Raw genomic sequence first — 112,123 nt, 5'->3', positions numbered from 1 at the left:
ACGCCCGCTCCTGCGGCCCCGCGAGGTCCAGCTCGGCGTCCCCGCGGTACACCCGGACGTCCCCCAGGACCGCGAACCGCACCGGCTCCAGCGGCACCTCATCCCCCCTCCGGCTCGTCCTCCCCCGGGCTCGACTTTACGCCAGGAGTGCAGTTACCCAGAGTTACGGACGGGGCGTTCCGGCTGCTCAGCGGGGTGGCCACTCGCGGCGGAAGCCGGGGGGCGGACGTCTCTCGAGGGCTTCGCACGACCGCCGGCAGGCCGCCCGGGGTCCCGGGTCCGGGGTCCGGGACGGTTTCGTCCCGGACCCCGGTCATCGCGAAGTGAGCGCCCGTCAGCAGAGGCGGCCGGTGTAGTAGGCGCCCTGGATCTTGGAGGCCGAGCCCAGCCAGGACGTGCCCGGTCCGACGCACCGCTCATAGTCGGGCGCGAGGGCGACCTCGACCTTGATGACCACCCTTGAGCCGTCGGACGTGCAGTGGTTGTAGAACGCGTCGGAGCTCGTCTCGTAGAAGCCACAGGGGTCCGCGGCCGCGGGGCTCGCGGTGACGGTGGTCACCGCGCCGAGAGAGGCGAGCACGAGAGCGGCGGAACCGATGGTGCCGAGCACCGAACGACGAACACGCACAGCAGAACTCCTTAGCCGGAGGGAGGGGTAAGAACTGGGAAAAGCCCAGGTCCGCTGAGTGGCGGACCTGGACCAGGATCGTGGTCCCGCCCCCGGAGTTGATCGGACGTCACGCGCCCTTCACCCCGCGAATCGTTTCACCGTTACGCCGTGGGGGTGATCATGCCGTGAGGGGGAGTCGCCGGCGCGGCACGGGGGCAGGGGCGGCCCGGTTCACCCGGGTGAGCGCCCCGAGTGGTGGGGGCGCGTCGACTGACTGACGGTGGATCACGTCAGGCCGGGTCAGGTGAGCTGACGAGGTGTCGGCTGCCCGGTCGTGACGGAAGGACCATCAGATGCGCTCTGCTCGTATGATCCTGGCCACCGCGGCGGCCACGGCCGCTCTCGCCATCGGCGCTCCGGGCGCCTACGCGGCCGACGGGGACTGGGACCACGACGGCTCGTCCTACACCAAGGAGGAGAGCTCCTCCACCGGCAAGGAGGAGAGCTCCTCCACCGGCAAGGAGGAGGGCTCCTCCACCGGCAAGGGCGACGGCTCCTGGTCCGGCAAGCACGACAAGGAGGGCCACGACGCACCGCACGGCGGGATCCACACCGGGGGCGGCGCGCTGGCGGCCGTCGGCGAGGGCGACCGTGACGGCTCCGCCGCCAAGGACCCCCGCTTCGACCCCGAGACCTACAAGGACAAGGCCGCCGAGAAGGAGCACGGCCGCAGCCAGGACGCCGCCCAGGAGGGCGAGGACTCCTGGAACGGCGGCAAGGAGGACGCCGGCGGCTGGAGCGGCAAGCACGACAAGCCCAGCGGCGGCATGCACACCGGCGGCGGCGCCCTCGCCGGCCCCTCCCTCACCGCCGGCGGACTCGGCATCCTCGCCCTCGCCGGCACCGGCCTCTACACCCTGCGCCGCAAGAAGACGGTGGGGGGTGTGGCCTGACCCATGCCGGACGCGATAGCGAAGCCGCGGCCGCCACGCACGCCCCGCGTGGCGGCCCGGCCGGCTTTCCGTCCCCCCGGCCCGCTGTGTGCGAGCAGTTCGCGGCGCGGATCACCGCGTGGGTTCCCGCCGCCCCTGTCGGCGCCCCCCCATCGCCCGTAGACTGACAAATCGTAGATGTACGGGTGCAGTTGACGGGGGGAGCCGCCATGTCGGGGGACCAGTACGGCAGATACGACTACACCTTCCAGGCACCGCCGATGCCCGCGGCGCCGCCGCCGGCCCCGGCGGACGGAGCGCGGGCCGTCGCGGTGGCCGTGCTCAACCTCAGCGGGCTGGGCCTGGGTTACGCACTGGTGCGCCGCTGGGCCCTCATGGCGCTGTGCTGGATCGCCACCGCCGCGCTGCTCCTCGCGGCGCTGCCCGCCGATCCGGACGGCGTCCCGGCCCTCGCGCTCGTTCTGTACGTCGCGTTCCTCGTCGCGGTGGCCGCGCACGGCGCCCGGGTGGGCCTGCGCACCCCGCTGTCCGGGTTGCGCAGCGCGCCCCTGGCGCTCGGTCTGGGGCTGCTCCTGCTCGTGGCGCCGGCCGGCGGCGTCGTGCTGTACGACAGCGCGCGGGACGAGGCGATCCAGGAGATGCTCCTCGACCGGCTCGACGAGGCCGACCGTCTGGTGCAGGCCGCCGGGGAGAAGCCGTTCGGCACGGCCGAGGCCGACTACCGCAAGGCCCTGCGGGTCTACTCGGACCTGAGGACCGATCACGCCGGGTCCCGGGCGGCCGAACGGGTGCCCGGGCGGATGAAGACCTTCTACACGACGGTCGGCGCCCCCTTCGAGAAGGGCGACTACTGCGAGGCCACGGCGCCGCTGAAGTATCTGCGCACGGTTCCCGAGAGCCTGCCCGGGACGGACCTCGGTGAGCTGAGGGCCTGGCCCGACGACCGCCTGGCCACCTCGCTGTACGAATGCGCGTCGAAGGCGCTCACGGCCGGCGACGCCACCTGGACGTCGCAGTTCGGGGAACTGCTGACCGCCTTCCCCAGGTCCGAGCAGGCCGCGAAGGTCGAACCGGCCGTGGCAGCGGCCGTCGTCCGCACGGAGAAGGACCTGAGCGGGGCCGAGCCCTGCACGGCGGTCGAGCGGCTGCGCACCCTGGGCACCCAGATCGACGGCCTGCAGACCGAACGGACGGACGTCGGCGACGCCCTCGACAAGGACTCCCGGCGGGCCACGGGCAGCGCCGACACGGGCGCGTACACCTGCGGGGTGGACCAGTACCAGGACGGCGACTTCGAGTCGGCCCAGACGACGATGACCGAGTACGCCTCCGCCCACAAGACGGCCAAGAACGCGGCCCGGGCGAAGAAGATCGCGATAGCGGCGGAGATCGCCCAGACCGTGCCGGCCGCCGGCAAGACCCTGCCGACCACCCGCAGCGGCGGCAGCATCTCGGTCACGGTGCAGAACGACAGCCCCGACGAGGTCACCGTTCTCTACACGGGCCCGGTCACCGGGAGTTTCACCCTCAAGGCGTGCGGCAGCTGCACGGCGTACTCCCTCGGCAGCACCCTCAACCCGAATTTCGAACCGTGCAGCAACAGCGGAAAGAATTATCCGGAGCGCACGATCAGCCTGCCGGTCGGCACCACGTACTTCCTGCACAAGCCGAAGGGCGACAGTCTCGCCACGCCCGCCTCGGACACGGCCAAGCTCCGGTCGGGCTACATCTACACGGAGTGCGCGTACACCACGCAGAGCCTGGGATCGGGCCTGTGAACAAGGCATGAAAGGGCGGGGAATTTCCGGCCACTGAAAATCCGTCAGCCCATGAATGAGTTACCTGTGGGTCGTATGTGACGGGTGATAAAGTGCGCCGGAATTCTCATGTGCAGGGCCCCCACACGAAAGCCTTGAGACAACCAAATGAACGACAAAACGGCGGAATCCTCCGTGAATTCCTTCGTCCCGGGCGGCGCTCGCCGGCATCGCAAGGCCCGGCAGAACGGCGCCGGTCTCCGGCGCGCGATCGTGCTCGCACTGGCCGTGCCCGTCACCTCGGCGGCGCTGGCCGGCCCCTCGGCCTTCGCCGCCGGGAAGGGCGTCGGGACCACGGCCAAGGACACCGCGCCGGGCCGGGGTCCGGGCGCGGACGACCAGCAGATGATCACGAACCTGGAGACCCGGGTCCTGGACCAGCGGCTGGGCTCGAACGTCAGCGGCGTGGTCCTGGACTCCGCGTCGGACAGGACTCTCTGGGACCACAACGGCGCGATCGCGCTGATGCCGGCGTCCAACACCAAGCTCGCCACCGCGACCGCCGCGCTGACCGTGCTCGGCCCGGACCACCGGTTCACCACGAAGGTCGTCTACGGCGACGGCACCCTGACCCTCGTCGGCGGCGGGGACCGGACCCTGACCGGCGCCGACCTGGCCGAGCTGGCGAACACGGCGGTCGCGGGCCTCAAGGCGGCGGGGCTGACCTCGGTGAAGGTCGCCGTGGACGACAGCCTGTTCCCCGAACCGACCCTGGCCAACGGCTGGAACACCGGTTACTACCCCGACTCCGTCGCCCCCGTGCGTGCGCTCGTCGTCGACGGGCACGGCGTCCAGGACACCTCGATCGACGCGGGGCAGGTCTTCGCCCAGCAGCTCGCCGCGGCCGGCGTCACCGTCGACGGCGCCGTCGCCCGCGCCACGGCGAGCCCGGGCGTTGTGCCCGTGGCACGGCACCGGTCGGCACCGCTGTCGGACATCGTCCACAAGATGATCAAGGTCAGCGACAACGACATCGCGGAGACCCTGCTGCGGGCGACCGCCCTGGGCGCGGGCCGGCCGGCCACCTTCGAGGGCGGCACGCAGGTCGTGCGCGAGGTGCTGAGCCGGCGTTACGGGGTGTCCCTGGACCACTTCGAGGTCTACGACGGCAGCGGTCTCTCGCGGGCCAACCGCATTCCGGCCGCCACCCTGGCGGAGATCCTCGAACTGCTGGCGGAGACCCGATACGCCCCCATCCTCGGTTCCATCCTCGACGGGCTGCCCGTCTCCGGCGAGGCGGGCAGCACCCTCGGCCCCGAGTGGGGCCGGTTCGACGACGTGAACTCCAAGTGCGCCGTCGGCAAGGTGCGCGCGAAGACCGGCACCCTCACCGGGGCCATCGCCCTGAGCGGTCTGACGCAGGGCAAGGACGGCAGGTGGAAGGTCTTCTCGTTCGTCGAGAACGGCTCCACGGCCAACGCGAACGACATCAAGGACGCCATGGACGGTCTCGCGGCGACCGTCAACGGCTGCTGGGCGTAGCGCGAAGGGGCCGGCTCCGGCGAGCCGGCCCCTTCGTGCGGCCACGACTGTGACCCACAGCACGAAGAAACGATGCCGTTTCGATGACGTCGGGGTCTACTCTGGCCAGTAAGTGAACGATACGGTTTCGTTCACAAGAGGTGTTCGCCCTCACCGCATGGAGAACGACAGCCATGGCCTCCGTACTCATCGTCACCGAACACTCCCTCCAACGCCTCGGCCTGCGCATGCTGCTGGCCGCCGAACCCGATCTGACCGTCGTGGGCGACACCGCCGACGGAGCCGACGCGGTCCGCATGAGCGCCGCGCTGCGTCCCGACGTCGTCCTGATGGGCGGCCGCCGTCCCGGGACCGAGGACATCGAGAACATCCGCCGAATCGCCCGGCCTTCGCGCCTCACGGCGGTCGGCAGCCCCGCCGCGGCGGCCGGGCGCCCGCCACGAGTGCTGGTCCTGACCTCCACCAACGACGAGTGGTACGCCTACGCCGCCCTGCGCGCCGGCGCCGGCGGATTCCTCCTGGAGGACGCCACCTCCGGCGAACTGACCGCGGCCCTGCGCGTGGTGGCCGCCGGAGAGGCCGTCATCACCCCCGAACTGACCCGCGCGCTCATCGACACCGTCCGCCACGAGCGCACCCCTCGGCCTCGCGAGCGGGAGATCGGACTCGACGCCTTCACCCAGCGCGAACGCGACGTCCTGCTCGCCGTCGCCTCCGGCTGGTCCAACGCGGAGATCGCCGCGCGGCTGTCCATCGCCCCGACCACGGTCAAGTCCCACGTCAGCCACATCCTCGCCAAGATCGGCGCTCGCGCCCGCGTCCAGGCGGTCGCCTTCGCCTACGAACACGGCCTGATCCACCCCGCCGCCTGACCCCGCTGCCGCGCCGCCCCGCGGCCGGACCCGCCTCACGGCCGCCCCGCCCGACGGACCGCCCGGCCCGCCCGCGACGCACCCCGGCCGCACAGCACGAGTGGCCCCGCTCCCGCACTCCGGGATCGGGGCCACCGCGGGCTGGACGTGTCCGGTCAGGAAAGGGCCGCCCGGAGGGGGCCGCCCGGAGGGGGCCGGGCGGACCGGTCCCCGGGCCCGGGCTAGTCGCGGGCGCGCTGGCGGACGCGGGCCAGGAGCAGGTTCGGGTCCTGCCGGGTGAAGTACGCGGCGCTGGGGACGTGGACGGTCCGGCCGCGGACGGCCACGGAGCTGGGGTTGGACAGCCCGTCCTGCGCGGTGAGGACGACGGTGTGGGCGCCGTCCGGGCGGACCAGGGCGACCTGGCTGCTGACCATCAGAGCGGCGAGGACGGTGTCGCGGTGCCGCTCGACGAAACCGAAGTCGTCGATCCCGGCCAGGCCGGTGGCCCGGGTCTGGATCGCGCCGGCCGAGCCGTTCTCGCGTACCGGGATGCGCAGCAGCGCCGCGGCGTCGGTGTTGGACACCCACACGGCGTCCCGGTGGATCCTGAGACCGTTGACTCCGACTCCTGCCGCGGCCGGTCCGGTGCCCGGCGCCAGGGCGGCCCCCTTGGCCCAGGCCGTGGGCCTGCCGCCCGCACGGGGCACGCGCCAGACGGTGCCCAGCACCGAGTCGGCGGCGTAGAGCACGCCCCGGCGCTCGTCGAGCGCGAGACCGTTGGGGAATCCGTTCGGCGGCAGCTCGGCGATCTGCCGGGGGGCGCTCCCGTCCGGGGCGATGCGCCAGATGCCGGTCTTGCTGGTGCCGGTGGCGTAGTTGACGTAGAGCGTGCCGTCCTCCGCCCGGGCGATGCCGAGGACCACGGCCGCGCCGACGACCGGTGTGTTCGGGTTCGCGACGGCGGGCAGGGTGGCGAGGATCCGCGTCCGGCCCTGCTGGGTGACGTTGGCGACCTGCCGGGCGCCGGCGAAGGTCAGGTCGGCGGAGCCGTCGGGTTCGAGCGCGATGTTCTCCGGCGTCCGGCCCTTGGCGAGGTCGAAGTGCGCGACGACGCGCGGGTCCGAGACGGTCGTCTCACAGGCCGGGGCGGGAGACGCGGCGAGCAGACCGAGGGCGAGTGCGGCGGCGACGACGCCCGCCGGCCGTGGGATTCGGGGCATGGGCCTCTCCTTGAGGGGGACGCTGAGAGTGACGCCTGTGGGCGACGCGTCAGTGGACGGAAGGCGCGCCGGTGTGCGGCGGCCAGACGACCATGGCGGTGCGCCGACGGCGGCAGCCGCAACCGTGGCCGGGAGATCGCCCGCGTGGCCCACGGCATGGACCCGGCTGCCGCTCACGCGGGTGACGCGGCATGCAGCAGACTGTGCCGTGCAGACCGGCACTCACCCAGAAGGAAGCACAGCGTGATCATCTTCGGCACCAAGGGATACCTCTACCAGCTGGCGATACTGACGCTGGTGTGCGGCCACTGCGGCAACCCCGCCGCGCACACCCTCAGGAAGCGGGTCACGAAGTTCACGCTGTTCTTCGTGCCGCTGTTCCCCATCTCGACGAAGTACGCGACGCAGTGCACCTTCTGCGGCGCGGAGCAGAAGGTGACCAAGGAACAGGCGGATCAGCTGCTGGCGCAGGGCACGAGCGCCGGCCAGTCCTACGGGCAGCCGCAGCAGCAGCCGTACCAGCACTGACCGCCGCCGAGCGGCCCGCTCACCGCGTGAGTCCGGCCCGGTCGCAGGCGGCCCGCAGCTCGGGGGTGCAGATCCGGGCGACGGTGTAGACGCCGTTGTCGACGAGGACCCGCTCGATGTCGTCGACCGTCACCGTGTCCGCGGTCAGCAGGACCGACGGGATGCGCGCGGTGGTGGGGCTGTCGGTGGTCGTGGTGGCGCTGTCGCGGGGATCCTCGCCCCGCCCGACGGCGACGGCCATGGTGGCCACGGCTGCCGCCTCGTCCTTGAACGGCTTGTACACCGTCATGTACTGCTCTCCCTTGACGATGCGCCGCACGGCGTCGAGGTCGGCGTCCTGGCCGGTGACGGGAGGGAGCTTCGTGACGCCGGCCCTTTTGAGGGCGGTGACGACGCCCGCGGCGATGGAGTCGTTGGCCGCCAGGACGCCGTCGATCCGGTCCGGGCCCAGGGCCGCGATGGCGGCCGACATGTTGGCGTGGGCGTTCTGCGTGCTCCAGTCGGGGGTGTCGTAGGACCTGGCGATCCTCACCCGGCCGGAGAGGGCGGACATCGCGCCCTTCTTGTACCAGGTCGCGTTGGGGCTGGCCGGATCGCCGTTCATCATGACGACGTCGGCGCGCCCGGACCGCCGCGCCTCGGCCTTCAGCAGCGCCTCGCCCTGGAGCCGGCCGATCTGCAGGGCGTCGAAGCCGACGTAGCCGGTGATCGGGCCCTCGGCGAGACGGTCGTAGGCGATGACCGGGACGCCTGCCCGGCGCGCCTCCTGGATGGAGGAGCGGACCGCCCGGGTGTCGGCGGCGTCGAGGATCAGGACCTTGGCCCCTTTGGTGACCATGGTGACGAGTTGCTGCCGCTGCCTGGTCACGTCGTTCTCGGCGTTGGCGTACTCCACCGTGCAGCCGGGGCACAGCTTCTTCACCTGCGCCTCGATCAGGGGGCGGTCCGAGTGTTCCCAGCGGGGGACCGTGCGGCTGGGGAGGAGCAGGCCGACGGTGAAGCCCTCCCGGGCCGGCTTCTCCTCGTCTCCGCAGGCGGCCAGGGGCGTCGTCAGGAGCGCCGCGGCGAGCACCGCGACGACGTGCTGCCGGCGGATCATCGCGTCACCTCCGGTACGGCGATCTCGCTCCACACCTGTTTGCCGCCGGCCACCGGGACCGAGCCGAAGGACTCCGACATGGCCTCGACGAGCAGCAGGCCGCGGCCGCCGGTCGACTCCCAGTCGACGATGACCGGTTTGGCGGGGGCGCGCGGCGAGGAGTCGCTCACGCAGACGCGCACCCGGTCGCCGCGCTGGATCAGGTCGAGCCGGACGGGTCCCTGGGTGTGCACCAGGGCGTTGGTGACGAGTTCGGAGACGACCAGCAGCACCGCGTCGGCCGCCTCCTGGACCTTCCAGCGGCGCAGGGTGCGCGCGGTGAAGCGGCGGGCGTGCATGACGGCGTCGGGCAGCCGCCACACCATCCAGCCGGCCCGGATCGGGCGGGTCTTCATGCCGTCGTAGCGCAGCAGCAGCAGCGCCACGTCGTCCTCGCGGCGGCCGGCGTCGCCGAGCAGTGCGTCGGCCATCGTGCCCGGGTCCGCGGGGTCGGCCGCGGCGAGCGCTGCGCGGGTGCGGCGCATGCCCTCGTCCAGGGGCAGGTCGGCGGCCTCGACCAGGCCGTCGGTGACCAGCGCGAGGACCGTGCCGGGGGCCAGTTCGACGGCCGTCATGGGAAAGTCCGCCTCCGCGAGGATGCCCAGCGGGGGCCCGCCCGCGACCTCGACCTCCTCGGCGACGCCGTCGGGCCGGCGGATCAGGGGGGCGAGGTGACCGGCCCGGACGAAGAGGGTGTTGCCCTCCTCCATGTCGAGTTCGGCGTAGCAGCAGGTGGCGAACAGGTCGGTCTCCATGGCGACGAGGAGCCGGTTGGCGTGCGAGACGACCACGTCGGGCGGGTGGCCCTCCATCGCGTAGGCCCTGACCGCCGTGCGCATCTGCCCCATGATCGTCGCGGCTCCGGCGCTGTGTCCCTGGACGTCCCCGATCACCAGCGCCACCCGGTCCTGGGAGAGGGCGATGACGTCGTACCAGTCGCCGCCCACCTGCAGGCCCCGTTTGGCGGGCAGGTAGCGGGCGACGGCGGTGCCGCCGGGCAGCTCGGGCAGCCGCCGGGGCAGCAGGCTGCGCTGGAGCATGGTCGCGAGTTCCTGCTCGGCGTCGTGCGCGTGGGCGCGTTTGAGGGCCTGGCCGACCAGGGCCGCGGTGGCGGTGAGCAGGGACCGTTCCTCGGGGACGAACTCGTGCGGGCGCTGCCAGCCGACCAGACACACGCCGGCGACCTGTCCCTTGGCGGGCAGCGGCAGCACGGCCAGTCCGCCGTCGCCGATGCCGGTCAGTCCGGGTTCGAGGTCGGTGCCGGCGGGCCACAGGTCCATCCGCCCGTCCCGCAGGGCCGCCTGCAGGGTGGGCAGGGCGCGCAGCGGCGCGTCGGGCCATTCCGTGCGCCACTCGGAGCGCCACACCTGCGGCCAGGCGGTGGGCTGGGGCGGATCGAGGACGGTGACCAGGAGCCGGTCGTCCTGCAGCGCGGCCAGGGCCACCCGGTCCGCGGCCAGCGGTTCGCGCAGGGCGGCGACCACCACGCGGCCGACGTCGCGGACGGTCACGGCGTCGTCGAGGGCGGCGGTCAGCCACTGGATGCGGGCGACGTCGTCGGTGCCGCGGCGCAGCACCGGGGTGGCCGTCACCACGCCCAGCACCTGCTCCGCGCCGTCGGGGGCGCCGGCCTCGACGCGGCAGCTCAGGCTCAGCCAGCGCATCTCGCCGGTGGGGCCGCGGACCCGGAACTCCAGGCCCCGCCGGACGGAGGGCTCGGCGGACGGCTCCAGGACCGACATCAGGGCGTGCATGTCCTCCGGGAGGGCATGGGCGAGGAGGGTGTCGGCCTTGCCGTCGAAGTCGTCGGGGGAGATGCCGAGCAGTTCCAGGAGGGTGTCGTCGGCTTCGACGAGACCGGTGTCGGGGAAGAGGACGAAGGAGCCGACGCGCAGGCTCCGCAGGGCGGGCGCGAGCAGCGGCGTCGGTTCCGGTGGGGTCGGGCCCGGCCGCAGGAGTGCGGCGAGCGCGTCGGCGTAGCGTTCCAGGAACCGGCGCTGTTCGACGTCGAAGCCGTCCAGGGAAGCCCCCTGGACGACGAGGCAGCCCAGCCTCTTGCCGTCGGCGTCGAGGGGCAGCGCGCCGAGCGGGGTGTCGGCGGTCAGCCAGAGGGGCCGGTCCGTGCGGTAGGCGCGCGCTGCGGGCGAGTCACCGGACAGCGGCAGGCGCTCCGGCGGCCCGGACCCGGAGGAAATGCCTCCGGACGCGTCCACCAGCCGAAGCTCCTCGCCGACGCCGGGCGCGTAGACCGCTGCCAGTGCCGCTCCGGCGAAGGTCAGCGCCCGATCGAGGCATCTGCGCACCGTACCTCCCGTCCTGCCGCAGGTGCCGACAGGTTGAGAACGGGGCACCTACCCACCAGAATCGCATATACGGATCAACCGAACATATCCACCTTATTGTCGTCTACGGCAGGTATCGCACATGAAGGCCTGCATACGGGAGACCGCCACCACCGTGACCGCCGTCCTGACCGCGATCGTGCTGGCGGCCTGCGGGACGAACACCGGGAGCGATCCCGAGGGGGAGGACGGGCCGCGCATCGGTCTGCTGCTGCCGGACGCCACCACGGCCCGCTGGGAGACGCAGGACAGGCCCCTGCTGGAGGAGAGGATCCGGGATCTGTGCGGCGCCTGCACGATCGACCACGCCAACGCCAAGGGCGATGTGGCGCTCCAGCAGGAGCAGATGGACTCGATGATCACCAAGGACGTGGACGCGATCGTGCTCGTGGCCGTGGACGCACGTGCGCTCGGCCCCACCGTCTCCAAGGCCCACCAGGCGGACATCCCCGTCATCGCCTACGACCGGCTGGCCGAGGGCCCGATCTCCGGCTACGTCTCCTTCGACGGCACGGAGGTCGGCAGGCTCCAGGGCCGGGCGCTGCTGAAGGCGATGGGCGACAAGGTGCCCGGCGCCCAGATCGTCATGATGAACGGCGATCCCAGCGACCCGAACGCCCGGGCGTTCCAGCGGGGCGCGCTGTCCGTGCTCGACGGGAAGGTGAAGATCGGCAAGGCCTACGACACCCCGCAGTGGCGGGCGGAGACCGCGCACATGAACATGTCCGGCGCCCTCGCGGCTCTCGGCGACGACGCGATCGACGGGGTCTACGCGGCCAACGACGGCCTCGCCGGCGGGAGCATCACCGCCCTGAAGTCGAACAAGGTCGACCCGATGCCGCCGGTCACCGGGCAGGACGCCGAACTCTCCGCCCTGCAGCGCATCGTCGGCGGCGACCAGTACATGACCGTCTTCAAGCCGTTCGGGCCCGAGGCCGCCGCGGGCGGCGCGATGGCCGTGGCGGCGGCGCGCGGGAAGAGCCTGGGCCCCGTGGCCACCGGCGAGGTGCCGACGCGCGACGGGAAGGCGGTCGCGTCCGTGCTGCTCACGCCGGTGTCCGTCACGGTCGACAACATCGGCGACACGGTCGTCAAGGACGGCCTGCACACGGTCCAGCAGATCTGCGTCCCGCAGCTGCGGGATGCCTGTGCCAGGGCCGGGCTGACCTGACCTGACCCGCCCCGAGCCGCACCGGGCCCGGGACGCGGAACGAGCCGCCCCCGGGGAAGGAGATGGTTGCCGTGCCGGATCCCCCCTTGCTGGCGCTGCGCGGGGTGTGCAAGCGCTTCGGCGTCGTCGAGGTCCTCACCGACATCGAGCTGGAGATCCACTCCGGGCAGGTCGTCGCCCTCCTCGGGGACAACGGGGCCGGCAAGTCGACGCTGGTCAAGGTGATCTCGGGGGTCGCGCCCGCCGAGCGGGGCGTCATCGAGTGGCAGGGGCGGCCGGTTCACATCAGGCGCCCGCACGACGCCCGGGACCTGGGCATCGCCACCGTCTACCAGGACCTCGCGCTCTGCGGGAACCTCGACGTCGTCGGCAACCTGTTCCTCGGCCGGGAGATCCGCAGGTTCGGGTTCCTGGACGAGGTGGAGATGGAGCGCCGCACCCGGCAGCTGCTGGAACGGCTGACCAGAGGGCTGCCCGATCTGCGCGGCCCCGTCTTCTCCCTGTCCAGCGGTCAGCGGCAGACGGTCGCCATCGCCCGCTCGCTCCTCGGCGACCCGCGCGTGCTCCTCCTGGACGAACCGACCGCCGCGTTGGGCTTCGAGCAGACCACCGAGGTCCTGGACCTGGTAGACCGGTTGCGCGACCGCGGACTCGGCGTCCTGCTCATCAGCCACAACATGGGCGACGTGAAGGCTCTCGCGGATCGCGCCGCGGTCCTGCGGCTGGGTCGCAACAACGGCTTCTTCGACGTGAACACCGCATCCCAGGAGCAGATCATCTCGTCCATCACCGGCGCCACCGAGAACGTGCCCCGCCGGCCGGCCGCCCGGGAGGCGGGGTGGTGAAGAGCATGCGGGCCGCCGTCCGTGGCATGCGGACCGCGGCCGCCTTCTTCCGGCGCAAGCTGAGCGCCGGTGAGCTGGGCTCGCTCCCCGTGGTCCTCGTCCTGGCCGTCGTCTGGATCACCTTCCAGTCCCTCAACGACAACTTCCTCTCGCCGCGCAACCTGTCCAACCTCAGCGTGGACATCGTGGGGACGGGACTGATCGCGGTCGGCATCGTCTTCGTGCTGCTGCTCGGACAACTCGACCTGTCCGTGGGGGCGCTCAGCGGCCTGGCGGCGGCCGTCTTCGCCGTCCTGAACGTGAAGAACGGGGTGCCCGAGTGGCTCGCGCTCATCGTCGCGGTGCTCGTGGGCACCGTGGCGGGGACGGTCCAGGGCTACTCCATCGCCAGGACCCGGGTGCCGGCGTTCGTGGTCACGCTCGCCGGGCTGCTCACCTGGAACGGACTCATGCTGGCCGTCCTCGGCGACAGCGGCACCGTCAACCTCGACGAGGACGGACTGGTCGCCCGGCTGACCAGCTACTACTTCACCCACGACGCCGTCGCCTACGGCCTGGCGGCGGTCGCCGCGGGCGCGGTCTTCCTCGTGTCCGACCGGGACCGGCGGCGCCGCAGGGCGGTCGGCATGCCGCACCGCTCGCTGCGCGACATCGCGGTGCGCACCGGAGGGGTCGCGGTGCTCGGGTTCGCCGTCGCGTATCTGCTCAACCGGTTCCAGGGCCTGCCGCTGGCCCTGCTGGTCTTCCTCGTGGTGGTGGCCGGTCTCGACATCGTGCTGCGCCGCACGCACTACGGACGGCAGGTCTACGCGCTCGGCGGCAGCATCGAGGCGGCCCGCCGCGCCAGCCTCAGCGTGACCTGGGTGCAGACGGCGGTGCTCGCCACCTCGGGCACGATGGCCGCGATCGGCGGGCTGTTCCTGGCCTCGCGCATCACCTCGGTGAGCCAGAGCTCGGGGTCGGGCGTGCTGCTGATCAACGCCATCGCGGCGGCCGTCATCGGCGGCACCAGCCTGTTCGGCGGGCGCGGCACGACCTGGTCGGCGGTGCTCGGCATGCTCGTCATCCAGTCGATCGCCTCGGGCATGGCGATCACGGACACTCCCCCGGCACTTCAGTTCGTGATCACGGGCGGGGTGCTGTTCGCCGCCGTGGTCATCGACTCGCTGTCGCGTCGCTCCCAAGAGGCGCACGGCCGCGCCTGACGGGCCCGGTGCGCCGAGCGCCGTCGCGTGCGGCCCTGATTCGCCGTTCGCCGGTGTGCGCACCGCCGTCCGGTCTAGTGTGGCGACATTCTTATTTTGATGAAAGTTGCACCACTTTTGAACGCAGCGCCGCCGACGCGCCGTAGAGGGGGGCGACGGCGCGTCACGCGCGAGGCGTTCCAGGCGATAGGACAACCTTGCCGAACAACTCACCCACGACGGAGGGACGAAGAAGATCCCTCACCCGCAACTGGCCGGTGGGCCGGCGGCTGCGGGCCGTTCTGCTGATCCCGGTGCTCGTCGCCCTCGTGCTCGGAGGCGTGCGGGTGAAACGTTCGGTGGACACCTGGCAGGACGCCGACGACGCGGTCCGCGTGGCCGAACTCGTCCAGGCGGCGAACAAGTACGCGAGTGACGCGATCAACGAGCGCGACGTGTCGGTCATCCCGCTGCTGACCCAGCAGAAGGCGACAGACACGGTCGTCCAGGCCCGGAGGATCACCGACGCGGACGCGCAGGCCTTCGACCGGGCGGTCGCCCGGATCCCGGGCACCAGCGGCCTCCTGCGGCGCGTGCAGCTGGTGCGCGACGGCGAGAAGCAGCTCCCCGCCGTGCGGGCCAACGCGTTCACCGCCCGGATGTCCGGAGTGCAGACGGAGGAGAGCTACCACACCGTCCAGCACCCCCTGATGGAGATCTCGAACGAACTGGGCTTCGGCAGCACCAACCAGGCGAGCTTCGGCCGGACGCTCTACGCCGTGTCCCTGACCCAGGCGGCCGAGTCCCTGATCCGGTCCATCGGCACGCACCTGCTGGTGGAGGACCGCGACGCCCTCGCCGCCGGGGAGCTGGAGGCCCAGCTCGCCTCCTTCCGCTCCTACGCCTATCTCGAACAGGTGGGACTCCAGGAGTTCGCCGGCGCCGGCACCACCGAGGACATGGCCAGGCTCCAGAAGGCGCTGGCGGACGCCGAGGCCCGGGGCGAGCAGCAGAACGCCGACGCCGCGGCGAAGGCCACGGCGGCGGGGCGCACCTACATCACCCCGCCCGGCATCGACGAGATGATCACCGCGATCTCCAGCGGCGCGCCGGCCGACGAGCTGGCCGCGCAGGGCATCACCCCCGAGTCGTTCTTCGCCGCGTCCACCCTGGGCTTCGACGCCTACCGGAGCATCCAGGTGAACCTCGCCGACGCCGCCCTGGCCGGCGCCCAGGACATCGCCGACGACGCGCGACGCGACGCGATCACCAACGCCGCCCTCGTGCTCGCCGCGGTGCTCGCCGCCTTCCTCCTCGCCTCCTGGGTGGCCCGCACGATGAGCACCGGCATGCGCCGCCTGAGCGCCTCCGCCATCGAGATCGCCGGAAAGCGCCTGCCGGCCCTGATCGACCAGATGTCCCAGGGCGACGCCGGGCAGCTGGACACCCACGTCACGCCGATCGCGATCGACACCACCGACGAGATCGGCGAGGTGGCCCGGGCCTTCGACCACGTTCACCGCGAGGCCGTGCGGCTGGCCGCCGAGCAGGCTCTGCTGCGGGGCAACATCAACGCGATCTTCACCAACCTCTCGCGTCGCAGCCAGTCCCTGATCGAGCGCCAGCTCGCGCTGATCACCAGCCTGGAGGACAACGAGACCGACCCGGAGCAGCTGGAGAACCTCTTCAGGCTCGACCATCTCGCCACACGGGTGCGGCGCAACGGCGAGAACCTCCTGGTGCTCGGCGGCGAGAAGCCCGCCCAGCAGTGGGACCGGCCGCTGCCGCTGGTCGACGTCCTGCGTGCCGCCTCGTCGGAGGTGGAGCAGTACGAGCGCATCCGGTTCTCCGGCATCCCGGACGACCAGATCCACGGCCGGGCCGTGACCGACCTCGTGCACCTGCTCGCCGAGCTGCTGGAGAACGCCACCGCGTTCTCCTCTCCCCGCTCGCAGGTGCGCGTCACCGCCGTCCGGCTCCCCGACGGCCGGATCATGGTCGAGATCCACGACGAGGGCATCGGCCTGGAGGCGGACGACTTCGCGGTGATCAACCACAAGCTGGCCAACCCACCGACCGTCGACGCCGAGATCTCCCAGCACATGGGGCTGTTCGTGGTCGGCCGCCTCGCCGAACGGCACGGCATCCGCGTCCAGTTGCGCCCGTCCGGCGAGCAGTCCGGCACGACGTCCCTCGTCATGCTGCCCGACACGATCACCCACCGCTCCCCCGACGCTCTCCCCGACTCCGACACGCTGACGCTGGCCGCGGTCGGGGCCGTCCCGCAGCACGGTCACGCGGACGGCGCGGCCTCCTTCGGCGGCTCCGACTCCGGTGACGCCTTCAGCGACTACGAGGCATGGCAGGACGAGGCCGTGCGGACGCCGTCCGCGCAGACGGACGCCCCGGCCGCCGGCGTCCGGCCGCGACGGCTCCCCCGCCGCACGCCGGGCGGAGGCCGCCGTTCCGCCACCGAGAGCAGCTGAGCACGCGCTCCGGCTCCGGCGGGCGACGGGCCCGCCGGACCCGGTGAAGGCCACCGCCCGACACCCCCCGGAGGCCCCAACCCGGTCCGCTCGTCACGCCGTCGGTCCGCGTCACCGCACCGCAGGCCGCCGAGCCGCAGGTCGCCGTGCCCCAGGTCGTCCGGCCGCCGGTCGCCGCGCCGCAGATCGCCGCACAGCGGTCATCGCGCCTCAGGTACATCGCGCCGCGGGTCGTCCCGCCGCAGGTCATCGCGTCGCAGGTCGCCACGCCATAGGTCATCGCGCCGCAGGTCAGCGCGCCTCCGGTCACCGCACCGCAGGCCGCCGAGCCGCAAGTCGCCGTGCAGCGGTCATCGCGCCGCACCATCGCGCCGCGGGGCGTCGTGCTCCCCCGGCGGCGTTCGGCGGCCGGGGGGACACGCCGCCGGATGGCCCATCCCGCGGGTTCACCGGCTTTCGGGTCATAGCGTGCGCAATATGAAGAAATGCCAAATCACATACCTGGCGTGCACCGCAGCGCTCCTCGGGGCGGGACTCGGCGTCGCCCCGCCCGTCGCCGAGCACGCCGTGCACTCCGTGCATCTGGTGCGGCCGGGCGAGTCGATCCAGAAGGCGGTGGACGCCGCCCGGCCGGGCGACACCGTGCTGCTGGCCTTCGGCACTTACCACGAGAGCGTCACCGTGAGCACGCCCGGACTGACCCTGCGCGGCATGGGCCGGCACACGGTGATCGAGCCGGCCGCCGGCGCAGCCAGGGCCGCCGACACGTGCGCCGCGGGCGGCAACGGCATCTGCGTCGTCGGCACGAAGGAACACCGCGTCAAGGACGTCACCGTCGCCGCCCTGACCGTCTCCGGCTTCACGAAGAACGGCGTCTACGCCACGGCGACCGACCGGCTGACCGTGCGTCACGTCCACGCCGTGAAGAACGGGGTGTGGGGCATCGCCCAGGAGGGGTCCGTCCGGGGCGTGTTCCGGGGCAACACCGCCCGGGACAACGGCGACGCGGGTCTCTTCCTCGCCAACACGGTCAAGGAGGAGCAGGGCGCCACGGACACCGACGGGACGGTCGTCGAACGCAACCGACTGGAGGGCAACCGGATCGGCGTCACCGTCCGCCGGCTGCGCAACCTCACCGTCGCGCACAACCGCCTCACCGGCAACTGCGCGGCGGTCTTCGTCGTCGGCGACGAGAACAAGCCCAAGGCCGGCTTCGTGACCGTGCGCGACAACCGCATCCAGCGCAACAACAAGTCCTGCCCCAAGACCGCCCGACTGGACGCCCTGCAGGGCTCCGGGATCGTGCTGACCGGCGCCGAGGACAGCCTGATCACGCACAACGTGATCGAGGACAACGTGGGCAAGTCCCCGCTGTCGGGCGGCATCGTCCTGTTCAAGAGCTTCGTCGGCACCACCAGCGACCGGAACCGGATCAGCGACAACACGCTGCGGGGCAACTCCCCGGCGGACCTGATCAACACGGACACCGGCAAGGGCAACACCTTCGAAGGCAACTCGTGCCGGGCGTCGCAGCCCGCCGGCCTGTGCTGACCGGCCGCCGACCGCAGCCGTTCGCCGACCCGAGGAATCCCAGGCCCCCCAGGACCAAGAAGGAAAGAAGGCGGCACATGACGACCGTCCAACCCCCCAAGGCCCCCGATCCGCTCGGGCAGGGGGCGCCCCCCGCCCCACCGCCGTCCATGCGGCTGAGGGAACTCGCCTTCGGTGCCGCGTGCGCCGCCGCCCTGCGCGCGGCCGCCCGGCTGGGCGTCGCCGACGCCCTCGGCGACAGCCCGCTGTCCGTGGCGGACCTCGCGGCCGCGGTGAAGACCGAACCCAAGCCGCTGCGCCGGCTCCTTCGGGCGCTGTCCTGCTACGGCGTCTTCGCCGAGCGGCCCGACGGGACGTTCGCCCACACCGACGTCTCCCGGCTGCTGCGCGAGGACGACCCCAACAGCCTGCGCGCCATCGCCCTGTGGTGCACCGAGCCCTGGACCTGGGACGCCTGGCCGCTCCTCGACGAGGCCGTGCGCACCGGCCGCAACGTCGTGGAGGACCTGTACGGCAAGGAGTTCTTCCCCTACCTCAACGAGGACGCCCCGGAGTCGGCCGACGTCTTCAACCGCGCCATGACGACGTCCAGCGTGCAGTCGGCGCGCGACGTGGCGGAGTTCCTCGATCTGTCGGGGTGTTCGTCGGTCGCCGACCTCGGGGGCGGTCAGGGGCACGTGGTGGCGAGCCTGCTGGACAAGTACCCCGCGATGCACGGGAGCCTGCTCGACCTCCCCCGCGTGGTGGAGAACGCGGTGCCCCGACTGCTCGCGGGCGGCGACCTCGCCGACCGGGCGCGCGTCGTGCCGGGCGACGTCCGGACGGCCGTCCCGGTGAAGGCCGACGTCTACGTCATCAAGAACATCCTGGAGTGGGACGACGAGAGCACCGCCCGCACGCTGCGCAACGTCCGCGAGGCGGGTGGGCCGGGGGCGCGGGTCGTGGTCATCGAGAACCTCGTCGACGACACCCCGTCGATGCGGTTCAGCACCGCCATGGACCTGATGCTGCTCCTCAACGTCGGCGGCGCCAAGCACACCACCGAGAGCATGGTCGCCCGGCTGACCGACGCGGGTCTCGTCATCGACGACATCAGCCCGGTCAACCCGTATCTGCACGCGTTCGACTGCCACGTCGCCGGCTGATCCGACCGCGTCCTCGCGCGTCCCGCGCACACCGTCCCTCCCCCACGAACCACCGGTCGCCGGGCCCGCAGCGTCGCGGGCCCGGCGACCGGTGACGGCCGGCGAGGTCAGCCGGCCTGCTCGCGCTCCCAGAGGTAGAAGCGCTGCGCCATGGCGTCCTTCGGGGAACGCCAGGTCTCGGGGTCGTACGCGCTGACATAGGCGGACAGCCGCTCGCTGACGTCCCGGAACTCGGGGTGTCCGGTGATCCGGGCGATGGCGGGTCCGGGCTCGCGCTCGGACTCGATCAGGTGCATGTACACGTCGCCGAACTGGAAGAGGCTGCGCCGGACGACGCCGACGAGCTGCGGGAGCTCTCCCCGGTCGGACTCCTCGAACACCTTGGCGATGTCAGGGGCCGATCCGGGGGCCATCCGGGCGACGATCAGGGCCTGGTGCATGGGACCTTCTCCGTCCGGTTCAGTCGGTCAGTCCGGGCGTGGCGCCGCGCTCGGCGGCGGCCTTCTCGATGCGATCCCGGATCAGGCCCATCTGGACCTTGGAGTTGCGGTTGATGTTGTCGGTCATCCAGTCGTCGTCGACCGGCGCCTCCGGCTTCATCGCGAAGTCCTGCGTCCACACCATCCGCGTGCCGCCCGGGACTTCTTCGTACCGCCAGTGGATGTTCATGTGGTCGAACGGTCCGGTCTCGACCCGCCGGGCCCTGACGGTGAGCGTGTCGCGGTCCGGCTCGCGCTCCGAGACCCAGCTCCACACGGTCCCGTTCTCGTCCGGATGCATGGTCAGCCGGAAGGTGGTCTTGCGTCCCTCCCGGGAGAGGATCTCGACGGACGCGTACTCGGTGAACAGCCGCGGCCAGTTCTCCAGGTCGTTGGTGATCTCCCAGACGAGGTCCAGGGGGGCCGCGATGGTGATCTCGTTCTGCGTGTGTCCGGTCATCTCAGGCTCCAGTCATGAGGGCGCTGTTGACGAGGTCGAGGAACTCGCGGGGCGACTTGGAGCGTTCGGCGTCCGGCGGCATCGGCGTGCCGTACCGGTTCTCCAGCTCGCCCACGATGCCCAGCAGCCCGAGCGAGTCGACGCCCAGGACGTCGAAGCCGGTGTCCGGCTCCCTGAGCCGCTCCGGTGCGACGGTGACGCCGGCGGACTTCTTCATGAGTTCGGCCAGCTCTTCCACGGTGATGCGGTCGGTCATCGGTTCCTCCATCTACTGCTGAGCGGCGCCTCGCTACGAGGCGTCGGTGGCGCCGTGCCGCAGCACCAGCGCCGAGTTCGACCCCATGAGTCCCCGGCTCAGGACCAGTGCCGTGCGCACCTCGGCGGTGCGGGCGCGACCGGTCACGAGATCGAGGTCATGGCAGATGTCGAAGACGTTGGGGGTCGGGGGGATCAGGCCGTGCTCCATGGTGAGCACCGCCGCCGCGGCGTCCATCAGCGGCGCCGCGCAGTAACCCCGGCCGATCCCGGTCTTCGGCGCCGTGACGGGCACGCGGGCGCCGTGCGGTCCGAGAGCGTCGACGATCGCGAGGGCCTCGGCCCGGTCCGCCTCCGGCACGCCGAGGGCGTCGGCGAAGACCACGTCGATCTCCTCCGGCGCGCAGTCCGCCTCCTCGAGGGCTCCCCGGACGGCCTGGGCGAGCCCCTCCCGGGACTCCGCCCAGCGGGAGGCGCCGGTGAAGGTCGCCGCGTGTCCGGCGAGGACGGCCCGCACCCGCGCGCCGCGCGTCCGGGCCGACTCCGCCGCCTCCACCACGACCATGGCGCCGCCCTCGGCGGGCACGAACCCGCAGGCCGCCGAGGTGAACGGGCGGTAGGCGCGGGTCGGGTCGTCGACCGTGCTGAGTTCCTCGTAGCCGAGTTGGCAGACCATCGAGTAGGGCGCGATCGGCGCCTCGGTCGCGCCGGCCACGATCACGTCGGTGCCGCGCCGCACGGCCCGCGCCGCGTGGGCGAGGGCGTCCAGACCGCCCGCCTCGTCGGCGGCGACGACCGAGCAGGGGCCCTTGAAGCCGCGGCGGATGGAGATCTGGCCGGTGCTGGCGGCGTAGAACCAGGCGATGGACTGGTACGGGCCGACGAAGCGGCTGCCCTTGCCCCACAGCTGCTGCAGCTCACGCTGGCCGAACTCGCCGCCGCCGGAACCGGCCGCGGTGACCACGCCGACGGAGAACGGCGCGGCGTCGGTCTCGGGACGGCCGAGGCCGGCGTCGTCCAGCGCCAGGTCGGCGGCGGCCATCGCGAAGTGTGTGAACCGGTCGGTCTGGACGAGGTAGCGCTCCTCGATCGCGGCCGACGGGTCGAAGTCGCGCACTTGGCCCGCCACCCGCAGCGGGAGGTGCTCGCATCCCTCGCGGGTGACCCGGTCCAGGACGTTGATGCCCTCCCTGGTCGACTTCCAGAAGGTCTCGGTGCTGGCTCCGTTGGGCGCGACCACGCCGATTCCCGTGACGAGGGCGCGCCGTGGAAGGGGTTCGCTCATCGTGTCTTCTCCCTCGGCCGGTTCATGACCACCGCGGACTGGAAGCCGCCGAACCCGCTGCCCACCGAGAGCACGCTGCCCAGCTTGCGCTCACGGGCCACGCGCGGGACGTAGTCCAGGTCGCACTCGGGGTCGGGCGTCTCGTAGTTCGCGGTCGGCGGCACGACCTGGTGGGCCAGTGCCAGGACGCAGGCGACGAGTTCGATCGCCCCGATCGCGCCCAGGGAGTGGCCCACCATCGACTTGATGGAGCTCATGGGGGTGTCGTAGGCGTGCGCGCCCAGGACCCGCTTGACCGCGGCGGTCTCGTGACGGTCGTTCTGCTTGGTGCCCGACCCGTGCGCGTTGACGTAGTCGATCGCGGTGGCGTCGACCCGCGCGTGGTCGAGGGCGTCCTCGATGGCCCGGGCCATCTCCAGGCCCTCACTGGTCAGGCCGGTCATGTGGTAGGCGTTGCCGAAGGTGGCGTACCCGCCGAGCTCGCAGTACACGTGCGCGCCGCGGGCCCGGGCGTGCTCCAGCTCCTCCAGGACGAGCACGGCGCCGCCCTCGCCCATCACGAACCCGTCGCGGTCGGCGTCGAAGGGACGCGAGGCGTGGGCGGGGTCGTCGTTGTTCGAGGAGGTGGCCTTGATCGCGTCGAAGCAGGCCATGGTGATCGGGGAGATCGGCGAGTCCGAGGCGCCGGCTATGCATATGTCGGCCCGGCCCTCCTCCACGGTGTGGAAGGCGTACCCGACCGCGTCGAGTCCGGAGGTGCAGCCCGTGGAGACGCTCTGCACCGGCCCGCGCGCACCGAACCGCTCCGCCACCGTCGAGGCGAGCGTGCTGGGCGTGAACGCGCGCTGCAGATGCGGGGCCGCCTCGCGGTGGTCCACGTCCCAGCGCTGCCCGCCGTGGCTGACCGCGACGTAGTCGTTCTCCAGCCGGGTGGTGCCGCCGACCGCGGTGCCCAGGGAGACGCCGACCCGCCAGGGGTTCTCGGCGGCGAGGTCGAGACCGGCGTCCCGTACCGCCTCCTCCCCGGCGACCAGGGCGAACTGGATGTAGCGGTCGCACCGTTCGACGTCACGGGCGTCCAGTCCGTGGGCCGCCGGGTCGAAGTCGCACTCGGCGGCGATCCGCGACCGCAGCCCCGTCGGGTCGAAGAAGGTGATGCCGCGCGTCGCCGTGCGCCCCTCGACGAGGAGCTTCCAGAACGCCGGCACGCCAATGCCGCCCGGGGCGACGATGCCTATGCCGGTGACCGCCACACGCCTGGTCATGACCTGACCCGACGTCGTGCGGTCGCCTCGGGGCCGATCACCACGGGCTCCGCGTCGGTCTCCTCGGTGTCGACGTGGCCGAGCGGCGGGCTCGGGGCCAGCGGGCCGAGGTGGAAGACGATGCGGGCCTCGACGTTGCCGACGTTGCGGAAGCGGTGCCGCATGTGGGCGGGGATCATCAGGCCCTGCTCCGGCTGGAGGGCCTGCGCCTCGCCGTCGAGGTCCACCTCCAGCTGCCCGCACACGACGTACACGAACTCCTCGGAGTACGGGTGGTAGTGCTCGGCGATGCGGTCGCCCGGCTTGATGAGGGCCACGCCCATGAAACCGCTGGTCGAGCCGACCGTGACGGGGGTGAGCATGGCGCGCAGGTCGCCGCCGCGCCGGGTGTTGGGCTCGACCTCGCTGAGATCCACGACTCTGGGACGGGATGTGATCACGACGTTCCTCCGATGATGTTCTGCGCCGGCGTGGGCGGGGCGGGTAGCCCCGCCCCGGCCCACGTGATGTCGAATCAGGCCTCGGGCGACCGGCGGTCGGTGACGAGCTCCATGCGCGCGAGCTGCAGGAGGCGCGCGAGCCGGACGTCCTTCGCGGCGGAGCGGTCCGCGGCGCCGGCGTCGTCGGCGAGTGTCGTCAGCTCGGCCATCTGCTCGGGGTCGGACAGGCCCAGGGCCTGCACGGGGTCGGCGGCCTCGAGACCGCCGCTCACGTCGATCAGCCGTACGACGACGTCGTCGCGCTGGAAGATCGTGCTGCGCAGGACCGGGTTGCGCGGGTCGTCCGCCGCCGCCTCGTCGTGCCGGGCGAGCAGCTCGGCCAGCTTCATGCCGCGGTCGGGACGCGTCGGGTAGCACAGGGCGTACCGCTCGGCCTGCGCGTCCTGCCGGTCCGCCGTCACGTGGTGGACGGCCGGCAGCGCGGCCCGGGTGAAGAACACCCGGGCGGACTCGGGGTCGTTGAGGTCCCGGTCCTGCTCCAGATGGGGGTTGATGGCCTCCTCGACGGCCCTCACCTCGGGCTGGCGGGCGACGTGGCGCAGCGCGGACAGCAGGTCGCCCCGCACCTCGATGGCCCGCACCACTCGGTTGCCGTGCATGAACAGCGAGGTGCGGCACAGCCGGGTGGTGTCGTCGACCTTCGGCTCGGGTGAGGCGTAGTCGGCGAGGATCTTGGCAACGATGTCCTCGCTGCCCGGCTTGACGGTGAAGGTGAGCGCGTGCCGGATCATGCCGTCGCCGATCCTGGGCGACGCCTGGAGCCGGCGCTTGCCCGGGCCGGCCTCGGCCGGGCCGCCGGTCTCGCGGACGACGTGGAAGCGCAGCGACCTGGTGTCGCGCACGCAGCTGTGCAGCGGCTCCACCATCCGCACGTGTTCCTCGCTGTTGACCCAGGCGAGGAACGGCGGGGCGCTCTCCCACTCGCTGGTGATGAGCCACTGGGAGGGGTTCTCGATGGACTGGCACAGTTGGTCGCTGACATGCCCGGGGACGGACGCGACCTGGTTGCAGAGCTGCTCGTAGGCCTCGAGGAACTGCTGCTGGGCACCGTCGTAGACGTCGACCAGCAGGACGACGCGAAGGCGGGAGCCGTCGAACACGGACTGGGAGACGCGTTGTGACGCCTGTCGCGTCCCCGAGCCTGCAACACGTTCGGACGTGGTGGTCATCCTGCGCACATCTCCTTCACGGAGGGGGAAGTGAACGTCGGCCGCGGTGATGCGACGTCAGCGTTCCTCGATCCTGTGCCCGTCCTCGCAAGCGCGCGACTCGGATGAACTACGCGGGTGACCGGCCGGGTGAACGTCAGACGAGATGGGCGAAGACGACCAGGTTGTCCGTGTAGTCCTTGACCGTCCGGTCGTAATAACCCGCACAGGTGATGAGCCGCACCTGCGCCTCGGCGGTGTCGCCGTACACGCGTTCGCTGGGGAAGTCGTCCTTGGCGAAGGTCTCCACGCTGTCGACCCGGAAGGATGCCTTGCTGCCGTCGGCCCGCAGGACGTGGAAGAGGTCGCCCTTCGCCAGCGCGGCGAGTCCCGCGAAGACGGCCGGGGACGTCTTGGTGTCGACGTGTCCGGCGATGATCGCGGTGCCCGTCTCCCCGGGGGAGGCGCCCTTGGCGTGCCAGCCGACGAGGTTGACGTCGTTCGCGGGGGGCGGGTTCAGCCGGCCGCTGGGGCCGATGGCGAGGTCGGTGAAGGGGGCGTCGACCGAGATCTTCGGGATGAGCAGGCGTACGGGCCGCGAGCGCGGCAGGTGCTTTCCCGGCGCTTCGCCGGCCGGGGCGGCCGCGGCCTGCTCGTCGCGCGCCTCGGGTGCGCGGGTCGCCGTGACCGAGGCCGCGGGCGGTGCGTGCGGGGGGCTGGCCGCGCCGGGCGGGGTGTCGTTGCCGCCGGCCAGGCTGAGCGCCACGACCACGGCGACCGTGGCGCAGAGCATCATCACGCCGGTGCGCGAGTTCCCCTCGCCGGCGGACCCCGGCTCACCGCCGGCTGGGTCGGAGGGGGAAGGGGACGAAGAACGGGGGACTGCCATCGGGGACCACCTCACTCGGGCGCGGCAGCGGATGCGGACGGGGCCGGGGGCGAGCCGGGCCGCCGCACGGGGCACGGGCGGCGGCCGCGGCTTCGCTATCGCGTCCGGCATGGGTCAGGCCACGCTTCCGGCGGTGTTCCTGCGGCGCAGGGTGTAGAGGCCGGTGCCGGCGAAGGCGAGGATGCCGAGTCCGCCGGCGGTGAGGGAGGGGCCGGCGAGGGCGCCGCCGCCGGTGTGCATGCCGCCGCTGGGCTTGTCGTGCTTGCCGCTCCAGCCGCCGGCGTCCTCCTTGCCGCCGTTCCAGGAGTCCTCGCCCTCCTGGGCGGCGTCCTGGCTGCGGCCGTGCTCCTTCTCGGCGGCCTTGTCCTTGTAGGTCTCGGGGTCGAAGCGGGGGTCCTTGGCGGCGGAGCCGTCACGGTCGCCCTCGCCGACGGCCGCCAGCGCGCCGCCCCCGGTGTGGATCCCGCCGTGCGGTGCGTCGTGGCCCTCCTTGTCGTGCTTGCCGGACCAGGAGCCGTCGCCCTTGCCGGTGGAGGAGCCCTCCTCCTTGCCGGTGGAGGAGCTCTCCTCCTTGGTGTAGGACGAGCCGTCGTGGTCCCAGTCCCCGTCGGCCGCGTAGGCGCCCGGAGCGCCGATGGCGAGAGCGGCCGTGGCCGCCGCGGTGGCCAGGATCATACGAGCAGAGCGCATCTGATGGTCCTTCCGTCACGACCGGGCAGCCGACACCTCGTCAGCTCTGCGAACCCGTGCGTAATGTGATCCACCGTCAGTCACTGGCCGCCGCGGCACCACTCGGGGCGTTCACACGGGTGAAGCGCACGGCTTCAGGAGAGTGCCAGCCCGGTGTTCAGGACCTGACGCAGCGTCGACTCGGGTGCCGGGTCCGGGCCCGGCGACCGCCAGGCGACGAACCCGTCGGGACGGACGAGCACGGCGCCCCCGCGGGTCGTGCCGTGGCGTTCCGCCCAGTCGGCGTCACCCTCCGGCACCAGGTCGGTCCCGGGTCCGGATCCCAGCCGGTACGACCTGAGCGGAAGGGACAGCTCCGCGGCGAGGCGGCCGGCGGCCGCGTGCCAGTCGCTCGGCTCACCGGCGTCGCTGAGCAGGACCAGGGACCGCTCGTAGAGGTCGAGGGTGGAGATCCGCTCGTCGCCGCGCCGCACCCACAGGTGGGGCGCCCGGCTGCCGGGTCCGCCGCTCAGGTCGAGGCCCTCGGGGACGACCGGGGTCGCGGGGTCGGCGCCGACGACGGCGCCCTGCGGATAGCGGTAGCCGAGGGCCACGTTGAGGATGCCCCGCTGCGGGCCGCCGCCCGTGCCTGCCGGCGCGGCGAACCCGGGGTGGCTGTGCTCGGCCGAGCGGACGGCGGCGCGGGCGCTGGTGGCCTCCGCGACGGGACGGCGTTCGGCGTCATAGGTGTCCAGGAGGTCCTCCCCCGCCCAGCCGTCGAGCACCGCGGCCAGCTTCCACGCGAGGTTGTGGGCGTCCTGGATGCCGGTGTTGGAGCCGAAGGCCCCGGTCGGGGACATCTCGTGGGCCGAGTCGCCGGCCAGGAACACGCGGCCCGAGCGGTAGCTGCGGGCGACCCGCTGAGCGGCGTGCCAGGGCGCCTTGCCGGTGATCTCCACGTCGAGGTCCGCGACCCCGACCGCCCGCCGGATGTGCTCCACGCACCGCTCGTCGGTGAACTCCTCGAGGGTTTCGCCGTGTTCGGGGTGCCAGGGGACGTGGAAGACCCAGTTCTCCCGGTTGTCCACGGGCAGCAGCGCGCCGTCGGCGTCCGTGCTGGTCAGGTAGCAGACGATGAAGTGGCGGTCGCCCACGACCTCGGCGAGACCACGGGATCGGAAGGTCAGGCTGACGTTGTGGAACAGGTCGCCCGGTCCGCTCTGACCGATGCCCAGCTGCTCGCGGACCGGGCTGCGCGGGCCGTCGGCGGCGACGAGGTAGTCGGCGCGGACGGCGATGTGCTCACCGGTATCACGGCTCTTCGCCACGGCGGTGACGCCGGCGGAGTCGGCGTCGAACGACAACAGTTCGGTGGAGAACCGCAGGTCGCCGCCGAGCCGCCGCGCATGGTCGAGCAGGACCGGCTCCAGGTCGTTCTGGCTGCACAGGCACCAGGAGCTGGGGCTGAAACGCGCCAGTCCGCCGCCCGGGTCGATGTCGCGGAACAGCCACTCGCCCGCGTCGCCGACCAGGGTGGGGGTCTGCAGGATGCCGTGGTTGTCGGCGAGGGTGGCCGCGGCCTCCTGGATCGCCCGCTCGACGCCGGCCACCCGGAACAGCTCCATCGTGCGGACGTTGTTCCCGCGGCCGCGGGGGTGGATGGAGGTGCCGGCGTGGCGCTCCACCAGTAGGTGCGGTACCCCGAGCCTGCCCAGGAACAACGAGGTCGCCAGGCCGACCAGGGACCCGCCGACGATGAGGACCGGGACCCTGAGGGTGCCGCTCCGTCCGGCTCGTTCGTTCATCACTCTCGCCTCCAGCGCGTCGTGTCCGCCGACCCGGCCGGATACGGCGGAGATCCTTATGCATGCCCCGGGGAGCTGACGGTGCCTCAGGCTTCACCCGCCTGCGTCGTGGCGCCGGAGGGCCGGCCGGGGCCGCCCCGGCCGGACGGAACCGTGAGAAACGCTGAGCACCGGGCGCGGCTCGGCTAGCCTCGATCTCTCACCCTGTGCGAACTGACTTACGACGAACATCACTTCGGGAGTCCCGTGTCCGACCAGCTGCCGCCCTCACCGAACCCTGCGGCGGGCGAGGCCGCCGCGCTCCGGGAGACCGGGGCCTCGCCCCTGCGGATCGGCGACCCGGGCCGGGTCGGCCCCTTCGTGCCGGTGGCGCTGCTCGGCAGCGGCGGGATGGGGCGGGTCTATCTGGCGCGGGCCGCCGACGACACTCCCGGGCTGTTCGCGGTGAAGGTGATCCGGCCGGAGTACGCCGAGGACGTCCGGTTCCAGCGCCGGTTCGAACGCGAGGCGGCGGTGCACGGCCGGCTCGGTCCGCCGCACGCTCCCAGATTATGCGGGACGGGCTGGGACGACAGCCTCCTGTGGATGGCCACCGAGTACGTCCCGGGTCTCGACCTGGCGGACGCGGTGGGCGGGGGCAGGGCGCTGCCCACGGCCGCCGTGTGGCGCCTGACGGCCGAACTGGGGCGGGCGCTCACCGCGCTGGCCGCGGCGGAGGTGGTGCACCGGGATCTGAAGCCGTCCAACGTGCTGTTGTCGCAGCAGGGCGCGCATGTGATCGACTTCGGCATCTCCAAGGCCCTGGACGCCAGCGCGATCACCGGCACGGGCAACCGGGTGGGCACTCCGGCCTACATGTCCCCGGAGTACCTGAGAACGGGGCACTGCGACACGGCCTCCGACGTGTTCTCCCTGGCCGGGACCCTGCTCTACGCGGCCACCGGGCGGGCTCCGTTCGGTGACGGCACGGGCGTCGACGTGATGCACCGGGTGGCGTTCGAGGAGCCCTTCGAGGAGGTGACCGGCGCGGTCGCGAAGGCCGACCCGGAGCTGGCCGCGCTGCTGACCGCCTGTCTGGCCAAGGAGCCCGAACGGCGCCCCACCCCGCAGGAACTGATCGACACGGCCGGCGTGCGCGCCCGGACGCCCGGCTGGCCCGAGCCGCTGCTGAGCGGGGTCCTGGCCCGGCAGCGCGCGTACGAGGCGCTGCACCGCCTTCCGGTGGCGCGAGCGGCCCGGCTGCTGCCCTCTGACTACCGGGCGAACCGGGTCCCGGAGCCCGCGCCCGGGCTCGTTCCCCCGCAGGCGGACCCGGCGGCGGCGTCCGAGGCCCCCGTCTCCGGGCCGGCGTCGTCCGCGGCGGTCCCGCCCGCGGTCGCGTCGGCGGTCCCGTCCTGGGCGCGGCGGAGGCGGGTGCCGGCCCTCGTCGCCGCCGCCGTCCTGTGCACCGTCGCCGCGGGCGCTTTCTCCCTCATGCCCGAGGACGGTCCCGCGGCGGCCGCACCCAGGGCCGTCACGTCCGACGGGGGCGACACGGGCGGCCTGCCCGGCGACGGCGGCCGGGCGGACACACCCGGCGTCCCGGACCGGGCGTCCGCCGCGGGCGCGTCCAGCAGGCGCGCCGACGTCGCGAGCGACGAGGACGTGTCACCGTCCGGTCCCGCGGCCTCCCGCTCCGCCACCGGCGCGGCCGCGGACGCACCCGCCGTCCCCACCGACGGCGCCCGGGGCCCCGACGCGTCCGGCTCACCGAGCGGGTCCGCCGACGCCACCCCGACCGAGCCCGGCACGCCGCCCTGGATCAGCGACTGCACGTACTACTCCGGCCACGGCCGCACCCGACTCGGCGACAGCGGCGACCGGGTGCTGCAAGTGCAGTGCATCCTCACCGGCCGCGGCTACGCCGTGGGCTCCTCCGGCGTCAACGGCGAGTTCGGCGCGGACACCGAGACGGCCGTCCGCGCCTTCCAGACCGACCGGGGGCTGAAGGCCAACGGCGTCGTGGCGAAGACCACCTGGGTGGCGCTGCGCGCCGAGAACTGACGGCCGGACGGGCCTCTCAGCCGCCGAGGTAGAAGCGGACCGTCGTGCCCTCGTCGGCGGTGTGCAGGCGCACCAGGTCGGCCACGTAGTGGACCAGCATCAGCCCACGGCCGCCGATCTGACCCCGGGTCGGCGGCCTGCGGCCGGCCAGCGGGTCGACCAGCCGGCCGGCGTCGCGGACCTCGCACACGAACTGTCCGGCGTCGGCCCAGACCGCGATGGTGCCCCGTCCGCCGCCGTGCACCACGCTGTTGGTCGTCAGCTCCGCGACCGCCAGTTCCGCGTCCTGCAGCCGCTGTCCCGCGAGGCCCAGCCGGCCGGCCTGTTCGACGGCGAAGGAACGCGCCATGAACAGGTTGTCGGCGTCGAAGGAGAACACGGCGGCGTCCGGCACGGGCTCCAGCGGCTCGTTGTACCGGGCGACCACGGAGCGCCAGTCGTAGACGTCGCTCGCCTGCTCCGCGTGGCGGGACACGATGGTCGGGTGGGTGATCCTCGCGTCGGCCAGGACCGCCTCGTCCAGGCGATCCTCGTCGTAGGGGCACAGGATGGTGACCGCCCGGCCCTCGAAGGCCGCGTTGATCAGCGCCTCGTGCTGGGCGCACGCCGGGTACTCCACCGCGCTGCGGCCCGCCCAGATCGGCTCGCCGATGATCCGCACCCGCCCCTGGCGGTGGGCGTCGGCGAAGGAGCGGAGCACGCCGGGGATGATCCGGCCCGGGTTGCGGCCCGCCCGGGTCATGTCCAGCAGGAGGACGCCCTGGGCGTCGGCGCCCAGTCCGGTCCTGATCAGCTCCAGGTTGGGGCCGGGCACCGCCACGGCCACCGGCTCGCCGAGGTCCAGGCCCTCCTGGACGAACGACACCGTGTGGTCCACGTACTCCCGCTCGCCGCGGTAGAACAGCGCGGGGTGCTCGAACGCCTCGTGGGTCGCCACCGTGCTCATCGCGGCGCCACCTCGATCCGGTGCAGGCCCGGCCAGAACAGGCCCAGTACGCGTGGCACCTGCGGCGGCGGATGCTCGACCACCATCCGCCCTCCGGACAGGCCCAACGCCGTGACGGCGAGCGCCGCGACCCCGGCCACGTCGACGAACCCCACTTCCGAGAGCTCCACATAGGAGACCTCGGCGTGCTGCCGTGCCAGTCCCGCCAGAGCGGCTTCCCACGGCGAGCGAGTGACCTCGCTGATCTCGCCCCTGGCCCGAATGCCGGGCCGGCCGGGCAACGGGCCCACCTCCAGCACGGCGCAGCCGCGCACCGGCCCGAACCCGCCGACTCCCTGCGAGGGGTCCACCACCCGCGTCCTCCTTCGTGTCCGCGGGTCACCCCGCCGCCGCAGGGGCCAGGCCCCTGGACGGCCGCTGCCCGCCCCGTGCAGCCTAACGCCGCCCCGGACACCGCTCCGCCCCATACCGGGAGATCGCGCGGCGTTGTACCGGGAGTCCGCGCGGCGTTCGCCCGCCACGCGGGGCGGACACCCCGCGTGGTACGTAACGTGACGCGGACGGTGAGACGGATAAGGACGGATGCGGACGGCAGTGATGACGCCGGCGACGGTCGACCCCTTGGTGACGTGATGTGTTGGAGTGCGACAGCCGATCTGGCGGCGGGCGCCGGCGTGGCCGCGGTCGGGGTGGCCTGTGTGACACGGGTGCGCGACAGGGCGGATCTGCCGCTCGCCGCGCTGCCGTTGCTGCTCGGCGCGCACCAGGTCGTGGAGGCGGCGGTCTGGGACGCGGGCGGGGGCGGCGGAGCCGCCACGGTGATCTGGGCGGTCATCGCTCTGCCGCTGCTGGCGGTGTGGGTGCCCGCGGGCGTGTGGTGTGCCGCCTCGCCGCGCGCCCGGCGCCGGCTGACGTTCCCGCTCGTGGTCGGTCTGGCCACCGGCGCGGTGCTCGCGCACGGGATCGCCGCCCGGCCGGTGACGGCCGAGATCCGCGGCCACACCGTCGGCTACAGCCTCGACGTGCCGCACGCGCCCGTGCTCGTCGCGGGTTACCTCCTGGCCACCGTCGGCTCCCTGCTGCTGTCCGGGGACCGGCGGCTGCTGGCGCTGGGGGCCGTGGTCGCCGTGGGCGCGTCGGCCTGTTTCGCGCTGTGGCGGCTGGAGTTCGTCTCGACCTGGTGCGCGTTCGCGGCGGTGTGCTCGGTGCTGCTGTTCGACTGGGTCCGCCGCCGGCCCTCGCCGCTGCCCGTGTGAGGTGTGCCACATCCGATGCCGTCCGCAACTTTGGTTGAAAGTTTTGGCATCTAGGCTGACAAATCCTTCCGCCCCTCAGAGGCAACTGGAGCGTTCCTCCATGACCGACAGGTCCCTTGCCGCGCCCGCCCCGTCCTCCGCCACCGCCGCGTACGCCCGTGTCTACGAGGAGCAGCAGCCTCGGCTCGTCGCGTACGCCCGCTCGCTCACGAGGAACGCCTGGGCCGCCGAAGACCTCGTCGCCGAGGCGCACTTCCTGGTGTGGCGGCGGCTCGCCGCGGGGCACGAGATCGACAACGTGCCGGCGTATCTCAGGACCACGGTGCGCCGTCTCGCGATCGCCTCCGGCGGCGCGGTGCGCGAGACGCCCCGGGACCCGCACGCCGAGGAGCGGGCCGAGACCGGCGCGCACGGGGAGGACCCCGCCGAGCAGGTCTCCAGCGTCGACCTGGTGGTGCGGGTGCTGGGCCAGTTGCCCGAGCGCTGGGTGAAGGCGCTGTGGCTGGCGGAGGCGGAGGGGCAGCCGCTGGCGGCGATCGGCCCGCAGCTCGGCACCAAGGAGGGCGCGACGGCCGTGCTGCTGCACCGTGCGCGGGAGGGCATGCGGCAGGCCTTCCTGCGCGCCCAGACGGGAGCCCCGGAAGACCCCGCCTGCCAGGTCCACTGGGCCCGCATGCCGGCGTACGTGCGGGGCGCGGCGACCGCCCGGCAGGGCGAGCGGCTGCTCGGCCACGTGGACGCGTGCGCCGGCTGCCGGGAACGGCTCGCCGCGCTGATGCGGGCCAACGACCGGCTGCCCGCGCTGACCGGCCCCGCGCTGCTGGTCTTCGCGGTGGGCGGCGCGGGGAAGTTCCTGCTGGGCTTCGCCGCGGGGTCGGCGGGTGCGGTCGCGGCCGGCGGGCACGGCGCCGGGTTGCTGCACGGGGTGCGTCATGTCGCGGTCGGCGGCGCGAAGGCGCCCGTGGCGGCGACGGCGGGCGTCCTCGTGGCGGGGGCCGCGGCGGTCTGCCTCGTCCTGGGCGGGCCCGACGCGGCTCCGGTGCCGGCACAGCGCACGCCGGTGGCCGATGCGCCCGCGACCCGGGCCCCGCTCGCCGACGCGCCGGTGACCGAGGCGAAGACGGCGCCGTCCCGGGCTCCCGTCCGGGCCGGGGGCGGCGAGGAGCACGACTCCGCGCCTGCGGCCCACGTCCGCGACGCGGCTCCGCTCCCGGCGGAGGACGGCACGGTCGCGCCCGCTCCGTCCGCGTCGTCCCCGGAGGCCGCCGACGGCGCCGGGGCCGGAACCGCCGGGCCGCAGCCGCCCTCCGCCGACGCGACCGACCCGGCTCCCCCTCCGGGTGACGGGGCGGGTGAGGACCCGACCGGCGACCCGCCCCCGGCGGACGGGGGAACGCGGGAGTCCCCTGCGCCCCCCGACCCGGCCCCCGAGGATCCGCAACCCGGAACGCCTCCTCCGGCGGATCCGGAGCCCGGCACCCCCGGGACCGGTCAGGACGGCGACGGCCACGGCTGCACGGGCGGCCCGCCGCACGCGGGACGCGGGGCCCCGCACGGCCGGGGCGCCCCCGCCGAGCCCGCGTCGAAGGACGGGCGAAGGGGCCCAGCTCGCAGCGGCCGCTGACCGTCCGGCAGCCCCTTCCGCCCCTCAGGGACGAACGGTGGGACCGGAGCCCCGTACCGTGTCGCCGTCACGGGCGCGCCGCACCGGCGGGGTGAGCGGGGCCGGCCGTCGTGCCGCCCGTCGCCTCACGGGTAGCTCACCAGGTCGGCGACGTTGGTGGCGGAGTCGGACGGGCCACCGCGGTCGTTGATGACGTGCCGGATGGTTCCCGTGCCGCCGAGGGAGACGGTCACCATGTTCTGGAAGCGCACGTCCGGGCTGTTCGGGACCTCGAAGGCGTGCTCCGCGGCGACGCTCGGAGCGACGTTGAAGTAGCAGTAGCTGCCGAGTCCGTAGGCCTGGTGGCGGGTGACCGTGTTCGCGACCTTGTAGGCGGCGTAGCCCTGCGTGGCGCCGTTCATCCAGGCGGCCTGGTTCGGCGGGTCGTACGGCATCTCGTTCTGGTAGAAGTACGTCCGGCCGCCGTTGCCGTTCCAGAGGGTCTGGTGCTTCTGGTAGTGCTCGACGAACAGGCCGTACATGGTGACGTCGTCGCCGTTGACGACGAGCCCGGTGTCCGCCGTGTTGGTGTTCCAGCCGACCCCGCTGCCGTGGTCGGCGCGCCAGATCCACATGTGGTCGCCGATCACGTCGTCGCTGTTGACGACGAGGCTGGTGGTGGCCCTGCCCACGCCGGCGCCGCCGACCCGGAAGTAGACGTCGTGCAGCGAGGTGGGGTTCGCCGCGTGGTCGGCCGCGGCGCCGGCCGGGCCGATCTCCACCAGGGTCCGCGAGTTGGCCGTCCCGGCGTCGAAGAGGACGCCGGCGAGCTTGACGCCGTCGACGTCGGCGACGGTCATGGCGGTGACGCCGTTGTCCGGAACGAAGGTGGCGAGGCCCAGGCCGAGGACGACGGTGTCGGGGCGGGTCACGTGCAGGGTCCGGTCGAGATGGTAGACACCCGGGGTGACCAGCAGGTTCTTCCCTGCCGCCAGCGCGGCGTCGATCTGCGCGGCGGTCGCGCCCGGTGTGACGACGAAGAACTGGTCGATGCCGAGCGAGGTGCCGGCCGCGGACCCGCCGGCCCAGGTGGTGGCCGAGGAGCCGGTCCGCACGGAGGGCACGAACACCTTGTAGGCGCCTGTGCCGTCCACGTACAGGAACGGCTTCTCGCGTACCGTCGGGGTCTGGTTCACCGTCGTGTAGGGCGGGTTGGGGAAGCTGTTGCCCGGCACGCCCTGGCTGCCCACGAAGACCATGTTCCAGTTGGCTCCGGTCCAGCTGCCGAGCTGTGAGTTGCGGGTCAGCCACTGCTGCTGGGTGCCGGAGCGGACCTGGCCGTCGATCTTGCTGTCGGCCATGAAGCCGCCACTGGACCAGCCGCCGTCGCTCAGTTCGAGGTTGCCGCGCACATGCATGCGCCGGTAGCCGGACGCCTGCGACACGGCCCACCGGTCGGTGCCGCCCGTGGGGTTCACCGACAGGTTCTCGGCGCCGCGCCAGAAGTTCTGGGTGGCGTTCTGCGGCGGGAACCAGTCGGCCTCCACGTGCACGGCGCCGTTGATCGTGACCGAGTCCGGCGACTGGCCGAGGCCCAGCACCTGGGTGTAGAAGCCGACGTTGACGTCGTTGCTGTACGTCCCCGGCTTGAACATCACGGCGTAGCGCTGGGAGCCGAACTGGTTCGTCTCCTGCTGCTGGAAGATCGAGTTCAGTCGGCTCTGGATGGTGGACGACGGCATCGACGGATCGAACACGACCACGTTCGGGCCGAGGTCGACGTCCCCCGGCGCGGTGGTCACGGGCGTCACCTGGAAGCGCTGGGCGGCGGTGCCGTTGCAGGTGTACTGCACGAGTTGGACGCTGTCGGCCGTCGAGGCGGACGGCACGTCGAGGCACTTGCCGCTGTTGCGGTTGACGAAGTGATACGCCCCCGCGCCCTCGTCGACCGCCTGCCACTGCTGGTTGGCGCCGCCGCCGTAGGTCCACAGGTGGACGGCCGCGTTGTCGGCGGTCGACACGTCGCTGACGTCCGCGACCTGCTGGGCGTCGTTGCGGTTGGCGATCCGCACGAAGCCGTCGCTCGTGGGGGTGAGACTCCACTGCTGGGCGGTCGTGTTGTTGCAGGCGTACTGCTGCACGGTGGTGCCGTTCGCGGTGGCGGCGGACCGGGCGTCGAGACACTTGCCGCTGCCGGTGTTCACCACGGTGGCCCAGCCGGCGGGGAGGGCCGCGGCCGCCCGGGGCGCCGCCTGCGCGGGCTGGGCGCCGGTCAGGATCGAGGCGGCCGTGGCGACGGCCACGGCGGCCGCGACCCAGGGGCCGGCGAGGGACGGTCGTGGGGTTCGGAGCATGTCTTCTCCTGTGGGGGGTGGATCCGAACGGGTCGAGGGGTGACGCCGGTCGGGCGTACGGCATGCCCATGACATGCGGGGAGGGAGGGCAGGATGGGACCGGAGGGCAGGGATGAGGCGCGGGACGGGCCGGATCCGCCGACACCATCGCGCCGATCTTGCGGGTGCACGCGAACCGGCCCCGGCGGGGGCTTAGTTCACTACGTGATTTAAGGAGTGAGCAATTTCCGTGTCAAGGGTTTGGTCTGGACCGGATGAGGGGTCTCAGCTCGGGGTTTGCCCGCGGACCGTGTTGCGGAAGGCGATCGGGGTCTGACCGGTGCGCTGGTGGAAGTACTTGCTGAAGTGGGTGGCGCTGGAGAACCCGAGGCGGTCGGCGATCCGGGCGGCGCTGCGATCGCTGTGGGCCAGGAGGCGCTTGGCCTCGAGGACGACGCGGCGGTCGATGAACTCCTTGGCGCCCAGACCGGCCGCGGCGAGGGTGGCGCGTGCGAGGGTGCGGGCCGAGTAGCCGAGCGCTTCGGCGTAGTCCTCGACCCGGCGGGTGCGGGCGAAGTCCTTTTCCACCGCGTCGCGGAAGCGCAGGTAGGTGGTGTCGGGTTCGGGGGCGGGGCTGCCCAATGGCGCGGTGAGGTGGGCCAGTCGCAGGACGAGGACGGCCAGCAGGTGGCGCAGGGCCGCGGTGTGGATCTCCAGGGGCAGGCGTCCGAGGGCGTGGAACTCGGCGGCGAGATGGTCGGCGGCCAGCCGGAGGTCCCGGGCGTCCTCGGGCAGGGGCCGGCGCAGGATCGGCGCGTGCGGGTCCTCCACATGGGCGCCGGCCGTCGTGGCCGGGTCGAGGAAGTCCTGGCGGAACAGGATGAGGGCGCCGTCGGCGTGCGTGAGATCGCCCCACTGCTGAACCTGGCCGGGGCGCACCCACAGCCATGAGCCGGGTTCGAGGGCGTAGGCGGTGAAGTCGACGGTGTGCCACAGGGTTCCCTCGGCGAGGGTGATCAGGTGGTGGAAGTCCGGCCGCCGGGGAGCCGCGAGCCGCTCGCCGGGCACGCGCCGGCGCAGGTCGGCCAGGGACAGCACTTCGACGCCGGCCGGGGTGCCGGCGGGCGCCGCGAAGGAGATCTCCCGGATCCCCCGGTCGTCATCATGTCGGTTTTTGACCATCACCAGTCGCCAGCGTATCCGATTCCACCTGTTCAGCAAGCCTAATTTGGAGCTGTCAGCCCGACCCGACATCAGTCGATGTCGGAAAGCAATAAGAGAGCGCCAAGAGAGGAGGCAGGTGATGCGATCGCCGGAGCGGGCCTCCCTGACGTACGCCTTCGACGCGTACTGCGCCTGGTGCTACGGCTTCGGCCCCACGCTGCGGGCCTTCGCCGAGGACAACGCCCACCGCGTCCGGCTCGGCGTGGTGTCGGCAGGCCTCTACAGCGGTGCCCGGGCGCTGCCGGTGGCGGCCCATCCGCACCTGTCGGCCGAACGGGACACCGTCACGCGGCTGACCGGAGTCACCTTCGGCACGGGCTACGACCGCGCCCTGTCGCGGGGGACGACCGTGCTCGACTCCACGGCCGCGGCGGCGGGGCTGGCCGCCCTGCGCGACCAGCCCGGAATCAGCGGACTGGACGCGGCCGAGGCCATGCAGCGGGCGTGGTTCGTCGACGGCCGCAGCCTGTCCGACGCCGAGGTCTACCGGGACATGGCCGTCGAACTCGGCCTGGACGCCGACGCCGTGACCGCGGCGTACGGCGCCCCGGCCGGCCGGGTCAAGGCCCGCGCCGACTTCCGTGAGCTGCGCCGCCTGCGCGTCCTGTCCTACCCGACGCTGCTGCTGGACACCGCGCACGGCGCCGACCGGCTGGGCGGCGCGGCCTCCACGGCCGCTTCCCTGACCTCCGCCCTCGACCAGCGACTGGCCTCGACCAGCCCCCAAGTACCCATCCATGACCTGCCCTCGCGAGGAGAACCGTCATGAGCAACGCCAAGAACACCGTCCTGACCGCCGCCGGCGAACTGTTCGGCCAGAAGGACCCGAGCGCGGTCGACCGCTGGGTCGCCGCCGACTACACCCAGCACAGCGCCCTGGCCGCCGACGGCCCCGAGGCCCTGCGCCAGTTGGTCGCCGGACTGCCGGAGGGCTTCCGTTACGAGGGCGCCCGGGTGATCGCCGACGGTGACCTGGTCGCCCTGCACGGCACGTACCACGGCTTCGGGCCCGACCCGCTGGTCGCCTTCGACATCTTCCGCGTCGACGCCGACGGCAAGCTCGCCGAGCACTGGGACGCGCTGACCCCGCTGGTCGAGGACACCGCGTCCGGGCGCTCGCAGACCGACGGCCCCACCGAGGTCGCCGCCCCCGGGGAGACCGAGGCCAACCGGGCCCTGGTGGCCGAGTTCGCGCAGAAGGTCCTGGTCGGCGCCGACTACTCGGTGCTCACCGACTACATCTCCACCGAGACGTACGACCAGCACAACCCGGAGGCCGCCGACGGCCTCGACGGCTTCGGCGCCGCTGCCGCGAAGTGGGCCGAGCAGGGCAAGAACCTCGTCTACAAGACCGTCCACAAGGTCGTCGCCGAGGGCGACTTCGTCCTGCTCCAGTCCGAGGGCGAGTTCGGCGTCCCCGTCGCCTACTACGACCTCTTCCGCGTCCAGGGCGGCAGGATCGTCGAGCACTGGGACGTCATCTCCCCGGTCCCGGCCGAACTGCCCCACGGCAACGGCCTGTTCTGAGCCGCAGACCGCCGGCAAGAAGAGAACGCGATGAGTGAGACCACCTACGCCGGGAAGACCTTCGTCTTCCGCGTCGACAACGGGGTCGTCTTCCGCAACACCTACGCGGCCGACGGCGCCACCCTGCACTACGAGATCCTGGAGGGCCCGGCCAAGGGCGCCGAGGAGACCGTCGCCCTCCACACCGCCGAGGTGGCCCCCGGCCTGTTCATGCTCGGCTGGGTCGAGGAGTCCGGCATGGCGATCACCCACCTGATGAACCTCGCCGCCCGGACGGTCCACGCCTTGTGGACCTACGAGACGGGCGACGGCCGGGTCGCCGAACTGCACACCGGAACCCTCGAGCCCGCCTGAGGGGCCCTCACGCGCCGGCCGTGCCCTGCCCTTCGGCGGGCGAGGGCACGGCCGGCGCGCCGTTCGGCAGCCCTGCCCCGCCTTCGACCGTCACACAGCCACTGCCCGGAGGACCACCGTGTACCCGACCCCGCTGCCGCCGGCGGCCTACCGCGCCGCCGTCGCCCTGGACGAGCCGTTCCGGCCCGACGCCGGCCACGCCCCGGAGGCCCGGCCCGCCGACCTGGTCCGCGAGGCGCTCGGCCTGCTGGCCGACGACCCGGCGGCGGCGACGGCCGGGCCGGCCCCGGGCGCAGTGGACCGGATCGACGTCCACGACGCCCGGCGGCTGCTGCGCGCCGTGCTGACGGTCCGGCAACCGGGCCCGCTGCCCGCCGGGGCCGCCCCGGTGCTGGACGCGCTCCTGGCCGGCGAGCGCCTGGCACGCGGCACCACCGACGCGGCCTCGCTGCCCACCGTCCGCGACGCGCTCCCCCACAGCGCGTACCGGGCCGCCGACCGTACGGTGCTGTGGCAGGGCGACCTCACCACCCTCGGCGCGGACGCCGTCGTCAACGCCGCGAACAGTGCCCTGCTCGGCTGCTTCAGGCCGATGCACCCGTGCATCGACAACGCCCTCCACTCCGCGGCCGGGCCCCGCCTGCGCGACGACTGCCGGGCGATCATGTCCCTGCAGGGCCATCCGGAGCCGACCGGCGCCGCCAAGATCACCCGTGGCTACCACCTGCCCGCCCGCTACGTCCTGCACACCGTCGGCCCCGTCGTCGGCGGTCCCGTGCTCCCGGTGCACGAGCGGGCGCTGGCCTCCTCGTACCGTGCCTGCCTCGACCTCGCCGCCGAGGTGGACGGCATCCGCAGCGTCGCGTTCTGCGGCATCAGCACCGGCGTCTTCGGATACCCCAAGGCGCCCGCCGCCCGCACCGCCCTGGACACCGTGGCCGAGTGGCTCGACCGCCACCCCGGTCGGCTCGACCGCGTGATCTTCAACGTGTACGCGGACGACGACCGCGCCGCCTACGTCCAGGCGCTCACCGAAGGAACCCAGCCCCGATGAACGAGTCCGCCTTCGACCTTCGAGCCGCCGCCGGGACGCTCCGCACCTGGCTCGGCGAGGCCGACCGTGTCCTGATCACCGCCGGTGCCGGACTCAGCGCCGCCGCCGGATACGACTACGGCGACGAAGACCGCTTCCGGGAGCTCTTTCCCGCCCTGCACCGCCTCGGGCTGCGCTCCCGCTACCTCGTCGGCGTACCGCTGCCGCCCGAGCTGTGGTGGGGCTACTGGGCCGTCCACATCGACGACATCCGTTTCTCCCCGGAGCCCAACCCCCTTTACCAGCGGCTGAGTTCCCTCGTCGGCGACAAGGACCACTGGGTGATGACGTCCAACGTGGACGCCCTCTTCGCCCGCAACGGCTTCGCCTCCGACCGGGTCTTCACCCCGCAGGGCGACTACGGCCGCTACCAGTGCACGACCCCCTGCACCCCGGCCACCTGGGACAGCCGGCCCCTCGTCGCGCGGCTCCTCGCCGCGTACGACCCGGCCACCGGCGCCGTCACCGGCCCCCTGCCCAGCTGCCCGAACTGCGGCGGCGCGGTCGAGATCAACGTCCGCATCGGTCCCGAGTTCGTCGACGCCCCCTATCTCCCCACGGTCCGCCGTCTCCAGGACTGGCTGGGAACCGCCGTCGGCGCCCGCCTGCTCATCCTCGAGTTCGGGGCCGGATTCAACACCCCTGGCGTCATCCGGTGGCCGGGCGAGCGCCTCACCCGCCAGATCCCCCGCGCACGCCTCGTGCGCGTCAATCCCAGCCACCCCGACACCCCCGACGACCTCGCCGGCCGGGCCCTGTCCGTCCCCGTCGGGGCCGACCACCTGCTCGACGCACTCACCGTGCCGCACCCGGCACCCGACCCTACGGTGGCACCATGAGCGACCCGGAGAAGAACAAGGCCACGGCTCAGGCGTTCTACGACCTGATGTTCAACCAGTGCCGCCCCGCCGAGGCCATCGACCAGTACGCGGGCGACACCTACATCCAGCACAACCCCCATGTCGGAGACGGCAAGCAGGCGTTCGTCGACTACTTCGAGCGCATGGCCGCCCAGTACCCGGGCAAGCGGGTGGAGGTCAAGCGCGCCTTCGCCGACGGCGACCACGTGATCCTGCACTGCCACCAGACCTGGCCCGACGAGGAGTACGCCGGCATCGACATCTTCCGTTTCGAGGCGGACGGCAGGATCGTCGAACACTGGGACGTCCTCCAGGTGGTCCCGCCCACCTCCGAGAACGACAACACCATGTTCTGACCCGCGCCCGGCGGGGACCGTGCGTGCCGTCGTGGCGTCGCGCCACGGCGATCCGGTGAGCCCCGCCGGGGCCGGTCAGTCGTCGATCGTGCGGAGCGGACCGTCGATGAGGCTGGTCGCCAGCCACTGCTCGACGCCGGTGATGTGCACCGTCGCGGCGGACACCGCCAGCAGCGCGTCGCGTGCCTGGAGCGCGCGCAGGATCTCCTCGTGGTCCTGGTGGGCGCTGTCCAGGGCATGACGGGTCCGGCTGCCCCGGACGATGCGCACGCGCTGGGTGCGGGTGGAGAGCACCTGGAGCAGCATCGAGAGGACCGGGTTCCCGACCGCTTCGGCGATGCGCAGGTGGAAGGCGATGTCGTGGGCGACGAACTCCTCGACGGTGGCGGCCGCGCGGCACCGGTCGAGGATGTCGCGCAGTTCGCGCAGGTCCTGCGGTCGCAGCAGGGCCGCCGCGAGTCCGGTGGCCTGGGGTTCGAGCAGCCTGCGCACCTGGAGCAGCTGCTGGGCGGTTCGCCCCTGGGAGACGTCGGCGGCGAAGGACAGGGTCTCGAGCAGGAGGTGGGGCTCCAGGCTGGAGACGTAGGTGCCGTCGCCCTGCCGGGTGACCAGGATCCTCATGGCGGTCAGCGCCCGCACCGCCTCGCGCAGCGAGCTGCGGGACAGGCCCAGCTGACTCGCGAGCACGTCCTCCTTGGGCAGGCGGGCCCCGGGCGGGAGCTCCCCGGCGAGGATCATCGCCTTGATCTTGTCCATCGCCTCGTCCGTCAGTGCCACGAGGGTGCCTCTCTGTGCGGGGGGCGGGGGGCGGGGCGAGGTGCGTGGGGGCCGTCGTGCTCCGCCCGGTCCGCCGTCGGGCGCCCGGGCTCAGCCGCCCGGGCGCCGGCGTCTACTCCTGCTTCTCACCGGAGGCGAAGCGGGAGATGATCAGCGCGACGATGATGATCGCGCCGTTGAGGAACTGGTTCCACAGCGGGGGGACGCCCGCGAGCGTCATGACGTTGACGACGAGCTGGAGCGTCAGCACACCGGTGAGCGCGCCGAACACGGATCCCTTGCCGCCGTTGAGGCTGACCCCGCCGATGACGGTCGCGGCGAAGACCTGGAAGATCCAGCCGCTGCCCTGGGTGGCGGAGATCGAGCCGTAGTGGCCGCTGTAGAGGATGCCGGCGAACGCGGCCAGCAGGCTGCCGATGATCAGGACGGTCCACACGATCCGGTCGACCCTGATGCCGGCGGTGCGGGCGGCCTCGGGGTTGCCGCCGATGGCGTACAGGGCCCGCCCGTGGCGCAGCCAGGCCAGCGCGCTGCCGCCCGCCGCGAACAGCACGGCGCAGATCCAGACGGCGGCCGGGACGCCCAGCCAGGAGGCCTTGCCCAGGTAGGTGAAGGAGGAGGGCAGCTCCACGATGGACTGGCCCTCGGACAGGGCCACTTGGAGTCCGCGCAGCATGGTCAGGCCACCGAGGGTGACGATGAACCCGTTGAGGCGCAGCTTGAGGATCAGAAAGCCGTTCAGGGCGCCGATCGCCGCTCCGACCAGGAGGCAGAGCGGGACCGCCGTCCATTCGGGGAACAGCCCGAGACCCGTGAACCGCCCGCCGCTGGACGGCAGTACGAGCCAGACGGCGATGACGGGCGCCACGCCGATGGTGGACTCCAGGGACAGGTCCATCCGTCCGCTGATCAGGATCAGCGCGGTGGCGAGCACGAGCAGGCTCAGCTCGGTGGACTGCTGGAGGACGCCGATGAGGTTGTCGGAGGTGAGGAAGGCCGGCGAGACGATGAACCCGATCACCATCAGCACCAGGATGGCGGGGATCAGGGACAGTTCGCGGAATCGGCCGAGGTCGAGCCTGCGGCGGGCGGAGCCGGCGGCGGCCGGCTCCGCCGCGCTCGCTGCGGTCTCGGTGAGATCTGTGGTGACGGACATGACTACCTTCCGTGCTCGTCCGTGCCGGATGCGGTGGACCCGTTGGACGCGGTGGACGCTGTGGACGCTTCGGATGCGGTGGACGCGGGGGACGCTTCGGATGCGGTGGCGGCGCCGACGCCTTCCACGGCGGCGACGACCTGTTCGTCCTTCCAGCCGCGGTCGAACTCGGCGACCACCCGGCCGTGGAACATGACGACGACCCGGTCGCAGACCCTGAGGTCGTCGAGTTCGTCGGAGACGATCAGCGCGGCCTTGCCGCCGTCGGCGACCTGCCGGATCCTGCCGAGCAGGAACTCCTTGGACTTGATGTCCACGCCGTTGGTGGGGCGGATGGCGACCAGCACGTGCGGGTCGGTGGCCAGGGCCCGGGCGACGACGACCTTCTGCTGGTTGCCGCCGGAGAGCGCGGAGACCGGGGTGGCCGCTCCCGGGGTCTTGATGTCGAGGTCCCGGATCATGCGCCGGGCGAATGCCTTGGTGCGGGCGGGCAGCACCGTGCCGAACGGGCCGAGCTGATCGGTGACGGTGAGCGTCGCGTTCTCCCCCACGCTGCGGTTGTTGACCAGCCCCTGGAGGTGGCGGTCCTCGGGGACGAAGCCGACTCCGGCGGCGAGGGCGGACGGCACGCTGCCGGTGCGCACGGCCTTGCCGCCGACCGAGATCCTGCCGTCCTCGGCGCGGTGCAGACCGGCGACGGTCTCGCCCACCTGTACGTTGCCGCTGGCCGCGGCGCCGGCGAGACCGACCACCTCACCCGAGCGGACGGAGAGCGACAGCTGCCGGCAGGCGCCGGGCAGCGTCAGCTCCTCGATCGTGAGCAGTTCCGGGGCACCGGTCCGCTCGGCCGGGGGGCCGCTCGGGGCGGCGGCGACCGCGGCGGACGACTCGCCCGTCATGGCCTCCACCAGGTCCCGGTGACCGAGTTCGGCCACGGGCGCGGTGAGGATGTGGGCGGCGTCGCGGTAGACGGTGACCGTGGTGCAGAGGTCGTACACCTCTTGCAGGTGGTGGGAGATGAAGAGGAAGGCGACGCCCTGGCGTTGGAGGTCGCGGAGCTTGTCGAAGAGACGGCCGATGCCGCGGGCGTCGAGCTTCGCGGTCGGCTCGTCGAGGATGATGAAGCGGGCGCCGAAGGACAGCGCCCGGGCGATCTCCACGAACTGCCGCTGTTCGACGGTCAGATCCCTCGCGCGCGCGGCGGGATCGACGGCCACGCCGTACTCGGCGAGCAACTCCTCCGCTCGCAGCCGCAGTTGCTTCCAGCGGATCGGCTGGAACGCCTCGGAGGTCTGCCGGTTCAGGAAGAGGTTCTCGGCGACGGTCAGATCGCCGATGATCGTGGAGCGCTGGTAGACGCAGGCGACGCGGGAGCGCCAGGCGTCGATGTCGCCGAAAGCCGGCGCCGGTTCCCCCGCGAAGTGCAGGGAACCCGTGTCGGGCTGCTGGAGGCCGGTGAGGATCGACACGAGCGTCGACTTGCCGGCGCCGTTGCGTCCCACCAGGGCGTGCGACTCGCCCCCGGCGATGCTGATGCGGGCGTCGCGCAGGGCGACGGTCGCGCCGAATCGTTTGCTGATGCCGGTCGCCTCGGCCACCGGGGCCGGATGCCCGGAGTCGGTCGCCTGGGCGGTCGCGGTGTCCGCCATGTTGGATGCCGTCCTTCTCTACGGTTGCCGGGGCCGGGGGTCTCGGAGGCGAGGCCCTGGAGCCGGGGGCGGTTGCGGTGTCGAGGGGCGGGCCTGCCCGCCCCTCGACGTCACGGGCGGGAGCTGCCGGCCGTCAGCCGACGTTGTTGCCCCACAGAGCCTTGTCCTCGACGTTCTCCTTGGTCACCAGCGGCGCGGGCAGCTGGTCCTCGAGGCCGTTGGGGATCTGGATGATCGTGGAGCCGTGGTCGGTCGGTCCCGGCTTGAAGGTCTTGCCGTCGGCCCCGGCCTGCGCGTAGTAGAGGGCGTACTTGGCGTAGAGGTCGGCCGGCTGGGAGACGGTGGCGTCGATCTGGCCCTTGCGGATGGCGTCGAACTCCTGCGGGATGCCGTCGTTGGAGACGATCGCGATGTGGCCCTTCTGGCCGGCCGGCTTGAGCAGCTTCTTCTGCTCCAGCAGGGCCAGGGTGGGCTGCAGGAACACTCCGCCCGCCTGCATGTAGATGCCGTTGAGGTCGGGGTGCTGGGCCAGCAGCGACTGCAGCTTGGCCGAGGCCACGTCGCCCTTCCACTCGGTGGGCAGCTCGAAGACCTTGATGGCGGGGAACTTCTCCTTCATGCAGGCGGCGAAGGCCTCGGAGCGGTCGCGTCCGTTGATGGAGTCCAGGGCGCCCTGCAGTTCGGCGACCTTGCCCTTGCCGCCGAGCTGCTTGCCGAGGAACTCGCAGGCCTTGGTGCCGTAGGCCCGGTTGTCGGCGCGGACCACCATGTAGACGTCACCCTTGTCGGGTCTCGTGTCGACGCTGACCACGGGGATCTTCTTCGAGGCGAGGGTGTCGAGGGTGGAGGCGATGGCGCCGGTGTCCTGGGGGGCCATGACGACGGCCTTGGCGCCGGTGCGCTCGAACACCTGCACGTTGGCCACCAGCTTGGTGACGTCGTTCTGCGAGTTGCTCAGCGGCAGCGTGTTGATGTCGCCGGACCTGACGTCCTTCTTCAGGTACTGGGCGTAGGAGTTCCAGAAGTCGGAGTCGGAACGCGGCAGGTCGATCCCGATGGCCGGCTCGTCACTGCCGGAGCCGACCGCGTCGGCCCCTTCGCGGTTGCACGCGGTGGCGAGCGACAGCGCCGCGAGGACGGCGGTGACGGCCGCGGCGGTGGAGCGGTGGCGGGAGCGGATGCGAGGGAGCTTCATGGCCGTGTTCTCTCTTCAGGCAGGGCGGGGAGCCGCCGGGCGACGGAGCGGGGTGACGTACTCGCCTGCGGGGGAAGGGCGAGGCCGTCGGCCGGGCCGGTGCGGCCCGACGCACGGAGTGTGTGCGGACCACGCCCGGCAGGGCGTGAGTGAGGGTCAGCCGGTGAGCGAGGCATGGAGGCCGGACGGCCTTGGGGAGCAAGCCGGTGGTGGGCACCGGACCGCGGACCATTCCTCGGATGTATCTCGGACGCCGAGGACGTTACGACGGTGTTGCCGACGTTGGCAAGAGTCAGCTCGCCACTGATTCCGCGAGGCGGCCCCTGACGCCCCCCGAGCCCGGCCGACGCACTCCCACCTGACCAACTCACCGACCTGACCTGCTCTTTTCTTGCTCTCAGGGGCGTGCGGCGGCGAGTGAGGACAGCTCACGATTCGGCAACGGCACCACAGGAAGGCGCCCCGGGGCCGGTCGGACGGGGTCGCAGCCTCCGCCGTCCGGCGCGCCGCCGGCCGCTCCCCCTCCCCTCAGCAGGGAAGACTGCCCTTGAGGCGCGTGCGGGATTCATCGGACGAAGATGCCGCTCACCGCCCCCTCGCCCGGGTAAAGACGCGCAAATCGATCATTCGGCCTCCAAGCTGCTCTCGATCCGCCGGAAATACATCCGAGGTCTCCGTTGCCAGTCGGCCTTCCGGCGTCTAAAGTCGCCGTGCCGTCATACCTCCGATGACTGATGAGAGCGCTCGGGGCCCTCGATCGCCCCCCGACGAACCACCCATGGCAAGGGAGCTGTTCAGTGAAACTGCTACGAGTCGGCGCCCCCGGCGAGGAGCGGCCCGCCGTCCGCACCGACGACGGCCGGCTGCTGGATCTGTCCTCCGTGGCCCGCGACATCGACGGCGCCTTCCTCGCCGCGGACGGTGTCGCCCGGGCCCGTGCGGCGGTCGCGGCGGGAGAGCTGCCCGAACTGGAGGAGGACGGTCTGCGGATCGGGGCGCCGCTCGCCCGCCCCGGCAAGATCGTCTGCGTCGGCCTGAACTACCGCGACCACGCCGCCGAGACCGGCGCGCCCATCCCCCCGCGTCCTGTGGTGTTCATGAAGGACCCGGGCACGGTGGTCGGCCCGTACGACGAGGTGCTGATCCCCCGCGGCTCCGTGAAGACCGACTGGGAGGTCGAGCTGGCCGTCGTCATCGGACGGCGGGCCCGCTACCTCGACGGTCCGCAGGCGGCGCGGGCCGTGATCGCGGGATACGCGATCAGCCACGACGTGTCCGAGCGCGAGTTCCAGCTGGAGTACTCGCCGCAGTGGGACCTCGGCAAGTCCTGCGAGACCTTCAACCCGCTCGGACCGTGGCTGGTGACCGCCGACGAGGTGGCCGATCCGCAGGACCTCGCGCTGCACCTCAGCGTCAACGGCGTGAAGCGGCAGGACGGCCACACCGGCGACATGATCTTCCCGGTCGACCACATCGTGTCCTACCTGAGCCAGTACATGGTCCTGGAACCGGGCGACGTGATCAACACCGGTACGCCCGCGGGCGTCGCCCTCGGCCTGCCCGGCACCCCCTTCCTGCGCCCCGGCGACACCGTCGAACTCTCCGTCGACGGCCTCGGCGGCCAGCGCCAGACCTTCGGCCAAGCGTGAAAGGCACTCCCTTGACTCCGATCTCCGCCCGGATCACCGCGGTCGACACCTTCGACGTCCGCTTCCCGACCTCGCGGGAGCTGGACGGCTCCGACGCGATGAACCCGGACCCCGACTACTCCGCCGCCTACGTGGTGCTGCGCACGGACGCCGCCGACGGGCTGGAGGGCCACGGCTTCACCTTCACCATCGGACGCGGCAACGACGTCCAGGTCGCCGCGATCGGGGCGCTGCGCCCCCATGTCGTGGGCCGTTCCGTCGAGGAGCTGTGCGCCGACCCGGGCTCGCTCAGCCGCGACCTGATCGGGGACAGCCAGCTGCGCTGGCTCGGTCCCGAGAAGGGCGTGATGCACATGGCGATCGGCGCCGTGGTCAACGCCGTGTGGGACCTGGCCGCCAAGCGAGCGGGCAGACCGCTGTGGCAGCTGCTCGCCCACGCCGACCCCGAATGGCTGGTCTCCCAGGTCGACTTCCGCTACATCGCCGACGCCCTCACCCCCGAGGACGCCCTCACCCTGCTGCGCGAGGGCCGGACGGGGCTTGCGGAGCGCGAGACGATCCTGCTGGAGCGCGGCTACCCCGGATACACCACCTCTCCGGGCTGGCTCGGCTACAGCGACGACAAGCTCACCCGGCTGGCCAAGGAGGCCGTCGCCGACGGCTTCACGCAGATCAAGCTGAAGGTCGGCGCCGACCTGAACGACGACGTCCGAAGACTGCGCGCGGCCCGTGCGGCCGTCGGCGACGGGATCCGCGTCGCCATCGACGCCAACCAGCGCTGGAACGTGGACGAGGCGATCGACTGGGTCAACGCGCTCGCCGAGTTCGACCCGTACTGGATCGAGGAGCCCACCAGCCCCGACGACGTCCTCGGCCACGCCGCCGTGCGCCGGGCGGTCGCCCCCGTGAAGGTCGCCACCGGCGAGCACGTGCAGAACCGCATCGTCTTCAAGCAACTCCTCCAGGCCGGCGCCATCGACGTGCTGCAGATCGACGCGGCCCGGGTCGGCGGCGTCAACGAGAACCTCGCGATCCTGCTGCTCGCCGCGAAGTTCGGGGTGCCGGTCTGCCCGCACGCCGGCGGGGTCGGGCTGTGCGAGCTGGTGCAGCACCTGTCGATGTTCGACTACCTGGCGCTGTCCGGCACCACCGAGGACCGGGTCATCGAGTTCGTCGACCACCTCCACGAGCACTTCACCGCACCCGTGGTGATGCGCGACGGCCACTACACCGCTCCGGTCGTCCCCGGCTTCTCCGCCACCATGCGGGAGGAGTCCATCGCCGCATACCGCTACCCGGACGGGGCCTTCTGGGTCGCCGACCGCGCCGCTCAGGAGGACGCCGCATGACCGGTCTGGCAGGACTCAGGGCGGCCGTCACCGGGGGCGCGTCCGGCATCGGGCTCGCCACGGCCCGCGCACTGGCCGCGCAGGGCGCGGCGGTGGCCGTGCTCGACCTCGACCCGGGCGCCGTCGGCGAACCCCTGCTCGGCCTCAGGGCCGACGTCACGGACGACGCCTCGGTGCGGGCGGCCGTCGCCGAGGCCGCCGAACGGCTCGGCGGCCTGGACATCCTCGTGAACAACGCGGGGATCGGCGCCATCGGCACGGTCGAGGACAACTCCGACGACGACTGGCGCCGGGTCATGGACGTCAACGTCCTCGGCATGGTGCGCACCACCCGGGCCGCCCTGCCCCATCTGCGGCGCTCGTCCCACGCGGCGATCGTCAACACCTGCTCGATCGGCGCCACCGCGGGCCTCCCGCAGCGCGCCCTGTACTGCGCCAGCAAGGGTGCGGTGCTGTCCCTGACGCTCGCCATGGCCGCCGACCACGTGCGCGAGGGCATCCGCGTCAACTGCGTCAACCCCGGCACCGCCGACACCCCGTGGGTCTCCCGGCTCCTCGACGCCGCGGACGACCCCGAGAGCGAGCGCGCCGCCCTCAACGCCAGGCAGCCCATGGGACGCCTGGTCACCGCGGACGAGGTCGCCGCGGCCATCGTCTACCTGGCCGGCCCGGCCGCGGCGTCCGTGACCGGCACCGCGCTCGCCGTGGACGGCGGCATGCAGGGGCTGCGGCTGCGGCCGCTGGACCGCTCGTGAGGACCAGCAGGCTGGGCGGCAGCCCGGTTCCGGTCTCGGAACTGGCGCTGGGCTGCGCGGCCCTCGGCAACCTCTTCCACCCGGTCGCCGACGACACCGCCCACGCCACGGTGGAGGCCGCCTGGGAGGCCGGGATCCGCACGTTCGACACCGCGCCCCACTACGGGCTCGGTCTGTCGGAGCGGCGGCTGGGCGCGGCGCTGCGCGGCCGGGCCCGGGACACCTACACCGTCTCCACCAAGGTGGGACGGCTGCTCGTGCCGAACCCGGGCGGCGGCGCCGAGGACGACCTCGCCCACGGCTTCGCCGTCCCGGCCACCCACCGCCGCGTCTGGGACTTCAGCGCCGACGGGGTGCTGCGCTCCCTGGAGGCGAGCCTGGAGCGCCTCGGCCTCGACCGGGTCGACATCGCTCTGCTGCACGATCCCGACGACCACGCCGAACAGGCTCTGCGCGAGGCGTACCCGGCGCTGGAGCGGCTGCGCGCCGAAGGCGTGATCGGGGCGATCGGCGTGGGCATGAACCAGTCCGCCCTGCCCGCCCGCTTCCTGCGCGAGACCGACATCGACGTGGTGCTGCTGGCCGGCCGCTACACCCTCCTGGAACAGGACGGGCTCTCCGAACTGCTCCCGGAGGCGGTCGCCCGCGGCCGGAGCGTGGTCATCGGCGGAGTGTTCAACTCCGGGCTGCTGACGGCCCCCCGGCCCGGCGCCACGTACGACTACGCCCCCGCTCCGCGGCCGGTGCTCGACCGGGCGCTGCGGCTGCTGGAGGTGACCGAACGTCATGGGGTGCCGCTGCGCGCCGCCGCGCTGCGCTTCCCCTTCGGCCATCCCGCGGTCGCGAGCGTCCTGACGGGGGCCCGGTTCCCCGAGGAGGTGGCCGACACGGTGGAGCAGCTGCGGCGCCCCGTCCCGGACGCCCTGTGGGACGACCTGCGCGCCGAGGGACTGCTCCCGCCGGACGCCCCCGTACCCGTGGCGATCCCGTCGAAGGAGCCGTCCTGAGGGTCGCCCTGCCGCGTTCCCGCCCAGGGTGGTTGGATCTTCACCCATGACCCGACGGATCTTCGTGGACAAGCAGAGCCCCAAGGCCTACCACGCGCTGGTGCAGACCTCCGAGGCCGTGCGGGCGACCGCCGCCGACGCCGGTCTGGAACGCATCGTCGTGGAACTGGTCAACCTGCGCGTCTCCCAGCTCAACGGCTGCGCGTTCTGTCTCGACGTGCACACCGGGGCCGCCCTGCGCGCGGGCGAGGACACCCGGCGGCTGGGCGTCCTCGCGGCCTGGCGGGACACCGGCCTGTTCAGCCCCCTGGAGCGGGCGGCCCTGGCGCTGGCCGAGGCGACCACCGCGCCCACCGACGCCGACGCGCAGGAGGCCGCGTACGCCGAGGCCCGCCAGGTGCTCACCGAGGACCAGATCTCCGCGGTGATCTGGGTGGCCGTCACCATCAACGCCTTCAACCGGGTGTCCATCCTCAGCAAGCATCCCGTGCGCTGAGGCCGGCGTGCTCGACGCGGCGCCGGCAGGGGGAACCGACAGGGGGGCGGGGCGATGGTTGTCCGACGCACGGTCAGGTAAGAATCGTCCGGCCGGCCCCGAGCGCCGGCCCGACGACCACCGTCCGGACCGAGCGTCCGCGCGCCCCTCAGGAGGCCCCCGCCCATGCCCCGTCCTCCCTCCCCCGGCGGACCCGAGTCCGTCAACGCCGACGCCTGGCAGGCCTACGCCACGCACCATCTGCGGCGCGGCACCGTGCCGGCGGAGGCGGAGCGGATCGACTGGGGGTTCCCCGGCGCGGGCCCGGACGAGTCCTTCCTCGGGGAGTTGAGGGGCCGGCGGGTCCTGGACCTCGGGTGCGGCACGGGCCGGCACGCCGCGCGGCTCGTCCGCGCCCACGGCGCGGTCGTCGACGCCGTCGACTCGGCCGCGGGCCAGATCGAACGGGCCCGGGCCCGGTACGGTTCCCTGCCCGGACTGCGCCTGATCCACGCCGACGCCGTCGCGCACCTGCGGGCGGCGCGGCCCTACGACGTGATCTACTCCGTGAACGCCGTCCCGTTCATCGACCCGCGCCGGCTGCTCCCCGCCCTGGCGACCGCGCTCGCCCCCGGCGGGACCCTCTGCTTCTCCGTGCTGCACACCGACTCCCGCGGCGAGGGGCCCTCTTCGGACCTGGAGGACCGGCCCGAGACCCTGCGCTTCGCGGGCGGCGGCGAGACCACGGTCCGGATGTGGGCGCCCGCCCCCGAGGTGTGGGAGACGCTGCTCACCGAGCACGGGCTGCGCGTCGAGGACGTGGTGACGGTGACGTCGCCGCACCCGGACGACCCGGCCGCCTACCGCGTCTTCCGGGCGCGGCGGCCGGTGCGCGTCTCGTCCCGTCCCCGCTCCGGCCTTCCGCCCGCCGCGCACGCCGCGATCGGTGTCGGCGCCATCCTGCACGGCCCCCGCGGGCTGCTTCTGGGCCGTCACCGCCGGGGCACGTGGGAGCTGCCGGGCGGCACGGTCGAACCCGGGGAGTCGCTGCCGGAGACGGTCGTGCGCGAACTGCGGGAGGAGACCGGGCTGCGGGCGGCCCCCTCGGACGTACACCTGCTGGGCACGCTCCTCGACCAGGTCGACGGTGTCGTGCGGATGACGGTCGGCGCCGTCGTCACGAGCTGGCGGGGCGAACCGGCCGACCAGCCCGGCGAGAGCGTCGGCGACTGGCGCTGGTACGCGCTGGACCGGCTGCCGCCGTCGCTGTTCGTGTGCAGCGCCCAGTCCCTCACCGCCTGGCGCCCGGACCTGCCGATCGACCACGCCCCGGCCCACTTCGCTCCCTACGCTCCCCTCCCCCGGCCGGACGGCGATGACGACTGACCCCGCCGGCCCGCCGCGCGTCGTGGTGCGCCCCCGCCTCCCGGCCGACCTGGACGGTTGCGTGGCCGCGCTCGCGCTGGTGCACACGCACAGCGGCTATCCGGTCGACTGGCCACGGGATCCCGCCGCCTGGCTGACTCCGGCCGCCCTGCTCGCGAGCTGGGCGGCCGAACTGGACGGCCGGGTCGTGGGACATGTCGCTCTGTGCGCCGCCGGGGAGGGCGACCTGGCGGCGACGATGTGGAGCGGCCGTCCCGGCCGTGCCGCGCCCGCGGTGATCAGCCGGCTGTACGTCTCTCCCGCGGCCCGCGGGCAGGGGTTCGGGGCGGCTCTGGCGGGCCGGGCCGTCGCGGCGGCGCGGGCCCGTGGTCTGCATCCGGTCCTGGACGTGGTCGCCGCCGACCCCGCCTCGGCCTTCTACGCGCGACTCGGCTGGCAGTTCCTCGGCGCCGGCGTCCAACAGTGGGGACCGGACCAGGCCGTGGCCCTGAACTGCTACGCGGCTCCCGCCCCGGAGCGGCCGCCGACGAGCTGAGACCGGCCCGCGAGCCGCGAGCGTCGCGCGCACGGGATAGCACAGGCTGTCGTGCGGCACGGCCGAACAGGGCGGGAAGACACCCGGAATCGTGCGATTCCTCACCCGATCCCGTGGTCTTCCCGCCCACCTCCAGGGAGGTGTTCCCGCAGGTAATGAGAGAGTTGCGCACCGAACTACCCAGGGGGGTCCGTGACACGACATCAAAAACGGTCCAGGGTGCGCAGAAGGTCTCTGACCCTGCTCGTCGCACTCGGCACCACGGCCGGTGCGACGCTCGCGGGGGCCGCCTCGGCCGACGCCGCGACCTGGACCACCGTGGCGGCAGGCGTGTCGTACCGCCAGTACGACCTGCAGGGGGCCGCCGGGACGACGCACGCGCATGTGCTCAACGTCGATCTCACCAACACCCATGCGCGGCTGGGGCTGTTGTACCCCGGCGCGGTCGCGTCCCGCGCGGCCGTCTCCACGCTGGCGAACAACCAGAAGGCAGTCGCCGGCATCAACGGCGACTTCTTCAACATCTCCGAGGCGCAGCACCCGGGCGTCGCGGCGACCGGGGCGAGCGTGGGTCCGGCGGTCGTCGCCGGGAGGGTGCTCAAGGGCGCGGTGCCCGACGCCCAGCGGTTCGGTCCCGAACTGCCGCCGGGCACGAACACCAGGGCCGTGGTAGGCGTCGCCGCCGACGGCCGGGCCCGGCTGGACAGCCTGTCCCTCAACGCGTCGTACACCGCCTCGGGGCGGCGGCTGCCGTTGGGCGGCGTCAACCAATACGCGCTGCCGGAGAACTCCGTCGGCGCGTACACCTCGGACTGGGGCGGCGCCTCGCGCAGGCGGGCCACCTGCGGCACGGACGTGGAACGGGCCGCGGCGTGCAGCACCAGCACGTACGAGGTGACGCTGAGGAAGGGCAGGGTCGTGTCCGTCTCGGCCACGCCCGGCGGCGGGACCATCACGGCCGGCACGACGGTCCTGGTCGGGCGGGAGGCGGGTGCGCAGCGCCTGAAGAGGCTCGTCATGGGCCAACGGGTGGCGGTGCGCTACGGGCTGAGGTCGGCGTCGCAGTCGGCGTACGCCTTCGCCGTCGGCGGCTACCCGGTCCTGTCGGGGGGTCAGCCGCTGGCCGGTCTGGACGAGTCGGTGTCGGCCGTGCGCACGGCCGTGGGCATCGCCAACGGCGGGAAGCGGGTGTTCCTGCTGGCGCTGGACGGCGCCACCGCCTACCGCAGGGGCCTGACCATCGCCGAGGTCGCCGCCACGCTGAAGGGCCTGGGCGCGACCGAGGGCTTCAGTCTGGACGGCGGCGGCTCGTCGACGCTGGTCGCCCGCCCGACGGGCGCGACGAGGGTCACGGTCCGCAACCACCCCTCGGACGGGGCGGAGCGTCCCGTGCCGAACGGCATCGGGGTCTTCACCAGGTAACCGCGGTGCCCCCGGCGCCCCGACATGGCCTCACGGGCGAAGGCTGCCGACGATGTCAGCCGTCGCCGTGAGGCCGCTGTGGATGGTGGGAGCCATGCTGGTGCCGGCCAGCAGGAAGCCGAGCAGCAGGCAGACCAGAGCGTGCGAGACCTTCAGGCCGCCGTTGCGCATGAAGATCACCGCCAGGACCACCAGCAACAGCACCAGGGAAATCGAAATCGCCATCGTCAACCTCCTCCGCCACGTCCGCTTTCACGGCGTTCGGCCGCAAGTGTGGCGTAACGGAGGGTTCGTCCGTGCTGCGGACCTGTCCGCCGAACGAGTGGTGTCAGAGGAGCGCTACGCCGTCCGGCGGGCGTCCAGGAAGGCCTCCAGACCGGCAAGGTCGTCGGTGTTGAGGTGGTCGACGCCCGCGGCGAGGAGTTCGGTCCACAGCGCGTCACGGGCGGGGCCGGGGAGGTCGGGCGTGGCCCAGAACCGCACCTTCTGTCCGCGCGCGTGGGCCGTGCGCACGATGCCGCGCAACCGCTGCCGTTCGGCTTCGGGGAAGCTTCCGACGCCGAGCCAGGTGAAGTTGAGCGTCCAGTTGTCGCTGATCAGCGACGCGAACGAGGCCTCGGTGGCGCCGAGGTCGACGAGCCGGCCGTCGTAGAAGGCCCGGCGGACGGTCTGGGCCTCCATCGGGGCGCGGGCCGCGCGGTCGCCGGAGATGACGGCGGTGACCGGCCCGGCGTGCACGCGGCCATGCGCATATGTGGTGAACAGGTCGCTGTGACGCCGGAGTTGGCGGTCGAGTTCGAGGTACGTCGCGGCCCCCTCGGTCTTGATGTCGATGAGCAGTTGCAGCGGATGCCGGTGCCCCCGGTACACCGAGCCGCGGTTGGCCTTCACACGGGCGGCGAGGGGTGCGAGGTAGAGGGACTCCAGGGTGCGGGCCGGGTCCAGGTCGACCGGGTCGTGGGCGACGAGGAGACTGCCGTCGACGAGGAAGACGTCGGCCTCGACGCTGCCGAAGCGATGGTCGAGCGCGTCGAGGAGAGGGCGGGGGTGCTCGTAGTCGTTGTGGGCGTGGGCGCGCCACAACGGGCGGGCACGGCGCGTGTGTTCGCCGGCGAACGCGCTGCCGGCGTTCGGAGCGAGGGGTGCCGCGAGCGCGGCGCCGAACGCGGTGAGGGCTCTGCGGCGGGTGACGAGGGCCATGTTCTGCCTCCCTGTGGGGCGGGTCCGAACCACAGGGAGTATGAGGGCCACCGGTCCCGAACGGACCTGGGCGGGACAGGAGTTGGCCGGACCGCCGCCGTCCGTTCACTCCTTCGGCCCGGGCGCACGGAAAAGCCCGCCCCGGGTGGGGCGGGCTTCACCGGGTGACGATCAGGGGGCCTGCAGGTCGACGAGTGCGGCCAACGCCTCACGGTGGGCGCCCGCCGTGCCGTAGGCGACCGAGTCCGCCTTGGCCCGCTTCAGGTACAGGTGGACGGGGTGTTCCCAGGTCATGCCGATGCCGGCGTGCAGTTGCAGCGCCTCCTCGGCCGCGTGCACGGCGACCTGAGCCGCGTAGGCCTGCGCGACGGCCACCGCCACATCGGCGTCCTCACCGGTGGCGAGCGCGTCGGCCGCGTTGCGGGCGGCCGCACGGAGGTTGACGACCTCCAGCCAGAGCTGGGCGAGCCGGTGCTTGAGCGCCTGGAAGCCGCCGACGGGCCGGTTGAACTGCTTGCGCTCCTTCAGGTAGCGCACGGTCTCGGTCAACGCCCAGTCGGCGAGGCCGAACTGCTCGGAGGCGAGCAGCCCGGCGCCGGCCCGCAGTGCGCGGCGCACGGCGGGCCCGGCGTCGCCGAGGCGGCGGCCGGGAGCGCCGGCCAGGGTGACCGTGGCGAGGGGCCGGGTGAGGTCGAAGGAGGTCTGCGGGGTGACGGTCGCGGCGTCCGCCTCCACGGCGTACAGTCCGCCGTCGTCGCCGGGCACGAGCAGCACGTCGGCGACGACCGCGTCCGCGATGCCGGTCAGCTCTCCCCGCAGTAGGCCGTCCTCGACGTGCACGGCCCGGTGGGCGGCGCCCGGTGCGAGGTGCAGCCCCACGGCCAGGGCGCCGATCGTCCGGCCGGAGGCCAGCCGGCCGAGCAGTTCTTCGTCCTCGCAGGCCAGCAGCGCCTCGGTGGCGACCACGGCGCTGGTCAGGTACGGCACGGGGGCGATCGCGCGCCCCAGCTCCTCCAGCACCACGGCCACTTCGCGGTGGGTCGCGCCCTGGCCGCCGTGCGCCTCGGGCACCAGCAGGCCCGCGAGGCCCATGCCGTCGGAGAGGGCCTTCCACGCCGACAGGTCGTGCGGGGCGCCGGACTCGGTCCGGGCGATGACGCCGGGCGCGTCGCAGTGGTCGGCGAGCAGGTCCCGGACGGCGGCGCGCAGCGCCTCTTCCTCCTCCGAGTACAGCAGGTCGGGCTGTGTGTTCACCGGGACAGGTCCTTCCATGCGACGTCCTTGTCGGTGCGCGGTTCGGAGGGCAGGCCCAGGACGCGCTCGGCGACGATGTTCAGCAGGACCTCGCTGGTCCCGCCCTCGATGCTGTTGCCCTTGGAGCGCAGGTAGCGGTACCCGGCGTCCCGGCCGGTGAAGTCCACGAGCTCGGGGCGGCGCATGGTCCAGTCGTCGTACAACAGGCCTTCCTCGCCGCGGAGTTCGACCTCCAGGCCGCTGATCTCCTGGTTGAGGCGGGCGAAGGCGAGCTTCATGCCGGCTCCCTCGGGGCCGGGCTGGCCCAGGGCGAGCTGCTGGCGCAGGCGCTCGCCGGTGAGACGGGCGACCTCGGCGTCGACCCACAGCTTCAGCAGGCGCTGGTGCAGGTCGTGGGTGCGCAGTTCGGGCCGCTCGCGCCAGGTCCGGGAGACCGGGCCGATCATGCCGCCCTCGCGGGGCAGGCGCATGCCGCCGATGGCGACCCGCTCGTTGTTCAGCGTGGTCTGCGCGACCCGCCAGCCGTCGCCGATCTCGCCGAGCCGGCGCGAGTCGGGGATGCGGACGTCGGTGAGGAAGACCTCGTTGAACTCGGCCTCGCCGGTGATCTGGCGCAGCGGCCGGACCTCGACGCCGGGGTCGGTCATGTCGCAGAGGAAGTAGGTGATGCCCGCATGCTTGGGCACGTCCGGGTCGGTGCGGGCGATGAGGATGGCCCAGCGGGCGACGTGGGCGCTGGACGTCCACACCTTCTGCCCGTTGACGACCCAGTCACCGTCCGCCTCCCGCACGGCACGCGTGCCCAGCGCCGCGAGGTCGGAGCCGGCGCCGGGCTCGCTGAACAGTTGGCACCAGACTTCCTCGCCCGTCCACAGGGGCCGCAGGAACCGCTGCTTCTGCTCCTCGGTGCCGTACTTGAGGATGGTCGGCGCGGCCATGCCGAGGCCGATGCCGATGCGCCGCGGGTCGTTGTCGGGAGCGCCCGCTGCCTCCAGCTCGGCGTCCACCACGGCCTGCAGGGAGCGGGGCGCACCGAGGCCGCCGAGGCCCTGCGGGTAGTGCACCCAGGCGAGCCCCGCGTCGAAGCGGGCCTTGAGGAAGTCCGGCCGGGCGGTCGTGGCGGGCGGGTGTGCGGCCAGCAACTCCGCGGTGCGGCGCTTGAGTTCGGCTGCGTCGGTCATGCGGCGGCTCCGTTCTGCGGTACGACGGCGACCCGGCCGGTGGTGACGCCGTCGGCGACCCGCTGCACGGCGGCCGCGGCCCCGTCGAGCGGCACGCGCTCGCTGACCAGCGGCCGGATCGCGCCGCGGGCGGCCAGCTCGGTGAGCTGTTCGTGGCAGTGCTGGACCAGCTTCGGGTTCTTGGTGTTGTACAGGCCCCAGTGCAGGCCGAGGATCGCGTAGTTCTTCACGAGGGCGTGGTTCAGCGCGGGGCTCGGGATGGTCCCGCTCGCGAAGCCGACGACCACGATCCGGCCCTCGAACGCGACGGCCTTGGCGGACTGCGTGTAGGCCTCGCCGCCCACGGGGTCGTAGACCACGTCGGCGCCCCGGCCGCCGGTGGCCGCCTTCACGGCGCCGACGACGTCCTCGGCCCGCCGGTCGATCACCACGTCGCAGCCGAGCTCCCGGGCGACGGCGGCCTTCTCCGCGCCGCCCACCACGCCGATGACGGTCGCGCCGGCCGCCTTGCCCAGCTGTACGGCCGCGCTGCCGACCCCGCCCGCGGCGGCGTGGACGAGGAGGGTCTCGCCGGCCTCCAGGCGGGCCCTGCGGTGCAGGCCGAACCAGCCGGTCTGGTAGCCGATGTGCAGCGCGGCGGCCTCGGCGTCGTCCAGCGACTCGGGGGCGGGCAGCAGCGCGGCGGCGTCCGCGACGGCGTACTCGGCGAAACCGCCGTACGGCAGGGACGGGTTGGCGATCACCCGGCGGCCGTCCTCGGTCTCGCCGCAGATCTCCACGCCCGGGGTGAACGGCAGCGGGGGCCGGACCTGGTAGTGGCCCCGGACCATCAGCGCGTCCGGGAAGTTGACGTTCGCGGCACGCACCCTGAGCAGGACCTGGTCGTCGCCGGGCGTGGGGCGCTCCACTTCCCGGAGCCGCATCACCTCACTCGGCTCGCCGTTCTCGTGCACCTGCCATGCCTGCATGCGGAGCCTCCACGGGACTGCGTCGTCGGACCCTGGTCCCACGCATACTAAGCGGTCGCTTGCCCGAGGGGAACCGTTGCGTGCGTCACCTCTGGGTCGGCCGCGCCCGCACGTGCATGCGCTCGCCCTGCGGGCCGAAGAGACTGAGGAACTCGGCCGGCCCCTCGCCCGTCGAGCCGAACCAGTGCGGCACGCGGGTGTCGAACTCGGCGGCCTCTCCCGCCGTCATCACCACGTCGTGCTCCGCGAGCACCACCCGCAGCCTTCCGGACATCACGTACAGCCACTCGTAGCCCTCGTGGGTGCGCAGCTCCGGCTCCTCCTCGCGCTGCGGCACCAGCACCTTGAAGGCCTGCAGTCCGCCGGGCTGGCGGGACAGCGGCCAGAAGGTGCGGCCGTTGCGCACGAGCGGCTTGGCGCGCACCCGGGGGTCGCCCACCGGCGGCGCCCCGACCAGCTCGTCCAGCGGGACCTGGTGGGCCTGGGCGATCGGCAGCAGCAGCTCCAGGCTGGGCTTGCGCAGCCCCGACTCCAGCCGCGAGAGGGTGCTGACGGAGATGCCGGTCGTGTCGGACAGCGCCGCGAGCGTCACCTCCCGCTCCTTGCGGATCCGCCGCAGCCTCGGTCCGACCTCCGCGAGCACGTCATCGGTAGTCATGCCTCGATCATTGCTCGCATTTGCCGAAGCGGCAAAGATGTTTGTCGATCCCGCATCCGCCCGGCGACCGTGGCCGCGGAGGTGGTCACCATGACCGAGCGGTACGAAGTGATCGTCGTCGGCGGCGGGGCCGCGGGCCTGTCCGCCGCACTCGTCCTGGGCCGGGCCCGGCGCCGGACGCTGGTCGTCGACGCGGGCGAGCCGCGCAACGCGCCCGCCGCCCGCATGCAGGGCTATCTGTCACGCGACGGCATGCCGCCCGCCGAGTTCCTCGCCGCCGGGCGCGAGGAGATCGCGCGGTACGGCGTGGAGCTGGTCCGCGACCGCGCGGTGGACGTGACCGGGGGCGAGGACTTCGCCGTCCTGCTCGCGGGAGGCCGGACCGTGCACGCCCGTCAGCTCGTCGTCGCGACCGGGCTGAAGGACGAGCTGCCACCGGTCGCGGGCCTGGCCGGGCGTTTCGGCCGGGACGTGCTCCACTGCCCGTACTGCCACGGCTGGGAGGTCCGCGACCAGGCCTTCGGCGTGCTCGCCACGACCCCGATGAGCGTCCACCAGGCGCTGATGGTGTCCCAGTGGTCGAAGGACGTCACCCTCTTCCTGCACACCGTCGCCGAGCCGGAGCTGACCGACGAGGACCGGCGCAGGCTCCGCGCGGCCGATGTGGACGTCGTCCCCGGCGAGGTGGCCGCGCTGACCGTCGAGGACGACCGGCTCACCGGGCTCCGGCTCGCGGACGGCCGCACGTACGCACGCGAGGTGGTGTTCGTCGCGCCCCGGGCCGTGCCTCGGACGGACCTCCTCGAGCGGCTGGGCGCCGAGATGAACGAGACCCCCTTCGGCACGTACCCGGTGGTCGACGAGCGCGGCTCGACCACCGTGCCCGGCCTGTGGGCGGCCGGCAACGCGTCCGGCTTCGCCGAACAGGTCGTGAACGCGGCCGGCGGCGGCTACCGCGCGGGAGCGGCGATCAACGCGGAACTGCTGATGGCGGACCTGGACGCCCCGGTACAGGGGTGACGGCGCGGCCGTCCGCAGCCGACGCCCGCCCGTGCCGGGGCGTGCGCCGCTGCCCGACCCGCCCGGCCGCGCAAGGGTGGCGCCGCGGCCGGGCGGACGGCGCCCGCGGGCGGTGGCGCCGGGCCCGGGTGTAGGTGTGGCTGTCGCGTTGCACCATGGCTGCATGTTGCTGACCCGGCTCGCCGACGTGTCCCGGGAGGTCGCCGCCACCTCGGCGCGCTCCCGCAAGATCGCCCTGCTCGCCGAACTCTTCCGGGACGCGGAGGCTGACGACGTCCCCATCGTCATCCCCTACCTGGCCGGGCGGCTCCCCCAGGGCCGCCTGGGCGTCGGCTGGAAGGTGCTGGGCCGTCCGGTCGCCCCGGCCGAGGCGCCGACCCTGACGGTGCGCGAGGTGGACGCCCTGCTCACCGAGCTCGGCCAGGTGTCGGGCCCCGGCTCGCAGGCCGAACGCACCCGCCTGGTCGGCGAGTTGATGGGTGCGGCCACCGGGGACGAACAGCGCTTCCTGATCGCCCTCCTCACCGGCGAGGTCCGCCAGGGGGCGCTGGACGCCGTCGCCGTGGAGGGCCTGGCGCAGGCGACCGGTGCGCCCGCCCCGGACGTGCGCCGGGCGGTGATGCTGGCCGGATCGCTGCAGACGGTGGCGCAGGCGCTGCTCGGGGAGGGGCCGGCCGCGCTGGAGGCGTTCCGCCTCACCGTCGGCCGGCCGGTGCTGCCGATGCTCGCGCACAGCGCGTCCACCGTCGCCGAGGCGGTCGGCAGACTCGGCGTCTGCGCGGTGGAGGAGAAACTGGACGGCATCCGCGTCCAGGTGCACCGCGACGGCGACGACGTCCGTCTCTACACCCGCACGCTCGACGACATCACCGACCGGCTGCCGGAAGTGACCGAGGCGGCACGGCGGTTGACGGGCGCGCGCTTCGTCCTGGACGGGGAGGTCATCGCCCTCGACGAGACGGGACGTCCCCGCTCGTTCCAGGAGACCGCCGGCCGCGTCGGCTCCCGGGTGGACGTGACGGCGGCCGCCGAGGCGGTGCCCGTCTCCCCCGTCTTCTTCGACGTGCTGTCCGTGGACGGCCGGGACCTGCTCGACCTGCCCTTCGCCGAACGCCACGCGGAGCTGGCCCGGCTGACGCCCGAGCCGATGCGGGTGCGCCGGACGGTCGTGTCCGGCCCCGACGACCTCGAGGCCGCGGAGGAGTTCTCGCGGCAGACGCTGCTGCGCGGCCACGAGGGCGTCGTGGTCAAGGCCCTGGACGCGCCCTACAGCGCGGGCCGGCGGGGCGCGTCCTGGCTGAAGGTCAAGCCGGTGCACACCCTCGACCTCGTGGTCCTGGCCGCCGAGTGGGGCCATGGACGGCGCACCGGCAAGCTGTCCAACCTGCACCTCGGCGCCCGCACCGCGGACGGCGGCTTCGCCATGCTCGGCAAGACCTTCAAGGGCATGACCGACGCGATGCTGGCCTGGCAGACCGAACGCCTCCAGGAGCTCGCCGTGGAGGAGAACGGGTACGTGGTGACCGTGCGGCCCGAACTCGTCGTGGAGATCGCCTACGACGGTCTGCAGCGCTCCACCCGCTACCCGGCCGGCGTCACCCTCCGTTTCGCCCGTGTGCTCCGCTACCGCGAGGACAAGCGCCCGCAGGAGGCGGACACGGTGGAGACCCTGCTCGCCGCCCACCCGGAGGTACGCCCGTGACGCCGGCGCCGCCCCGACGCAGCGCGGGACTGCTGCTGTTCCGGCGCACCGGCGGCGGGCCGGAGGTGCTGCTCGGCCATATGGGCGGCCCGTACTGGGCGAAGAAGGACGCCGGGGCGTGGACCGTGCCGAAGGGCGAGTACGAGCCCGGCGAACCGGCCTGGGAGGCGGCCCGCCGGGAGTTCCGGGAGGAGCTGGGACTGCCGCCGCCCGACGGCGAGGCGATCGCGCTCGGCGAGGTCCGGCAGACCAACGGCAAGATCGTCACCGCGTGGGCCGTCGAGGCGGACCTCGATCCGGCGGCGATCGTACCCGGCACGTTCACGATGGAGTGGCCGCCGAGGTCGGGACGGATCCAGGAGTTCCCGGAGCTGGACCGGGTCGCCTGGTTCGGACTCGACCGGGCGCGCGAGGTGATCGTCACGGCGCAGGCCGCGTTTCTCGACCGGCTGGCGGAGCACTCGGGCTGAGCGGACGCGCACGCGTTGCGGCCTCGGGTCCGGCGCGGGAAGGTCGAAGCACAGCCAGCTCTTCAGGAGGTCGGTCATGCCCATCGCGACGGTGAACCCGGCGAACGGCGAGACGCTCAAGACATACGAGGCCATGGGCGAGGAGGAGCTGGAGCGGCGGCTCCAGCTCGCGGAGGCCACGTTCCGTACGTACCGGACGACGACGTTCGCCGAGCGCGCCCGGCTGCTCGACCGGGCCGCCGACCTGCTCGACGAGGACCAGGACGACATCGGCCGGGTCATGACCACCGAGATGGGCAAGCCGGTGAAGCAGGCGCGCGCGGAGGCCGCGAAGTGCGCCAAGGCGATGCGCTGGTACGCCGAGCACGCGCAGGAGCTGCTGGCCGACGAGGAGCCGGCCGCCGCCGACGTGAAGGACTCCGGCGCCTCGCGCGCCCTGGTCCGCTACCGGCCGCTGGGTCCGGTGCTCGCGGTGATGCCCTGGAACTTCCCGCTGTGGCAGGTGGTCCGGTTCGCCGCGCCGGCGCTGATGGCGGGCAACGTGGGCCTGCTCAAGCACGCCTCGAACGTCCCGCAGACCGCCCTCTACCTGGAGGACCTGTTCCATCGGGCGGGCTTCCCCGAGGGCTGTTTCCAGACCCTGCTCATCGGGTCGGGGGCGGTGGACGAGGTGCTGCGCGACGAGCGCGTCAAGGCCGCGACGCTGACCGGGAGCGAGCCGGCCGGGCGGGCGGTCGCCTCCACCGCCGGCGACATGGTCAAGAAGACGGTGCTGGAACTGGGCGGCAGCGACCCGTACGTGGTCATGCCGTCGGCGGACGTCGACCGAGCGGCACAGGTGGCGGTCACCGCGCGCGTGCAGAACAACGGGCAGTCGTGCATCGCCGCCAAGCGGTTCATCGTTCACACGGACGTGTACGACGCGTTCGCCGAACGGTTCGTGGCCGGGATGGCGGCGCTGCGGGTCGGCGACCCGCTGGCGGAGGAGACGGAGGTCGGCCCGCTGGCGAGCGAACAGGGGCGGTCGGACCTGGAGGAGCTGGTGGACGACGCCCGGCGCAGCGGCGCGGCGGTGCTGTGCGGGGGCGAGCGGCCGGACGGGCCGGGCTGGTACTACCCGCCGACCGTCCTCGCCGGCGTCACCCGCGAGATGCGCATCCACCGGGAGGAGGCGTTCGGGCCGGTCGCGACCCTGTACCGGGCGGCCGACCTGGACGAGGCGGTGCTCATCGCCAACGACTCCCCCTTCGGCCTGAGTTCCAACGTGTGGACGCGGGACGGGGCCGAGGTCGACCGGTTCGTCCGGGATCTGGAGGCCGGCGGGGTGTTCGTCAACGGGATGACCGCGTCCCATCCGGGCCTCCCGTTCGGCGGGGTGAAGCGGTCCGGGTACGGCCGTGAGCTGTCCGGGCACGGAATCCGGGAGTTCTGCAACATCACCACCGTTTGGCACGGTGTGTGAGTGCCGCGAGGCTACGATCCCGGGTGTGAACCGCGAAGTGACTCTGCCTCTGATCGTCGACGACCGCGGGACCTTGCAGGTGGCCGCGGCCGACGTGAGCAAGCTGCTCCGCACGCTGGGAGGGCGGTGGCTGCATCTCGTCGAGGCGGGCGCCGACGGTCTCGACGAGGACACCGTCGCCGCCCTGACCATCGAACTGGCCAAGCTGGCCGACCGCATCGACGTGGCGTGCATCGCCCACAGCAGCGGCGGTGCGCCGTAGGGCGTGACGTCGCGTCGCGGGGTGCGGGCGCGTCGTGGCCGGTCGCGCGGATCCGTGTCCCCCTGGGTGCGCTGTAGCGCCGTCCGTCGCGGGTCGCCGCAGGAAAGGGCCCTCGGAGCTTCCCTCCGAGGGCCGTGTCGCGTCGTCCCGCGGCGCGCTAGCGGATCGGCATCCCCGACAGCGTGCGGGCGATCACCAGGCGCTGGATCTCGCTCGTGCCCTCGAAGATCGTGTAGATCGCGGCGTCGCGGTGCATGCGCTCCACCGGGTACTCCCGGGTGTAGCCGTTGCCGCCGAGGATCTGGATCGCCTGGGCGGTGACCTTCTTCGCCGTCTCGCTGGCGTAGAGCTTGGACATCGAGCCCTCGGCCGCCGTGAACGGCTTCCCGCTGACCGCCATCCAGGAGGCGCGCCAGACGAGCAGGCGCGCGGCGTCGATCTGCGTGCGCATGTCCGCCAGCTGGAAGGCGACGCCCTGGTTGTCGATGATCGGACGGCCGAACTGCTCACGCGTCTTCGCGTAGTCCAGGGCCACCTCGTAGGCGGCGCGGGCGGTGCCGACGGCCATCGCGCCGACCGCCGGGCGGGACGCCTCGAAGGTCGCCATGGCCGCGTTCTTGACCCGCTCGCCGCCCGACTTCGCCCGTTCGCGGGCCCGCGCCAGCCGCTCGTCCAGCTTCTCCTTGCCGCCGAGAAGGCAGGATCCTGGGACGCGCACGTTGTCGAGGATCACCTCGGCGGTGTGCGAGGCGCGGATGCCGTGCTTCTTGAACTTCTGGCCCTGGGCCAGTCCCGGCGTGCCCGGCGGGACGATGAAGGAGGCGTGCCCCTTGGACCCCAGCTCGGTGTCCACGGCCGCGACGACCACGTGGACGTTGGCGATGCCGCCGTTGGTCGCCCAGGTCTTCGTGCCGTTGAGCACCCACTCGTCCTTGGCCTCGTCGTAGACGGCCCGGGTACGCAGGGAGGCGACGTCGGAGCCGGCGTCGGGCTCGGAGGAGCAGAAGGCGGCCACCTTGACGTCGTCCGCGTCGCCGTACATCTGCGGGATCCAGGTGCCGATCTGTTCCTCGGTTCCGTTGGCGAGAACGCCCACGGCGGCCAGTCCGGTGCCCACAATGGACAGGGCGATGCCCGCGTCGCCCCAGAACAGCTCCTCCATGGCCATCGGGATGCCGAGGCCGGTGGGGTCGAAATACTGCTGCGCATAGAAATCGAGGGAGTAGATGCCGACCTTCGCGGCCTCCTGGATGACCGGCCAGGGAGTCTCCTCACGCTCGTCCCATTCGGCGGCCGCGGGGCGGATGACGTCGGCGGCGAAGCCGTGCAGCCAGTCCCGGACCTCCTTCTGTTCGTCGTTGAGCTCCATGGTGAACTCGGCCATGTCCCCTCCAGCGGCGGAACGTGCGTGTTACTAGCGGTAACTCGAGAGTCTGTTACTGGTCGGTAGGAAAAGTCAACTCCTGATGACGGCCTGAAGCCCTGCGGCCCGTTCGATGTCAGGCTGCTGTCAGGTGTTAGTTTGCGCAGGCGTCACCGAACAAGCACGGGTGGGGAGAGCACATGGACACCACGCAGCGGACCGAGCAACAGCGGTCCGCCGACCGCCGACGGCGCGAGCTGCTGGAGGCCGCCGACCGGGTGGTGCTGCGCGACGGCCCACAGGCCTCGATGAACGCCATCGCGGCGGAGGCGGGCATCACCAAGCCGATCCTCTATCGCCACTTCGGTGACAAGGGCGGCCTCTACGCCGCCCTCGCCAAGCGGCACACCGACGCACTGCTCGACTCGCTGCGCGCCGCGCTGGACGCCCCGGCCGAACGGCGGGAGCGGGTCGAGGCGACCCTCGACACCTACCTGGCGGCCATCGAGGCCCGGCCTCAGGTGTACCGGTTCCTGATGCACCCCTCCGACGGGTCGCCCGGGGAGCAGGGGTTCGACGTCGGCAAGCACTCCGCTCCGCTGCTGCGCCGGATGGGCGAGGAACTCGCCCAGGTCATCGAGGACCGCCTGGACCTCGGGCCCGGGAGTCAGCAGCTCGCGCGGGTGTGGGGGCACGGGATCGTCGGGATGATGCACGCGGCGGGCGACTGGTGGCTGGGCGAGCGGCCCTGCTCCCGCGCGGAACTGGTGCGGAGCCTCGCGGACCTGCTGTGGGGTCGCCTCGCGGCGGCGGGGGACAAGATCGGCGGTCCCGGGTTCTGAGGCCGCGGCCCCGCCGCCCCGGGCGCGTGCTCAGCCACTCCAGGGAGCCCGGCGCACCTGGCGCATCAGCCTGCGCCCGCGCCAGCCCGTCACACGGTCCGCGTACACCCGGCCGTCCAGGTGGTCGGCCTCGTGCTGCAAGCATCTGGCAAAGAATCCGGTGCCTCGCACGGTGACCGGCTCCCCGGTCGCGGTGAAGCCCTCGACCACCGCCTCGTCGTAGCGCTCCGTCCCCGCCTCGAGGCCCGGAAGGGACAGACAGCCCTCCGGGCCCCGCAGCACGATGCCGTCCGTCGCCACCGGCCCCGGGTTCACCACATGGCCCAGGTGACGGACGTCCTCGTCGTCGGGACAGTCGTAGACGAACACCCGCAGCCCCACGCCGACCTGGTTGGCCGCCAGGCCGACCCCCCGGGCCGCGTACATCGTGGCGAACATGTCCTCCACGAGGCGGGCGAGTTCGGGACCGAAGTCCGTGACGTCCTCGCAAGGCGTGTGCAGGACGGGGTCGCCGAGCAGGGTGAGAGGCCGAACGCGCCCGTGGGCGCCCGGGATGGAGCCGTGTCGCATGGCGGCAAGGGTACGGTCCTTCGTGACACGCGCATGCCGTCCACGGGCGGGAGGCGGTCCCGGGATTCGGGAGTGCGAATGGATCTCGATAGGCTGACCACCTACCACGTTGCCGTACGGCAGAGGCGCGGCGCGTACGCAAGGAGGATCGAGAACTGATGGCAGGCAACTCGGACCCGCTCACGCCGCGGGCCAAGATCGCCGTGACCGCCGGCAAGGCGGTCGCGGCGGCGTCGCGCGCCGCGGGGCGCGGCAGCGGTTCGGTGATCGGCGGCCGGGTGGCGCTCAAACTCGACCCGGACCTCCTCGCCCGGCTCGCCCAGAACCTGGACGTCGTCCTCGTCTCGGCGACCAACGGCAAGACCACCACCACCCGGCTGATCGCCGAGGCCCTGCGCGCCGCCGGGCCGGTCGTGTCCAACGCGCTCGGCGCGAACATGCCGGCCGGCATCACCTCGGCCCTCGCGGGCGGCTCCGAGGCCCGCTACGGCGTGATCGAGGTCGACGAGAAGTACCTCGCGGGCGTGGCCCGGGACACCGCCCCCAAGTGCATCGCGCTGCTCAACCTCTCCCGCGACCAGCTGGACCGCGCGGCCGAGACCCGCATGCTCGCGGAGAACTGGCGTGAGGGGCTGGCCGGTTCCAAGGCCGTCGTCGTCGCCAACGCCGACGACCCGCTGGTCGTGTGGGCCGCCTCCTCCTCCCCCAACGTGATCTGGGTCGCCGCCGGACAGATGTGGAAGGACGACGCCTGGTCGTGCCCGTCCTGCGGCGGCGTCATGCAGCGCCCCGGGGACGACTGGTTCTGCGGCGAGTGCGGCTTCCGCCGTCCGACGCCGAGCTGGGCGCTCAGCGGCGACCACGTCCTCGACCCGCACGGCTCGGCCTGGCCCATCCACCTGCAGCTGCCGGGTCGCGCCAACAAGGCCAACGCCGCCTCCTCCGCCGCCGTGGCCGCCGTGTTCGGGGTGCCGCCCCAGGTGGCGCTGGAGCGGATGTACCAGGTGCAGGCCGTCGCCGGACGCTACGACGTCGTCCAGTTCCAGGGCCGTGACCTGCGGCTGCTGCTCGCGAAGAACCCGGCGGGCTGGCTCGAGACGTTCAGCCTGATCGACCCTCCGCCCACCCCCGTGATCCTCTCGGTGAACGCGCGCGGCGCCGACGGCACCGACACCTCCTGGCTGTGGGACGTCGACTACACGCGGCTGACCGGCCACCCGATCTTCGTCGTCGGCGACCGGAAGCTGGACCTGGCGGTGCGTCTGGAAGTCGCCAACCAGCACTTCCAGGTGTGCGAGAACCTCGACCAGGCCGTGCAGCAGGCGCCGCCGGGCCGGATCGAGGTCATCGCGAACTACACCGCGTTCCAGGACCTGCGCCGCCGCGTCGGCAACTGACCCCCGAAGGACGATTCCATGAGCGACAACCAACTGCGGCTGGTGTGGATCTACCCGGACCTGCTGAGCACCTACGGCGACCAGGGCAACGCCCTCGTCGTCGAGCGCCGGGCACGGCAGCGCGGGCTCGACGTGGCCCGGCTCGACGTGCGCAGCGACCAGCCGATCCCGACCTCCGGCGACATCTACCTCATCGGCGGTGGCGAGGACCGTCCGCAGCGGCTCGCGGCGGAGCGGCTGCGCCGGGACGCCCACCTGTACCAGGCGGTGAACAACGGGGCGATCGTGTTCGCGGTCTGCGCCGGCTACCAGATCCTGGGCCACGAGTTCGTCAACGACCTCGGCCAGCGCGAGCCCGGTCTGGGCCTGCTGGACGTGACGACGACACGCGGCGAGGGCGAGCGGTGCGTCGGCGACGTCCTCGGGGACATCGACCCGCGGCTCGGTCTGCCGCAGCTGACCGGCTTCGAGAACCACCAGGGCGTCACCCATCTCGGGCCGACCGCCCGCCCGCTGGCCCGTGTGCAGCTCGGCCGGGGCAACGGCACCGGCGACGGCACCGAGGGCGCGTACAACGACACCGTGTTCGGCACGTACATGCACGGCCCGGTGCTCGCGCGCAACCCGCTGATCGCGGACCTGCTGCTGAAGCTGGCGCTCGACGTGAACGCGCTGCCGCCGATCGACGACCGCTGGTACGAGGCGCTGCGCGGCGAGCGCATCGCCGCCGCTCAGCAGCCTGCGTGACCTGTGTGTTCACCTGATTTTCAGGGCACCGTCAGCAGCCCGTCTGACGCTGCATCCGCACAGGTGAGCAGGCACGTCCAGCAGGCGGACGCGTGCTTCGGCCCCGCCCCCTCCTGACGCTAGGGTGGCGGGGATTCGAGCCGGACAACGTGGTCCGGACCGGCCCTCGTGAAGAAGGTTGTTTCGGGCTATGCGCATTGGTGTCCTCACGTCCGGCGGCGACTGCCCCGGCCTGAACGCCGTCATCCGGTCCGTCGTGCACCGTGCCGTCGCCGACCACGGCGACGAGGTCATCGGCTTCCGGGACGGCTGGAAGGGCCTCCTGGAGTGCGACTACCTCAAGCTCGACCTCGACGCGGTGGGCGGCATCCTCGCCCGCGGCGGCACGATCCTCGGCTCCTCCCGCGTCCAGCCCTCGCATCTGCGCGACGGCGTGGAGCGGGCCCGGGGCCATGTCGAGGAGCTCGGCCTCGACGCGATCATCCCGATCGGCGGTGAGGGCACCCTCAAGGCCGCACGGCTGATGTCCGACAGCGGGCTGCCGATCGTCGGCGTGCCCAAGACCATCGACAACGACATCGCCGTCACCGACGTCACCTTCGGCTTCGACACGGCCGTCGGCGTCGCGACCGAGGCGCTGGACCGGCTGAAGACCACCGCCGAGTCGCACCAGCGGGTGCTGGTCGTCGAGGTCATGGGGCGGCACACCGGCTGGATAGCGCTGCACTCCGGCATGGCGGCGGGCGCCCACGCCATCGTCGTGCCGGAGCGGCCGTTCGACATCGAGGAGCTGGCCCGGCGGGTCGGCGAGCGGTTCGAGGCGGGCAAGCGGTTCGCGATCGTCGTCGCCGCGGAAGGCGCCAAGCCCGCGCCCGGCGGCATGGCCTTCGACGAGGGCGGCAAGGACATCTACGGGCACGAGCGGTTCGCCGGGATCGCCCGCCAGCTGTCCATCGAGCTGGAGTCCCGGCTCGGCAAGGAGGCCCGGCCGGTCATCCTGGGGCATGTGCAGCGCGGCGGCACGCCGACCGCCTACGACCGTGTGCTGGCCACCCGGTTCGGCTGGCACGCGGTGGAGGCCGTGCACCGGGGCGAGTTCGGCCGGATGACGGCCCTGCGCGGCACGGACATCGTGATGGTGCCGCTCGCGGAGGCCGTGGAGACGCTGAAGACGGTTCCCGCGGAGCGGTACGCGGAAGCGGAGACCGTGCTGTAGGAGAGCCACGACTCCAGCCGCCCCCGGTGACAGAGATCGCCGGGGGCGGTTCTACTCTTGGGGCGGCAAGAACCGTACAACCCCCCACGAATCAGGAGCCGGCGCAATGGATCACAGCGGGCACGGCATGACGATGGATCTGCCGCCGTTCACGCTGGGACGGGGTCTTCAGTGGTCGGCGGACCCGTTCTTCCTCGTCGGCTGTCTGGTGGCGCTCGGCCTGTACGGGTGGGGCGTCCTGCGGCTGCGGCGGCGCGGGGACGCGTGGTCGGCCGGGCGGACGGTGTCGTTCGCCGTCGGCGTGCTGACCGTCATGCTGGTGATGTGCACCGGGCTGAACGACTACGGGATGGTCATGTTCAGCGTGCACATGGTGCAGCACATGGTGATCAGCATGCTGTCGCCGATCCTGATCCTGCTCGGCGCCCCCATGACGCTGGCGCTGCGCGCGCTGCCGGCCGCCGGCCGGGGCCGCAAGGGGCCGCGCGAGCTGCTGCTGATGCTTCTGCACAGCCGTTACATGCGGATCGTCACCCATCCCGCGTTCACGATCCCGCTGTTCATCGCGAGTCTGTACGCGCTGTACTTCACGCCCCTGTTCGACTTCCTCATGGGGTCGAAGGCGGGGCACCTGGCGATGATGGTGCACTTCCTCGCCGTCGGCGTGGTGTTCTTCTGGCCGATCATCGGCGTGGATCCGGGTCCGAACCGGCCGGGGTACCTGATGCGGATGCTGGAGCTGTTCGCGGGCATGCCCTTCCACGCGTTCTTCGGCATCGCGCTGATGATGGCGTCGCAGCCGATGGTCGGGACGTTCGAGAACCCGCCCGCCTCGCTCGGCATCGACGCGCTGTCCGACCAGAACGCGGCCGGCGGCATCGCCTGGGCGTTCAGCGAGATCCCGTCCGTGCTGGTGCTCATCGCGCTGCTGTTCCAGTGGTACGGCTCCGAGCAGCGGCAGGCCAGGCGCAAGGACCGGGCCGCGGACCGGGACGGGGACCAGGAGCTGGAGGCGTACAACGCCTATCTTGCGTCGCTCGACGCACGCGGGCACTGAACCCGGGGCACCATGGAGGGGGACGCGCCCTGCGGAGGGCGGCCCTGAGGAGGGTGTCGCGATGGCCGGTACCACGGACAGTTCCACGAAGACCATGGGGGTGCTCACCGTCGGCGGGCTCGTCATGGTGACCGCCTACACGGTGGCGCTCGGCAGCAACGGCTGGCTGTGGTTCGGCTGGGTCGTGCTCGGGCTGATCACGCTCGCCCTGGTCGTGATGCGGACCGGCTGATCAGCCCGGGCCGAGGGGGCCCGCGGAGTGCACGCCCGGCTGGTACTTCGGCAGCCGGGCGGTGATCTTCATGCCCGCTCCGAGGGCGGTTTCGATGACGAGGCCGTAGTCGTCGCCGTAGACCTGGCGCAGCCGGTCGTCGACGTTGGACAGGCCGATGCCGCCGGACGGGCTGACCTCGCCGGCCAGGATGCGGCGCAGGACGACCGGGTCCATGCCCGCGCCGTCGTCCTCGATGACGACCAGGGCCTCGGCGCCGGAGTCCTGCGCGGTGATCCGGATACGGCATGTGTCGGCCTTGCCCTCCAGTCCGTGCTTGACGGCGTTCTCCACGAGCGGCTGCAGGCAGAGGAAGGGCAGCGCCACCGGCAGGACCTCGGGGGCTATCTGGAGGGTGACGGCGAGGCGGTCGCCGAAGCGGGCCCGGACCAGGGCCAGGTAGTGGTCGATGGCGTGCAGTTCGTCGGCCAGGGTGGTGAAGTCGCCGTGCCTGCGGAACGAGTAGCGGGTGAAGTCGGCGAACTCCAGGAGCAGTTCCCGGGCGCGTTCGGGGTCGGTGCGCACGAACGAGGCGATCACGGCGAGCGAGTTGAAGACGAAGTGCGGGGAGATCTGGGCGCGCAGCGCCTTGATCTCCGCCTCGATGAGTCTCGTGCGGGACTGGTCGAGGTCGGCCAGCTCCAGCTGGACGCTGACCCAGCGGGCCACCTCCCCCGCCGCCCGGACCAGGACCGCCGACTCGCGGGGCGCGCACGCCACCAGGGCGCCGTGCACCCGGTCGTCGACGGTGAGGGGGGCGACCACGGCCCAGCGGACGGGACAGTCGGCCTGCTCGCAGGTGAGGCGGAAGGCCTCCCCCCGGCCGCTCTCCAGGGGGCCGGCCAGTCGCTCCATGATCTCGGTGCGGTGATGCGACCCCACTCCGTCCCAGGCCAGCACCTCCTTCTGGTCGGTCAGGCACAGGGCGTCCGTGCCGAGCAGGGTGCGCAGTCTGCGGGCCGACCGGCGGGCCGTCTCCTCCGTGAGGCCCGCCCTGAGCGGGGGTGCGGCGAGGGAGGCGGTGTGCAGGGTCTGGAAGGTGGCGTGCTCGACGGGGGTGCCCAGGCCGCCCAGGCTCCGCGGGCGGGCGGTGCGCCGGCCCAGCCAGAAACCCGCCGCGAGGAACGGGAGGATCGCGATGCAGACGCCCGCGAGGAAGCCGCTCATGCCCGGGCCTCCGCCGCCCGCAGCTCCTCCGTGCGCAACTCCTCCGGCAGGTGGAAGCGGGCCAGGATCGCCGCCGTGCCGGCCGGGACACGGCCCGGGGTGGCCAGGGACACCAGGATCATGGTGAGGAAGCCCAGCGGCACGGACCACAGCGCGGGCCAGGCGAGCAGGGCGTGCAGCGCGCCCGCGCCGGGCAGGCCCGCCATGGTCGCGGCGACCGCGACGAACGCCGACCCGCCGCCCACCAGCATCCCGGCGGCCGCGCCGGGCGGGGTCAGCCGGCGCCACCAGATGCCCAGCACCAGCAGCGGGCAGAAGGAGGACGCCGACACCGCGAAGGCAAGCCCGACCGCGTCGGCCACCGGCAGCCCGCCCACCAGGAGACTCGCGGCGAGGGGCGCGGCCATGGCCAGCCCGGTGCCGAGACGGAAGTGCCGTACGCCCCGGTTGGGCAGGACGTCCTGGGTGAGCACGCCGGCCACGGCCATCGTCAGACCGGACGCCGTGGACAGGAACGCGGCGAAGGCGCCCCCGGCGACCAGCGCGCCCAGCAGGTCGCCGCCGAGGCCGCCGATCATCCGGTCGGGCAGCAGCAGGACGGCGGCGTCCGCGTCGCCGCCCAGGGCGAGTTCGGGGGTGTAGAGACGGCCGAGGGCGCCGTAGACGGGCGGCAGGAGGTAGAAGGCGCCAATCAGCGCGAGGACGGCGACCGTGGTGCGGCGGGCGGCGACCCCGTGCGGGCTGGTGTAGAAGCGCACGACCACGTGCGGCAGGCCCATGGTGCCCAGGAACGTGGCGAGGATCAGCCCGTACGTCGCGTACAGGGGGCGTTCCTCGCGGCCGGCGGCGAGGGAGGTCGACATGCCGCCGTGGCCGCCGTGCTCGGCGGTGGGGACCTCGGCGCCCTCGGCGAAGGTGAGACGGGTGCCCCGTTCGATGTGGTGGGTGCCGGCGGTGAGGTGCACGACGGCGTCCTGGTGCGGGCGGCCGTCGACCGTGCCGTCCACCGTCACGGTCAGCGGCCCGTCCAGTCTGAGGTCCACGGTGTCGTCGACCCGGACGACCCGCTGGTCGCGGAAGGCGGGTGGTTCCCCGAAGGCGTCGCGGGGGGCTCCGTCGCCCTGCCAGGCGAGGATCAGGAACAGGGCGGGGACGAGGAGCGCGGTGAGCTTGAGCCAGTACTGGAAGGCCTGCACGAAGGTGATGCTGCGCATGCCGCCCGCGGCGACGGTCGCGGTGACGACCACGGCGACGATCAGTCCGCCGAGCGAGCCGGGGGCGCCGGTCAGCACGGTCAACGTCAGTCCCGCGCCCTGGAGTTGGGGGATGAGGTAGAGCCAGCCCACACCGACCACGAAAGCGCCCGCGAGCCGCCTGACCGCCTGGGAGGCGAGGCGGGCCTCGGCGAAGTCGGGGAGGGTGTAGGCGCCGGAGCGGCGCAGCGGGGCGGCGACGAACAGGAGCAGGACCAGATAGCCGGCGGTGTAGCCGACCGGGTACCAGAGCATGTCCGGACCCTGGACCAGGACGAGGCCGGCGATGCCGAGGAAGGAGGCGGCGGAGAGGTACTCGCCGCTGATGGCGGCCGCGTTGAGGCGGGGGCCGACGGTGCGGGAGGCGACGTAGAAGTCGGAGGTGGTCCGGGAGATGCGCAGGCCGAAGGCGCCGACGAGCACGGTCGCGACGACGACCAGGGCGACGGCCGGGACGGCGAACGTCGGGTTCACCGGTCCTCGACCAGCCGCACGAAGTCCCGCTCGTTGCGTTCGGCGCGGCGCACGTACCAGCGGGCGAGCAGGACGAGCGGGGCGTAGAGGCAGAAGCCGAGGACCGCCCATTCCAGCCGGTGGGCGTCGGGGATCGCCGCGAACAGCAGGGGCAGCGGGCCGACCAGGAGCGAGAGGACGGCGAACACCGTGAGAGCGGCGCGCAGTTGGGAGCGCATCAGGGAGCGGACGTAGGTGTGGCCGAGGGTGGTCTGCTCGTCGATCTCGGTGCGCGGCCGGTAGTAGCCGGAGGCGTGGGGGTACCGCCCCCGTGAGCGAAGCCTGGCGTGGGGCGGGGTGCGGCGGGCGGGCCCGGTGACGACGACGCGCCGCTCCACGGGGTCCTGGTTCGGCACGGTCAGGCCCTCCTCATCAGCAGGTCCCGCAGTTCACGGGCGTGGCGACGGCTGACCTGCAACTCCTCGCCGCCCACCAGAACGCTCACCGTGCCCGCGTCCAGGCGCAGTTCGCCGATGTGGCGCAGGGCGACGAGGTGGCGGCGGTGGATGCGGACGAAGCCGCGGGCGCGCCAGCGCTCCTCCAGGGTGGACAGCGGGATGCGCACGAGGTGGCTGCCGCGGTCGGTGTGCAGGCGGGCGTAGTCTCCCTGGGCCTCGACGTGGGTGATGTCGTCGACGGCCACGAACCGTGTCACGCCGCCGAGTTCGACGGGTATGTGGTCGGGGTCGGGCTCGTGCACGGGGATGTGCGGGGCGGCGCCGCGCAGTTCGGCGGCACGGCGCACGGCCTCGGCGAGGCGCTCCTTGCGGACGGGCTTGAGGACGTAGTCGACGGCCTTGAGATCGAAGGCCTGGACGGCGAAGTCCTCGTGGGCGGTGACGAAGACGACCAGGGGCGGCCGCGCGAAGCCGGTGAGGAGGCGGGCGAGGTCGAGGCCGTCGAGGCCGGGCATCTGGATGTCGAGGAACACGACGTCGATGGCCTCGGGACCCTGCGGTCCGGACTCCAGGGCGCGGTTGATGCGGCGCAGCGCCTCGGTCGCGTCGCCGGCGCCCTCCACGCTGCCGATGCGGGGATCCGCCGTGAGCAGGTAGAGCAGCTCTTCCAGCGAGGGGCGTTCGTCGTCGACGGCGAGGGCGCGCAGCATGAAGGTGGAGTGTAGGGGCGATCCGCGCGGCTGGACATGTACCGGGGTGTGGACGTTCGTGCTGGATACAGTGCCCGCATGAACAGCGCGCCCGCCTCGTTCGACGAGCTCGACCGGAAGATCATCACGGCTCTGATGGCGAACGCCAGGACGAGCTTCGCCGAGATCGGCACGGCCGTCGGACTGTCCTCGACGGCCGTCAAGCGCCGGGTGGACCGGCTGCGGGAGACCGGAGTGATCACGGGGTTCACGGCCACCGTGGAACCGTCGGCGCTGGGCTGGCGGACGGAGGCGTACGTGGAGGTGTACTGCGAGGGCGCCGCTCCGCCCCGGCGTCTCGCGGAGGTGGTGCGCAACCATCCGGAGATCACCGCGGCGATGACGGTGACGGGCGGGGCGGACGCGCTGCTGCATGTGCGGGCGCGGGACGTGGAGCACTTCGAGAACGTGCTGGAACGGATCCGGGCCGAGCCGTTCATCCGGAAGACGATCAGCGTGATGGTGCTGTCGCACCTGCTGCCGGAGAGCCCCGAGGCGGGTGCGACGCAGCCTGCCCCCGAATAGGCCGGCGAACACGCACCGAACCTGCGTGGACCAGGCGAATCACGCACGGTTCCTGCGCGAACACGCAACGCTCATTTCTTGTGGCGCGCCCCCGTCAGTTCCTACCGTGGTGTCAACCCTCAGTCGACACCGCAGGAAAACGGAGGAACCCCTCTGTGTCCGATAGCCGTGTGCGGCGCCCTCGGCGCTTCCTCGTCTGTGAACCCAGACATTTCGCCGTGCAGTACGCCATCAACCCCTGGATGCATCCCGACACCCCCGTCGACGTCGACCTCGCCCAGGAGCAGTGGCAGACGCTGATCCGCGCCTACCGCGCCCACGGCCACACCGTGGACACCGTGGAGCCCGCCCCCGGGCTGCCGGACATGGTGTTCGCCGCCAACTCGGCGGTCGTGGTGGCGGGCCGGGTCTTCGGCTCCCTCTTCCACGCGCCCGAACGGCGGCCCGAGTCCGTCCACTACGACACCTGGTTCAAGGCGGCGGGCTACGACGTCCACCGGCCCGAGTCCGTCTGCGAGGGCGAGGGCGACCTGGTGTGGACGGGCCGCTACGTGCTGGCCGGCACCGGATTCCGCACGACCCGTGAGGCGCACCGGGAGGTGCAGGAGTTCTTCGGCCACCCGGTGATCAGCCTGACGCTAGTGGACCCGCACTTCTACCACCTGGACACGGCGCTGTTCGTCCTGGACGACGACAACGTCGCCTACTACCCGGAGGCCTTCTCACCGGGCAGCCGCGAGGTGCTCGCCCGGCTGTACCCGGACGCGGTGCTCGCCACCCGCGACGACGCCATGGCCTTCGGTCTGAACTCGGTCTCCGACGGCCGTCACGTCTTCATCGCGCCCCGGGCCGAGGCCCTCGCCGCCCGGCTGGACGAGCGCGGCTATGTCCCCGTCCCCGTCGACCTCTCGGAGTTCCAGAAGGCCGGCGGCGGCATCAAGTGCTGCACCCAGGAGATCCGTTCATGACCGCTCCCGCAGTCCCCACGCGTTCCTCCGCCGACCTGATCAGCGCCGAGGAACCCGTGCTCGCGCACAACTACCATCCGCTGCCCGTGGTCGTCGCGCGTGCCGAGGGCACCTGGGTGGAGGACGTCGAGGGCCGCCGCTACCTCGACATGCTGGCCGGGTACTCGGCCCTCAACTTCGGCCACCGCCATCCCCTGCTGATCGAGGCGGCGCACCGCCAGCTGGACCGCCTCACGCTCACCTCCCGCGCCTTCCACAACGACCGCCTCGCCGAGTTCGCCGAGCGGCTCGCGGGGCTGACCGGCCTGGACATGGTCCTGCCGATGAACACGGGCGCGGAGGCGGTCGAGAGCGCCGTCAAGGTGGTCCGCAAGTGGGCGTACGAGGTGAAGGGCGTACCCGCCGACCGGGCGACGATCGTGGTCGCCGCGGAGAACTTCCACGGCCGCACCACGACCATCGTGAGCTTCTCGACGGACGAGACGGCCCGGGCCGGCTTCGGGCCGTTCACGCCGGGCTTCCGGGTGGTGCCGTACAACGACCTGGCCGCGCTGGAGGCGGCGGTCGACGAGACGACGGCGGCGGTGCTGATCGAGCCCATCCAGGGCGAGGCCGGCGTGATCATTCCCGACGACGGCTACCTCGCCGGGGTGCGGGAGCTGACCAGGCGGGCGAACTGCCTCTTCGTCGCGGACGAGATCCAGTCCGGCCTCGGCCGCACCGGGCGGACGCTGGCGGTGGAGCACGACGGGGTCGTGCCCGACGTGCTGCTGCTCGGCAAGGCGCTGGGCGGCGGCATCGTGCCGGTGTCGGCGGTGGTGGCCCGGCGGGAGGTGCTGTCGGTGCTGCGCCCCGGCGAGCACGGCTCGACCTTCGGCGGCAACCCGCTGGCCGCCGCGGTCGGCACGGCTGTGGTGGAGCTGCTGGAGACGGGTGAGTTCCAGCGCCGGGCCGCCGAGCTGGGCGTGGCCTTGCGGGACGGACTGAGCGGGCTGGTCGGCAAGGGCGTCGTCGGATTCCGCTCGCGCGGGCTGTGGGCGGGCGTCGACGTCGACCCGGCGCTCGGCACGGGCCGCGAGGTGAGCGAGCGCCTCATGCGGGAGGGCGTGCTGGTCAAGGACACCCATGGCTCGACCATCCGGCTGGCGCCGCCGCTGACGATCACCGGCGAGGAACTGGCCTCGGCCCTGGCCTCACTGGAGAAGGTGCTGGCGCAGGGGGTCTGAAGGGCCGTGCGGAGCGCGGGGCGCCCGGGTGGCCCGGCCGCTGCCGTACGGGCAGGGTGAGGATTGAGGCAGGAGGTGGTAGACCACTCTCAGCGACAGAGAGGTCGACCGTGGGCACACACGACGAGGACGACGTTGCCCGTCGGCGGTTCGACGTGGCGGACACCGCTCCCCTGCTCCTGGACGCGCGGGGAGTGGTGACGAGCTGGACCGGCGACGCCGAGCGCCTGCTGGGCTACCGGGCCGCCGAGGCGGTGGGCAGGGACATGGCCGGGCTGCTCGCCGCCGGGGACGCCGCCCGGCTCCCGGAGGTCCTGCGGCGCTGCCGTCAGGAGGGCGGGTGGGCCGGGCTGCTGTCGGCCCGTCGCAAGGACGGCGGGCCGGTCCCGGTGATGGCCCGGATCACCTCGGCCGACGAGCCCGGCGGCCGGGCGCGCTGGCTGGTCATGCTGAACGAGATGGGCGACGCGCCCGGCTGGAACATGAGCCGCTCGGTCCTGGAGCGGATGGTCGGCGGCGCCCCGATCGGCATAGCGATCGTGGACACGGACCTGCGTTACGTGTGGTCCAACGCGGCCCTGGCCAGGTTCGGCGGCGGCCCGCCCGAGAGCCGGCTGGGGCTGCGGATGGCCGACGTCCAGCCCGGGTTCGACTCCGAGGCGGTCGAGGCGCAGATGCGGCGGGTGCTGGAGAGCGGGGAGCCCGTCGTCGGATACGAACATCTGGGGCATGTACGGGCCACGCCCCACCGGGAGACGGCGCACATGCTGTCCTTCACGCGGCTGGACGACGACCGCGGCCGTCCGATGGGCGTCTACTACACGGTCGTCGACATCACCGACCGCCACCGCGCCCGGCAGCGGCTCGCCCTGCTCGACCGCGCCGGCCGGCGTATCGGCAGCGGCCTGGACATCGCCGGGACGGCGCAGGAGCTGGCCGACGTGGCCGTGCCGGAGTTCGCCGACGCCGTCACCGTCGACCTGCTGGAGACGGTGCTGCGGGGCGCCGAGCCCGCCGCGGGGCCGTCGGCGGAGGGCGTGGGCTCCGTCGTCCTGCGCCGGGCGGGCCGGCGGTCCGCCGACCGTCCCAGGAGCGAGGGCGCGGGCGGGGAGGAACCGCCCGTGGTCGTCCACCGGAGCGAGTCGCCTCCGGTGCGCTGTCTGGTCACCGGGCGGCCCTGGCGGGCCGAGCGGCTGGAGCGCGACGCCGGGGACTGGCTCGGGCCCCTGTCCGCGGCGTCCGGGCGGCCCAGTGTCCTGATCGTGCCGGTCCGGGCGCGCGGCACGACCCTGGGCGTCACCACGTTCCTGCGGGGCGACCGGCACGAGCCCTTCGACCGGGACGACCTGGCCCTGGCCGAGGACCTCGTGTCGCGGGCCGCCGTCTGCCTCGACAACGCCCGCCGCTACACCCGGGAGCGCGACGCGGCCCTCGTACTCCAGCGCAACCTGCTCCCGCGCCGGCTGCCCGAGCAGGACGCGGTCGAGGTGGCCGCCTGCTACCGGCCGGCCGACGAGCTGACCGGCCTCGGCGGGGACTGGTACGACCTGATCCCGCTGTCCGGCGCCCGGGTGGCCCTGGTCGTCGGCGAGGTGCCCGGGCACGGCATCGACGCCGCCGCGGCCATGGGGCGGGTGCGGACCGCGGTGCGCACCCTGGCGGCCCTGGACCTGCCGCCCGCGGAGATCCTCGCGCACCTCGACGACCAGGTGGCCCGCATGGACCACGAGGAGAGCCCGGCGGCCGGTGCACCGCCGCGGGCCGAGGGCACGCCCGCCGTCGGCTCGGCGTGCGTGTACGCCGTCTACGACCCCGTCGACGGGCGGTGCGTGATGGCATCGGCGGGGCATCCCGCCCCGGCGGTCGTGCTGCCCGACGGCGCCGTCACCTTCGTCGATCTGCCCCAGGGGCCGCCGCTCGGCGCGGGCGGGCGGCCGTTCGAGTCGGCCGAGGTGGTCCTGCCGGAGGGCAGCACGCTGGCGCTGCACACGGACGGGCTGCTGGCCCGCGGCGAGCGGTGGGCGCTGGACAGCGACCGGGAGCGGCTGCGGCAGGCCCTGGCGCAGCCGGCGGCGAGCACCCTCGACCTGCGCTGCCGCGCCGTGATCGACTCCCTCGTCCCGGTGCACCCCTTCGACGACGTGGCCCTGTTGATGGCCCGCACCCACCGCCTGAGCGCGGACCGGGTGGCCGACTGGGAGCTGCCGGTCGACCCGGCGGCGGTCGCCGAGGCCCGCAAGACCGCGGGGCGCCGGCTGGCGGAGTGGGGGCTCACGGAGCTGTCGTTCACCACCGAGCTGGTCGTCAGCGAGCTGGTCACCAACGCCATCCGGTACGCCGCCGGGCCGATCCGGCTGCGGCTGATCCGCGAGCGCACCCTGATCTGCGAGGTCTTCGACGGCGGCGCCACCGCCCCCCACCTGCGCCATCCGCGGGCCACCGACGAGGGCGGCCGCGGGCTGCTGCTGGTGTCCCAGGTGACCCAGCGGTGGGGCACCCGTTTCCTGCCGGAGGGCAAGGTCATCTGGGCCGAGCAGCCGCTCACGGGCCCGGACGTGTGAGCGACGGGCCCCATACGTCACTTCACATGAGAAAATTACGCAAAACCGGCGGATGGGGCGCGAGCCATGAACGACACGGCGATCGACTACGCGGCGGTGTTCCAGGCGCTGCCCGGCATGGTGGCGCTGCTGACGCCGGAGCTGGTGTACGCGGACGCCAACGCGGACTTCCTGCGCGTGACGGGCCGCACCCGCGAACAGCTGGTCGGCCGGCATGTCTTCGAGGTCTTCCCCGACAACCCCCACGACGGGTCCGCCAGCGGCATGCGCAACCTGGAGGCCTCGCTGCTGCGGGTGCTGGCCACCGGTGAGCGGGACGCCATGGCACTGCAGCGCTACGACGTGGAGTCGGTCGAGCGCCCCGGCGAATGGGACGAACGCTACTGGAGCCCGGTCAACGCGCCGGTCCACGGTCCCGACGGGTCGGTCGTGCTGCTGGTGCACCGCGTCGAGGAGGTCACCGAGCTGATCCGGGCGCGCGGCGGACGCTCGGCGGGCCACGAGGGCAGCGTGGAGGCCGGCAGCCGGAGCCGGGTCCTGGAGGCCGAGCTGTACACCCGAGCCCGTGAGCTGCAGGAGCTCAACGAACGGCTGCGCCTGGCACACGCCCGGGAACGCGAGGTGGCGCTCGCCCTGCAGGAGGCGATGCTGCCGCCGCGTCGCCAGGTGGGACATCGCCAGGCGGCCGTGCGCTACCGGCCGGCGGTCGGCGCGCTCAACGTGTGCGGTGACTGGTACGACCTGGTGGACCTGGTCGGCGGCAACCGCATCGGCGTGTCGGTCGGCGACGTCGTCGGGCACGGCCTGGAGGCCGCAGGGGTGATGGGCCAGCTGCGCAGCGCGCTCAGCGCGGCCTCCAGGGTGGCGGAGGGCCCGGCGGAGGCCCTGAACGTGCTCGGGCGGTACGCGCACGTCGTGGACGGCGCCGAATCGGCCACCGCCGTCACCACGTTCATCGACTGCGACCACCACACCATCACGTACAGCAGTGCCGGGCACCCTCCGCCGGTGCTCGTGCACGCCGACGGGCGGGTGGAGTTCCTCGACCGGGCCACCGACCCTCCGCTCGACGCCCGCCCCGACCCGGTGCGCCGGCCCCAGGCGTGCACCACCTACGACGACGGCGCCACCCTCGCGCTGTACACGGACGGACTGGTGGAGCGGCGGCGGGAGGACATCGACATGGGCGTGAACCGTCTCGCCGACGCCCTGTACCGGCACCGCGCCGCCGACCCCGAGACCCTCGCCGACGCGGTCCTGTGGGAGCTCCTGCCGGCCGGCGGCGCGACCGACGACACCGCCCTGGTCGTGGTACGGCTGTGACGCAGGGAGCCCGCCCGGGGGCCGGATCTGCACGGTTTCGGCCGTCGCCGCCTGCCCCTACACTGACACCCCACGCCATGCCGGTTGACCTGCTGGAACACGGCGGCGAGCCGATCCGCCGGACACGAGGAGCGACTCTCTTTGTTCTACTACCTCCTGAAGTACGTGGTGTTGGGGCCGCTGCTGAGACTGCTCTTCCGGCCCCGAATAGAGGGTCTGGAGCATGTGCCGGACTCGGGAGCGGCCATCATCGCGGGCAACCACCTGTCGTTCTCGGACCACTTCCTGATGCCCGCGATCCTCAGGCGCCGCATCACCTTCCTCGCGAAGGCCGAGTACTTCACGGGGCCCGGCCTCAAGGGCCGTCTGACGGCGGCCTTCTTCCGCAGCGCCGGCCAGATCCCGGTCGACCGGTCCGGCAAGGAGGCCGGTCAGGCGGCGATCCGCGAGGGCCTGGGCGTGCTCGCCAAGGACGAGTTGCTCGGCATCTACCCGGAGGGCACCCGCTCGCACGACGGCCGCCTCTACAAGGGGAAGGTCGGCGTCGCGGTGATGGCCCTGAAGGCCCGGGTCCCCGTCATTCCCTGCGCGATGATCGGGACGTTCGAGGCACAGCCGCCCGGCAAGGTGATCCCGACCCTGCACCCCGTGGTGATCCGCTTCGGCGAGCCGCTCGACTTCTCCCGCTATCTGGGGATGGAGAACGAGAAGGCGGTGCTGCGGGCGATCACCGACGAGATCATGTACGCGATCCTGACGTTGTCGGAGCAGGAGTACGTGGACCAGTACGCGGCCGTCGCCAAGGCGGAGGAGGCCGCGGCGAAGGCGGAGAAGGCCGCGGCCGCGCAGAAGAAGCGCAGGTTTCCGCAGCTTCCGCTGAGTTGACGGCGACCGCGCGCTGACGCCACGTCAAGAAAGCCCGAGGGGCGGCCGGATCACTCCGGCCGCCCCTCATCCGCTGTCGGCCGTGGTTACGGCTTGGGCGTGGCGTGCGGCGCGCAGGTCACGTCCGCCCGGTCCAGCTTCCCGGTGAGGAGGTAGGAGTCCACACGGGAGTTGATGCAGGTGTTGACCAGTCCGGTCACGCCGTGGGAGCCGGCGGCCTTCTCGGTGATCAGACGGGAACCCTTGAAACGCTTGTGCAGTTCGACGGCTCCGTCGTACGGGGTGGCCGCGTCGTTCTCGGACTGCACGATGAGCACCTGCGGCAGTCCCTTGTGGGTCCTGACCTCGACCGGCGTCTGCTGCTTGACCGGCCAGAAGGCACACGGCAGGTTCATCCAGGCGTTGGCCCAGGTCATGAACGGGTAGTCCTTGTTGAGCCGCGTGTTGTCGTTGTTCCACTTGCGCCAGCTGGTGGGCCACTTGGCGTCCGTGCACTCGACGGCCGTGTAGACGGCGACGCCGTTCTCCGAGGAGATGTTGCCGGCCGTGTCCGTCATGTCGGGGGCGGCCGCGTCGACGAGCGCCTGGGTGTCCCCGGCGAAGTACTTGCTGAACACGGTCGCGACCGGGACCCACGAGGAGTCGTAGTACGGGGCGCTCTGGAAGAAGGAGATCAGCTCGGCCGGGCCGACGAGACCACCGATGGGGTTCTTCTTCGCGGTGGCGCGCAGCTGGAGCCACTTGTCCTGGACGGCGGCGCGGGTGGTGCCGAGGTGGAAGGTCGCGTCGTTGGCGGCGACCCAGTCCTGCCAGTTCTTCCAGCGGCCCTCGAACGCGACGTCCTGGTCGAGGTTGGCCTCGTACCAGATCTTCTCGCGAGAGGGGTTGACCACGCTGTCGACGATCATGCGACGCACGTGGCCCGGGAACATGGTGCCGTACACGGCGCCGATGTAGGTGCCGTAGGAGACGCCCAGGAAGTTGAGCTTCTTCTCACCGAGGGCGGCACGGATGACGTCCAGGTCGCGCACGGTGTTCGGCGTGGTCATGTGCGGCAGCATCTCGCCGCTGCGCTCGTAGCAGCCGTCCGCGTACTCGCGGACGAGCTTGATCTGCGCGAGCTTGTCGGCCTCGTTGTCCGGGACCGGGTCCGCCTTGGGCGCCTTGACGAACTCCTGTGGGTCGATGCAGGAGATGGGCGCGGAGTGGCCGACGCCGCGCGGGTCGAAGCCCACGAAGTCGTAGGCCTTGGACACGTTGGCCCACAGGGGGGCCTTGGTGGTGACGCGGCGCGGGAAGCGCAGGCCCGAGCCGCCCGGGCCGCCGGGGTTGTACACGAGCGCGCCCTGGCGCTCCTTGGCCGTGCCCGTGTTGCCGATGCGGTCCACGGCCAGCTTGATCTGCTTGCCGTTCGGCTTGGCGTAGTCGAGCGGAACGGTGACCCAGCCGCACTTGATCGGCTTCTCCAGGCCCCAGTCCGCGGGGCAGTCCTGCCAGTCGACGCCCGCCTTGGCGGCGCGTGCGGCAGCGATCGCGACGCCCTTGGCCTCGCGGTCCTGCCCCGGACGCCCGCTGCTCGCGGCTGCCGTCGGCGCCGCGACGGCGCCGGCGATCAGGGTCGCGGTGACGAGTACGCCCGCCGAGCCCAGCGCAGCGATGCGCTTGTTCGGTCGTATGTCCTTCAAGTGGGAACTCCCCCTACCTGGTTATGGCGGCATGGGGATCCTCGCGGCTGTGAGGTGCCTGAGAAAAGGTGTCGTTGACCTTCTTTGCCAATCCGATAACCGGAAAAGAAAGTACCGCTCACCGGATGGCGAGGTCCGCGAGCGCCTCGTCCAGCACCCGGCGCAGGCGCAACCCGTCGGGCGCGACGGCGGTCACCAGCGCGGCCGGGCCGGCCAGCGGCATGACACAGGCGTGCTCCCCGATAGTCCGTGCCGCCACCGCCTGCTCGGCGAACTCCGGCCGTACGACGACGATTTGGCCGACCGCGCGATGTCCCGCGAGAACGGCGGGGCCGTCCCAGCCGCCGGGCGCGCCGGGACCGCAGGCCAGTTCCTGGTCGAGGACGACCCGGCCCGCGACCCGCACGGCCAACCGGCTGGTGAGCCGCCCGGGTTCCTCCCCCACGCGCCCGAGCACCTGCTCCTCGCGCAGCACGAGCCGGGCCCCGGCATCGAGGTCGACCCGGGTGGCGACCACCAGGTCGCTGCCCTGCGCCGAGATCAACGGCTCGGGCAGCCACAGCAGTTCGCCGCCCTCGGCGACGGTGAGGCGCACCGTGTAGCGGGCGTCGCCCTTCGCCTGTCCGGGGAGCGCGATGGTGGCGGCGGCCGATCCCACCCGCAGCAGGGCGCCGCCGCCGACGTCCGCCTCGACGGCGAAACGGTCACCGCCGAGGGGGCCGCTCATCGCGCCGACCAGCATGACGCGGGCCTCGGCGCCGGCCCCCCTGGTGCGCCGCAGGGCGAGCGGCCCGTCGCTCTCGAGGACGGGCAGCGCGGTCCCTCCGCGTCCGTCGCTCCTCGCCTCGATCCGCGCGGTGGCGCGCACCCCGCTCATGTCACGCCGTCCAGGCGGCGAGCTGCGCCCGCACCCAGGCGGCGACGTCCGAGACGCCGCCGTCACCGCGCAACGACTGGAAGATCACGGGCAGTTCGGCGCGCTGGGCCTTCGCGTCGGCCGCCATGCGGGCGAGGTCGGAGCCCACGTGGGGCGCGAGGTCGGTCTTGTTGACGACGAGCAGGTCGGCGGTGGTGACACCGGGTCCGCCCTTGCGCGGGATGTCGTCCCCGCCGGCGACGTCGATGACGAAGATCTGTGCATCCACGAGCCCCTTGGAGAAGGTGGCGGTGAGGTTGTCCCCACCGGACTCGACGAGCACGAGATCGAGTGGCCCGACGGCCTCCTCGAGGTCCTCCACGGCTTCGAGGTTCGCGGAGATGTCGTCGCGGATCGCGGTGTGCGGGCAGGCGCCCGTCTCGACCGCTGTGATCCGCTCGGGCGGCAGCACGGCCTCACGGAGCAGGAACTCGGCGTCCTCCCGGGTGTAGATGTCGTTGGTGACGACAGCCAGGGACAGTTCGTCACGCAGGGCCCGGCACAGAGCGGCCACGGTGGCGGTCTTGCCGGACCCGACGGGCCCGCCGAGCCCGATCCGCAGGGCGCGCCGCGCGCCGTCGGGCCGACGGGCGTCGGCGCTGACGGCGGCGGGTCCGTCATGGGTGTGGTCGAGGTGCACAACGGCTCCTGTTCAGCCGGGACGGGACTGTACTGTCCGTCCGGCGCTTGAGGACGAGGCCCGTTCAGGGCCGAAGCGGGGGTTCTGGGGGCGCCGCGGGCCCCGGGTGGGGGGAAGCGCGGCTGGCGCTGGAGGGGACCGCGGCCGGGGCGGCCGCGGCCGTCGGCGGTCCGCGCCGCGGATGGGTCCGGGGTCTTTCGTCGGGATCAGACCGGATCAGCCCGGCCTGATCCCGACGAGAGGCCCTAGGAGGCGAACAGGCGTACCGGCCAGGCCGCATGCACCTCCGCCCCGATCTCCAGCAGCGGCGCGGACGCCGCCGGCAGCGCGTCGACGCCCTGCGTCGGCACGGCCGTCCCGCAGGACACGGCCCGGTCGACCACCCGGTCCAGCTCGGGCGCCAGCCGGGCCAGCACCGCCGTCGCCTCGAACGGGTCGAGACTCAGCAACCGCACCACGGCGGTGGCCGGTCCGCTCACGCTCTCGTACACCGCGCAGTACGCGGCGTCCTCCGCGCCGAGCCCGGCCGCTCGTGCCGCCAGTCCCAGGACCACCGGCTGATGGGCGCCCTTGGGGAACCGCAGGGCCAGGGCGTCCAGTTCGGTGCTCGGCCAGGCCGCGCGGACGGCCCGGGTCAGTTGCCGGCCCAGCCGCCGCGCCGCGCCCCGCAGCGCCGGGGACGGGGTGCGGGCGTCGGCCGCGGCGTCCAGCTCCGCGGGATCGGCCCCGGCGGCCGCCGCGGCGGCCAGCGCGGCCGCCACCAGCCCCGTCGTGTGCAACCTCCCCCGGCAGAAGGCCTCCAGGCTCGCCGCGCCGGTGATCCGGCCCGCCTTCACCGCCGCCTCCGCGCCGCCGGAGTGCGCGTGCCCTCCGGCGGGGAAGCGGCCGTCGGCCAGGACGAGAAGTGCTGCCCTTGTCACACCGATGTCCTCAGAACAGGAAGTAGCGCTGGGCCATGGGCAGTTCGGCGGCCGGAGTCGCCTCGACGAGCTCCCCGTCGATGTGCACGGCGAAGCTGTCGGGGTCGACCCGGACGCGCGGGCGGGCGTCGTTCTCCCGCATGTCCGCCTTGGTCACACCGCGCGTGGAGTCGATGGCGACGAACTTCTTGCCGAGCTGCAGCCGTTCCGGCAGGCCGTCCTCGATCGCGAGCGGCGCCACGAAGTTGAACGAGTTCGACGCGGGCGCCCGGCCCATCGCGCCGTACATCGGACGCGGCAGGATCGGCTGCGGCGTGGGGATCGAGGCGTTGGCGTCGCCCATCTGCGCGTACGCGATCTGCCCGCCCTTGATGACGAGATGCGGCTTGACACCGAAGAACGCCGGCTCCCACAGCACCAGGTCGGCGAGCTTGCCCGTCTCGACCGAGCCGATCTCACGGGCCAGCCCCTGCGCGAGCGCGGGGTTGATCGTGTACTTGGCGACATAGCGCCGGACGCGCTGGTTGTCGGCCCGGCCGTCGCCCGGCAGCGCGCCCCTGCGTCGCTTCATCACGTGCGCCGTCTGCCACGTCCGCAGGACGACCTCGCCGACCCGGCCCATGGCCTGGGCGTCGGAGGAGATGATCGAGATGGCGCCGAGGTCGTGCAGGACGTCCTCGGCCCCGATCGTCGACGGCCGGATCCGGGACTCGGCGAACGCCAGGTCCTCCGGCACCGCCGGGTTGAGGTGGTGGCACACCATCAGCATGTCGAGGTGTTCCTCGGCGGTGTTCACCGTGTACGGGCGCGTCGGGTTCGTCGAGCTCGGCAGCACGTGCGGCTCGGAGACGACGGTCATGATGTCGGGCGCGTGCCCGCCCCCCGCACCCTCGGTGTGGTAGGCGTGAATGCCGCGTCCGGCGATCGCCGCGAGCGTGTCGCCCACGAACCCGGCCTCGTTGAGGGTGTCCGTGTGGATGGCGACCTGGATGCCGGTCCGGTCGGCGACGGTCAGCGAGGCGTCGATGACGGCCGGGGTCGAGCCCCAGTCCTCGTGCAGCTTCAGCCCCAGCGCCCCGCCCCGGATCTGCGACAGCATCGCGTCCTGCGAGACGGTGTTGCCCTTGCCCAGGAACCCGATGTTCAGCGGGTAGCTCTCCATCGCCTCCAGCATGCGCGCGAGGTGCCAGGGCCCCGGCGTCACGGTGGTCGCCTTCGAGCCCTCGGCCGGCCCGGTGCCGCCGCCGACGAGCGTGGTGACGCCCGCGGACAGCGCCTCGTCGGCGATCTGCGGGCAGATGAAGTGGACGTGCGCGTCGACCGCGCCGGCCGTCAGGATCCGCCCGTTGCCGGCGATGATCTCGGTCTCCGGGCCGATCACCAGGTCCGGGTGGACCCCGTCCATCGTGTCGGGGTTGCCGGCCTTGCCGATGCCGGTGATCCGCCCGTCGCGGATGCCGACGTCGGCCTTGACCACACCCCAGTGGTCGACGACGACCGCACCCGTGATGACGGTGTCGGGCGTGCCGTCGGCGCGCGTGGCCCGCGACTGCCCCATGGACTCGCGGATGACCTTGCCGCCGCCGAACACCGCCTCCTCGCCGGCGAGTCCGGGGCCGCCGCAGCGGTCCTCCTCGATCTCGATCAGCAGGTCGGTGTCGGCGAGCCGGATGCGGTCGCCGGTCGTCGGGCCGAACAGGTCGGCGTAGGCGGGACGCGAGATCTCAGGCATCGAGGGCACCTCCGGTCTCTCCGCGCAGCCCGGGCACGACACGGGCGCCGGCCAGCGGGACGAGTTCGACGTCGACGGGGATCCCGGGTTCGAAGCGCACGGCGGTGCCGGCGGCGACGTTCAGCCGCTTGCCGCGGGCGGCCCGGCGGTCGAACTCCAGGCCGGGGTTGGCCTCGGCGAAGTGGTAGTGGGAACCGACCTGGACGGGCCGGTCGGCGGCGTTGAGGACGGTGAGGCGGGTGACCTCCCGGCCCTCGTTGTAGACGATCGCGTCCTCGGCGAAGAGGATCTCTCCCGGAATCATGACCTGCCCCCGTCAGACGATCGGGTCGTGGACGGTGACGAGCTTGGTGCCGTCCGGGAAGGTGGCCTCGACCTGCACGTCGTGGATCATCTCGGGGATGCCCTCCATGACGTCGTCGCGGGTGAGCAGTTTGCGGCCGGAGGACATGAGCTCGGCGACCGTGCGGCCGTCACGCGCGCCCTCGAGGATGTGCGACGTGATGAGGGCCACCGCCTCGGGGTGGTTGAGCTTCAGCCCGCGGGCCCGGCGCTTCTCTGCGACGTCCGCCGCCACGTGGATCAGCAGCCTCTCCTGCTCGTGCGGGGTCAGTTGCACGTCCCACCTCACATCCTCGCTCCGGACCGTGCGGGGCCCGGTTGCCGCGGCCACGGGGGAAAGCCCCTGGTGGCATGGATCGGCAGGCTAGTTGGACCGCATTTCGAGCAAGTTAACCAAGCTGTGATCGATTCAGGTCGCCGTCGGCGGGAGCGACACGCCCGTCGACGCCCAGGCCCTCGCACGACGCCCCGGCCCGGCGGGACCGGCGTTGGCGAACCATCCCCCGCTCGGCTCCGGACCACTGCCCGAGGAGCCGCCGACGGGACTGCCCCGCCCCCGGCCGTCCCGGCTCTCGCCGCCGCGGCCGGCCCGAGGCCGCCGCGGGGATCCACCCCCGCGCCGACGATGCGACAGCCCACAGCCCGTCGCGAACGGGGTCGGAAACGGGTCGGGAACGGGACCGTATACGGCGCGGAGGCCGTCGCCCCCGGGGCCGCACCCGGAGTGCCCCGAGCCGCCCCGGCAGCCTCCACCGCGGGCGCCAGGCGCCAGGCGACGGACACGCGGACACCGGGCAACGGGCGGCGGGCGGCGGGCAGTGGACGCCAGGCGGCGGACGCCGGGCAGCGGCGCAGGGCGACGGGCGTCAGGCCGCGGGCGCAGGACCGCGGGCGCAGGACCGCGGGCGCAGGGCCGCGGGCACCGGGCAGCGGGCGGCTGCGCAGGCCGCCAGGCGACGGACACCGGGCAACGGGGGTCAGGGGGCGGGCACCGGGCCGCGGGCGCAAGCGCAGGCCGCAGGACGCCGGACAGCGGACATCCGGCAGCGGGCGCCCGGGCCGCGGACGCCAGGCCGCGGACGCCAGGCCGCGGGACGCAGGACAGCAGACATCAGGCAGCGGAACGCCAGGCCGCGGGCGCAGGGCACCGGGCAGCAGGCGTCAGACCGCGGCTCAGGGCGCCGGGCAACGGACGTCAGGCGGCGGGCACCGGGCCGCGGACATTAGGCCGCGGGCAGCGGACGCCGGGCCGCCGGCCGCGGCGGCTGCCGGCGGCGGGGCTATGACGGGTTCGGGCCGCGGTATTCCGCCGTGACCCCGAAGCGGTGCTGTTCGCGGGGAGCGGACGCGATCTCGCGCACGGCGGTGACCGAGCTGATCACCGGCTCCTCCGACGGCTTGTCGAGTTCGTCGAGTCGCTCCAGGTCGGCGGCGGAGACGACGGCGACCAGGGGCTTGCCGTGCCGGGTCACGACGACGCGCTCACCGCCGTACACCACGCGGTTGATCAGGTCGGCGAGTTCAGCCCTGGCTTGCGTCACCGGAATCTCGTAGGCCATACCCCCATTCTAACGTGACGTACGTCCTGTACATTTTTTACAGATGCGCCAGACGCAGAAGGAGGGGGCACCCATGCACCGACCGTCCGCCCGCCACGTCCTGCCCGAGTTCGGCGAACGCACGGGTTCCGGCTACCGGACGACGGATCCGTACTCGAAGCTGCTCGAGGAGCGGATCGTCTTCCTGGGGACACCGGTCGACGACACGTCGGCGAACGACGTCATGGCCCAGGTCATGCACCTGGAGCACCAGGCCCCGGACCGGGACATCTCGCTGTACATCAACTCCCCCGGCGGCTCGTTCAGCGCGATGACGGCCCTCTACGACACGATCCGGTACGTCACCTGCGACGTGGGGACGACCTGCCTGGGCCGGGCGGACGCGTCCGCCGCGGTGCTGCTGGCGGCGGGCACCCCGGGCAAGCGGTTCGCGCTGCCGGGCGCTCGGATGACGATCCGCCAGCCGTCGCTGCCCGAGCCCGTCGAGGGACAGGCCGACGACCTCGCCGTCCAGGCCGACGAGCTGGCGCGGACCCGGACCACGCTGGAGGCGATGCTCGTCCGGCACACCGGGCGGACGCCGGAGCAGGTCACCGCGGACATCGAGCGGGACAGGCTCCTCACCGCCCGGGAGGCCGTGGAGTACGGCCTGGTGGACGGGATCGTCGCCGGCCGCACGGGCTCGGCCGGCTCCCTGGGCCGGGGGTGAGCCGCCGATGGTGCCCGAACTGCCGCCGCTGCCCGCCCTGACCCGCGCCGAGGCCGAGTTGATCGACGGCTACCTGGACGTGGTCGACCTGCTCGGCCGCATCAACCCCGCCCGCCACGGCGACACCTACGGTGGACTGCGCGCGGCCCAGGCGCTGGTGGGCAAGGTGACGGCGCTGCGCGACGCGCTCACACTGATGCACCAGCGCGGCGAGAGCGAGCTGCACGCGCCGACGCTCGCGCGGGCGCTGCGCGTCCTGGACGGGGAGCGCCGCACGGCGCGCGTCACGCTGCCTCCGCTCTCCGACAGTTGAGGCGACCCGTCTCCGACCCGGACCGATCGCACCCCGAGCGCGAGGTCCGGGCCGGAGTTGAAACGCACCAGACGGGTTACCCCCGTTCGGAGTAGCGGCCGTTGGTCTTCCGGGCCCGCCGAGTTGCGTCAAAACGGCGCTTTTCGAGCGGAACTGAGGGCTCCGATGCTGGTCCGGGGCCCTGTGGCCGCCTTGACTCCTGATCGGCCATCAGGGTGTCCACCCGAACGGGTGAGTGGTGAGTAACCCCACAAATCCCCGGTTCCGTTGGGATTTTCGGACATCGGTGAGCCAAGATCCCTGACTGACGACAAGCCCCCGCCACAAGCGGCGGGGCGGTCCGGGCGGACGCCGAGTCCTGCCGCCGCCCGGATGACCGGTCGACAGAAGTGCATCGGCAGGAGTGGAGGACCCAAGCACGACGGGTCGCCGGAACGGTCACGCCATGACCGTGCCGAGCAGCCCTTGGGGTGAAGCCGCACACGCGGCCGGGCAACTTCGCCAGCCCGAATCCGACAGGTCATCCTTCACAGGCGGCTGACGAAGGGTTGCGCATGACTGCGCTCAATCGTGTCCCGTCGCTCATGGCCCGGGCCGGTACGGCCTCGGCGTTCGCCATCGCCGCCGTGGGCGGCTCGGTCGTGGTCCCGGGGCTCGCCTCCGATGCCGCGGCCGCCACACCGGCGACGAAGGCGCTCCAGATCGCGGCCTCGAAGAAGGGCGCCCCGTACAAGTACGGGGCCACCGGGCCGAAGAGGTTCGACTGCTCCGGGCTCACGCTGTACTCGTACAAGAAGGCCGGCAAGAGCCTGCCCCGGACGGCGGCCCAGCAGTACAACAAGACCAAGCACATCAGGGCGTCCAGCCGCAAGGCGGGCGACCTGGTCTTCTTCCACTCGGGGTCGAACGTGTACCACGTCGGGATCTACGCGGGTAAGGGCAAGATCTGGCACTCGCCGAAGACCGGCGACGTGGTGAAGCTGCAGAAGATCTGGACCAAGAGCGTCTGGTACGGCCGGGTCCGCTGAGCCGTCGGGTCCGCTGAGCCTCCCGGGGCGACGGACGGCGTCCTGACGCGCCGTCACCGCCCCGGGATCTCGCCTTCGGCCGGAGCCGTCAGCGCTCCGGCCACCGGCTCCGCCGCCGGAACGGTCCACGGCAGTTCGACGAGGACCGTCTTGCCGCCCTCCCGGGTGCGCCGCACTCTGAGCTTGCCGCCGCTCTCCGCGGTCAGCCAGCGAATGATCACCATGCCTCGGCCGTTGTCCTGCTGGACGGCGGCCGGCAGTCGTTGGGGGAAACGCGGGTGACTGTCGGTGACACCGATGCTCAAATGTTCGTCACGGTCCAGGACGAGGTCCACCGTGAAGGTGGGTGACTGCCCGAAAGTGTGCTGTACGGCGTTGGTGGCCAGTTCCGAGACGATCAGACGGACGGTGTCGGCCGTCTCGGCGTCCGCCGGCAGACCCCACTCCACGAGGGTGTCGGCGACGAATCCGCGGGCCGTGGAGACCGAGGCGGGATCGCTCGGCAGAGTGACGGATGCTTCCAGGTGATCTGCCATGGCGACGTCGTCCCTTTCCCACGGGACCGGAGTCCGACACGGTGCGTGTGGTTCGAGTACGGTCCCGACCGGTGCTTCTTCGCCAGACTGCCATCACCACGTCGGTCACGGGTGGCGATCCACCAAGATATGCATATATCTGTCGCCCGATGCGGTGAACTCTGCGCCGGCAGAGCGTGTGCGGCCGGCCCGTCAGGAGCAAGGAGGAGCCCATGCAGCACGGTCCCGCGGTGCGCCGCCGGAAGCTGGGTGCCGAACTGCGCAGTCTACGCGCCCAGGCGGGCCTCACCAGCGGTGAGGCGGCCCGGCTCGTGGGCTGGCATCAATCCAAGGTGAGCCGCATCGAGACCGGCACCAGTGGATCGAAACCAGCCGATGTGCGGTTACTTCTCGATGTCTACGGAGTGGCCGACCCGCGGCTGCGGGAGTTGATGCTGGCCCTGGCGGGCGACGACGGCGGCGGTGGCCGGGACCACTGGTGGCACGCCTACCGCGGGGTGCTGCCCCCCGCCTACCGGGACTTCATCAGCCTGGAGTCGCAGGCGAGCGCGATGCGCACGCTGGAGACGAGCGTGGTGCCCGGGCTGCTGCAGACGCCCGAGTACGCGCGGGCGGTGACCAGCGCGGCGGTGGAGGGGGTGGAGGAGGAGCAGGTCGACGCCCTGGTGGAGGTGCGGCTGGCCCGGCAGGACGTGCTGCGCGCGCAGCCGCCGCTGGAGCTGAGCGCGGTGCTGGACGAGGCGGTGCTGCGGCGGGAGGTCGGCGGGCCGGAGGTGATGGCACGCCAGCTCGGACGGCTCGTGGAGGCCGCCCGACTGCCCCAGGTGCGGCTGCAGGTACTGCCCTTCGCGGCCGGGGCGCACATCGGCGTGACCGGCCCTTTCGTCATCTTCTCATTTTCGCGCACTTCTGATCTGGATGTGGTTGTTCTCGACCACTTGACGAGTAGCCTCTATCTCGAACGGAAAGAAGACCTCCAGGCCTACACCGAGGCCTTCAACGCCCTTCGGGCGCACGCCCTTTCGCCCGAGGACTCATCGGATTACCTCGCCGCGCTGGCCGACGGCGCGTAAGGAGGCACCATGTCCGCAGTACCGCGGAACGTACCTTCCAGTACCGATTCCGATCATCTCCCGCAGGTGCGTTGGCTGCGCAGCAGCTACAGCACGGGGGCGAACAACTGCGTCGAGACCGCCCGGCCGGCCTTGGGCCCCTGGGCCGGTCTGCTCGCCGTACGCGACTCCAAGGACCCGGACGGACCCGCCCTGCTCTTCTCCCCCGAGAGCTGGACGGGCTTCACCTCGGCGTTGCGCTGACCACGACGGCGCAGACGGCTCCCGGTCAGCGGCGACCCACGGCCGTGCCACGCCGACTCATGGTCGTGTCTCGCCGATCACCCGAACAGCGCGTTCCAGCTCGGCCCCGGAGAGGTCCGCCCGGGCGGTGAGCCTGAGCCGTGAGATGCCGTCGGGCACGGAGGGAGGACGGAAGCACCCCACGGCAAGGCCTGCCGACCGGCAGTCCGCCGCCCACCGCACGGCCCCCTCCGGGGACGGTGCCCGCACGGAGACGACCGCCGCGTCCGGACGCACAGCCTCCAGCCCCGCGGCCGTCAGACGCGCGTACAGCTCGCCCGCCACCCCACGCGCGCGTGCCGCGCGCCCGGGCTCGCGCCGCAGCAGCCTCAGGGCGGCCAGCGCCGCACCCGCCGCGGCCGGGGCCAGACCCGTGTCGAAGATGAACGTGCGGGCCGCGTTCACCAGATGGTCGATCACGCGCGCGGGTCCCAGCACGGCGCCGCCCTGGCTGCCGAGGGACTTGGACAGCGTGACCGTGACGACGACGTCGTCGGCGCCCGCGAGACCCGCCGCGTACGCGGCGCCCCGTCCGCCCTCCCCGAGCACGCCGAGCCCGTGGGCGTCGTCGACGACCAGTCCCGCGCCGTGCTCCCGGCAGGCGGCCGCCAGGGCGGCCAGCGGTGCGGCGTCGCCGTCGACCGAGAAGACCGTGTCGGAGACGGCCACGGCCGGGCCGTCGTGGGTGCCGAGCGCCTTGCGCACGGCGTCCGCGTCCGCGTGCGCGACGACCTGGGTGGCCCCCCGGGCCAGCCGGCAGCCGTCGATGAGCGAGGCGTGGTTGCCCGCGTCGGAGACGATCAGCGAGCCGTGCGGGGCCAGTGCGGTGACCGCGGCGAGGTTGGCCGCGTACCCGGAGGAGAAGACGAGCGCCGCCTCGAAGCCGCAGTGCTCCGCGAGTTCCCGCTCCAGCTCGCCGTGCAGTTCGGTGGTGCCGGTGACGAGCCGGGAGCCGGTGGCGCCGCCGCCCCAGGTCCGGGCCGCCGCGGCGGCCCCCTCCACCACCTCGGGATGACGGGCCAGACCCAGGTAGTCGTTGCTCGCGAGGTCGAGGAGCGGCGAGTCGGCCGGGCGGGGCCGCAGCGTCCGCACGAGTCCCGCCCGGCGGCGCAGCTCCGCCTGTTCGTCGATCCAGCCGAAAGCCATGCGTCCTCCGGGGCTTTTGTAGGTAGCGGACAGACACTAGCGGCAGCCATGGCTGCCCACGGTGTGGCAATACCCACACGTCGAACCGGGTGTGTTGTGCGATCCCTACCTTGGCCCGGAGCGGGTGCGTAGGACAGGATCGGCTCTCATGGACCTGCTGAACACGCTGGTGGACAAGGGGCTTCGGCGCGAGCTGCCGACCCGCGAGGAAGCTCTGGCCGTCCTGGCCACTTCCGACGACGACGTGCTGGACGTGGTGGCCGCGGCCGGGAAGGTGCGCCGGCACTGGTTCGGGCGCCGGGTGAAACTCAACTATCTCGTCAACCTCAAGTCGGGGCTGTGCCCCGAGGACTGCTCCTACTGTTCTCAGCGGCTCGGCTCCACGGCCGGGATCCTGAAGTACACCTGGCTCAAGCCCGACGAGGCTTCCCAGGCCGCGGCGGCAGGTCTCGCGGGCGGCGCCAAGCGCGTCTGCCTGGTGGCGTCCGGACGCGGTCCGACGGACCGGGACGTCGACCGCGTGGCCGGCACCATCAAAGCGATCAAGGAACAGAACGAGGGCGTCGAGGTGTGCGCCTGCCTCGGCCTGCTCTCGGACGGCCAGGCCGAGCGGCTCCGCGAGGCGGGCGCCGACGCCTACAACCACAACCTCAACACCTCCGAGAGCACCTACGGGGACATCACGACCACCCACACCTACGCCGACCGGGTGGACACGGTCACCAAGGCGCACGCGGCGGGCCTGTCGGCGTGCTCGGGGCTGATCGCCGGCATGGGCGAGTCCGACGAGGACCTGGTCGACGTCGTCTTCTCGCTGCGCGAGCTGGACCCGGACTCGGTGCCGGTCAACTTCCTCATCCCGGTCGAGGGCACCCCGCTGGCCAAGGAGTGGAACCTCACCCCGCAGCGCTGCCTGCGGATCCTGGCGATGGTCCGGTTCGTGTGCCCGGACGTCGAGGTGCGCATCGCGGGCGGCCGCGAGGTGCATCTGCGCACCATGCAGCCGCTCGCCCTGCACCTGGCGAACTCGATCTTCCTCGGCGACTACCTCACGACCGAGGGCCAGGCCGGCAAGGCCGACCTGGAGATGATCGCGGACGCCGGGTTCGAGGTGGAGGGCGCGGGCGAGGTCACCCTGCCCGAGCACCGGGCGGCGACGGCGGGCGCGGGTTGCGGGTCCCACGAGGGCGGCGGCTGCGGCTCGCAGGAGTCCTCCGGGTGCGGCTCGCACGAGGACGGCGGGTGCGGCTCGCACGAGGGCGGCGTCTGCGGGTCCGCCCCGGCGGCCGCCTCGCCCGCGGTGGCCGCGTCGGCAGCAGGCGAGGCCCGTACCGATCTGGTCGCCGTTCGCCGCCGTGGCGCCGGCACCGATCTCGCGCCCAATGCCTGAGCCCTCGCCGCTCGGCGTGCCCGGCCTGCTGGAACTCGACCGGCGGCATGTGTGGCATCCGTACGGTCCGATGCCCGGGCGGGTCGACCCGCTGGTCGTGGAGTCGGCGAGCGGGGTGCGGCTGCGGATGGCGGACGGCTCGGGCGAGCTGGTCGACGGCATGTCGTCGTGGTGGTCGGCGATCCACGGCTACAACCACCCGGTGCTCAACGAGGCCGTGCGCGAGCAGCTGGGGCGGATGAGTCACGTGATGTTCGGCGGGCTCACCCATGAGCCCGCCGTCCGGCTGGCGAAGCTCCTTGTCGACATGTCGCCCGACGGTCTGGAGCATGTCTTCCTCGCCGACTCGGGGTCGGTCTCGGTCGAGGTCGCGGTCAAGATGTGCCTGCAGTACTGGCGTTCGCTGGGTCGCCCGGGCAAGCACCGGCTGCTTACCTGGCGGGGCGGCTACCACGGCGACACCTGGCAGCCGATGTCCGTGTGCGACCCCGACGGCGGGATGCACGAGCTGTGGACCGGAGTGCTGCCCCGGCAGCTCTTCGTCGACCCGCCGCCGGCCGAGTACGAGGAGGCGTACGCCGACCTGCTGCGGGCGGCGATCGAGCGGCACGCCCACGAACTGGCCGCGGTCGTCGTGGAGCCGGTGGTGCAGGGCGCGGGCGGGATGCGGTTCCACTCCCCCGGGTATCTGCGGGTGCTGCGCGAGGCGTGCGACGCACACGACGTACTGCTGGTGTTCGACGAGATCGCCACCGGGTTCGGCCGCACGGGCGCGCTGTTCGCGGCGGAGCACGCCGGGGTGACGCCCGACGTGATGTGCGTCGGCAAGGCGCTGACCGGCGGCTACCTGACCATGGCGGCGACCCTGTGCACGTCCCGGGTCGCCGACGGGATCTCGCGGGGCGAGGTGCCGGTGCTGGCCCACGGCCCGACGTTCATGGGCAACCCGCTCGCCGCGGCCGTCGCCTGTGCCTCGATCGAGCTGCTGCTCGGCCAGGACTGGCTCACGGAGGTCAAGCGGATCGAGGCCGGGCTGCGGGACGGGCTGGCGCCGGCGTCGGCGCTCCCCGGGGTGAAGGACGTACGCGTCCTCGGCGCCATCGGCGTCGTCCAGCTCGACCACGCCGTGGACATGAAGGCCGCCACGGACGCCGCGGTGCGCGAGGGCGTCTGGCTGCGGCCGTTCCGCGACCTGATCTACACGATGCCCCCGTACGTCACCGGTGACGTGGACGTGGCACGAATCGCGCGCGCGGTGTGCGCCGCGGCGCGGGAGGGATGAGCATGCCGATCCTGGTGATCACGGGAACGGGCACGGAGGTCGGCAAGACCGTCACGACCGCCGCGGTCGCCGCCTCCGCGCTGGCGGCGGGCCGGTCCGTGGCCGTGCTGAAGGCCGCGCAGACCGGCGTACGACCGGACGAGCGCGGGGACGCCGACGAGGTCGCGCGGCTCGCCGGGCCGCTCACCACGGCCGAACTGGCCCGCTACCCCGAGCCGTTGGCGCCGGGGACGGCGGCGCGGCGGGCGGGCATGGCGCCGGTGCGGCCGCAGGACGTGGCGGAGGCGGCGCAGAAACTCGCCGCGGAGCACGACCTGGTGCTCGTCGAGGGGGCGGGCGGGCTGCTCGTGCGGTTCGACGAGGCGGGCGGGACGCTGGCCGACGCGGCGCAGTCGCTGCGGGCGCCGGTGCTGGTCGTGGCCACGGCCGGGCTGGGAACGCTGAACACCACGGAACTGACGGCTCGTGAACTGCGTTCCCGGGGGCTGGAGTTGCTGGGCGTGGTCATCGGCAGCTGGCCCGACTCACCCGATCTGGCGTCCCGTTGCAACGTCGCGGACCTGCCGGAGGCGGCCGGCGCCCCGCTGCTGGGGGCGCTGCCCGCGGGATCCGGCGCGCTCGCACCCGCCGACTTCCGCGTCGCGGCACGCGGCTGGCTGGCGCCGCGGCTGGACGGGACGTGGGAGGCGGAGGCCTTCCGGGAGCGGACGGGTTCGGGCGCCTAGGGTCTTCCGTTCGGATCGGGCCGGATCGAGGAGCGGGGTCCGGTGCCGTGGATCGCGAGGCGGAGGAGGGAGTCGGGGCGGAGCCCTGGCGACCGACGACGCGGCGAGGCGCGGTGCACGGGCCCGCGGGCCGGCCTGATCCGAACGAGAGGCCACAGGGCCGGAGCCGGCGGACGGCCGCGGTGTGTCAGCGGCCGCCTTCGTCCTCCAGCAGCCGCACCAGGTCGATGCGGGAGCGGATGCCCAGACGGGTGAAGACGCCCCGCAGGTGATGGTCGATGGTGCGCGGGCTGAGGGCGAGGCGGGCGGCGATCTCGCGGTTGGTGGCGCCGTCGGCGGCCATGCGGGCGATCAGCAGTTGCTGGGCGGTCAGGGGCGTCGTCGGGCGTTCGCCGCCGCGGGTCGTGGCAGGGGCGGCGGGGGCGCCGAGCGCGCGGAGTTCGGCGCGGGCGGCCTCGGCGCAGTGCGGGGCGTCGAAGGACTCGAACGCCTGCAGGGCGCTGTGCAGCCGGTCGCGGGCCTCCGTGCGCCGGCGCAGTCTGCGCAGGGCGCTGCCGAACAGCAGTTCTGTGCGGGCGCGTTCGAAGACGCGGGTGCCGTCCGCATGCAGGTCGAGGGCCGTGCCGTAGTGCACGAGGGCGTCGGCGCCGGGGGTGAGCAGGGCCCGGCAGCGGGCGCTGAGGGCCAGTTCGTCGGGGCTGCCGACGGCGCGGGCCCAGCGGTCGTAGTCGGCGTGCGCGGTCCGGGCGACGCGGGTGTCTCCGGTGCGGGCGGCGGCCTCGACGTAGTGCGGGGTGGCCAGGTGGCGGATGGCCCGGTGGCCGTGTCCGGGCCCCGATGCGGCGAGGGCGCGCAGCCTGGCCGCGGCGGCGTCGTAGCGGCCGTTGCCGAGGTCGAGGAAGGCGAGCGCCCACTGTGCGAGGGCCGCTGGCAGGCCGAGACCGTGGGCGAGGGCGTACGAGCGGGCGGCCGCGGCCCGCTCACGGCACAGGTCGGCGTCGGCGGTGAGCGCGGCGAACATCGCGAGGGCCGCCTGCAGATGGCAGGCGCCGTTGTCCTGTCCGGTGGCGTACGCCTGGCGCAGACCGTCCAGGGCGGCGGCCTCGGCGGCGCGTGGACGGCCGGTCCAGAAGTCGGCGTAGGCGCGGAACTCCATGGCCTGCGACACGACGACGGTGACGCCCCGGGCGCGGGCGGCGGCGGCCGCCCGGACGGTGGCGGTGGCGGCACGGGTGTGGTCGCCGAGCATCAGGGCGGCGATGCCCGCGTGGACCAGCAGGGTGGGGTCGCCGCCCGGCCCGCACCGCCCCGCGGTCGCCTCCAGCAGGTTCCGCGCGTCCTCGTACCGCCCGTCGACGGCCGCCGCGAGGCCGCCCAACACCCCGGGCGGGTCGATGCCGCACCCCCGGGCCACCAGCACCGCTTCACGACATCGACGCAGGTCACCGGTGTAGACGGCGGCTTCGGCGGCCCGGGCGAGAAGGTGGACGGCCGAGTCGGTCGGAGCGGCGACGGCGCGGGCGACGAGAACGGCGCCGCCGATCCCCGCCCCGACGGCCCCGGCGGCCCGGGCATCGGCGGCCCCGGCCGCAAGGACATCGGCGGACGTGGCGGTGCAGGCAACGGCGGATGCCGCGGTCCGTGCCCCGGCGGCCCCGCCGGTCCGTGCCTGGGCAGACGCGGCGGCCGCGTCTGCGGAGGCTGCGGGCTCCCCTCGATCCGGCCGGGCGGCGACGTCGTCACGGCCGTCCGCGCCCGGCTCGACGAGCCCGGCGGCCGGGCTGCCGCTGAGGGCCGCGGTCGCGAACTTCCTCGGGACCAGGGCGGTACGGGCCGGCTGCGCGACCTCGGCAGCGGGGGCGCTGACGTCCCCACGGCCGTCCGCCCCTGGCTCGACGAGCCCCGCGTAGGGCTTCGGAGCGGGGGCCGGAGTTGGAGCCGAGGTCGTGGCCGGGACCGGGATCGGGGCTGGGGCCCGGGCCGGGGCCGAGGGCGGGGCCGGGGCCGAGGCCGAGGGCGGGGCCGAGGCCGAGGGCGGGGCCGGGGCCGAGGGCGGGGCGGGGGCCGAGGCCAAGGGCGGGACCGGGGCCGAGGGCGGGACCGGGGCCGAGGCCGAGGGCGGGGCGGGGGCCGAGGCCAAGGGCGGGACCGGGGCCGAGGGCGGGACCGAGGCCGGGACCGGGACCGAGGCCGAGGCCGGGACCGAGGCCGAGGCCGGGACCGAGGCCGGGGCCGGGATCGGGGCAAGGGCTGTGGCCGGGGCTGTGGCCGGGGCCGGGGGGCGGGCGGGGCGGGCTGTCCGCGTGCTCCCGGGTTCGGCGGCGTCGGCCGCACGGGCGGTCCGCGTGCTCCCGGGTTCTGCGGCGCCGGCCGCACGGGCGGTCCGCGTGGTGCCAGGTTCTGCGGCGCCGGCCGCACGGGCGGTCCGCGTGGTGCCAGGTTCTGCGGCGCGGGTGGCTCCCGCGAGTAGCGCGTCGAAGGCCTCGGCCGCCTGGCCCGTGCGCAGGGCGAGGACTCCGGTCACCGCGTCGGCGTCCGTGCGGGCGGCCAGCCTGCGGGAGCGGTCGCCCTCGCCGGCGTGCCAGGCGTCGGCCGCCGCGTGGGCGAGCAGCCGGGACCGTTCGCGGGGGTCCGTGCAGAGGGCGGCGGCGCGTTCGGCGAGGGCGCAGGCGAGCGCCGGGTCGCCGCCGGTGCGGGCCCGGGCGGCGGCCGCCGCCAGTTCCGCGGTGAGCCGGCCGCTCGGGCCGAGCGCGCCCGCGCCCCGGTGCCAGGACCGCCGGGGCGCCTCCGCCCGGCCGTGCAGGACTCGGGCGAGCAGTCGGTGCGCGTCGCGCCGGTCGGCCGGGGAGGCCGTCTCGTAGGCGGCGATCCGGGTCCAGGCGTCCCGGAAGCCGACCCCGCCGGCCGTGGCGTACGCGATGCCCGCCGCCTCGGCGGCCTCCAGGGGCCGGGTGTCCAGGCGCACGGCGGCGACCGCCCGCAGGAAGGCGTGCGTGGCCACCGGATACTGGTCGGCCGCTGCCAGCAGCAGCACGAGGCGGGTGTCGTCCGGCAGCGCCCGCACCTCCCGGCGGTGGGCGCGCAGCGTCCCGGGCGCGAGGTCGGCGGGTTCGGCCGGCAGGGGGTCGAGGCCGGCCGCCTGACGCTCGGTCAGCCGCGCCGCGAGTTCGGCGGCGGCCCGCTGGTCGCCGTGCACGAGACGCAGCACGCGCACGCGGACGCCTTCGGGCAGCGCGGCCACCGGACGGGGGCGGGCGTCCGGTGGTGCGGGTGGCGAAGTGCGGTCAAGAGGTGGGGGGTTCACCGGTGTCACCACACACATGACGTTACTGGCGGGTTACTTGAACCGTAAAGACCGGCGATTTCACCGATGCGGCGCGCGTAGACCCGATCGGACACTCCTGGCAACCCCACCCGTTTCAGGAGGCACCATGCAGCGCCACAAGCGTCGCATCGCCGCGGTCCTCACGGCCGCGGTCTCTTCGCTCCTTCTGTCACTGTCCTTCTCCGCCCCCGCGGCCCACGCGGCGACCCACGACCCGATCGTCTTCGTGCACGGCATCAGCAGCGACTCCGGCAGCTGGGACGACTGGGTCGCCGACTTCAAGGCCGACGGCTACACGGCCGCCGAGCTGGACGCGTGGACGTACAGCTGGTCCCAGTCCAACGCCACCACCGCCGCACAGCTGTCCACCGAGATCAAGAGAGTCCTGGCGAGAACCGGCGCCAGCAAGGTCGACGTCATCGTCCACTCGATGGGCGCGCTCAGCTCCCGCTACTACCTCAAGAACCTCGGCGGGACGGCCTCCGTGGACGACTTCGTCTCCGTCGCGGGCACCAACCACGGGACCTCGGTGGCCGGGTGGTGCGCCTGGCTGTACACCTCGTGCGCCGAGATGGTCACCGGCAGCTCGTTCGTCACCTCGCTCAACTCCGGTGACGAGACGCCCGGCAGCGTGAACTACGCGACGTACTGGTCGAACTGCGACGCGGCCGTCGACCCGGACTCCTCGGCGCTGTTGAGCGGGGCGACCAACGTCGGCGTCGGATGCATCTCGCACAACGACATGAACAACGACCACGGCGTATACGAAAAGGTGCGCGACTTCATCCGGTAAGGCGCGAGCCCGAGCGCCGCGTCGGGCTCGCGGGGGGTGCGACGGGCTCGTCCGGGGGAGAATCCCGACAGGCCCGTCCCACCCGGAGGTCGCCATGCCGCTACGGTCGATCGGCTTCAGCCACGGTTCCGGCTCCGGTCCCGGCAGGGTGCCCGGTGACGCCGTCCGCCATCCGCTGTTCGCTCGCTGCTACGCCATGGTGGGCGCGGCCGCGGAGACCCGTGCGGGCCTGGCCGGCGTGCGGGACCGGCTGCTCGCCGGGCTCTCGGGCCGGGTCATCGAGATCGGCGCCGGTACCGGGCTGAACTTCGCGCACTACCCGGCCGGCGTGGCGGAGGTCGTCGCGATCGAACCGGAGCGTCGGATGCGGCAGTCCGCACTGGAGGCCGCCCTGCGCGCCGACGTGCCCGTGGACGTGGTGCCGGGGGCGGCCGAGGCGCTGCCGGTCAAGAGCGAGGCGTTCGACGCGGCGGTGCTCTCGCTGGTGCTGTGCAGCGTGCGGGACGTGCCGCGTGCCCTCGCCGAGCTCCGACGAGTGCTGCGGCCGGGGGGCGAGGTGCGGTTCTTCGAGCACGGACCGGGCGGCGGCCCGGCGATGCAGTTCGCCCAGCGGGCGCTGGACCGCACGGTGTGGCCGCACCTGGCCGGCGGCTGCCGGCTCACCCGCGACACGGTCGGCGCACTGCGGGACGCCGGATTCGAACTGGGTCCCTACCGGCGGACGACGCTGCCGCAGAACGGGCCGCGGCTGCCGTTCTCCTACTGCGTGACGGGTGCTGCCTGGCGGCCCGCGGAGCCCGGGTGAGACGTCACAGACTCCACCGGCGCAGTTCGCCCGCGATCTCGGACAGCGACGCCTCCCCGCTCTTGACCAGCCGGGCGAGGTCACGCACCTGTTCGGGTGAGGTCGCGACCTTCAGACCGCTGGCGACGAGGTAGGCGTACGCGACGGCGCAGGCGAACAGGGCGTTGGAGCGCTCCAACGCGGGGACGTGGATGAGGAGTTGCAGCAGAGCCGCGGCACGGGCCTGCGGATCGTCGTAGACGGGGACGTCGAATATCTCGGCCTTGTGGCGCGCCACGGCCGCGACCAGCGCACCCCAGTCGGTGACCTGGGGGTCACCGGGGGTCTTCTGTTCGGCGAGCATGAGGAGCCAGGCGAGGTCGATGCGGAGATCGCTCAAGGGATCAGCGGCGACCTTCGCGCGTACCGGCCTCGCGCGGCCCGCCTTCGCGTTCGGCGCCGAACTCCTCGACGAAGAGCGCCTCGTACTGCTTCATGAAGTCGCTGGCGGCCTCGACGAACGTGTGACCGATCTCCCCGGCATCCTGTCTGACCAGCTCTTCTATATAGCGGTTCACGCTCATGCCGCGGGCCGTGGCGCGCTCGCGGGCGACCTGGGCCGTGCCCTCGTCGACGCGTACGTTCAGCTGGGTCTTCGCCATACCTCGACGCTAGCGCCGCGGTGCTAGCAGCGGCAAGGGCGGCCGATCGCCTAAAAGGGATACCGACTGTGCGCCGGGTCACACTACGCTCGGCCGGGCGCAGTCATCGGTACCCAGCCGGTCCGCCCGAGCGAGGAGGCAGCCTTGTCCACACCTGCTGCGGAGCACGCCCCCGGCCTGGCCGCGGCCGACGGGGTCGCGGCCCGCGCCCGCGGCCTGACCAAGGCGTACGGCTCCGGCGAGACCACCGTGCTCGCCCTGGACGCGGTGGACGTGGACATCGTGCGCGGCCGCTTCACCGCCGTCATGGGGCCGTCCGGCTCCGGCAAGTCCACCCTGATGCACTGCCTGGCGGGCCTCGACACCGTTTCGGCCGGTCAGGTGTGGCTCGGCGACACCGAGATCACGGGTCTGAAGGACCGGGAGCTGACCCGGCTGCGGCGGGACCGGATCGGGTTCATGTTCCAGTCGTTCAACCTGATCCCGACCCTCAACGCGGCCGAGAACATCACGCTGCCGATGGACATCGCGGGCCAGAAGCCCGACCAGAAGTGGCTGGACCAGGTCATAGACACCCTGGGCCTGCGGGACCGGCTGAAGCACCGGCCCTCGCAGCTGTCCGGCGGCCAGCAGCAGCGCGTGGCCTGCGCCCGCGCGCTCGCCTCCCGCCCGGAACTGATCTTCGCCGACGAGCCGACCGGCAACCTGGACTCGCGTGCCGGGCTGGAGGTCCTCGCCTTCCTGCGCGAGGCCGTCGACAACCTGGGCCAGACCGTCGTCATGGTCACCCATGACCCGGGCGCCGCGGCCCACTCCGACCTGGTGCTCTTCCTCGCGGACGGACGGATCGTGGACGAGATGCGGCACCCCACGGCGGACGCGGTGCTGGAACGGATGAAGCGCTTCGACGTGATCCGCGCCCAGTTCGACGGTGAGGGCGCGGTGAGCGCCGAGAGCCTCGACGCGGCCCTCCTCCCCCGCGGCGCCGACGTCGACGGCAGCACTCGTACCGACGGCCCCGACGGCCCTGACCGCACCGACCACACCGACCACACCGACCGCACCGACGGCGCCGTCGGCACCGGTTCCGAGGAGAAGTGATCCGGTGCTGAAGGCAACGCTCAGAAGTTTCCTCGCGCACAAGGGACGGCTGCTGCTGTCCGCGCTCGCGGTCGTCCTGTCGGTGGCGTTCGTGGCGGGGAGCCTGATCTTCTCCGACACGGTGACCCGCACCTTCGACCGGCTCTTCGCGTCCACGGCGGCGGACCTCACCGTGGAGCCGAAGGAGGACCTGGAATCGTCCGTGCCGACCGGCGCGGTGGAGACCGTGCCCGCCGCGCTCGCCGGCCGGCTGGCCGGCGTTGACGGGGTCGCCTCGACCCACGCCGACGTCAGCGTGCAGAACATCACGGTCGTCGACGCCGAGAACAAGTCCGTGGGGCCGACCACGGGCGCGCCGACCCTCGCCACGGACTGGTACGTCACCGACCGCAGCCCGGTGAAGCTCACCTCCGGCCACGCCCCGCGGGGCGCCGGCCAGGCCATGCTCGACGCCGACACCGCCGACAAGAAGCACGTGAAGATCGGCGACACCCTCACCGTGATGGCCCAGCCGGGCTCGTTCAGGGTGGAGGTCGTCGGCATCGCCACCTACACCACCACGAACCCCGGCGCGGCCCTGGTCTTCCTCGACCCCGAAACCGCCGCCACGAAGCTGCTGGGCACGGCGGCAAAGGCCACGAGCATCTCCGTCGACGCGGCGCCGGGGGTGAGCGACACGGTCCTCAAGCGGCGCGTCACCGCCGCGCTCGGCGCGGGGCCCTACGACGTGAAGACGGCCGACGAGCAGGCGAAGTCGTCGGCGGAGGCGCTGGGCGGGTTCCTCGACGTCGTCAAGTACGTGATGCTCGGCTTCGCCGGGATCGCGGTGCTGGTCGGCGTGTTCCTGATCGTCAACACGTTCTCGATGCTGATCGCCCAGCGCACCCGTGAGCTGGGCCTGCTGCGCGCCCTGGGCGCCGACCGCCGCCAGGTGCGCCGCTCGGTGCTCACCGAGGCGGTGCTGCTGGGCCTGGTCGGCTCCACGCTGGGGCTCGCCGCCGGCATCGGTCTCGCGGCCGGGCTGATCAAGCTCATGAGCGCCTTCGGCATGAACCTGAAGACCACGGAGATGGTCGTCGGCTGGGCGACACCGGTGTCGGCGTACGCGGTCGGCGTCGGGGTCACCTTCGTGGCCGCGTACCTCCCGGCCCGGCGGGCGGCGACCGTGTCGCCGATGGCGGCCCTGGCGGACGCGGACGCCGGGGTGGGCCGGCCGCTCAAGGTGCGCGCGGTGGTGGGCGCGGTCGTCGGGGCGCTCGGGGCGGCCGCGCTCGTCGGCTGCGCGACCTCCTCGAAGACGTCGTCCGCGGCGTCCCTGCTGGGCCTGGGCGTGGTGCTCACGCTGATCGCCACCGTCATCGCCGGACCGCTCCTGGTCCGGCCGGTGATCCGGGTCCTGGGCGGGGCCTTCCCCGCGGTGTTCGGTTCGATCGGCCGGATGAGCCAGCGCAACGCCCTGCGCAATCCGCGCCGGACGGGCGCCACGGCGGCCGCGCTGATGGTGGGTCTGGCCCTGGTGGGCGGGATGTCGGTGGCGAGCGCTTCCATGTCCAAGTCCTTCGACCAGCAGATCGACAAGACGCTGGGCGCCGACTTCGTCGTCCAGAACGCCAACTTCGCCCCGTTCTCCCAGGAGGTGACGGACGCGGTGCGCGACACCGAGGGCGCCGGCCTCGTCGTGCGGCAGCGGTTCGCGCCGATCGCCGTGCGGCTGCCCGACGGCAAGCGCGTGAAGACGACCGCCGCCGGCTACGACGACCGGGTGGACGACGTCGCCCGCATCACGTACGCCGAGGGCGACACGACGGCCGCGCTGGCCGACGGCGCCGTCGCCATGGACGTGGACTTCGCCGAGGACCACGGGGTGCGGCTCGGCAGCGTGCTCCCGGTGGAGTTCCCCGGCGACCGGACGGCGTCGCTGAAGGTGGGCGCCCTCACCGACCAGGACGCCGCCGAGGGGTTCGGCACCGAGGGCGGGCTGTTCTTCGGCATCGCGGCCGTCGAGAAGTTCGTGCCCGGCGGGCAGGACTCCGCGCTCTACGTGAACGCCGCCTCCGGCACGTCCGCCGACCGGCTGCGCGCGCGCCTGGAGCAGACGCTGACCGCGTATCCGCAGGTGCAGGTCCGTGACCAGGCCGACTACAAGAAGCTGGTGCACGACCAGATCGCCGTGCTGCTCTACCTGGTGTACGCGCTGCTCGGGCTGGCGATCGTCATCGCGGTGCTCGGCGTCGTCAACACGCTCGCGCTGTCGGTGGTGGAGCGGACCCGGGAGATCGGGCTGCTGCGCGCCATCGGGCTGTCCCGTCGGCAGTTGCGCCGGATGGTCCGGCTGGAGTCGGTGGTGATCGCGGTGTTCGGCGCGGTGCTGGGGCTGGCGCTCGGGCTGGTGTGGGGCGTGTGCATCCAGCAGGTGCTGGCGTTGCAGGGCATGAAGGCGCTCGCCGTCCCGTGGGGCACGATCGTCGCGGTCGTGGTGGGCTCCGCGGTCGTCGGCGTCGTCGCGGCCCTGCTGCCCGCGCTGCGCGCGTCGCGGATGAACGTGCTGGCCGCCATCGCGCACGAGTGAGGAGCCCGGCCGGGGGACGGGGCTCGTGCGAGCCGGCGGAGGTCGAGCCGACCGCCGCCGGCGGAGATCGGGGCGGGCCCGTTTCGGGGTCGGTCGGGTCACGGCCGCGCCTGGCCGCCGGGGGGGGTGGGGACGCGGGCCGGTGACCGTCCGGATCCTGGAATTCCGCGCTCGGCCGCGCCGCAGGTGATGGGATCGCCGCATGTCTGATCTGCGGATACGGGCCGCGACGCCCGACGACCTGGACACCGTGCTGGCCTTCTGGAAGTCCGCCGCCGAGGGTACGAGCATCAGCGACGACCGAAGCGGTGTGGAGCGGCTGGTCGTCCGCGACCCGGAGGCGTTGATCCTGGCCGAGCGGAGCGGTGAGCTGGTCGGGACGGTGATCGCCGGGTTCGACGGCTGGCGGTGTCATCTGTACCGGCTGGCGGTGCACCCGGAGCGCCGCCGCCAGGGCGTCGGGGCGGCGCTGCTGGCGGCCGCGGAGGAACGGTTCGTGCGGCTGGGCGGCCGCCGCGGGGACGCGATGGTGCTCACTCGTAACGAGACCGCGCATCATGCCTGGCGCGCGGCGGGGTATGCGCCGGAGGAGAAGTGGCGGCGCTGGGTGAAACCGCTCACCGACCGGCCGGCCGACCGACCCGGGACCCATCAGGCCCGCTTTGCCGATCCTTTACCATTGGGGGACTGTGTGGATCACCGCGCGGTCCCCTCATGACGTCATGAAAGGTGTGAGCGTCCGCCCATGGGCGAGCCTCCCCGTACCCGTACCCGACATCGCGCGTTCCCGCCCGTCCTGGCCGATCCTGGGACGGAGGTGACCCGATGACCGAAGTGCTGCTGCTCCTGGTGGCGATCCTGTTGTCGCTCGCGTGCGGCGCCTTCGTCGCCGCCGAGTTCTCGCTGACCACGGTCGAGCGCAGCGAACTGGAACGGGCGGTGGAGCGCGGTGAGCGCGGCGCGTCCGGGGCGCTCAAGGCCGTCCGCAGCCTCACCTTCCAGCTCTCGGGCGCACAGCTCGGCATCACCGTCACCAACCTGGTGGTCGGCATGCTGTCCGAGCCGTCGATCGCCAAACTGATCTCCGGGCCGCTGGAGTCGCTCGGCCTGTCGAGCAGCACGGCGAGTTCCGTCGCGCTGGTGCTGGGCACGGCTCTGTCGACCGTGTTCCTGATGGTCGTCGGCGAACTCGTGCCCAAGAACTGGGCGATCTCCTCGCCGCTGTCGGTCGCCAAGGGCGTGGGCAACGCGCAGCGCTTGTTCAGCGCCGCCTTCCGGCCCTTCATCAGCCACCTCAACAACACGGCGAACCGCATCGTGCGCCTGTTCGGCGTGGAGCCCACCGAGGAACTCGCCGCCGCGCGCAGCCCCCAGGAGCTCGCGGCCCTGGTCCGGCACTCCGCGAGGGAGGGCGCCCTCGAGGCGGACACCGCGGAGCTGTTCGTGCGCACGCTGAACCTGGCCGATCTGACAGCGGAGAACGTGATGACCCCACGCGTGCAGGTCATCGCCCTGGAAGCGGCGGCGACCTGCGAGGACGTGGCGAACGCGACCCGGGCGACGGGGCTGTCCCGGTTCCCCGTGTACCGGGGCGGCCTCGACTCGGTGGTCGGCACCGCGCACATCAAGGACGCGCTGGCGGTCCCGGCCGCGCGACGCCCGCGCGTGGCGGTCTCGGAGATCATGCGCGAACCCCTCCTCGTGCCCGAGTCGCTCACCGTGGACCGGCTGCTGGACCGGCTGTCCGGCAAGCGGACGATGGCCGTGATCATCGACGAGTACGGCGGCACGGCGGGCGTGGCGACGCTGGAGGACATCGTCGAGGAGGTCGTCGGCGAGGTCCGCGACGAGCACGACCCGCACGAGACGCCCGACCTCGCACCCGCGGGCACGGACGACGACGGCCGGGCCCTGTACTCGGCCGACGGCTCCGCCCGCACCGACCAGCTCGCGCGCGTCGGCCTGCAGGCGCCCGACGGACCGTACGAGACGCTGGCCGGCCTGGTCGCCACCGAGCTGGGCCGGATACCGGCCGTCGGCGACGCCGTCGAGGTCGCCGGCTGGCGGATGGACGTCGTGGACGCCTCCGGCCGCCGGGCGGCCCGCGTGCTGCTGCACGCTCCGCTCGCCGACACCCACGCGGAAGGGGCGGACCAGTGACCGCCGTCCAGCTGCTCATCGCCCTGGCGACCCTCGTCGTCAACGCGTTCTTCGTCGGCGCCGAGTTCGCGCTGATCTCCGTACGCCGCTCCCAGATCGAGCCGCACGCCGAGCAGGGCGACCGGCGCGCCACCAGCGTGCTGTGGGGCCTGCAGCACGTGTCCGCCCTGATGGCGGCCGCGCAGCTCGGCATCACGCTGTGCACGCTGGTC

107 protein-coding genes, 1 pseudogene and 1 riboswitch (2 of these 109 running past the window's edge) are annotated in these 112,123 nt (G+C 72.9%); of the genes and pseudogenes, 60 read left to right on the top strand and 48 right to left on the bottom strand.

The features are described from left to right. Together ACZ7DE_RS22890 and ACZ7DE_RS22885 are read right to left on the bottom strand one after the other, a co-directional pair. Positions 1-97, bottom strand: the 5' portion of a protein-coding gene (locus ACZ7DE_RS22890) for an AfsR/SARP family transcriptional regulator (RefSeq protein ID WP_470763977.1). It extends 3,206 nt beyond the left edge of the window; 97 of the gene's 3,303 nt are visible here — the first part of the coding sequence; the start codon lies at positions 95-97; its stop codon lies beyond the left edge, outside the window. Positions 98-334: 237 nt separating this feature from the next. After that, complete coding sequence (locus ACZ7DE_RS22885) at positions 335-628, bottom strand: DUF6355 family natural product biosynthesis protein (RefSeq protein ID WP_470763975.1); 294 nt, start codon at positions 626-628, stop codon at positions 335-337. A gap of 335 nt (positions 629-963) precedes the next feature. Between ACZ7DE_RS22885 and ACZ7DE_RS22880 the strand changes: the two genes are divergently transcribed. From ACZ7DE_RS22880 to ACZ7DE_RS22865, 4 genes are all read left to right on the top strand, one after another. Then, entirely contained in the window at positions 964-1,563 is a 600-nt protein-coding gene (locus ACZ7DE_RS22880) for a hypothetical protein (protein ID WP_470763974.1), read from the top strand. Between the two features lie 209 nt (positions 1,564-1,772). Further along, complete coding sequence (locus tag ACZ7DE_RS22875; RefSeq protein ID WP_470763972.1) at positions 1,773-3,341, top strand: hypothetical protein; 1,569 nt, start codon at positions 1,773-1,775, stop codon at positions 3,339-3,341. A 147-nt stretch (positions 3,342-3,488) separates the two neighbouring features. Beyond that, complete coding sequence (dacB, locus tag ACZ7DE_RS22870) at positions 3,489-4,862, top strand: D-alanyl-D-alanine carboxypeptidase/D-alanyl-D-alanine endopeptidase (protein WP_470763970.1); 1,374 nt, start codon at positions 3,489-3,491, stop codon at positions 4,860-4,862. A gap of 173 nt (positions 4,863-5,035) precedes the next feature. Continuing rightward, the gene (locus tag ACZ7DE_RS22865; protein ID WP_470763968.1) at positions 5,036-5,734 is read left to right on the top strand and encodes a LuxR C-terminal-related transcriptional regulator; all 699 of its coding nucleotides are present in this window, start codon (positions 5,036-5,038) and stop codon (positions 5,732-5,734) included. Between the two features lie 221 nt (positions 5,735-5,955). Here the strand turns inward: ACZ7DE_RS22865 and ACZ7DE_RS22860 are convergent, their stop codons facing one another. Then, positions 5,956-6,936: an SMP-30/gluconolactonase/LRE family protein gene (locus ACZ7DE_RS22860; protein ID WP_470763966.1), complete on the bottom strand. Its 981-nt coding sequence runs from the start codon at positions 6,934-6,936 to the stop codon at positions 5,956-5,958. A gap of 243 nt (positions 6,937-7,179) precedes the next feature. On the opposite strand from ACZ7DE_RS22860, the gene ACZ7DE_RS22855 reads away from it, so the two are divergent. After that, complete coding sequence (locus tag ACZ7DE_RS22855) at positions 7,180-7,464, top strand: zinc-ribbon domain-containing protein (protein ID WP_470763964.1); 285 nt, start codon at positions 7,180-7,182, stop codon at positions 7,462-7,464. A 19-nt stretch (positions 7,465-7,483) separates the two neighbouring features. Here ACZ7DE_RS22855 and ACZ7DE_RS22850 read toward each other — a convergent pair whose 3' ends face one another. Continuing rightward, positions 7,484-8,563, bottom strand: coding sequence for a sugar ABC transporter substrate-binding protein (locus ACZ7DE_RS22850; RefSeq protein WP_470763963.1), 1,080 nt, complete (start codon positions 8,561-8,563; stop codon positions 7,484-7,486). After that, the gene (locus ACZ7DE_RS22845; protein ID WP_470763962.1) at positions 8,560-10,905 is read right to left on the bottom strand and encodes a SpoIIE family protein phosphatase; all 2,346 of its coding nucleotides are present in this window, start codon (positions 10,903-10,905) and stop codon (positions 8,560-8,562) included. The genes ACZ7DE_RS22850 and ACZ7DE_RS22845 overlap by 4 nt, the downstream gene beginning before the upstream one ends. Before the next feature lie 121 nt (positions 10,906-11,026). Here ACZ7DE_RS22845 and ACZ7DE_RS22840 point away from each other — a divergent pair, with 121 nt between their 5' ends. The 6 genes from ACZ7DE_RS22840 (at position 11,027) to ACZ7DE_RS22815 (ending at position 19,326) form a co-directional block, all read left to right on the top strand. Then, positions 11,027-12,115, top strand: a complete 1,089-nt coding sequence (locus tag ACZ7DE_RS22840) for a sugar ABC transporter substrate-binding protein (RefSeq protein WP_470763961.1) — start codon at positions 11,027-11,029, stop codon at positions 12,113-12,115. 62 nt (positions 12,116-12,177) lie between these two features. Then, entirely contained in the window at positions 12,178-12,960 is a 783-nt protein-coding gene (locus ACZ7DE_RS22835) for an ATP-binding cassette domain-containing protein (protein ID WP_470763960.1), read from the top strand. A gap of 5 nt (positions 12,961-12,965) precedes the next feature. Next, positions 12,966-14,165, top strand: coding sequence for a sugar ABC transporter permease (locus ACZ7DE_RS22830; RefSeq protein WP_470764252.1), 1,200 nt, complete (start codon positions 12,966-12,968; stop codon positions 14,163-14,165). 197 nt (positions 14,166-14,362) lie between these two features. Beyond that, entirely contained in the window at positions 14,363-16,630 is a 2,268-nt protein-coding gene (locus tag ACZ7DE_RS22825) for a sensor histidine kinase (RefSeq protein ID WP_470763959.1), read from the top strand. 477 nt (positions 16,631-17,107) lie between these two features. Further along, complete coding sequence (locus tag ACZ7DE_RS22820) at positions 17,108-18,181, top strand: right-handed parallel beta-helix repeat-containing protein (RefSeq protein WP_470763958.1); 1,074 nt, start codon at positions 17,108-17,110, stop codon at positions 18,179-18,181. A gap of 77 nt (positions 18,182-18,258) precedes the next feature. Then, positions 18,259-19,326, top strand: coding sequence for a methyltransferase (locus ACZ7DE_RS22815; RefSeq protein ID WP_470763957.1), 1,068 nt, complete (start codon positions 18,259-18,261; stop codon positions 19,324-19,326). Positions 19,327-19,433: 107 nt separating this feature from the next. Here ACZ7DE_RS22815 and ACZ7DE_RS22810 read toward each other — a convergent pair whose 3' ends face one another. From ACZ7DE_RS22810 to ACZ7DE_RS22765, 10 genes are all read right to left on the bottom strand, one after another. Next, positions 19,434-19,766, bottom strand: a complete 333-nt coding sequence (locus ACZ7DE_RS22810) for a TcmI family type II polyketide cyclase (protein ID WP_470763956.1) — start codon at positions 19,764-19,766, stop codon at positions 19,434-19,436. Between the two features lie 19 nt (positions 19,767-19,785). Continuing rightward, positions 19,786-20,265 carry an SRPBCC family protein gene (locus ACZ7DE_RS22805; protein ID WP_470763955.1) on the bottom strand — a complete coding sequence of 160 codons (480 nt, stop codon included), beginning with the start codon at positions 20,263-20,265 and terminating at the stop codon, positions 19,786-19,788. Position 20,266: 1 nt separating this feature from the next. After that, positions 20,267-20,521 carry an acyl carrier protein gene (locus ACZ7DE_RS22800; RefSeq protein ID WP_470763954.1) on the bottom strand — a complete coding sequence of 85 codons (255 nt, stop codon included), beginning with the start codon at positions 20,519-20,521 and terminating at the stop codon, positions 20,267-20,269. A gap of 33 nt (positions 20,522-20,554) precedes the next feature. Continuing rightward, a complete protein-coding gene (locus ACZ7DE_RS22795; protein ID WP_470763953.1) occupies positions 20,555-21,805 on the bottom strand; it encodes a ketosynthase chain-length factor in 1,251 nt (416 codons plus the stop codon). Then, positions 21,802-23,070: a beta-ketoacyl-[acyl-carrier-protein] synthase family protein gene (locus tag ACZ7DE_RS22790; protein ID WP_470763952.1), complete on the bottom strand. Its 1,269-nt coding sequence runs from the start codon at positions 23,068-23,070 to the stop codon at positions 21,802-21,804. The genes ACZ7DE_RS22795 and ACZ7DE_RS22790 overlap by 4 nt, the downstream gene beginning before the upstream one ends. Next, positions 23,067-23,510, bottom strand: coding sequence for a cupin domain-containing protein (locus ACZ7DE_RS22785; RefSeq protein ID WP_470763951.1), 444 nt, complete (start codon positions 23,508-23,510; stop codon positions 23,067-23,069). Before ACZ7DE_RS22785 ends, ACZ7DE_RS22790 begins: the two co-directional genes overlap by 4 nt. A gap of 74 nt (positions 23,511-23,584) precedes the next feature. Beyond that, entirely contained in the window at positions 23,585-24,739 is a 1,155-nt protein-coding gene (locus ACZ7DE_RS22780; protein WP_470763950.1) for a SchA/CurD-like domain-containing protein, read from the bottom strand. 136 nt (positions 24,740-24,875) lie between these two features. Beyond that, a complete protein-coding gene (locus ACZ7DE_RS22775; RefSeq protein ID WP_470763949.1) occupies positions 24,876-25,607 on the bottom strand; it encodes a class F sortase in 732 nt (243 codons plus the stop codon). A gap of 114 nt (positions 25,608-25,721) precedes the next feature. Further along, complete coding sequence (locus tag ACZ7DE_RS22770) at positions 25,722-26,297, bottom strand: hypothetical protein (protein WP_470763948.1); 576 nt, start codon at positions 26,295-26,297, stop codon at positions 25,722-25,724. Positions 26,298-26,431: 134 nt separating this feature from the next. Further along, positions 26,432-28,081 carry an FAD-dependent oxidoreductase gene (locus ACZ7DE_RS22765; protein WP_470763947.1) on the bottom strand — a complete coding sequence of 550 codons (1,650 nt, stop codon included), beginning with the start codon at positions 28,079-28,081 and terminating at the stop codon, positions 26,432-26,434. A gap of 246 nt (positions 28,082-28,327) precedes the next feature. On the opposite strand from ACZ7DE_RS22765, the gene ACZ7DE_RS22760 reads away from it, so the two are divergent. Next, positions 28,328-30,124, top strand: a complete 1,797-nt coding sequence (locus ACZ7DE_RS22760; RefSeq protein WP_470763946.1) for a protein kinase domain-containing protein — start codon at positions 28,328-28,330, stop codon at positions 30,122-30,124. A gap of 16 nt (positions 30,125-30,140) precedes the next feature. Here ACZ7DE_RS22760 and ACZ7DE_RS22755 read toward each other — a convergent pair whose 3' ends face one another. Continuing rightward, entirely contained in the window at positions 30,141-31,070 is a 930-nt protein-coding gene (locus tag ACZ7DE_RS22755) for an anti-sigma factor RsbA family regulatory protein (protein WP_470763945.1), read from the bottom strand. Then, positions 31,067-31,423, bottom strand: coding sequence for an STAS domain-containing protein (locus ACZ7DE_RS22750; RefSeq protein WP_470763944.1), 357 nt, complete (start codon positions 31,421-31,423; stop codon positions 31,067-31,069). The genes ACZ7DE_RS22755 and ACZ7DE_RS22750 overlap by 4 nt, the downstream gene beginning before the upstream one ends. A gap of 279 nt (positions 31,424-31,702) precedes the next feature. Here ACZ7DE_RS22750 and ACZ7DE_RS22745 point away from each other — a divergent pair, with 279 nt between their 5' ends. Both ACZ7DE_RS22745 and ACZ7DE_RS22740 read left to right on the top strand, forming a co-directional pair. Further along, a complete protein-coding gene (locus tag ACZ7DE_RS22745; protein WP_470763943.1) occupies positions 31,703-32,326 on the top strand; it encodes a DUF6629 family protein in 624 nt (207 codons plus the stop codon). 100 nt (positions 32,327-32,426) lie between these two features. Then, complete coding sequence (locus ACZ7DE_RS22740) at positions 32,427-33,950, top strand: sigma factor (protein ID WP_470763942.1); 1,524 nt, start codon at positions 32,427-32,429, stop codon at positions 33,948-33,950. Positions 33,951-34,075: 125 nt separating this feature from the next. Here the strand turns inward: ACZ7DE_RS22740 and ACZ7DE_RS22735 are convergent, their stop codons facing one another. Beyond that, a complete protein-coding gene (locus ACZ7DE_RS22735) occupies positions 34,076-36,283 on the bottom strand; it encodes an RICIN domain-containing protein (RefSeq protein ID WP_470763941.1) in 2,208 nt (735 codons plus the stop codon). Positions 36,284-36,547: 264 nt separating this feature from the next. Continuing rightward, positions 36,548-37,444, bottom strand: a complete 897-nt coding sequence (locus tag ACZ7DE_RS22730; protein ID WP_470764250.1) for a helix-turn-helix domain-containing protein — start codon at positions 37,442-37,444, stop codon at positions 36,548-36,550. 121 nt (positions 37,445-37,565) lie between these two features. Between ACZ7DE_RS22730 and ACZ7DE_RS22725 the strand changes: the two genes are divergently transcribed. From ACZ7DE_RS22725 to ACZ7DE_RS22700, 6 genes are all read left to right on the top strand, one after another. Further along, positions 37,566-38,255: a DsbA family protein gene (locus ACZ7DE_RS22725; protein WP_470763940.1), complete on the top strand. Its 690-nt coding sequence runs from the start codon at positions 37,566-37,568 to the stop codon at positions 38,253-38,255. Then, the gene (locus ACZ7DE_RS22720; RefSeq protein ID WP_470763939.1) at positions 38,252-39,013 is read left to right on the top strand and encodes a nuclear transport factor 2 family protein; all 762 of its coding nucleotides are present in this window, start codon (positions 38,252-38,254) and stop codon (positions 39,011-39,013) included. Before ACZ7DE_RS22725 ends, ACZ7DE_RS22720 begins: the two co-directional genes overlap by 4 nt. A gap of 30 nt (positions 39,014-39,043) precedes the next feature. Further along, positions 39,044-39,367 carry a MoaF-related domain-containing protein gene (locus tag ACZ7DE_RS22715; RefSeq protein ID WP_470763938.1) on the top strand — a complete coding sequence of 108 codons (324 nt, stop codon included), beginning with the start codon at positions 39,044-39,046 and terminating at the stop codon, positions 39,365-39,367. A gap of 118 nt (positions 39,368-39,485) precedes the next feature. Continuing rightward, a complete protein-coding gene (locus tag ACZ7DE_RS22710; RefSeq protein WP_470763937.1) occupies positions 39,486-40,421 on the top strand; it encodes a protein-ADP-ribose hydrolase in 936 nt (311 codons plus the stop codon). Beyond that, positions 40,418-41,299 (top strand): SIR2 family NAD-dependent protein deacylase, encoded by an 882-nt coding sequence (locus ACZ7DE_RS22705; protein ID WP_470763935.1) that lies wholly within the window; start codon positions 40,418-40,420, stop codon positions 41,297-41,299. Before ACZ7DE_RS22710 ends, ACZ7DE_RS22705 begins: the two co-directional genes overlap by 4 nt. After that, the gene (locus ACZ7DE_RS22700; RefSeq protein WP_470763933.1) at positions 41,296-41,676 is read left to right on the top strand and encodes a nuclear transport factor 2 family protein; all 381 of its coding nucleotides are present in this window, start codon (positions 41,296-41,298) and stop codon (positions 41,674-41,676) included. Before ACZ7DE_RS22705 ends, ACZ7DE_RS22700 begins: the two co-directional genes overlap by 4 nt. A 75-nt stretch (positions 41,677-41,751) precedes the next feature. Here the strand turns inward: ACZ7DE_RS22700 and ACZ7DE_RS22695 are convergent, their stop codons facing one another. From ACZ7DE_RS22695 to ACZ7DE_RS22680, 4 genes are all read right to left on the bottom strand, one after another. Continuing rightward, positions 41,752-42,453, bottom strand: coding sequence for a FadR/GntR family transcriptional regulator (locus ACZ7DE_RS22695; RefSeq protein ID WP_470763932.1), 702 nt, complete (start codon positions 42,451-42,453; stop codon positions 41,752-41,754). A 112-nt stretch (positions 42,454-42,565) separates the two neighbouring features. Then, positions 42,566-43,609 carry an ABC transporter permease gene (locus tag ACZ7DE_RS22690; RefSeq protein WP_470763930.1) on the bottom strand — a complete coding sequence of 348 codons (1,044 nt, stop codon included), beginning with the start codon at positions 43,607-43,609 and terminating at the stop codon, positions 42,566-42,568. Between the two features lie 2 nt (positions 43,610-43,611). Continuing rightward, positions 43,612-45,258: a sugar ABC transporter ATP-binding protein gene (locus tag ACZ7DE_RS22685; protein ID WP_470763928.1), complete on the bottom strand. Its 1,647-nt coding sequence runs from the start codon at positions 45,256-45,258 to the stop codon at positions 43,612-43,614. A gap of 133 nt (positions 45,259-45,391) precedes the next feature. After that, on the bottom strand, positions 45,392-46,453 hold the full coding sequence (locus ACZ7DE_RS22680) for a sugar ABC transporter substrate-binding protein (protein ID WP_470763926.1): 1,062 nt from the start codon (positions 46,451-46,453) through the stop codon (positions 45,392-45,394). 797 nt (positions 46,454-47,250) lie between these two features. Between ACZ7DE_RS22680 and ACZ7DE_RS22675 the strand changes: the two genes are divergently transcribed. From ACZ7DE_RS22675 to ACZ7DE_RS22640, 8 genes are all read left to right on the top strand, one after another. Then, a complete protein-coding gene (locus ACZ7DE_RS22675) occupies positions 47,251-48,102 on the top strand; it encodes a fumarylacetoacetate hydrolase family protein (protein WP_470763924.1) in 852 nt (283 codons plus the stop codon). Positions 48,103-48,113: 11 nt separating this feature from the next. After that, positions 48,114-49,451: an L-fuconate dehydratase gene (locus tag ACZ7DE_RS22670; RefSeq protein ID WP_470763922.1), complete on the top strand. Its 1,338-nt coding sequence runs from the start codon at positions 48,114-48,116 to the stop codon at positions 49,449-49,451. Then, complete coding sequence (locus tag ACZ7DE_RS22665) at positions 49,448-50,206, top strand: SDR family NAD(P)-dependent oxidoreductase (RefSeq protein ID WP_470763920.1); 759 nt, start codon at positions 49,448-49,450, stop codon at positions 50,204-50,206. Before ACZ7DE_RS22670 ends, ACZ7DE_RS22665 begins: the two co-directional genes overlap by 4 nt. After that, positions 50,203-51,213 carry an aldo/keto reductase gene (locus ACZ7DE_RS22660; protein ID WP_470763919.1) on the top strand — a complete coding sequence of 337 codons (1,011 nt, stop codon included), beginning with the start codon at positions 50,203-50,205 and terminating at the stop codon, positions 51,211-51,213. Before ACZ7DE_RS22665 ends, ACZ7DE_RS22660 begins: the two co-directional genes overlap by 4 nt. A 46-nt stretch (positions 51,214-51,259) precedes the next feature. Continuing rightward, on the top strand, positions 51,260-51,709 hold the full coding sequence (locus ACZ7DE_RS22655; protein ID WP_470763917.1) for a carboxymuconolactone decarboxylase family protein: 450 nt from the start codon (positions 51,260-51,262) through the stop codon (positions 51,707-51,709). A gap of 165 nt (positions 51,710-51,874) precedes the next feature. Next, positions 51,875-53,074: an NUDIX domain-containing protein gene (locus ACZ7DE_RS22650; protein ID WP_470763915.1), complete on the top strand. Its 1,200-nt coding sequence runs from the start codon at positions 51,875-51,877 to the stop codon at positions 53,072-53,074. Further along, entirely contained in the window at positions 53,064-53,609 is a 546-nt protein-coding gene (locus ACZ7DE_RS22645) for a GNAT family N-acetyltransferase (RefSeq protein ID WP_470763914.1), read from the top strand. Before ACZ7DE_RS22650 ends, ACZ7DE_RS22645 begins: the two co-directional genes overlap by 11 nt. 219 nt (positions 53,610-53,828) lie before the next feature. Continuing rightward, on the top strand, positions 53,829-55,031 hold the full coding sequence (locus ACZ7DE_RS22640) for a phosphodiester glycosidase family protein (RefSeq protein ID WP_470763912.1): 1,203 nt from the start codon (positions 53,829-53,831) through the stop codon (positions 55,029-55,031). A 30-nt stretch (positions 55,032-55,061) separates the two neighbouring features. On the opposite strand, the gene ACZ7DE_RS22635 is transcribed toward ACZ7DE_RS22640, so the two are convergent. From ACZ7DE_RS22635 to ACZ7DE_RS22610, 6 genes are all read right to left on the bottom strand, one after another. Further along, positions 55,062-55,256, bottom strand: a complete 195-nt coding sequence (locus tag ACZ7DE_RS22635) for a hypothetical protein (protein ID WP_470763910.1) — start codon at positions 55,254-55,256, stop codon at positions 55,062-55,064. Between the two features lie 114 nt (positions 55,257-55,370). After that, a complete protein-coding gene (locus ACZ7DE_RS22630; RefSeq protein ID WP_470763908.1) occupies positions 55,371-56,231 on the bottom strand; it encodes a phosphatidylinositol-specific phospholipase C/glycerophosphodiester phosphodiesterase family protein in 861 nt (286 codons plus the stop codon). Between the two features lie 171 nt (positions 56,232-56,402). After that, complete coding sequence (locus ACZ7DE_RS22625) at positions 56,403-57,503, bottom strand: acyl-CoA dehydrogenase family protein (RefSeq protein WP_470763906.1); 1,101 nt, start codon at positions 57,501-57,503, stop codon at positions 56,403-56,405. Beyond that, on the bottom strand, positions 57,482-58,666 hold the full coding sequence (locus ACZ7DE_RS22620; RefSeq protein ID WP_470763904.1) for an acyl-CoA dehydrogenase family protein: 1,185 nt from the start codon (positions 58,664-58,666) through the stop codon (positions 57,482-57,484). Before ACZ7DE_RS22620 ends, ACZ7DE_RS22625 begins: the two co-directional genes overlap by 22 nt. Then, positions 58,663-59,634 carry an NADPH:quinone oxidoreductase family protein gene (locus ACZ7DE_RS22615; protein WP_470763903.1) on the bottom strand — a complete coding sequence of 324 codons (972 nt, stop codon included), beginning with the start codon at positions 59,632-59,634 and terminating at the stop codon, positions 58,663-58,665. Before ACZ7DE_RS22615 ends, ACZ7DE_RS22620 begins: the two co-directional genes overlap by 4 nt. A gap of 85 nt (positions 59,635-59,719) precedes the next feature. Continuing rightward, positions 59,720-60,292 (bottom strand): helix-turn-helix domain-containing protein, encoded by a 573-nt coding sequence (locus tag ACZ7DE_RS22610; RefSeq protein ID WP_470763902.1) that lies wholly within the window; start codon positions 60,290-60,292, stop codon positions 59,720-59,722. A gap of 90 nt (positions 60,293-60,382) precedes the next feature. Here ACZ7DE_RS22610 and ACZ7DE_RS22605 point away from each other — a divergent pair, with 90 nt between their 5' ends. The 5 genes from ACZ7DE_RS22605 to ACZ7DE_RS22585 all read left to right on the top strand — a co-directional run bounded on the left by ACZ7DE_RS22605 (position 60,383) and on the right by ACZ7DE_RS22585 (position 65,208). Beyond that, the gene (locus ACZ7DE_RS22605; protein WP_470763900.1) at positions 60,383-61,312 is read left to right on the top strand and encodes an NAD(P)/FAD-dependent oxidoreductase; all 930 of its coding nucleotides are present in this window, start codon (positions 60,383-60,385) and stop codon (positions 61,310-61,312) included. Positions 61,313-61,475: 163 nt separating this feature from the next. Further along, positions 61,476-63,014 (top strand): ATP-dependent DNA ligase, encoded by a 1,539-nt coding sequence (locus ACZ7DE_RS22600; protein ID WP_470763898.1) that lies wholly within the window; start codon positions 61,476-61,478, stop codon positions 63,012-63,014. Further along, positions 63,011-63,484, top strand: coding sequence for an NUDIX hydrolase (locus ACZ7DE_RS22595; protein WP_470763896.1), 474 nt, complete (start codon positions 63,011-63,013; stop codon positions 63,482-63,484). The genes ACZ7DE_RS22600 and ACZ7DE_RS22595 overlap by 4 nt, the downstream gene beginning before the upstream one ends. A gap of 76 nt (positions 63,485-63,560) precedes the next feature. Beyond that, complete coding sequence (locus ACZ7DE_RS22590) at positions 63,561-64,946, top strand: NADP-dependent succinic semialdehyde dehydrogenase (protein WP_470763894.1); 1,386 nt, start codon at positions 63,561-63,563, stop codon at positions 64,944-64,946. 25 nt (positions 64,947-64,971) lie between these two features. Continuing rightward, positions 64,972-65,208: a DUF6213 family protein gene (locus tag ACZ7DE_RS22585; protein ID WP_028807142.1), complete on the top strand. Its 237-nt coding sequence runs from the start codon at positions 64,972-64,974 to the stop codon at positions 65,206-65,208. Between the two features lie 157 nt (positions 65,209-65,365). On the opposite strand, the gene ACZ7DE_RS22580 is transcribed toward ACZ7DE_RS22585, so the two are convergent. Further along, positions 65,366-66,592 (bottom strand): acyl-CoA dehydrogenase family protein, encoded by a 1,227-nt coding sequence (locus ACZ7DE_RS22580; RefSeq protein ID WP_470763892.1) that lies wholly within the window; start codon positions 66,590-66,592, stop codon positions 65,366-65,368. Between the two features lie 179 nt (positions 66,593-66,771). On the opposite strand from ACZ7DE_RS22580, the gene ACZ7DE_RS22575 reads away from it, so the two are divergent. Next, positions 66,772-67,413: a TetR/AcrR family transcriptional regulator gene (locus ACZ7DE_RS22575; RefSeq protein ID WP_470763890.1), complete on the top strand. Its 642-nt coding sequence runs from the start codon at positions 66,772-66,774 to the stop codon at positions 67,411-67,413. A 30-nt stretch (positions 67,414-67,443) separates the two neighbouring features. Here the strand turns inward: ACZ7DE_RS22575 and def are convergent, their stop codons facing one another. After that, positions 67,444-67,983 carry a peptide deformylase gene (gene def / locus ACZ7DE_RS22570; protein ID WP_470763889.1) on the bottom strand — a complete coding sequence of 180 codons (540 nt, stop codon included), beginning with the start codon at positions 67,981-67,983 and terminating at the stop codon, positions 67,444-67,446. Positions 67,984-68,141: 158 nt separating this feature from the next. Between def and ACZ7DE_RS22565 the strand changes: the two genes are divergently transcribed. From ACZ7DE_RS22565 to ACZ7DE_RS22545, 5 genes are all read left to right on the top strand, one after another. Then, positions 68,142-69,380: a DUF1727 domain-containing protein gene (locus ACZ7DE_RS22565; protein ID WP_470763887.1), complete on the top strand. Its 1,239-nt coding sequence runs from the start codon at positions 68,142-68,144 to the stop codon at positions 69,378-69,380. A gap of 18 nt (positions 69,381-69,398) precedes the next feature. Continuing rightward, on the top strand, positions 69,399-70,127 hold the full coding sequence (locus ACZ7DE_RS22560) for a type 1 glutamine amidotransferase (RefSeq protein ID WP_319344941.1): 729 nt from the start codon (positions 69,399-69,401) through the stop codon (positions 70,125-70,127). 190 nt (positions 70,128-70,317) lie between these two features. Further along, a complete protein-coding gene (locus ACZ7DE_RS22555; RefSeq protein ID WP_470763884.1) occupies positions 70,318-71,343 on the top strand; it encodes a 6-phosphofructokinase in 1,026 nt (341 codons plus the stop codon). A 106-nt stretch (positions 71,344-71,449) separates the two neighbouring features. Beyond that, positions 71,450-72,400 (top strand): cytochrome c oxidase assembly protein, encoded by a 951-nt coding sequence (locus tag ACZ7DE_RS22550; protein WP_470763882.1) that lies wholly within the window; start codon positions 71,450-71,452, stop codon positions 72,398-72,400. A gap of 61 nt (positions 72,401-72,461) precedes the next feature. Next, positions 72,462-72,632: a hypothetical protein gene (locus ACZ7DE_RS22545; RefSeq protein ID WP_107450830.1), complete on the top strand. Its 171-nt coding sequence runs from the start codon at positions 72,462-72,464 to the stop codon at positions 72,630-72,632. Here the strand turns inward: ACZ7DE_RS22545 and ACZ7DE_RS22540 are convergent, their stop codons facing one another. The 4 genes from ACZ7DE_RS22540 to ACZ7DE_RS22525 are packed head-to-tail and all read right to left on the bottom strand — an operon-like array spanning position 72,633 to position 76,712. Beyond that, positions 72,633-73,838 carry a sensor histidine kinase gene (locus tag ACZ7DE_RS22540; RefSeq protein WP_470763880.1) on the bottom strand — a complete coding sequence of 402 codons (1,206 nt, stop codon included), beginning with the start codon at positions 73,836-73,838 and terminating at the stop codon, positions 72,633-72,635. Further along, the gene (locus ACZ7DE_RS22535; protein ID WP_470763877.1) at positions 73,835-75,565 is read right to left on the bottom strand and encodes a sodium/solute symporter; all 1,731 of its coding nucleotides are present in this window, start codon (positions 75,563-75,565) and stop codon (positions 73,835-73,837) included. The genes ACZ7DE_RS22540 and ACZ7DE_RS22535 overlap by 4 nt, the downstream gene beginning before the upstream one ends. Continuing rightward, the gene (locus tag ACZ7DE_RS22530; RefSeq protein WP_470763875.1) at positions 75,562-75,960 is read right to left on the bottom strand and encodes a hypothetical protein; all 399 of its coding nucleotides are present in this window, start codon (positions 75,958-75,960) and stop codon (positions 75,562-75,564) included. Before ACZ7DE_RS22530 ends, ACZ7DE_RS22535 begins: the two co-directional genes overlap by 4 nt. Positions 75,961-75,962: 2 nt before the next feature. After that, a complete protein-coding gene (locus ACZ7DE_RS22525; protein WP_470763873.1) occupies positions 75,963-76,712 on the bottom strand; it encodes a LytR/AlgR family response regulator transcription factor in 750 nt (249 codons plus the stop codon). 78 nt (positions 76,713-76,790) lie between these two features. On the opposite strand from ACZ7DE_RS22525, the gene ACZ7DE_RS22520 reads away from it, so the two are divergent. The 6 genes from ACZ7DE_RS22520 to ACZ7DE_RS22495 all read left to right on the top strand — a co-directional run bounded on the left by ACZ7DE_RS22520 (position 76,791) and on the right by ACZ7DE_RS22495 (position 84,239). Then, the gene (locus tag ACZ7DE_RS22520; protein ID WP_470763871.1) at positions 76,791-77,276 is read left to right on the top strand and encodes an Lrp/AsnC family transcriptional regulator; all 486 of its coding nucleotides are present in this window, start codon (positions 76,791-76,793) and stop codon (positions 77,274-77,276) included. Between the two features lie 155 nt (positions 77,277-77,431). Then, a complete protein-coding gene (ddaH, locus tag ACZ7DE_RS22515; protein WP_470763869.1) occupies positions 77,432-78,244 on the top strand; it encodes a dimethylargininase in 813 nt (270 codons plus the stop codon). After that, a complete protein-coding gene (gene rocD, locus ACZ7DE_RS22510) occupies positions 78,241-79,470 on the top strand; it encodes an ornithine--oxo-acid transaminase (protein WP_470763867.1) in 1,230 nt (409 codons plus the stop codon). Before ddaH ends, rocD begins: the two co-directional genes overlap by 4 nt. A 110-nt stretch (positions 79,471-79,580) precedes the next feature. Beyond that, positions 79,581-82,031, top strand: coding sequence for a SpoIIE family protein phosphatase (locus ACZ7DE_RS22505; RefSeq protein WP_470763865.1), 2,451 nt, complete (start codon positions 79,581-79,583; stop codon positions 82,029-82,031). 66 nt (positions 82,032-82,097) lie between these two features. Further along, positions 82,098-83,354 carry a PP2C family protein-serine/threonine phosphatase gene (locus tag ACZ7DE_RS22500; RefSeq protein WP_470763863.1) on the top strand — a complete coding sequence of 419 codons (1,257 nt, stop codon included), beginning with the start codon at positions 82,098-82,100 and terminating at the stop codon, positions 83,352-83,354. Positions 83,355-83,495: 141 nt separating this feature from the next. Next, positions 83,496-84,239 carry a lysophospholipid acyltransferase family protein gene (locus tag ACZ7DE_RS22495; protein ID WP_470763861.1) on the top strand — a complete coding sequence of 248 codons (744 nt, stop codon included), beginning with the start codon at positions 83,496-83,498 and terminating at the stop codon, positions 84,237-84,239. A gap of 86 nt (positions 84,240-84,325) precedes the next feature. Here ACZ7DE_RS22495 and ACZ7DE_RS22490 read toward each other — a convergent pair whose 3' ends face one another. The 8 genes from ACZ7DE_RS22490 to ACZ7DE_RS22455 all read right to left on the bottom strand — a co-directional run bounded on the left by ACZ7DE_RS22490 (position 84,326) and on the right by ACZ7DE_RS22455 (position 92,033). After that, positions 84,326-85,924 carry an alpha/beta hydrolase gene (locus ACZ7DE_RS22490; RefSeq protein ID WP_470763859.1) on the bottom strand — a complete coding sequence of 533 codons (1,599 nt, stop codon included), beginning with the start codon at positions 85,922-85,924 and terminating at the stop codon, positions 84,326-84,328. 118 nt (positions 85,925-86,042) lie between these two features. Further along, positions 86,043-86,801, bottom strand: a complete 759-nt coding sequence (locus tag ACZ7DE_RS22485) for an urease accessory protein UreD (protein WP_470763857.1) — start codon at positions 86,799-86,801, stop codon at positions 86,043-86,045. A gap of 1 nt (position 86,802) precedes the next feature. Then, entirely contained in the window at positions 86,803-87,480 is a 678-nt protein-coding gene (gene ureG / locus ACZ7DE_RS22480; RefSeq protein ID WP_470763855.1) for an urease accessory protein UreG, read from the bottom strand. A gap of 245 nt (positions 87,481-87,725) precedes the next feature. Further along, positions 87,726-88,400, bottom strand: coding sequence for an urease accessory protein UreF (locus ACZ7DE_RS22475; RefSeq protein ID WP_470763853.1), 675 nt, complete (start codon positions 88,398-88,400; stop codon positions 87,726-87,728). A 10-nt stretch (positions 88,401-88,410) separates the two neighbouring features. After that, positions 88,411-90,132: an urease subunit alpha gene (locus tag ACZ7DE_RS22470; protein ID WP_470763851.1), complete on the bottom strand. Its 1,722-nt coding sequence runs from the start codon at positions 90,130-90,132 to the stop codon at positions 88,411-88,413. Next, positions 90,125-90,436 carry an urease subunit beta gene (locus ACZ7DE_RS22465; protein ID WP_470763849.1) on the bottom strand — a complete coding sequence of 104 codons (312 nt, stop codon included), beginning with the start codon at positions 90,434-90,436 and terminating at the stop codon, positions 90,125-90,127. The genes ACZ7DE_RS22470 and ACZ7DE_RS22465 overlap by 8 nt, the downstream gene beginning before the upstream one ends. 12 nt (positions 90,437-90,448) lie before the next feature. Then, positions 90,449-90,751: an urease subunit gamma gene (locus tag ACZ7DE_RS22460; RefSeq protein ID WP_010988499.1), complete on the bottom strand. Its 303-nt coding sequence runs from the start codon at positions 90,749-90,751 to the stop codon at positions 90,449-90,451. Positions 90,752-91,754: 1,003 nt separating this feature from the next. Continuing rightward, positions 91,755-92,033 (bottom strand): type II toxin-antitoxin system Phd/YefM family antitoxin, encoded by a 279-nt coding sequence (locus ACZ7DE_RS22455; protein ID WP_470763847.1) that lies wholly within the window; start codon positions 92,031-92,033, stop codon positions 91,755-91,757. A gap of 73 nt (positions 92,034-92,106) precedes the next feature. Between ACZ7DE_RS22455 and ACZ7DE_RS22450 the strand changes: the two genes are divergently transcribed. The 3 genes from ACZ7DE_RS22450 (at position 92,107) to ACZ7DE_RS22440 (ending at position 94,083) form a co-directional block, all read left to right on the top strand. After that, positions 92,107-92,742, top strand: coding sequence for an ATP-dependent Clp protease proteolytic subunit (locus ACZ7DE_RS22450; RefSeq protein ID WP_470763845.1), 636 nt, complete (start codon positions 92,107-92,109; stop codon positions 92,740-92,742). Between the two features lie 7 nt (positions 92,743-92,749). Next, positions 92,750-93,055 carry a hypothetical protein gene (locus ACZ7DE_RS22445; RefSeq protein ID WP_470763843.1) on the top strand — a complete coding sequence of 102 codons (306 nt, stop codon included), beginning with the start codon at positions 92,750-92,752 and terminating at the stop codon, positions 93,053-93,055. Between the two features lie 380 nt (positions 93,056-93,435). Further along, positions 93,436-93,606: riboswitch (cyclic di-AMP (ydaO/yuaA leader) on the top strand. A 3-nt stretch (positions 93,607-93,609) separates the two neighbouring features. Further along, a complete protein-coding gene (locus ACZ7DE_RS22440; RefSeq protein ID WP_470763841.1) occupies positions 93,610-94,083 on the top strand; it encodes a C40 family peptidase in 474 nt (157 codons plus the stop codon). Positions 94,084-94,136: 53 nt separating this feature from the next. On the opposite strand, the gene ACZ7DE_RS22435 is transcribed toward ACZ7DE_RS22440, so the two are convergent. After that, the gene (locus ACZ7DE_RS22435) at positions 94,137-94,619 is read right to left on the bottom strand and encodes an ATP-binding protein (protein WP_470763839.1); all 483 of its coding nucleotides are present in this window, start codon (positions 94,617-94,619) and stop codon (positions 94,137-94,139) included. Between the two features lie 212 nt (positions 94,620-94,831). On the opposite strand from ACZ7DE_RS22435, the gene ACZ7DE_RS22430 reads away from it, so the two are divergent. Next, the gene (locus ACZ7DE_RS22430) at positions 94,832-95,692 is read left to right on the top strand and encodes a helix-turn-helix domain-containing protein (RefSeq protein ID WP_470763837.1); all 861 of its coding nucleotides are present in this window, start codon (positions 94,832-94,834) and stop codon (positions 95,690-95,692) included. A gap of 9 nt (positions 95,693-95,701) precedes the next feature. Further along, complete coding sequence (locus ACZ7DE_RS22425) at positions 95,702-95,935, top strand: DUF397 domain-containing protein (protein ID WP_470763835.1); 234 nt, start codon at positions 95,702-95,704, stop codon at positions 95,933-95,935. Positions 95,936-95,992: 57 nt separating this feature from the next. On the opposite strand, the gene ACZ7DE_RS22420 is transcribed toward ACZ7DE_RS22425, so the two are convergent. Continuing rightward, a complete protein-coding gene (locus ACZ7DE_RS22420; protein ID WP_470763833.1) occupies positions 95,993-97,120 on the bottom strand; it encodes an 8-amino-7-oxononanoate synthase in 1,128 nt (375 codons plus the stop codon). A 148-nt stretch (positions 97,121-97,268) separates the two neighbouring features. Here ACZ7DE_RS22420 and bioB point away from each other — a divergent pair, with 148 nt between their 5' ends. Genes bioB through bioD form a run of 3 tightly spaced genes read left to right on the top strand, consistent with a single transcriptional unit; the run spans position 97,269 to position 100,517 of the window. After that, entirely contained in the window at positions 97,269-98,510 is a 1,242-nt protein-coding gene (gene bioB / locus ACZ7DE_RS22415; protein ID WP_470763831.1) for a biotin synthase BioB, read from the top strand. Then, positions 98,503-99,792, top strand: coding sequence for an adenosylmethionine--8-amino-7-oxononanoate transaminase (locus ACZ7DE_RS22410; RefSeq protein ID WP_470763829.1), 1,290 nt, complete (start codon positions 98,503-98,505; stop codon positions 99,790-99,792). Before bioB ends, ACZ7DE_RS22410 begins: the two co-directional genes overlap by 8 nt. 2 nt (positions 99,793-99,794) lie before the next feature. Next, positions 99,795-100,517, top strand: coding sequence for a dethiobiotin synthase (gene bioD / locus ACZ7DE_RS22405; RefSeq protein WP_470764249.1), 723 nt, complete (start codon positions 99,795-99,797; stop codon positions 100,515-100,517). Between the two features lie 187 nt (positions 100,518-100,704). On the opposite strand, the gene ACZ7DE_RS22400 is transcribed toward bioD, so the two are convergent. Further along, positions 100,705-103,839, bottom strand: coding sequence for a helix-turn-helix transcriptional regulator (locus tag ACZ7DE_RS22400; protein WP_470763827.1), 3,135 nt, complete (start codon positions 103,837-103,839; stop codon positions 100,705-100,707). Between the two features lie 109 nt (positions 103,840-103,948). Between ACZ7DE_RS22400 and ACZ7DE_RS22395 the strand changes: the two genes are divergently transcribed. Together ACZ7DE_RS22395 and ACZ7DE_RS22390 are read left to right on the top strand one after the other, a co-directional pair. After that, positions 103,949-104,635 (top strand): esterase/lipase family protein, encoded by a 687-nt coding sequence (locus ACZ7DE_RS22395; RefSeq protein WP_470763825.1) that lies wholly within the window; start codon positions 103,949-103,951, stop codon positions 104,633-104,635. Between the two features lie 94 nt (positions 104,636-104,729). Then, the gene (locus ACZ7DE_RS22390; protein WP_470763823.1) at positions 104,730-105,440 is read left to right on the top strand and encodes a class I SAM-dependent methyltransferase; all 711 of its coding nucleotides are present in this window, start codon (positions 104,730-104,732) and stop codon (positions 105,438-105,440) included. 4 nt (positions 105,441-105,444) lie between these two features. Here ACZ7DE_RS22390 and ACZ7DE_RS22385 read toward each other — a convergent pair whose 3' ends face one another. Both ACZ7DE_RS22385 and ACZ7DE_RS22380 read right to left on the bottom strand, forming a co-directional pair. Beyond that, positions 105,445-105,819: a fic family toxin-antitoxin system, toxin component gene (locus tag ACZ7DE_RS22385; RefSeq protein WP_470763822.1), complete on the bottom strand. Its 375-nt coding sequence runs from the start codon at positions 105,817-105,819 to the stop codon at positions 105,445-105,447. Positions 105,820-105,823: 4 nt separating this feature from the next. Next, entirely contained in the window at positions 105,824-106,081 is a 258-nt protein-coding gene (locus ACZ7DE_RS22380; protein ID WP_470763820.1) for a toxin-antitoxin system HicB family antitoxin, read from the bottom strand. A gap of 144 nt (positions 106,082-106,225) precedes the next feature. Here ACZ7DE_RS22380 and ACZ7DE_RS22375 point away from each other — a divergent pair, with 144 nt between their 5' ends. The 5 genes and pseudogenes from ACZ7DE_RS22375 to ACZ7DE_RS22355 form a co-directional block, all read left to right on the top strand. Further along, entirely contained in the window at positions 106,226-107,182 is a 957-nt protein-coding gene (locus ACZ7DE_RS22375; protein ID WP_470763818.1) for an ABC transporter ATP-binding protein, read from the top strand. A gap of 4 nt (positions 107,183-107,186) precedes the next feature. After that, positions 107,187-109,751: an ABC transporter permease gene (locus tag ACZ7DE_RS22370; RefSeq protein WP_470763816.1), complete on the top strand. Its 2,565-nt coding sequence runs from the start codon at positions 107,187-107,189 to the stop codon at positions 109,749-109,751. A 202-nt stretch (positions 109,752-109,953) separates the two neighbouring features. Then, positions 109,954-110,370 (top strand): annotated as a pseudogene (locus ACZ7DE_RS22365) (GNAT family N-acetyltransferase); the annotation flags it as partial. 206 nt (positions 110,371-110,576) lie between these two features. Further along, complete coding sequence (locus ACZ7DE_RS22360; RefSeq protein ID WP_470763815.1) at positions 110,577-111,911, top strand: hemolysin family protein; 1,335 nt, start codon at positions 110,577-110,579, stop codon at positions 111,909-111,911. Continuing rightward, positions 111,908-112,123, top strand: the 5' end (the start) of a protein-coding gene (locus ACZ7DE_RS22355) for a hemolysin family protein (protein WP_470763813.1). It continues 798 nt past the right edge of the window; the window shows 216 of its 1,014 coding nt (coding positions 1-216); it begins with the start codon at positions 111,908-111,910; the stop codon falls past the right edge of the window. Before ACZ7DE_RS22360 ends, ACZ7DE_RS22355 begins: the two co-directional genes overlap by 4 nt.

It is taken from the genome of Streptomyces sp. NPDC037083, assembly GCF_055606485.1.
Note: the sequence above shows the minus strand (reverse complement) of the source record. Positions and strands in the feature narration are given on the sequence as shown.

Coding starts and splice junctions, on each gene's coding strand:
- ACZ7DE_RS22880 (WP_470763974.1), top strand. CDS start 964: ATGCGCTCTGCTCGTATGATCCTGGCCACCGCGGCGGCCACGGCCGCT.
- ACZ7DE_RS22875 (WP_470763972.1), top strand. CDS start 1,773: ATGTCGGGGGACCAGTACGGCAGATACGACTACACCTTCCAGGCACCG.
- dacB (WP_470763970.1), top strand. CDS start 3,489: ATGAACGACAAAACGGCGGAATCCTCCGTGAATTCCTTCGTCCCGGGC.
- ACZ7DE_RS22865 (WP_470763968.1), top strand. CDS start 5,036: ATGGCCTCCGTACTCATCGTCACCGAACACTCCCTCCAACGCCTCGGC.
- ACZ7DE_RS22860 (WP_470763966.1), bottom strand. CDS start 6,936: ATGCCCCGAATCCCACGGCCGGCGGGCGTCGTCGCCGCCGCACTCGCC.
- ACZ7DE_RS22850 (WP_470763963.1), bottom strand. CDS start 8,563: ATGATCCGCCGGCAGCACGTCGTCGCGGTGCTCGCCGCGGCGCTCCTG.
- ACZ7DE_RS22840 (WP_470763961.1), top strand. CDS start 11,027: ATGAAGGCCTGCATACGGGAGACCGCCACCACCGTGACCGCCGTCCTG.
- ACZ7DE_RS22835 (WP_470763960.1), top strand. CDS start 12,178: ATGGTTGCCGTGCCGGATCCCCCCTTGCTGGCGCTGCGCGGGGTGTGC.
- ACZ7DE_RS22830 (WP_470764252.1), top strand. CDS start 12,966: ATGCGGGCCGCCGTCCGTGGCATGCGGACCGCGGCCGCCTTCTTCCGG.
- ACZ7DE_RS22820 (WP_470763958.1), top strand. CDS start 17,108: ATGAAGAAATGCCAAATCACATACCTGGCGTGCACCGCAGCGCTCCTC.
- ACZ7DE_RS22815 (WP_470763957.1), top strand. CDS start 18,259: ATGACGACCGTCCAACCCCCCAAGGCCCCCGATCCGCTCGGGCAGGGG.
- ACZ7DE_RS22810 (WP_470763956.1), bottom strand. CDS start 19,766: ATGCACCAGGCCCTGATCGTCGCCCGGATGGCCCCCGGATCGGCCCCT.
- ACZ7DE_RS22805 (WP_470763955.1), bottom strand. CDS start 20,265: ATGACCGGACACACGCAGAACGAGATCACCATCGCGGCCCCCCTGGAC.
- ACZ7DE_RS22800 (WP_470763954.1), bottom strand. CDS start 20,521: ATGACCGACCGCATCACCGTGGAAGAGCTGGCCGAACTCATGAAGAAG.
- ACZ7DE_RS22795 (WP_470763953.1), bottom strand. CDS start 21,805: ATGAGCGAACCCCTTCCACGGCGCGCCCTCGTCACGGGAATCGGCGTG.
- ACZ7DE_RS22790 (WP_470763952.1), bottom strand. CDS start 23,070: ATGACCAGGCGTGTGGCGGTCACCGGCATAGGCATCGTCGCCCCGGGC.
- ACZ7DE_RS22780 (WP_470763950.1), bottom strand. CDS start 24,739: ATGACCACCACGTCCGAACGTGTTGCAGGCTCGGGGACGCGACAGGCG.
- ACZ7DE_RS22775 (WP_470763949.1), bottom strand. CDS start 25,607: ATGGCAGTCCCCCGTTCTTCGTCCCCTTCCCCCTCCGACCCAGCCGGC.
- ACZ7DE_RS22770 (WP_470763948.1), bottom strand. CDS start 26,297: ATGCGCTCTGCTCGTATGATCCTGGCCACCGCGGCGGCCACGGCCGCT.
- ACZ7DE_RS22765 (WP_470763947.1), bottom strand. CDS start 28,081: ATGAACGAACGAGCCGGACGGAGCGGCACCCTCAGGGTCCCGGTCCTC.
- ACZ7DE_RS22755 (WP_470763945.1), bottom strand. CDS start 31,070: ATGAGCACGGTGGCGACCCACGAGGCGTTCGAGCACCCCGCGCTGTTC.
- ACZ7DE_RS22745 (WP_470763943.1), top strand. CDS start 31,703: ATGTGTTGGAGTGCGACAGCCGATCTGGCGGCGGGCGCCGGCGTGGCC.
- ACZ7DE_RS22740 (WP_470763942.1), top strand. CDS start 32,427: ATGACCGACAGGTCCCTTGCCGCGCCCGCCCCGTCCTCCGCCACCGCC.
- ACZ7DE_RS22735 (WP_470763941.1), bottom strand. CDS start 36,283: ATGCTCCGAACCCCACGACCGTCCCTCGCCGGCCCCTGGGTCGCGGCC.
- ACZ7DE_RS22730 (WP_470764250.1), bottom strand. CDS start 37,444: ATGGTCAAAAACCGACATGATGACGACCGGGGGATCCGGGAGATCTCC.
- ACZ7DE_RS22725 (WP_470763940.1), top strand. CDS start 37,566: ATGCGATCGCCGGAGCGGGCCTCCCTGACGTACGCCTTCGACGCGTAC.
- ACZ7DE_RS22720 (WP_470763939.1), top strand. CDS start 38,252: ATGAGCAACGCCAAGAACACCGTCCTGACCGCCGCCGGCGAACTGTTC.
- ACZ7DE_RS22715 (WP_470763938.1), top strand. CDS start 39,044: ATGAGTGAGACCACCTACGCCGGGAAGACCTTCGTCTTCCGCGTCGAC.
- ACZ7DE_RS22705 (WP_470763935.1), top strand. CDS start 40,418: ATGAACGAGTCCGCCTTCGACCTTCGAGCCGCCGCCGGGACGCTCCGC.
- ACZ7DE_RS22700 (WP_470763933.1), top strand. CDS start 41,296: ATGAGCGACCCGGAGAAGAACAAGGCCACGGCTCAGGCGTTCTACGAC.
- ACZ7DE_RS22690 (WP_470763930.1), bottom strand. CDS start 43,609: ATGTCCGTCACCACAGATCTCACCGAGACCGCAGCGAGCGCGGCGGAG.
- ACZ7DE_RS22685 (WP_470763928.1), bottom strand. CDS start 45,258: ATGGCGGACACCGCGACCGCCCAGGCGACCGACTCCGGGCATCCGGCC.
- ACZ7DE_RS22680 (WP_470763926.1), bottom strand. CDS start 46,453: ATGAAGCTCCCTCGCATCCGCTCCCGCCACCGCTCCACCGCCGCGGCC.
- ACZ7DE_RS22665 (WP_470763920.1), top strand. CDS start 49,448: ATGACCGGTCTGGCAGGACTCAGGGCGGCCGTCACCGGGGGCGCGTCC.
- ACZ7DE_RS22655 (WP_470763917.1), top strand. CDS start 51,260: ATGACCCGACGGATCTTCGTGGACAAGCAGAGCCCCAAGGCCTACCAC.
- ACZ7DE_RS22650 (WP_470763915.1), top strand. CDS start 51,875: ATGCCCCGTCCTCCCTCCCCCGGCGGACCCGAGTCCGTCAACGCCGAC.
- ACZ7DE_RS22645 (WP_470763914.1), top strand. CDS start 53,064: ATGACGACTGACCCCGCCGGCCCGCCGCGCGTCGTGGTGCGCCCCCGC.
- ACZ7DE_RS22635 (WP_470763910.1), bottom strand. CDS start 55,256: ATGGCGATTTCGATTTCCCTGGTGCTGTTGCTGGTGGTCCTGGCGGTG.
- ACZ7DE_RS22630 (WP_470763908.1), bottom strand. CDS start 56,231: ATGGCCCTCGTCACCCGCCGCAGAGCCCTCACCGCGTTCGGCGCCGCG.
- ACZ7DE_RS22625 (WP_470763906.1), bottom strand. CDS start 57,503: ATGGAAGGACCTGTCCCGGTGAACACACAGCCCGACCTGCTGTACTCG.
- ACZ7DE_RS22620 (WP_470763904.1), bottom strand. CDS start 58,666: ATGACCGACGCAGCCGAACTCAAGCGCCGCACCGCGGAGTTGCTGGCC.
- ACZ7DE_RS22615 (WP_470763903.1), bottom strand. CDS start 59,634: ATGCAGGCATGGCAGGTGCACGAGAACGGCGAGCCGAGTGAGGTGATG.
- ACZ7DE_RS22610 (WP_470763902.1), bottom strand. CDS start 60,292: ATGACTACCGATGACGTGCTCGCGGAGGTCGGACCGAGGCTGCGGCGG.
- ACZ7DE_RS22605 (WP_470763900.1), top strand. CDS start 60,383: ATGACCGAGCGGTACGAAGTGATCGTCGTCGGCGGCGGGGCCGCGGGC.
- ACZ7DE_RS22600 (WP_470763898.1), top strand. CDS start 61,476: ATGTTGCTGACCCGGCTCGCCGACGTGTCCCGGGAGGTCGCCGCCACC.
- ACZ7DE_RS22590 (WP_470763894.1), top strand. CDS start 63,561: ATGCCCATCGCGACGGTGAACCCGGCGAACGGCGAGACGCTCAAGACA.
- ACZ7DE_RS22580 (WP_470763892.1), bottom strand. CDS start 66,592: ATGGCCGAGTTCACCATGGAGCTCAACGACGAACAGAAGGAGGTCCGG.
- ACZ7DE_RS22575 (WP_470763890.1), top strand. CDS start 66,772: ATGGACACCACGCAGCGGACCGAGCAACAGCGGTCCGCCGACCGCCGA.
- def (WP_470763889.1), bottom strand. CDS start 67,983: ATGCGACACGGCTCCATCCCGGGCGCCCACGGGCGCGTTCGGCCTCTC.
- ACZ7DE_RS22565 (WP_470763887.1), top strand. CDS start 68,142: ATGGCAGGCAACTCGGACCCGCTCACGCCGCGGGCCAAGATCGCCGTG.
- ACZ7DE_RS22560 (WP_319344941.1), top strand. CDS start 69,399: ATGAGCGACAACCAACTGCGGCTGGTGTGGATCTACCCGGACCTGCTG.
- ACZ7DE_RS22555 (WP_470763884.1), top strand. CDS start 70,318: ATGCGCATTGGTGTCCTCACGTCCGGCGGCGACTGCCCCGGCCTGAAC.
- ACZ7DE_RS22550 (WP_470763882.1), top strand. CDS start 71,450: ATGGATCACAGCGGGCACGGCATGACGATGGATCTGCCGCCGTTCACG.
- ACZ7DE_RS22545 (WP_107450830.1), top strand. CDS start 72,462: ATGGCCGGTACCACGGACAGTTCCACGAAGACCATGGGGGTGCTCACC.
- ACZ7DE_RS22540 (WP_470763880.1), bottom strand. CDS start 73,838: ATGAGCGGCTTCCTCGCGGGCGTCTGCATCGCGATCCTCCCGTTCCTC.
- ACZ7DE_RS22525 (WP_470763873.1), bottom strand. CDS start 76,712: ATGCTGCGCGCCCTCGCCGTCGACGACGAACGCCCCTCGCTGGAAGAG.
- ACZ7DE_RS22520 (WP_470763871.1), top strand. CDS start 76,791: ATGAACAGCGCGCCCGCCTCGTTCGACGAGCTCGACCGGAAGATCATC.
- rocD (WP_470763867.1), top strand. CDS start 78,241: ATGACCGCTCCCGCAGTCCCCACGCGTTCCTCCGCCGACCTGATCAGC.
- ACZ7DE_RS22500 (WP_470763863.1), top strand. CDS start 82,098: ATGAACGACACGGCGATCGACTACGCGGCGGTGTTCCAGGCGCTGCCC.
- ACZ7DE_RS22485 (WP_470763857.1), bottom strand. CDS start 86,801: ATGAGCGGGGTGCGCGCCACCGCGCGGATCGAGGCGAGGAGCGACGGA.
- ACZ7DE_RS22470 (WP_470763851.1), bottom strand. CDS start 90,132: ATGCCTGAGATCTCGCGTCCCGCCTACGCCGACCTGTTCGGCCCGACG.
- ACZ7DE_RS22465 (WP_470763849.1), bottom strand. CDS start 90,436: ATGATTCCGGGAGAGATCCTCTTCGCCGAGGACGCGATCGTCTACAAC.
- ACZ7DE_RS22455 (WP_470763847.1), bottom strand. CDS start 92,033: ATGGCCTACGAGATTCCGGTGACGCAAGCCAGGGCTGAACTCGCCGAC.
- ACZ7DE_RS22450 (WP_470763845.1), top strand. CDS start 92,107: ATGCACCGACCGTCCGCCCGCCACGTCCTGCCCGAGTTCGGCGAACGC.
- ACZ7DE_RS22445 (WP_470763843.1), top strand. CDS start 92,750: ATGGTGCCCGAACTGCCGCCGCTGCCCGCCCTGACCCGCGCCGAGGCC.
- ACZ7DE_RS22440 (WP_470763841.1), top strand. CDS start 93,610: ATGACTGCGCTCAATCGTGTCCCGTCGCTCATGGCCCGGGCCGGTACG.
- ACZ7DE_RS22435 (WP_470763839.1), bottom strand. CDS start 94,619: ATGGCAGATCACCTGGAAGCATCCGTCACTCTGCCGAGCGATCCCGCC.
- ACZ7DE_RS22430 (WP_470763837.1), top strand. CDS start 94,832: ATGCAGCACGGTCCCGCGGTGCGCCGCCGGAAGCTGGGTGCCGAACTG.
- ACZ7DE_RS22425 (WP_470763835.1), top strand. CDS start 95,702: ATGTCCGCAGTACCGCGGAACGTACCTTCCAGTACCGATTCCGATCAT.
- ACZ7DE_RS22420 (WP_470763833.1), bottom strand. CDS start 97,120: ATGGCTTTCGGCTGGATCGACGAACAGGCGGAGCTGCGCCGCCGGGCG.
- bioB (WP_470763831.1), top strand. CDS start 97,269: ATGGACCTGCTGAACACGCTGGTGGACAAGGGGCTTCGGCGCGAGCTG.
- ACZ7DE_RS22410 (WP_470763829.1), top strand. CDS start 98,503: ATGCCTGAGCCCTCGCCGCTCGGCGTGCCCGGCCTGCTGGAACTCGAC.
- bioD (WP_470764249.1), top strand. CDS start 99,795: ATGCCGATCCTGGTGATCACGGGAACGGGCACGGAGGTCGGCAAGACC.
- ACZ7DE_RS22400 (WP_470763827.1), bottom strand. CDS start 103,839: ATGTGTGTGGTGACACCGGTGAACCCCCCACCTCTTGACCGCACTTCG.
- ACZ7DE_RS22395 (WP_470763825.1), top strand. CDS start 103,949: ATGCAGCGCCACAAGCGTCGCATCGCCGCGGTCCTCACGGCCGCGGTC.
- ACZ7DE_RS22390 (WP_470763823.1), top strand. CDS start 104,730: ATGCCGCTACGGTCGATCGGCTTCAGCCACGGTTCCGGCTCCGGTCCC.
- ACZ7DE_RS22380 (WP_470763820.1), bottom strand. CDS start 106,081: ATGGCGAAGACCCAGCTGAACGTACGCGTCGACGAGGGCACGGCCCAG.
- ACZ7DE_RS22360 (WP_470763815.1), top strand. CDS start 110,577: ATGACCGAAGTGCTGCTGCTCCTGGTGGCGATCCTGTTGTCGCTCGCG.